This is a genomic window from Enterobacter chuandaensis, assembly GCF_003594915.1.
In the GTDB taxonomy this organism is placed as follows: Bacteria; Pseudomonadota; Gammaproteobacteria; order Enterobacterales; family Enterobacteriaceae; genus Enterobacter; species Enterobacter chuandaensis.
Window position 1 is genome coordinate 1 of sequence record NZ_QZCS01000002.1, and the last position, 115,343, is coordinate 115,343.

Consider the following 115,343-nt stretch of genomic DNA (forward strand, 5'->3'; position numbering starts at 1 on the left):
ACCTCTCTTTAAGCCATCTTAAATGACTCTGAGGTGTCTGTTAAACCCGTGGCGATTCAAACCATATGTACGGCACAGCGACCATCTACAAATAGTTTCCCCCTCCACAAGACTGCATCTGCCTGCCAGATGCAGTTTGCCTCCCCCTTGATTGTTCACTTTTTAACCCCATATTATTGTCAGGGTGTATACCGATTTGAGGAGGATGTATGGCTTCCGGTTGGGCAAATGATGACGCCGTTAACGAACAGATCAACAGTACCATTGAAGATGCGGTGGCGCGCGCTCGCGGTGAGATTCCACGCGGCGAAAGTCTGAAGGAGTGCGAAGAGTGTGGCGAGCCGATTCCAGAGGCGCGCCGTAAAGCCATCCCCGGCGTAAGGTTATGTATCACCTGCCAACAGGATAAAGATTCAAAAAATGCTTCACATTCAGGTTATAATCGCAGAGGATCGAAAGATAGCCAGTTACGCTGACTCTCCTTTACCTAAGTTAACCCTGCCTGCACTTTCCTTTACGCTCATGGTTTTTAGCGAACCGCGTAGCAAAATGTGCCCTTCATCGTTCTTCTGTAAAGCGCATCAACAAGAAGTGTAAAGCGCTGGTTTGAATTTATTAATATTCAATAAGTTATTTGTCATTCAATTTTTTTGACTGACCACGTCAATTCTCTTCGATTTTATCTTTCGCGAAAAACCGTGATACTTATCACATCGACGGAACATCGTTCCCTTAACAGAATAACCTGCGAGAGATTAACTATGAAAACCATCAAATATGCTGTTGCTGCTGTTGCCCTGTCCGCTCTGTCCTTTGGCGCATTCGCTGTAGAGCCTGTTTCAACCACTCAGGCACAGAGCATGAATAAAATCGGTGTGGTAAGTGCAGAAGGCGCGACCACGCTGGACGGCCTGGAAGCCAAACTGGCTGAGAAAGCTGCTGCTGCCGGTGCAAGCGGATACACCATCACTTCCGCTAACACCAATAACAAGCTGAGCGGTACTGCGGTTATTTACAAATAATCGCCTGAAATGAATGCTGTACCCTCGCCAAACCCTCTGGTGAGCTGCTCCAACCCTCATTGACCCTGTTGTTTGTTACCCTTGCTTGCCCGTCCGCCACTGGACGGGCTTTTTTTGCCTAAAACGACTGCGCCACGCGCTGTAGCCCCGCCTCAACCGTCTCAGCCTCCCCTGTCGCCAGCAAGCAGCAGGCCATTTGCAGCTTGATCGACTGTGGAACCGGCACATTTCCAGCCAGACACTGCGTAATCCAGTGCGCGGTAACCTGGGGATCTTTCGACTCCGGCAGAATCACATCGCTGTTTTCTTCCCCGCGTTCAAGCACAACGCGCGTACCGGCAGGTTCAATCAGCATCAGCTGTGGGCAACGCTGCGGGTTGGCGTACACCTCCCCTTCTGTTCCGTGCATCAGCAGCGCGCGTCCACCGATTTCGGCAAAGAACTGACCGACGCGCGTCACGTACTCCGGATGAGAAACGCTGGAAAGGCGCAGTGCGGCATCTTCAGCAAACGGCATCGCCAGCTTCGCCAGGGTGTGCGCGCTGTTACGCACGCCCATGCGCCAGCGCATGTCCAGCTGCTTTTCCAGAGGCGGGCAGAGCGCGCGCACGGGAATATAGACCGGCTGGTTCCCCTCCAGCTTTGCCTGCGCCTGGCCGGCATGGAGAGTCGGTTCAATGCCCAGCAGTTCAAAGATGGTTTCTGTCAGTACGCGCGTGGGATCTTCGCTTACCCCATGCACGACCACCGGGAAACCGAGTTTTTGCAGCAGAATGGCCAGCAGCGGCGTCAGGTTAGCCTGCTTGCGCGCCCCGTTATAGCTTGGGATCACAATCGGCATTGGTTTTGCCACCGGCGGGGTTAAGCGCAGCGTTTGCGCCTGCATAGCCTCATAAAAGCCGCGCATCTCCGCTTCACCTTCGCCTTTGATGCGCAGCGCAATCAGGATGCCGCCCATCTCCAGGTCTGGTACTTCACCATTAAGCATATGGGTATACAGCGCGCGAGCGGTTTCATGGTCCAGATCGCGGGCGTGGTTTTTGCCCCGGCCTACCTCTTTGATAATCTTGCGATAATCCACGACATCTCTCCTGAAAATATCATCTTATTAACAATATAGCCCCGTTGAACGTCCGGACGTTAGTTTTTTCGACACAATCAAGGCGCTGTTTTTATGGCGAAAAATGAAACTCAAGGATTATTTCAATTATTTGTGATTTCTACAGAAGATTCTTAACCCGTCATTATTTGTTTAAATAACCAGCGGAAAGTCATTTAGGGTCAACGGTGAAAACGTCCAGGCAACGCTATCACCAGAAACATACCAGGATTTGTTATGAACAAGGTTGCTTTAGGTTTAATCATCGCCGCAGCGGTGGGATGTTCTGCATCCGCATTTGCGGCAACTAACGGTGAAGGCCAGATTAATTTCACCGGCGAGATCATCGATTCTGCTTGCCAGGTCGTGAATGGGTTAAGTAATCCATTAAATGTTCAGCTGGGCAAAGTGTCTAAAACGGTATTTACCGGTGCAGGCTCCACCAGCACATTAACGAAGTTTGATATTCAGTTAACCAATTGCCCGGAAACGGTCACCTCCGCAGCGATTAACTTCGGCGGGACCCCGGATGCGAATAACAACTCTACGCTGGCCTTAACGCCAGATACCGATGTCGCAACAGGTGTGGCTATTCAGCTGGTTGACGCGTCCGAGCAACCCGTCACTCTGTATACCCCCTCTCAGCAATATCCGTTAGCCTCCGGTACGGCGGTTAACGATCTGGAGTTCGGCGCACGTTATATTCAGACCGGTGCCGCGATTACCGCAGGCCCCGCTAATTCTGTATCGACCTTCACCGTTATTTATAACTGATCTTATCAATCCTGAGATATTAATGCTTTTGCGGGCATTAATATCTCATCTATTTATTGAGAAATCTTTATGCGCCACGGTTATTTACTGAGCACTCTTTTACTGGTAGCCGCCACTGCACATGCAGGTGTCATTATTAATGGTACCCGTCTGGTCTATCAGGGAGATAAAAAGGAATCATCTCTTGGTCTTTCCAATCCAGATGCGACGGATTATCTGGTGCAGTCCTGGGTCGATTCCGGCGGTAAAAGCCAGGCCAAAGCGCCCTTCCTGATCACCCCACCGCTTTTCCGTCTGGATGCGAAAGAAGATAACGTTCTGCGCGTGGTGCGTACGGGCGGAAATTTACCGGAAGACAGGGAATCCCTGTACTGGTTGAATATTAAAGCGATCCCCTCCTCAAAGCACGTAGAGGGCGTGAATACGCTGCAAATTGCGATTAATACCCGCATTAAATTGCTCTATCGCCCGTCTGCAGTAAAAGGCAGACCAGAAGATGTGGCAGACAAACTTGAATGGCATCGTGAAGGCAACGATCTGGTGGTGAATAACCCCACGCCTTTCTATATGAATTTCCAGACCGTCACGCTGAACGGTCAGAAAGTGACAAAAGCCACCTGGGCCGTGCCGAAAACGGAAACGCATTTTGCCTTACCGGGTAACGTCGGCGGCTCGAATGTCACCTGGTCCATTATTACTGATTACGGCAGCATCAGCCATACCTGGTCAAAATCCGTTCGTTAATAATCTACCCGGTAATAAAAATAATCATGTACAGCCATAAAAAGCCGTTCACCTGCCGATTTTCGTCATTGCTGGTCATTCTCTGTGGCCTGGCAATGGCGATCTTTGTGCAGCAGGTTATGGCCGATGATTATTTTAACCCTGCCCTGCTGGATATTGATAATCCCCAGCAGGGAAAAACCGATCTGTCCGTTTATGAAAAAGGTCCCGGCCAGGCGCCAGGGAAATATCAGGTCGCGGTGTTTATTAATAACAATAAAATTGATACCCGCGATGTGACCTTTACGCTGCAAAAAGACGCTCAGGGCAACAGCACGCTGCAGCCTTGCTTTAGCCTGAATGATTTAAAAAGCCTCGGCATCAAAACCAAAAAATATCCGCAGCTAATGACCAAAGGCCGGTGCGCCGATTTACACGCCATCCCTGCGGCATCTGCAACCTTTCGCGTTCGTAACCAGCAGTTGCTGCTGAGTATCCCGCAATCTGCGCTCGGCCAGGTGCCTCGCGGTTATATCGACCCGAAAGAGTTTGACGAAGGAATTAATGCGGGCCTGCTTAATTACAGCGCGAATGCCAGCCAAAGCCATGCTCGCCAACAGGGGGAACAGGATAACAGCAGCCAGTACGTCAACCTGCGTCCGGGTCTGAACGTTGGCGCCTGGCGCGTTCGCAACTATTCCACCTGGAATCGCAGCACCCAGGGCAAGGAAGAGCAGCAAAAATTCTCCTCCGTTTATACCTATGCCCAGCGCGATATCGTGGCGATGAAGAGCGATCTGACCGTTGGGCAAAGCACCTCGCCTTCTGATGTTTTTGACAGCGTGCCCTACACCGGCGTGGAGCTTAAATCCGACAGCGACATGCTGCCGGACAGCGAGAAAGGCTATGCGCCCATCATTCGCGGCACTGCCCACAGCAACGCGCTGGTGATGGTTCGCCAGAACGGCTACGTCATTTACCAGAACACGGTCGCACCAGGCGCGTTCGAGATTAACGACCTCTACCCGACAGGCAGCAGCGGCGATCTTCAGGTGACGGTCAAAGAGACCGACGGCAGCGAAAACCATTTCGTCGTGCCGTTTGCCTCCGTTCCGGTATTACAGCGTGAAAAAAACCTGCGCTACAGCGTAACCGCCGGGCGTTATCGTTCGTATGACAAAGATGTCGAAAAGACCCCGTTCGCTCAGAGCAGCGCCATTTACGGTTTGCCCTATGGTTTCACCGCCTACGGTGGCGTGCAGCAGAGCAGCCATTATCAGTCACAGGCCATCGGTGCCGGGAAAAACATGGGCGATTTAGGGGCGTTCTCCATCGATGTGACCCGCGCCAAAGCCCTGCTGAAAAAGCAGCAGGCCAGCAAAGGCCAATCCTGGCGCGTGCGCTACAGCAAAGATATCGCCCGTTCGGGCACCAACTTCTCGCTCGCGGGTTACCGCTATAACAGCAAAGGCTTTTACACCCTGGACGACACCATGGAGTCGTATACCCACTCTGACGACTGGTCTGCACCGCAGCAGCGCCGCGCCCGCACAGAAGCCACCATCGACCAGACGCTGCCCGAAGGCTGGGGCTCCGTCACCCTTAGCATGGTGAAGGAAACCTACTGGAGCCAGAGCCAGAACATGACCTCGATGAGCGTCAGCTACAACAACAGCTGGCACGGCGTGAGCTACAGCCTCAGTTACAGCATGAACAAAAACACCAACGACAGTGATGAAGACGGTAATGAGGTGACGAACGACAACCAGTTCTCGCTGAGCGTCTCGGTGCCGCTGGACCACTGGATGCATAACACCTGGGCCACCTACAACCTGAACAACACCAAAGACGGTACGACGCAGAACATCGGCCTGAACGGCACGGCGCTGAAGGAAGACAACCTGAACTGGAATATCCAGCAGGGGCTGAGCAGTACCGGCAGCGGTAATTCCACCAGCATGAACGCCGATTACAAGGCGACCTACGGTGAGGTGAGCGGTGGGGTCAGCCAGGACAAATACCAGCAAACCGTGAACGTCGGGCTGCAGGGTGGCGTAATTGCCCATGCCAACGGCATCACCCTGAGCCAGCCGCTGGGTGAAACCATCGCGCTGGTGAAAGCACCGGGCACCCACGGGACGCACATCGCGAACCAGACGGGCGTTGAAACCGACTTCCGCGGCTATACCGTCGTGCCGTTCGTTACCGCGTACCGGCATAACACCGTCGCGCTGGATACCGAAACGCTGCCGGATGATGCCGACGTCACCCACGCGGCACAGATAGTAACCCCCACCCGCGGGGCCGTGGTGCGCGCCACCTTTAATACCCGCGTGGGTAACCGGGTTCTGATGACGTTTACGCACAACGGCAGACCGCTGCCGTTCGGCGCGACGGTCACCACGGACGATAAGGACAGCGAATTTATTGTCGGGAATGACGGCCAGACCTACCTCTCGGGTCTGCCACAGCAAGGGCATCTCAGCGTCTCCTGGGGACAGGAGGCGAGCGAGCACTGCGTCGCTGACTATGCGCTAACGGATGAGAAAGAGAAAACCAGCATCATTAACGCTGCCGCGCAGTGTCACTGATCCACCGTTCAGGCTAACGATTATGCAAATGATTAAACAGTGCTTTTTCTTACTGGTTCTGGGAACGGCAGCGTTATTTATGCCGCACGCGAAGGCGACCTGTACGACGCCGGACCTGCCGAAGATGATTAACGTGGCGTCCATCTCGGTTCCGACAACGCTGGCGGTAGGCGAGACCATACCAGGAACAGAACAGATTGCCCATGTCGCCGGTAACTGCGATCAGGCTGTAGATAGCGGCCTGGAAATCGTATCCTGCTACTACGGTACGGGAGCAGAGATCCCAGGACTGAAAGGTGTCTACGACTCTGGAGTCCCCGGCGTTGGGGTGGCATTGATGAACGATCAGGGCCAGCGCATCAGCGGAGCCGGCGGCGTTAACTGCATCTCAACGGGAACGCCGGTGGGGTATGTGTCCAGCGATGGCAAACAGTCCTTTAATTTTGACGTCACGCTGGAACTGGTCAAAACCAGCGATACGGTAGCTTCTGGCACGCTCAATCAGAGTCAGACCCGTTTTGGTATCGGGGTGTATCACCACGAAGGGATCGGCAACCCTAACGACATCGCCTATGCGGGCAACGTCATCCTTAAAGAGGTCACCTGCTCCGTCCTGCCAAAAAACCTGACGGTTAACCTTGGAGATTTCCCGGTCAGCGACTTTGTCAGCGTGGGGATGCTCTCCTCTCCGGCGCAGAATTTTGACGTCACGGTGCACTGCGACAGCACCGTGCAGCCCGAAGTAAAGATCACCAGCTCAAACGGCTATGAAACGGCGTTTGAAGGGGTGCTGAAACTCACGCAGCAGCCCGGCGCGGCTACGGGCGTCGGTGTCCGCATGCTGTTCGACGATAATATTGCCACCTTTGATACTTACGTAAACACCAAAAGCGAAGCCTTCGCCAACGAAACGCTGACCATACCTTTCGAGGTGCGCTACGAGCAGGTCAATGATGTCGTCACACCCGGTCCTGCTAACACCGTTGCCACTATCACCCTCGCCTATAAGTGACGAACATGAAAAAGACCATTGCGATTCTGGCGCTGGGGCTGATCGCCCAGGCTCACGCCGACGACATCCAGATCCAGATGACGGGCAATATTTACGCCAACACCTGCGTCATCGACAGCGCCAGCCGAAACCTGACGGTGGATCTGGGCCAGGCGGTGTCGGGCAGCTTTAAAGACGTGGGCGATACCGGCGAGTGGAAAGACTTTTCCCTTTCCGTGTCGCACTGCCCGGTCACGCTTGCTCTCGCCACGGCCTTTTTCTACGGCCAGGCCGACAGCGCGCACCCGACAAAATTCGCCAATATTGGCAGCGCAAAAGGGCTGGCGCTGGAGCTGGCAGACCGTCAGGACAAAATACTGATTGCCCCGCAGGCCGCCTTTAACGTCGCCATTAACCCGAGCGACCACACGGCGACGTTTCCGCTCTCCGCGCGCTATTACGCTACTACCATGCCCGTCACCGCCGGCACGTTCAGCAGCGTGATTCAGGTGACCTTCACTTACCAGTAGGACCGCGCCTCTTAGCACGGATGCTTTTTCCACGCCCGGCGGTCAGTTTTGCCGGGCGTTTTTTTACCTCCGGCACCTCCGGCTGTTCAATCGGGAAAACAGGCAGCGCGTTCAGCAAACGCTGACCGTAGTTTTTGGTGAGCAGACGTTTGTCATAAATCACCACCTCGCCCCAACAGCCGTGGCTACGAATAAGACGCCCCACCTGCTGAATCAGGTTGAACGACGCCGCAGGCAGGCTTTGTACTTCAAACGGATAGCGGTTGAGGCTTTTCAGCCACTCGCCCTCGGTGATGACGACCGGGCTGTCGATAGGCGGAAAGGCGATTTTATGGATATGCACCTGCGTCAGGTAGTCGCCTTTCAGATCCAGACCTTCGGCAAAAGACTGTAGCCCTACCAGCACGCTGCGCTCGCCGCTGTCGATGCGCTTGCGGTGCGTTTCTACCAGCCGGTAGCGCGGCTGATCGCCCTGCACCAGCAGGAGTAAACGCAGGTCGGTGACGTGCTCCAGGAAGCGCTGCATCGCGCGCCCGCTGGCAAACAGCACCAGCATGCCGGGGTATTTTTTGCTCTCGACCTGCTCGCGGAAGTAGGCCGCCATCTCCGCAATATGCTGCTCTTCGTTGTCGATAAGCGGCTCGAATTTCATGCGCGGAATCACCAGCTTGCCCTGCTCGCAATGGTTAAACGGCGAATCCAGCGCCACAAAGCGGTCGCCCGCTTTCTCTTTTAGCCCACTCATCTCCTGCAAACGAGAAAAGCTGTTCAGGGAACGCAGCGTCGCGGAGGTGACCACCACATGCGGCACGCTGCGCCAGATCAGCTTTTCCAGCTGATCGGCTACGCGAATCCCCACGCAGTGGAAAAAGAGGTGCACCTGCCCGTCCCGCACTTCGCGGGTCGCCCATTTCGTCACCGGCGCGCCGGACGCCTGCGCCATCGAGGCCAGCCGCCAGAGCTTACTCTGCGCTTCGAACATCCCCAGCGCGCGGTTCATCTGCAGCAGGATGCGATGCAGACGCACCACGTCGTGCGAGCCGGTTTTCTCGCTGAGATCGTTCAGGAACATCTCCGCCAGCCCGCGCATTTTTTCCAGATGCTTCGCCAGCTGCTGGCAAATCTCCATCACCTCTTCCGGTAGCTCTCCCATCGCAAAGCGGTGTTCGGCTTCCTGGGCCGCAGGAAGATAGAGGTTCAGGATGTTATTCAGGGAGGAAATAAGGCCGTAGACCTCTTCACAGTGATCGCTCAGCCGCTCGGGCACCGCCAGCGGCGGTGTGGTTTTCGGGCGGAACTGCTCCATGGAGGTCGCCACCAGCTTGCAGAACAGATCCAACTGCAGGCGGAACCAGGGCGCCGTGATTTCAGCGCTCATCTCCAGCGCATCACGCGCTACGTCCGGTAAATGATGGCCTTCGTCGAGCACCAGCAGCAGGTTTTTGGGCTCCGGCAGCACCGCTTCGCTCTCCAGCGCGGCCATCACCAGCGCGTGGTTTGCCACAACTACTTCAGCCTCCTGAATCTCGCGTCGGGCGACAAAGAACGGGCACTCGCGGTAGTAGTGACAGTTGCGGTTCAGGCAGCTCGCTTTATCGGTGCTCAGCCTGCGCCATAAGTCGTCGCTAATCGCCAGGCTGGTGTGATCCCGCAGGCCGTCCCACTTGTAGCCGTCGAGCTCGGCTTTGAGCTTTGCGCACTGCTCCTGCTCAGCCTTGTTATTTGGCGTCAGCTCATCATCCAGAAAGGCGAGCAGATCCTGCTGCGAGGGCTCGCTGCTGGCCAGCGCCGCCAGGTTGCGCGGACAGACGTAGCGCCCGCGCCCAAAGGCGGCGGTAAACCGCAGGTCGGGAATGATTTTGCGCAGCAGGGGTAAATCTTTGCTGAAGATCTGGTCCTGCAGCGCCACGTTGGCAGTGCTGACCACCAGCGTTTTGTCCTCCTCCCGCGCTATCGCGATACCGGGAATGAGGTACGACAGGGTTTTCCCGACGCCGGTCGGGGCTTCAATCGCCAGATGTCGCCCGTCGTCCCCGGCGAGCGTTTTTGCCACGTCAGCAATCATCTGCCGCTGCGGCGCTCGGGGGATAAAATCGGGGATCTGCTGTTGTAGCGCCTTATACCATGCGCCGATTTGCGCCTTGAGCGCAGCGGTTAAAGCCATTGGAAAACCTGAAATACTGTATAAACAGCCACTATTGTGGCACTTTCTCTTCGCTGCCGCAAAAAGAAAAGCCCGGCTTTACGACCGGGCTTCCAGATTACTGCGGGTTAGCAGGCTTGCGCGGGCGGCGACGGCGCTGCCCTTCCCCTGCCGGTTTCCCTTCCCCGCTGCGCCACGGGTTTTCACCGGCCGGTTTGCTGTCGCTGTTACGACGCGGCGGTTTACCGGATGATTTCGGCGCGCCACCTTCGGCACGACGCGGCTGCTGACCGCGACCGCCGCCGCCCTGACCGCGACCACCACCCTGACGACCGTTCTGAATCGGCTCGGCTTTGATGGACGGATCCACTTCGTAGCCCGGGGTTTCGATGCGTGGGATCTCTTTCTTCAGCAGGCGTTCGATGTCGCGCAGCAGCTTGTGCTCGTCCACGCAGACCAGAGAGAGCGCTTCACCGGTTGCCGCCGCACGGCCGGTACGGCCAATACGGTGAACGTAGTCTTCCGGCACGTTTGGCAGCTCGTAGTTCACCACGTGCGGCAGCTCTTCGATGTCCAGGCCTCGGGCGGCGATGTCGGTCGCCACCAGCACGCGGATGTCGCCGGATTTGAAGTCTGCCAACGCGCGGGTACGCGCCCCCTGGCTCTTGTTACCGTGAATGGCGGCGCTGCGGATGCCGTCTTTATTCAGCTGTTCCGCCAGGTGGTTCGCGCCGTGCTTGGTGCGGGTAAAGACCAGCACCTGCTGCCAGTTGCCCTGGCCGATCATCTGGGAGAGCAGTTCCCGCTTGCGCTTTTTATCAACAAAGTGAACGTGCTGCGTTACCTGCTCGGAGGCAGTGTTACGGCGCGCCACTTCCACTTCCAGCGGGTTATGCAGCAGCTTTTCCGCCAGCGCCTTGATCTCGTCGGAGAAGGTCGCGGAGAAGAGCAGGTTTTGACGACGCGGCGGCAGCTTTGCCAGCACGCGACGAATATCATGAATGAAGCCCATATCAAGCATGCGGTCGGCTTCGTCCAGCACCAGAATTTCGATGTTATCGAGCTTCACCGCATTCTGGTGTTCCAGATCCAGCAGACGGCCCGGCGTTGCCACCAGCACGTCCACGCCGCCGCGCAGCTTCATCATCTGCGGATTAATGCTCACGCCACCGAAAACCACCAGCGAGCGAATGTTGAGGTAGCGGCTGTACTCACGCACGTTCTCGCCAATCTGGGCTGCCAGCTCGCGGGTTGGAGTGAGGATCAGCGCACGCACCGGACGACGGCCTTTGGCATGCGGCTGGTTTTTTACCAGCAGCTCTAACAGCGGCAGCGTAAAGCCCGCGGTTTTACCGGTGCCGGTCTGGGCGCTGGCCATCAGGTCACGGCCCTGAAGCACGGCGGGGATCGCCTGCTGCTGGATAGGGGTTGGCTCAACGTAGCCCTGCTCTGCGATCGCGCGCAGAATTTCCGGGTTCAGGCCAAGGGAATCAAAAGACATAAAAACTCCGAACCGCCCCGACCATCACAGGTGTAGTTTTCAGGGAGATATAACAATTGAGAGGACAAAAACCACAATGTCGCGAAGGGGCGGAGTGTAGCAGCTTTTGTGACGTGGCGCATAAAATATCCCCGGTGATGCCTCGACGTTTGCGCGAATCAGGCATAATCTTAATCAATCGATTGATTAATTTTTAATGCCCCTATGAATACGACACCCACAACAACCAAAGGTGAACAGGCCAAAAGCCAGCTTATCACCGCCGCGCTGGCGCAGTTTGGTGAGTATGGCCTGCACGCCACTACGCGGGATATCGCCGCCCAGGCCGGGCAAAACATTGCGGCCATTACCTACTATTTTGGCTCAAAAGAGGATTTATACCTCGCCTGCGCCGAGTGGATTGCCGATTTTATCGGCACGCAGTTTCGCCCGCACGTTGAAGAAGCCACCGCGCTGCTCAGCCAGCCGACACCGGATCGTTCCGCTATCAGGCAACTTATTCTCAGTGCCTGTGACAATATGATCCGCCTGCTGACGCACGACGATACGCTTAACCTGAGCAAGTTTATCTCCCGCGAGCAGCTCTCCCCCACAGCCGCTTATCAGCGGGTACACGATCAGGTGATTGCCCCGATGCACACCCATCTGACCCGGCTGATTGCCGCCTACACCGGACGGGACGCCAGCGATACCGACACCATTTTGCATACCCACGCCCTGCTGGGCGAAATTCTCGCCTTCCGTCTGGGGCGTGAGACCATCCTGTTACGCACGGGCTGGACACAATTCGATGAGGATAAAGCCGCGCAGATTAGCCAGGTCATCACCTGTCATCTCGATCTGATCCTGCAGGGCTTAACACAAAGGAGCCTGAAGTCATGAAAAAACCTGTCGCCATCGTTCTGGTGGTTGTTGTATTGCTTGCCGCGGGAATCGGTGGCTGGCTGTGGTATCAGAGCCAGCAGGATAAAGGCCTGACGCTGTACGGCAACGTGGATATCCGTACCGTGAATATGAGCTTCCGCGTCGGCGGGCGTCTCGCCTCGCTGAGCGTTGACGAAGGCGATGCCATTAAACGCGGGCAGACGCTGGGGATGCTGGACAAAGCGCCCTACGAGAACGCCCTGATGCAGGCAAAAGCTGGCGTTTCCGTGGCGCAGGCGCAGTATGACCTGATGCTGGCAGGCTACCGCGATGAAGAGATCGCCCAGGCCGCTGCCGCCGTTAAGCAGGCGAAAGCCGCCTATGACTACGCGCAAAACTTCTATAACCGCCAGCAGGGGCTGTGGAAGAGCCGCACCATTTCCGCCAACGACCTGGAAAATGCGCGCTCGTCCCGCGACCAGGCGCAGGCGACGCTAAAATCCGCGCAGGATAAATTAAGTCAGTACCGCACCGGTAACCGCGCGCAGGATATCGCTCAGGCGAAAGCCAGCCTTGAGCAGGCGCAGGCGCAGCGGGCTCAGGCGGAGCTGGATTTGCGCGACACCACCTTAATCGCCCCGTCTGACGGCACGCTGATGACCCGCGCCGTGGAGCCGGGCAGCATGCTCAGCGCGGGCAGTACTGTCTTAACGCTCTCTCTGACCCGTCCGGTCTGGGTGCGCGCCTACATTGACGAGCCGAACCTCGGGCAGATGCAGCCGGGCCGCGAGCTGCTGCTCTATACCGACGGCCGCCCGGACAAGCCGTATCACGGCAAAGTGGGCTTTGTCTCCCCTACCGCCGAATTCACGCCGAAAACCGTTGAAACGCCGGATCTGCGTACTGACCTGGTGTATCGCCTGCGCATCATCGTCACCGATGCGGACGACGCCCTGCGTCAGGGCATGCCCGTCACCGTAAAAGTAGACAACGGGGAACGACATGAATGACGCGGTTATCCAGCTCAACAATCTGGTCAAACGCTTTAAGGGAATGGACAAGCCCGCGGTCGCTCCGCTGAACTGCACCATCCAGAAAGGCTACGTGACCGGGCTGGTAGGCCCGGACGGCGCGGGCAAAACCACGCTGATGCGAATGCTGGCGGGTCTGCTGAAGCCGGATGAAGGCTCGGCCAGCGTGCTTGGCCTTGACCCGATAAAAGACGACGGCGCGCTTCACGCCATGCTCGGCTATATGCCGCAGAAGTTTGGTCTGTATGAAGATCTGACGGTGATGGAAAACCTGAACCTGTACGCCGACCTGCGCAGCGTCACCGGCGAAACGCGGCAGAAAACCTTCGCGCGTCTGCTGGAGTTTACCTCCCTCGGCCCGTTCACCGACCGGCTGGCGGGCAAGCTTTCCGGCGGGATGAAGCAGAAGCTGGGGCTGGCCTGCACGCTGGTGGGCGAGCCGAAAGTGCTGCTGCTGGACGAACCCGGCGTCGGCGTAGACCCGATCTCCCGCCGCGAGCTGTGGCAGATGGTGCACGAGCTGGCGGGCGACGGGATGCTGATCCTCTGGAGCACTTCCTACCTCGACGAAGCGGAGCAGTGCCGGGACGTGCTGCTGATGAACGAGGGCGAACTGCTGTATCAGGGCGAACCGACCGAGCTGACGCAAACCATGGCCGGGCGCAGCTTCCTGCTGCACAGTCCGCAGGAGTCTAACCGCAGGCTGCTCCAGCGGGTGCTTAAGCTGCCGCAGGTGAGCGACGGGATGATTCAGGGCCGCTCGGTGCGCGTGATCCTCAAAAAAGAGGCCGCCGTCGACGATATCCGCCGTGCGCCGGGGATGCCTGAGATCGACATGACGGAAACCGCGCCGCGCTTTGAGGATGCCTTTATCGATCTGCTGGGCGGCGCGGGAACCTCAGAGTCACCGCTTGGCGCAATCCTGCACACGGTGGAAGGCACGCCGGGCGAAACGGTGATCGAAGCCAAATCCCTGACCAAAAAGTTCGGAGATTTCGCCGCCACCGACAACGTGAATTTTGCCGTGAAGCGCGGCGAGATATTTGGCCTGCTCGGGCCGAACGGTGCGGGAAAATCGACCACCTTTAAGATGATGTGCGGCCTGCTGGTGCCAACCTCCGGCAAGGCGCTGGTGCTGGACATGGATCTGAAGGTCAGCTCCGGCAAAGCGCGCCAGCATCTCGGCTATATGGCACAGAAATTCTCGCTGTACGGCAACCTGACGGTCGAGCAGAATCTGCGCTTTTTCTCCGGCGTGTACGGCCTGCGCGGGCGGGCGCAGAGCGAGAAAATTCGCCGCATGAGCGACGCCTTCGCCTTAACCAGCATTGCCTCCCACGCCACCGACGAGCTGCCGCTCGGCTTTAAGCAGCGGCTGGCGCTGGCCTGCTCGCTGATGCACGAGCCCGATATTCTGTTTCTGGATGAACCCACTTCTGGCGTTGATCCCATTACCCGCCGCGAGTTCTGGCTGCATATTAACAGCATGGTGGAAAAAGGGGTGACCGTGATGGTGACCACCCACTTCATGGATGAGGCGGAGTACTGCGACCGCATCGGGCTGGTGTATCGCGGCAAGCTGATTGCCCACGGCACGCCGGACGACCTGAAAAACCAGGCCGCCGACGATGAGGTTCCGGACCCGACCATGGAGCAGGCGTTTATCACCCTCATCCACGACTGGGATAAGGAGAATGCTCATGCACAATAGTGCCCTTTCCTGGCGCCGGGTGCGCGCGCTGTGCATTAAAGAGACGCGGCAGATCGTGCGCGACCCCAGCAGCTGGCTGATTGCGGTGGTGATCCCCCTGCTGCTGCTGTTTATCTTTGGCTACGGCATTAACCTCGACTCCAGCAAACTGCGGGTCGGCATTCTGCTGGAACAGCAGAGCGAAGAGGCGCTGGACTTCACCCATGCGATGACCGGCTCGCCCTACATTGACGCTACCATCAGCGACAACCGGCAGGAATTGATCCAGAAAATGCAGGCCGGGAAAATACGCGGCCTGATCGTCATTCCGGTGGATTTCGCTGCCAATATGGCGCGGGCAAATACCGATGCGCCGATCCAGGTGATCACCGACGGCAGCGAGCCGAATACCGCAAACTTCGTGCAGGGCTACGCGGAGGGGATCTGGCAGCTCTGGCAGATGCAGCGCGCGGAAGACCGGGGCGAGACGTTTGAACCCCTGATCGACGTGCAGACGCGCTACTGGTTTAACCCCGCCGCCATCAGCCAGCACTTTATTATACCGGGCGCGGTGACCATCATTATGACGGTGATCGGCGCGATACTGACCTCGCTGGTGATCGCCCGCGAGTGGGAGCGCGGTACCATGGAGGCGCTGCTCTCCACCGAGGTGACGCGCGTCGAGCTGCTGCTGTGCAAGCTCATCCCCTATTACTTCCTCGGCATGCTGGCGATGCTGCTCTGCATGCTGGTCGCCGTCTTTATCCTCGGCGTGCCGTACCGCGGCTCGCTGGTGGTGCTGTTCTTGATCACCAGCCTGTTTTTACTCAGCACGCTGGGGATGGGGCTGCTAATTTCCACCATCACCCGCAACCAGTTTAACGCCGCGCAGGTGGCGCTCAACGCTGCCTTTCTGCCGTCGATTATGCTCTCCGGGTTTATCTTCCAGATCGACAGCATGCCCGCCGTCATCCGTGCCGTGACCTACATCATTCCGGCGCGCTACTTCGTGAGCACGCTGCAAAACCTGTTCCTGGCGGGGAATATTCCGGTGGTGCTGATTATCAACACTCTGTTTTTGATGGCGTCGGCGGTGATGTTTATCGGGTTGACGTGGTTGAAAACCAAACGGCGACTGGATTAAGGAGCGCATATGTTTCACCGTTTATGGACACTGATCCGCAAAGAGCTGCAATCCCTGCTGCGCGAGCCGCAAACCCGCGCCATTCTGGTGCTGCCGGTGCTGATCCAGGTTTTACTGTTCCCGTTTGCCGCCACGCTTGAGGTGACCAACGCCACCATTGCCATTTATAACGAAGACAACGGCAAACACGCCGTCGAGCTGACGCAGCGTTTTGCCCGTGCGAAAGCCTTTACCCACATCCTGCTGCTGAAAAGCCCGCAGGCGATCCAGCCCACTATTGACACACAAAAAGCGCTGCTGCTGGTGCGCTTCCCGGCGGATTTCTCCCGTAACCTGGACACCTTCCAGACCGCGCCGATGCAGCTGATCCTCGACGGACGCAACTCCAACAGCGCCCAGATAGCGGCCAACTATCTGCAGCAGGTGGTGAAGGACTATCAGCAGGAATTGATGGAGGGGAAACCCAAGCCCAATAACAGCGAGCTGGTGGTGCGCAACTGGTACAACCCGAATCTGGACTACAAGTGGTTTGTGGTGCCGTCGCTGATCGCCATGATCACCACCATTGGGGTGATGATCGTGACTTCCCTGTCCGTGGCCCGCGAGCGCGAACAGGGCACGCTGGATCAGCTGCTGGTTTCCCCGCTCGCCACCTGGCAAATTTTCGTCGGCAAAGCGGTGCCGGCGCTGATCGTCGCGACATTCCAGGCCACCATCGTGCTCGGCGTGGGGATATTTGCTTACCAGATCCCGTTCGCCGGTTCGCTGGCGCTGTTTTACTTTACGATGGTGATTTACGGGCTGTCGCTGGTGGGGTTTGGACTGCTGATTTCGGCGCTCTGCTCCACACAGCAGCAGGCGTTTATCGGGGTATTCGTCTTTATGATGCCGGCAATTTTGCTCTCGGGGTACGTTTCACCCGTCGAGAACATGCCGGTGTGGCTGCAGGATTTAACCTGGATAAACCCGATTCGACACTTTACGGATATCACCAAGCAAATTTATCTGAAGGATGCGAGTCTGGATATTGTCTGGGGAAGTTTGTGGCCGCTACTGGTCATAGCGGCCACGACGGGCTCAGTGGCGTACGCGATGTTTAGACGCAACATTGCGTAGCTTTTTCTCTTTGGTGAGCAACGACACCACCGCTGGCCCTGCAAGGATTGCCAGACCCGCGAGGGCCAGCAGCAGGTTGTTTTGCAGCACGCGTGACAGCAGCCACAGCACAATCATCGCGGCACCAAAGTACCAGGTGGTGGTGAGCTCTTCGAGCACATCACCCACCTCGCGCCAGCGCGCTTCATGGTGGCGCTGCAAGAACAGCATCGACAGCACGGTGACGCCATAGAGGACGCATAGCCCTAAGCCAACACGCACCAGCGTGCCGCTCATCCAGCCCATCACCAGTACGGCCACGACCAGTAAATGCAACATTATCTGCCAGCAACTCAAACCCGTTGCGACACGAACACGTTGTTGCCACTTCATGGCTTCTCTCCTGAAGGATTTTTCTCTGCTTAATCAGACTACCGCACTTTACGGAAAATTCCGTAACGCCGCATCTTTTTGTGACGCCTACTACACTTTATTTTCATTGGGATAGTCACTCAGGAAGGAGCTTATGACCAAAAAAATGCAGCATTTCTCGCTTAAAGTGCTGACGATAAACATTCATAAAGGCTTCACAGCATTTAATCGCCGCTTCATTTTACCGGAGCTGCGCGACGCCGTTCGCACCGTCAGCGCGGATATTGTCTGCCTGCAGGAGGTCATGGGCGCGCACGAGGTCCATCCGATGCATTTCGAAAACTGGCCCGATACGCCGCACTATGAATTTCTGGCCGACACCATGTGGAGCGATTACGCCTACGGGCGCAACGCGGTCTATCCGGAGGGGCATCACGGTAATGCGGTGCTGTCACGTTTTCCCATTGAACATTACGAAAACCGGGACGTCTCCGTTGGGGAGAGCGAAAAACGCGGGCTGCTTTACTGCCGTATCGCGCCGCCGGATCTCGATATTCCCATTCACGTGGGCTGCGTGCATCTCGGCCTGCGCGAGGCCCACCGTCAGGCCCAGCTACAGATGCTGGCAGACTGGACCAATGCGTTGCCGGAAGGCGAACCCGTGGTAGTCGCCGGGGATTTTAACGACTGGCGGCAGCGCGCCAACCACCCTCTGAAGGTAAATGCGGGGCTGGAGGAGATTTTCACCCGCGCACGCGGTCGCCCTGCACGAACGTTCCCGGTGCGCTTCCCCCTGCTGCGACTGGACCGCATCTACGTAAAAAACGCCCATGCCAGCAGCCCGACCGCTCTGGCGCTTCTTAACTGGCGACACCTTTCCGACCATGCCCCGCTCAGCGCGGAGATCCACCTATGAAATGTACCTGGCAGGAAGGCAACCGGATCACGCTGCTGGTCAATGGCGACGAGTACTACCCGGCCGTGTTTAAGGCAATTGACCAGGCTAAGCAGAAAGTGATCCTCGAAACCTTTATCTGGTTCGAAGACGACGTGGGCAAACAGCTACACAGCGTGCTGCTGCGCGCCGCCCGGCGCGGCGTCAAAATCGAAGCCCTGCTGGATGGCTATGGCTCGCCGGATCTCAGCGATGAATTCGTTAATGAACTCACCTCCGCAGGCGTGGTGTTCCGCTACTACGATCCCGGCCCTCGCCTGTTCGGCATGCGTACCAACCTGTTCCGCCGGATGCACCGCAAAATTGTGGTGGTGGATGAGACGGTGGCATTTGTCGGCGGCATTAACTACTCCGCTGAGCACATGTCCGATTACGGTCCCGAGGCGAAGCAGGATTATGCCATTCGCATTGAAGGGCCAGTGGTTCAGGATATTTTGCTGTTCGAGCTGGAAAACCTGCCCGGTAAAGAGGCCGTACGCCGCTGGTGGAAACGCCGCCATCGTCCGGAAGAGAACCGCATGCCCGGCGAAGCGCAGGCGCTCTTCGTCTGGCGGGATAACGGCGAGCACCGGGACGACATTGAACGTCATTACCTGAAGATGCTCGCCAACGCGAAGCGCGAGGTCATCATCGCCAATGCCTACTTTTTCCCGGGCTATCGCCTGCTGCATGCCATGCGTAATGCCGCCCGTCGCGGCGTACGCGTGAAGCTGATTGTACAGGGCGAGCCGGATATGCCGATTGTCAAAGTCGGGGCGCGCCTGCTCTATAACTACCTGGTGAAGGGCGGCGTGCAGATTTATGAATATCGCCGCCGTCCGCTGCACGGCAAAGTCGCGCTGATGGACGACCACTGGGCGACCGTGGGCTCCAGCAACCTCGATCCGCTGAGCTTATCGCTCAATCTCGAAGCTAACCTGATCATTCACGATCGCCAGTTTAATCAGACCCTGCGGGATAACCTGCAGGCGTTGATCGTTAACGACTGCGTGCGCGTGGATGAATCCATGGTGCCGAAACGGAGCTGGTGGAACGTTGGCATCGGCGTCGTGGTGTTCCACTTCCTGCGCCACTTCCCGGCGATGGTCGGCTGGCTGCCGGCGCATACGCCAAAGCTTGCTCAGGTGGACCCGCCGGTACAACCCGAAATGGAAACCCAGGACCGCGTTGAAGCGGAAGATGGAGGCAAACCCTGATGTCGAAATCACATCCTCGCTGGCGGCTGGCAAAAAAAATCCTCACCTGGGTGTTCTTCATTGCGGTCGCGGTACTGCTGGTGGTCTACGCGCAGAAGGTGGACTGGGAAGAGGTGTGGAAGGTTATCCGCAACTATAACCGGCTGGTGCTGCTGGGCGCCGTTGGGCTGGTCATCATCAGCTACCTGATGTACGGCTGCTATGACCTGCTCGGTCGCGCCTACTGCGGCCACAAGCTGGCTAAACGTCAGGTGATGCTGGTGTCGTTTATCTGCTACGCCTTTAACCTGACGCTGAGCACCTGGGTGGGCGGCATCGGCATGCGCTATCGCCTCTACTCGCGGCTCGGCCTGCCGGGCGGGACCATCACGCGTATTTTCTCGTTAAGCATCACCACCAACTGGCTGGGCTATATTCTCCTCGGCGGGGTGATTTTCACCATCGGCGTGGTGCAGCTGCCCGCGCACTGGTATATCGACGAGGCCACGCTGCGCATTCTCGGCATTGTGCTGCTGCTGATCATCGCCGTGTATCTGTGGGCCTGCGCCTTTGCTAAGCGTCGCCATATGACCCTCAAAGGGCAAAAGCTGGTGCTGCCTTCCTGGAAGTTTGCGGTGCTGCAGATGGTGGTATCCAGCGCCAACTGGATGGCGATGGGGGCAATCATCTGGCTGTTGATTGGCGAGGATGTGAATTACTTCTTCGTGCTGGGCGTGCTGCTGGTGAGCAGTATCGCTGGGGTGATTGTGCATATTCCGGCGGGGATCGGCGTGCTGGAGGCGGTGTTTATCGCGCTGCTTGCGGGGGAGCATGTCTCTCAGGGAACGATTATCGCGGCTCTGCTGGCGTACCGCATGATCTATTATTTCCTGCCGCTGGCGCTGGCAACGGTCTGCTATCTGGTGCTGGAGAGTCGGGCGAAAAAGCTGAGGGCGAAGAACGAGAAGGCGATGGCGAAATAAACACCCCCTCACCCCGGCCCTCTCCCCAAAGGGGAGAGGGTTAGGGTGAGGGGGTGTCTTTAGCGACGGTTGCCGAAAATCCGCAGCAGCATCAGGAACAGGTTGATGAAGTCCAGATACAGCGTCAGCGCGCCAAGAATCGAGTATTTGCGCAGGTTTGAACTGTCGCGCACGTCGATCTGCTCACCGATGTTTTTCAGCTTCTGGGTGTCATAGGCCGTCAAGCCAACGAAGACCACGACCCCGATGTAGGTCACGGCCCACATCAGCGCGTCGCTCTTGAGCCACAGGTTTACCAGCGACGCCAGCACAATCCCTATCAGCCCCATAAACAGCATGTTGCCGAAGCCGCTCAGGTCACGTTTGGTGGTGTAACCGTACAGGCTCATTACACCGAACATCCCGCCGGTCACCACAAAGGTGCTGGCGATGGAGGAGTAGGTGTAAACGATGAAAATGCTGGAGAGCGTCAGCCCGGTCAGCGCCGAATAGAGCATAAACAGCGTGGTCGCCATGCCCGCGCTGAGCTTGTGCACCAGCCCGGAGAGCACAAACACCAGCGCCAGCTGCGCGATAATCAGCCCAAAGAAGGTGATTTTGCTGGAGAAGATAAACATCATCAGTTCAGGCGTGTTTGCTGCATACCACGCGATGAACGCCGTCAGCAGCAGGCCGACCGTCATCCAGCCGTACACCTGAGCCATATACGTCTGCAGGCCGCTACGGGTCTGCTGTACTATTGAATCGGAACGCGGAAATCGGTCCATGATTCACTCCTGATTAAGATTAAGTAAACACACACGTTAAGAGTAACACATCCACGTAAACCGACTACCAACGGCTGGCGGCCTGTTTATCGCTGTCGCGTGATTCCACCCAGCGGTCGCCTTCCGGCGTGGCTTCGCGTTTCCAGAACGGCGCTTTGGTTTTGAGGAAATCCATAATGAACTCCCCTGCCGCAAACGCGCTGCCACGGTGCGCACTGGTGACGCCAACAAAAACGATCTCTTCGCCAGGCCACATCTCACCGATGCGGTGAATCACCGTGACGCGACCGAGCGGCCAGCGGCCTCGCGCCTCATCCACAATTGCCGCCAGCGATTTTTCCGTCATGCCCGGGTAGTGCTCCAGCGTCAGCGCTTTTACGCTGTCGCCGAGATTGTGGTTACGCACTTTACCGGTGAAGGTAACGACCGCACCGTCTTCATCGCGTTCCGCCAGCCAGTCATATTCTGTACCGACGGTAAAGCGCTCAGGGCCGACCAGAATTCGGGTTTCTGCCATCTTACCCCCCTGTGACCGGCGGGAAGAAGGCCACTTCATCCCCTTCAGCCAGCGGGTGGGTAAATTCCACCAGCGTCTGGTTAACGGCGGCCAGCAGCTTGCCTTCATCCAGCGCCAGCGCCCAGCGGTCGCTTTGTGCCGCCAGGTGCGCGCGCAGGGCAGCGACGTTTTCGAAGGGCGCGTCCAGCGTCAGGCTGTCGGTATTGACCAGCTCGCGCACCTGGGCGAAAAAGAGCACTTTAATCATGGCTGTCCACCTTAAAATCACCGGATTTGCCGCCGCTTTTTGCCAGCAGGCGAACCGGGCCAATCACCATATCTTTCTGCACCGCTTTGCACATGTCGTAGATGGTCAGCGCGGCGACGGAGGCCGCCGTCAGGGCTTCCATCTCCACGCCGGTTTTGCCGGTTAAGCGGCACAGGGACTCAATGCGTACGCGGTTATGCTCCGGCTGCGCCTGCAGGTTCACTTCCACCTTGCTCAGCATCAGCGGGTGGCAGAGCGGAATGAGATCCCAGGTCCGTTTTGCAGCCTGAATACCGGCGATACGCGCGGTGGCAAAGACGTCGCCCTTGTGGTGGCTGCCGTCGATAATCATCGACAGCGTTTCAGGAAGCATGGTGACGAACGCTTCCGCGCGCGCCTCGCGCACCGTTTCCGCTTTGGCGGAGACGTCCACCATATGCGCTTCGCCAGCGGCGTTAATGTGGGTCAGTTGTGACATAGCTTATTTCTTTAAATGGGGATGGAAATTACACGGACGGGTACGGGCATCCAGCTGCGGGGCGATGATGTTTTCCCACGCGGTGCGGCAGGCTTTGGTCGAGCCCGGCATGGCGAAAATCAGGGTTTTGTTAGCTACCCCGGCAACGGCGCGCGACTGGAGCGTGGAGGTACCAATCTCTTCAAACGAGAGCATGCGGAACACTTCGCCGAAGCCTTCCACCTCGCGGTCAAACAGCGGGATAAGCGCTTCGGGGGCCTGATCGCCTGCGGTAAAGCCGGTGCCGCCGGTGATCAGCACCACCTGCACCTCATCACTCGCAATCCACTGCGACACCTGCGCGCGAATGGCGTAGCGGTTCTCCTTCACGATCGCTTTATCGACGATGTTATGCCCCGCGTCATGGGCCGCGTCGCGCAGCCAGTGGCCGGAAGTATCATCTTCCTCGCCACGACGGTCGGAAACGGTAAGGATAGCAATGCGTGTCGGGATAAATTCTGCGCTTACCTGACTCATCTTCTAATTCCTTCTTAAGCCTGATTACCCGCCGATGTAAGACAGGTTCTGAGTAATGCCGGTGTTGCCCTGATGCAGGAAGTGGGTCTGTTTTTTGTGCGTCAGCGCTTCAGAAATGCGCGCTTCAAGCGCGTCCTGCTGGGCATCGTCTGCCAGCAGATCGCGAAGATCGACGCCGCCGTCGCCGAACAGGCAGAGATGAAGCTTGCCAACGGAGGAGACGCGAAGACGATTACAGCTGGCGCAGAAGTCTTTCTCATAGGGCATGATAAGCCCAATCTCGCCTTCGTAATCCGGGTGACAGAAGACCTGTGCCGGGCCGTCGCTGCGCTGGCGGATCTGGTGGATCCAGCCGCGTTTCAGCAGCTCGTCGCGCAGCACCATGCCGGAGATGTGATGACGGCGAAACAGCTCGCTGCCCTCGCCCGTTTCCATCAGCTCGATAAAACGCAGTTGAATGGGGCGCGGCTTGATCCACGCCAGAAAGGTGTCCAGCTGATGATGGTTAACGTCGCGCATCAGCACCGTGTTGACTTTGACCTTGTCGAACCCGGCGGTAAAGGCCGCGTCGATGCCGTCCATGACCTGGCGGAATTTGTCCTGCCCGGTAATGGCGTGAAACTGCCGGGCATCAAGGCTGTCTACGCTGACGTTGATAGCGGTTAAGCCAGCGTCGCGCCAGTTCGCCACGTCACGTGCCATGCGGTAACCGTTGGTGGTCACCGCGATCTGGCGGATACGTTCGTTTTCACGCACGGCGGCAATGATGTCGGGGAAATCGCGGCGAAGGGAGGGTTCGCCCCCGGTCAGACGGACTTTTTCCGTACCGAGCTCAGAGAACGCACGCGTGACGCGGCGCACTTCATCCACGGAGAGAAAGCCGTTATTGGTAACGCTACCCGGTTTGTAGCCGTCGGGCAGGCAGTAGGTGCAACGGAAGTTGCACACGTCGGTAATCGACAGACGTAAGTAAAAAAACTTACGCGCGAAAGCATCAGTAAGTTGTGAAGCCATGTACACCTTTCCAGATCGGGAGGCACAGTCATTTCTTTCTGTACCCTGGTGGCCTTTTCGCCACGGCCAGGGCGCCATATCGTTCGACACAGGCGCCAGGGCTAGAGTGTATGTTTTCAATTTCGAAAACGTGGTTATGGCGATAGTAGCGCGGAAATTCTCACTTCGCCATCATCGCCTTTCGCTATATAATTATGTATATAGCGACTCAGTCCTGCATTTTCGCTACAGAATACCTAAAAACCGCACTTTCGCATTGATATACGTCATTTTGCATTGGGTGGGGCATCGTCTTTTAGGGGTAGTTAGGTTACTGTTATGCGATTGATGGTGATAAGGAATACGTATGCGCAGTCGCACTTTTGCGGATCTTGACCGAGTGGTCGCTCTTGGCGGAGGCCACGGTCTGGGCCGTGTTATGTCCTCTTTGTCGTCACTCGGCTCACGGCTGACAGGGATAGTGACCACCACCGATAACGGTGGCTCAACCGGGAGGATCCGACGCGCCGAAGGCGGGATAGCCTGGGGTGATATGCGCAACTGTCTGAACCAGCTTATTACAGAGCCGAGCGTCGCGTCAGCGATGTTTGAGTACCGTTTTGGCGGCAATGGCGAGCTTTCCGGGCATAACCTGGGAAATTTAATGCTTAAAGCGCTGGATCACCTTAGCGTGCGGCCGCTTGAAGCCATCAATTTAATTCGAAACCTGCTGAAAGTGGATGCGTTTCTGATCCCGATGTCTGAACAGCCGGTGGATTTGATGGCGATTGATGCCGACGATCACGAAGTATACGGCGAAGTGAACATCGACCAGCTTCTGCTGCCACCAAAAGAGCTGATGACCTACCCGAGCGTGCCGGCCACGCGAGAAGCGGTGGAAGCCATCGGGGAAGCGGATCTTATCCTGATCGGTCCAGGCAGTTTTTACACCAGCCTGATACCAATCCTGCTGGTGAAAGAGCTGGCGCAGGCGCTGCGTCGCACCCCTGCCCCAATGGTTTACATCGGTAATCTGGGCCGTGAGCTGAGCCCGGCGGCGGCGAGCCTGTCGCTGGCGGACAAACTCAATTTGATGGAGCATTACGTCGGCAAGAAAATCATTGACGGCGTCGTCGTGGGCCCAAAAGTGGATGTGTCAGGGATTGGTGATCGTCTGGTGGTGCAGGAGCCGCTGGAGGCCTCAGACATCAAGTATCGACACGACCGCCATCTGTTGCGCGAGGCGCTGGAGAAAGCGATTCAGGCACTGGGTTAGGTTCGTTTGGTGCGGCCTGATGCCCTCACCCACTGGGCTGAGGGTTCCCCACAAAATAATGCCAGCACGGACGACCCCCTCTCGCTTGAGGGAGAGGGCGGGGTGAGGGGGAACATACGGCTCTGGTGGTCATTCCGTTCACTTCACGTTCCTTGCTACTCTGTGAGGACATGACCGGTGAACGTGCCAGGGCGGCTCAATCGCCACCGCCCTGGCGACCCGGGCTCCCGGCGGTAAATCGCCGCTTCGCGGTACCCTCAGCTTATTCCTTCAGGCTATCGGGTCGGGCATGAGCCTGCATCCCTGCAGGCCACGCCCTCTCGGCGCATCCCTGCGCCTCGCCCCGGCCTTACGGAAACGCTTCGGCGATTTACAGCCGGACCTGGGCATCGCTGAAAGCCTTAACTCGTTCTGAAACAACCTTATTGCTTCTGTCTAAAAATTACTGGGGATTCCTCAGCCCACGGGGAGAGGGAGAAAACAACGCTTATTCACGATGCCGCAATAAACAGATCCCGCAGCTGATGCAGCTGGTCGCGGATCTGCGCCGCCTCTTCGAACTCCAGGTTCTGGGCGTGCTGCATCATCTGTCCTTCCAGCTCGTGGATTTTCTGCTGCAGCGCTTTCGGCGTGAGTACGACAGTATCTTCTTCCACCACTGAACGCGCCTTGCCGCGACCTTTCGCTTTGGTCTTCGCAATGTTCTGACCCAGCGCCAGGATATCCACCACCTTCTTGTTCAGCCCCTGCGGCGTGATGCCGTGCTCTTCGTTGTAGCGCTGCTGTTTCTCGCGGCGGCGCTCCGTTTCGCCAATCGCTTTCGCCATCGACGGGGTGATTTTATCACCGTACAGAATCGCTTTACCGTTGACGTTACGCGCGGCGCGACCAATGGTCTGGATCAAGGAGCGCTCAGAACGCAGGAAGCCCTCTTTATCGGCGTCCAGAATCGCCACCAGCGAGACTTCCGGCATATCCAGACCTTCTCGCAGCAGGTTGATCCCCACCAGCACGTCAAATTCGCCCAGACGCAGATCGCGGATAATCTCCATACGCTCCACGGTGTCGATATCCGAGTGCAGATAGCGCACCTTCTCACCGTGTTCTTCCAGATACTCAGTCAGGTCTTCCGCCATGCGCTTGGTGAGCGTCGTCACCAGCACGCGCTCGTTGATGGCGGAACGGGCGCGAATTTCCGAGAGCAGATCGTCCACCTGGGTCGCCACCGGGCGCACCTCAATAATCGGGTCCAGCAGCCCGGTCGGACGGACCACCTGGTCAACGACCTCATCGCCAGATTTCTCCAGCTCGTAGTTGCCCGGCGTGGCCGAGACGTAGATAGTTTGCGGTGCCAGCGCCTCAAACTCTTCAAACTTCATCGGACGGTTATCCAGCGCTGACGGCAGGCGGAAGCCATACTCCACCAGCGTCTCTTTACGTGCCCGGTCACCGCGGTACATCCCGCCGATCTGCGGGATCGTAACGTGGGATTCGTCGATCACCAGCAAACCGTCTGCCGGAAGGTAATCAAACAGCGTCGGCGGCGGCTCGCCCGGCCCGCGCCCGGAGAGGAATCGCGAGTAGTTTTCGATACCCGAGCAGTAGCCCAGCTCGTTCATCATCTCCAGATCGAACTGGGTGCGCTGGCTCAGGCGCTGCTCTTCCAGCAGCTTATTGTTGGCCAGAAGCACCTTACGGCGCTCTGCAAGCTCCTCTTTGATCTCTTCCATCGCCTGTACGATACGCTCGCGTGGCGTCACGTAGTGCGTTTTCGGGTAGATGGTAAAACGCTGGATCACCGACTCAACGTGTCCGGTCAGCGGGTCGAAGAGCGACAGGCGTTCAACCTCTTCGTCAAACAGCTCAACGCGCAGCGCCATATCGTCCGATTCCGCCGGGAAGATGTCGATCACCTCACCGCGTACGCGGAAGGTACCGCGCTGGAACGCCTGGTCGTTACGGGTGTACTGCAGCTCGGCCAGACGGCGCAAAATGGCGCGCTGGTCGATGATCATCCCCTGCGTCAGGTGCAGCATCATCTTCAGGTAGAGATCCGGGTCACCCAGACCGTAAATCGCGGAAACAGACGCAACCACAACCACATCGCGACGCTCAAGCAGCGCCTTGGTCGCAGACAGTCGCATCTGTTCGATGTGTTCGTTCACCGAGGCATCTTTCTCAATGAAGGTATCAGAACTCGGCACATAGGCTTCCGGCTGGTAGTAATCGTAGTAGGAGACGAAATACTCTACGGCGTTTTCCGGGAAGAACTCTTTCATCTCGCCGTAAAGCTGGGCAGCGAGCGTTTTATTGGGCGCAAGCACCATTGTGGGGCGCTGAAGGTCCGCAATCACGTTAGCGATGGTGAACGTTTTACCCGAGCCGGTTACCCCCAGCAGCGTCTGGTGCGCCAGCCCGTCTTCCAGCCCCTCTTCCAGACGACGGATCGCCTCAGGCTGATCGCCAGATGGACGGAAAGCAGAATTCAGTTTGAACGGTTTACTCATGGGCGACGACCTGATGACGTTATTAAGCGGCAGGTGAGTAATTTTACTCCTTGTTGCCAGGAATGCCAGTAAAAAACACTGGATGAAAAACCAGTAGCGTGTCAGGATATTTAGCATAGCGGCGGTGTGATTAGCGCGTTAGCGTACAAAATTTGGGCTCTGACGAGATAAAAAACCAGCCAGGTTGGGTTATCCCCAGAACTTTTTCTTTTTTAACATTTGTCAAGCCAGGTAATGGTAGTTTTGTGGCAACGGGTGACACTTTCATGACGGTAATTGCTTTTATCTAAGCAATTAAATTATAAAAGATATTTTCTAAAGCCGCGTTTCGCGCCAATTTGGGCGAAAGCCGCGTCTTCTCTCGCTTATCGCGTGTTTTCTAACTCTCATGCACATGGTTATCCACAGGAATAGTGGATAACTGCTTCCAGCCCGTATGGACTGCCGCTCAGCAAATTCCCGGATTTTCCCACGAAGCGGCAACAAAAAATTTTTATAGCTATTTTTTGACGATAAACAGTTGCGTCATTCATAACCAACCGATGCGATCCTGCTCACATTTCCGCCATTTTTCGTCCTGCACCACGACTCAACATTCCCGGCACCGCCGATGTGCAGCCCACGCGTTTTTACCCTGCTCTCCTGCGGTTTATTCCTAAAAAAGTCGTTTTTTTAATCAACTTACGGTTTCTGGCAGGCGTTTTGCAGTATCGAAACAGGTCTTACCCCTACGCATTTTTAAGGAGAAAAAGATGTTGAGTCTGCGTGCAGTGAATCAGTTTTACGGAAGCCAACATACGCTATGGAACGTGGATTTGGATTTTCCGCAGGGCATGTGTACAGGCGTCGTTGGCCTGCCGGGGATGGGCAAGACCACCCTGATGAACTGCATTACCGGAAACGTCCCCGTCGAAAGCGGCACGATTATCTGGCATGAAGCGGGCGCACCGCCGCGCGATTTGCTCAGCCAGATGCCAGAACAGCGCTCAGGGCCGGGGATTGGATATGTCCCGCAGGACAGGCGTATTTTTTCTCAGCTGACGATTGAGGAGAATCTGCATATTGCCATGCGGGCGGTGGGGAAACCCGACCCGGCAGCGAAAAGCGACGTGTACGATCTGTTCCCGGAACTGTACGCGCGACGTCAGACGCGAGGAAACGCCCTTTCGCCAGACGACCAGTATCAGCTGGCGCTGGCGAATGCACTGGTCAACCGCCCGAGGATGCTGATTCTGGATGAGCCCATGCACGGCGCGGGACACAGCTTTGCCCAGAAGCTGGCGCAGCTGCTGGTGCGCTTAAGCCGGGAATTAGGCATGACGGTGCTGTTAGCGGAGCAGCAGCTATCGTTTATCCGCCGGGTCGCGGACCGTTTCTGCATGCTTTATCGCGGGCGTAACGTGGCGCAGGGCCACGTTAGCGAGCTGAACGATGAGCTTATTGCCCACTGGATGTCACGGGAAGCAAGGCGCTGAGGTCGAGATAGCGCCCGGTTTCAGCCTGCTCAGCATCACCGGCAATCCAGGGGATTTCCCCGAGGAACGGTGCCGGGAGCACGCGCTTCAGGGTCGCCAGATACTCCTGATGCCGCTTGCCCGGCGCAACCACGTCGTTGGCTATCCAGCCTGCCAGCGTCAGCCCTGCCTGCTGAACGGCCTGCGCCGTCAGCATGGCGTGATTGATGCAGCCCAGCTTTACGCCGACGACCAGAATCACCGGAATCTGCTCGGCCTGCACCCAGTCAGCAAACGTCTGCGCATCCGAAAGCGGCGTAAACCAGCCGCCCGCACCTTCCACCAGCACCCAGTCGGCCTGGCTTTCCAGCGTCCGTAACCCGGCAGACAGCACGGCGAAATCAATCGGACGGCCTTCGTCAGCGCTGATAATGTGCGGCGAGGTCGGCTCGGCAAAGGTGTATGGATTCACCGCTGAATAGGCGAGTTCACGCGTGCTGTTACGCTGGAGCGCCAGCGCGTCGGTGTTGCGTAACCCTTCCGCCGTCATCTCGCTGCCGGAGGCGACGGGCTTATATCCGGCAGTATTTTTTCCGAGCAGTCGTGCCGCCTGCAACAGCGCAGCGCTGGCAACCGTTTTGCCCACTTCCGTATCCGTGCCGGTAACAAAATAACGTTCAGTCACGTTCGATAATCCCATGAAAAAGTTGATAAGTGAGCGGGAAGCTGCCCCGCACCTGCGGCCACGCCAGATCCAGGCGTTGCAGTTGCCCCCGAGTCAGCGGTTTTTTCTCCCGCCCGGCGTGCAGGTGCGTGGCGCCGATGCCCTTCAGCGAGCGCATGGCGCTGAACGCATCGTCGAAGTTGAGGGTGATGGTCTGCACCGTGCTGCGACAGCGCCAGCCTGCCAGCGCCTGCGTCACCTGCTCATGCGATAAGAAACGGTTAGCGTGCGGCTGCTCATCCACCGCTTTCCACGCCTGATTCAGCTCCGGCAGCGAACTTTCCAGCAAGGTGGTAAAGGCCACCTTTCCGCCCGGTCGTGCGACGCGATAAAGCTCGCGTAACGCCTGCGGCAGGCTGCTGCACCACTGCACCGCCAGATGGCTCCAGACCAGATCGAACTGCGCGTCCGCCAGCGGGATCGCCTCGATATCCGCCACCAGGTAGTGATGCGCTACCTGCTGCTGGCGCGCTTCGTTCAGCATGGCGGGCGACAGGTCGATGGCCGTCACCTCGCTCCACGCATCACGCCAGTAGCGGCTGTTGCTGCCGGGGCCGCATCCGGCGTCCAGCACCCGCGGGAAGCGGTTCTCGCCAAGCGCGGCCAGAAGCCCCTGCGCGCTCTGGCGCTGCAGTTCATCGTGCTGCGAATAGCTCCGCGCGGCCCGGCCAAACGCCGCCGCAACGGCCTGCTTATTCACCTGCATCATGAAGCACCTCCAGCAGCGTCTGGATATCCTGCGCCTCATGCGCCGCCGTCAGGGTTAAGCGCAGCCGCGCGGTGCCCGGCGGGACGGTTGGCGGGCGAATGGCCGTCACCCACATGCCGCGCTCGCGCAGCGCCTGTGCCAGCGCCAGCGCGCGGCCGTTTTCGCCGACAATCACCGGCTGGATGGCGCTCTGCGAATCGGGACTGTGGAAGGGCAGCGCCGCTAACCCCTGGCGGAAGCGGGAGATGTGCTCTGCCAGCCGCTGGCGACGTTCATCCCCTTCTGCGCTGCGGATCACCGCCAGCGACGCAGACAGCGCCACGGCCTGCGCCGGGGGCATGCTGGTGCTGTAGATCAAGTGTCGGGCAAACTGCAGCAGATAGTCGGCGACGGACTCGCTGCACAGCACGGCGGCGCCGCTGACGCCAAACCCTTTGCCGAAGGTGACAATCAGTAGCTCCGGCTTCACGTTTTGCTGATGCGCGCTGCCGCGACCTTCGTCACCCATTACGCCAGTGCCGTGGGCATCGTCCACCAGCAGCCAGGCGTTTTGCCGCTTTGCGGCCTCGTGCAGCGCGGCAAGCGGCGCGCTGTCGCCGTCCATGCTGAACACGCCTTCGGTGACCGCCAGCTGCTGCCCCTCGCAGGGTTTGCCCAGCAGCGTAGCGAGCTGCTCCGCATCGTTATGGGCAAAGCGGCGCAGCTGCGCCGGACTTAAGTTTGCCGCCTCCAGCAGCGAGGCGTGGCTTAAGCGGTCAGCGACAATGCGGTCCTCTTTTCCCATCAGGGCCGCGATAACCGCCTGGTTGGCGGCAAAGCCGGAGATAAACAGCAGCGCACGCGGGTAGCCCAGCCAGTCGGCCAGCGCTTCCTCCAGCGTATGATGCGCCGTGGTGTAGCCGCTGACGTGCCCCGAGCCGCCGCTGCCCACGCCAAACCGCTCCGCGCCCTGTTGCCAGGCGCGGACGATGGCCGGATGCTGGCTCAGGCCGAGATAATCGTTGCTTGAGAAATTACAAAACTGCCGTCCCTCGCGGGTCAGAAAACGGCCTGCGCCTTTTTCCACCACCATGCGTACGCGAAACGCCTCTGCCGCCCGGCGTTCTTCCAGCGCGGCATTAATCCGTGACTGCCAGGTCATACGGCTGCCGCGTTATAGAACTGGTCGGTGTCGGCGTTGAAAATCTGCTGCTCCAGCTGCTGCTGTTGCTCGTTATCGCCCGTCAGCACCTCGGTCTGGTGCGGGTTCAGCCCCAGCTTGCGGAACAGCTGAACGTCTTTGTCCTCTTCCGGGTTCGGCGTGGTCAGCAGCTTGCAGCCGTAGAAGATGGAGTTGGCTCCGGCCATAAAGCACATCGCCTGGGTCTGCTCGTTCATCTGCTCGCGACCGGCGGAGAGGCGTACGAAAGAGGTCGGCATCATGATACGCGCCACCGCGATGGTGCGGATAAAGTCAAACGCGTCCACGTCGTCGTTGTCCGCCAGCGGCGTACCTTTTACCTTCACCAGCATGTTGATCGGCACGCTTTCCGGCGGGGTTGGCAGGTTCGCCAGCTGCAGCAGCAGGCCCGCGCGGTCTTTCACCGTTTCACCAAGGCCGACGATGCCGCCGGAGCAGACCTTGATACCCGCGTCACGGACTTTGTCCAGCGTGTCCAGACGCTCCTGGTAAGTGCGCGTGGTGATGATGTTGCCGTAAAACTCCGGCGAGGTATCGAGGTTGTGATTGTAGTAATCCAGCCCCGCCGCCGAGAGGCGCTGCGCCTGCTCCTCGTTCAGCGTGCCGAGCGTCATACAGGCTTCGAGGCCCATCTCCTTCACGCCCTTCACCATCTGCTCCAGATACGGCATGTCGCGGTCGTGCGGGTTCTTCCACGCCGCCCCCATGCAGAAGCGGGTTGAGCCGGCGTTTTTCGCCTTGCGCGCGGAGTCGAGCACCTGCTCCACTTCCATCAGGCGTTCTGACTCCAGACCGGTTTTATAGCGCGCGCTCTGCGGGCAATATTTGCAGTCTTCAGGACAGGCACCAGTCTTGATCGACAGCAGCGTGCTGACCTGAACATGGCGGGGATCGAAGTGCTGACGATGCACCTGCTGCGCTTCAAACATGAGCTCCAGGAAAGGTTTGTTGAATAATTCAGTGACTTGCGACATCGTCCAGCGTGCGTGGTGAGCCATCGGGCTTCTCCAAAGGGTTTTGTTAATTGTCGGTTCGGTTTATACTCGTAAACCTAAAACTTTTCAAAATGGTTTACAAGTCGATTATGACCCAGGACGATCTCGCCTTCGACAAGCAGCATATCTGGCACCCTTACACCTCCACCACCCGCCCCCTTCCCGTCTATCCGGTGGCCTCGGCCCACGGCTGCGAGCTACACCTCGCCAGCGGCGAACGGCTCGTTGACGGGATGTCCTCCTGGTGGGCGGCGATTCACGGGTACAACCATCCGCGCCTGAATGCGGCGATGAAGGCGCAGATTGACCAGATGTCGCACGTGATGTTCGGCGGCATCACCCATCAGCCCGCGGTGGATTTATGCCGTCGCCTGGTGGTAATGACGCCCGAATCGCTGGAATGTGTCTTCCTGGCAGATTCCGGCTCGGTGGCGGTGGAAGTGGCGATGAAAATGGCGCTGCAGTACTGGCACGCGAAGGGCGAAACGCGACAGCGGTTCCTCACCTTCCGCAACGGCTATCACGGGGATACCTTCGGGGCGATGTCGGTGTGCGATCCGGACAACTCCATGCACAGCCTGTGGAAGGGCTATCTACCGGAAAACCTGTTTGCCCCGGCCCCCCAGAGCCGTTTCGACGGCGAGTGGAACGAGATGGACATGGTGGGCTTTGCGCGGCTGATGGCGGCGCATCGCCATGACATCGCCGCCGTGATCCTGGAGCCGATTGTGCAGGGCGCAGGTGGAATGCGGATGTACCATCCGGAATGGCTGAAGCGCATTCGCAGGATGTGCGACCGTGAGGGCATTCTGCTGATTGCCGATGAAATTGCCACCGGCTTTGGCCGCACCGGCAAGCTGTTTGCCTGCGAACACGCGGGGATTGCGCCGGATATTCTGTGTCTGGGCAAAGCGCTGACCGGCGGCACCATGACGCTTTCCGCCACCCTCACCACCCGCCAGGTTGCCGACACCATCAGCGACGGCGAGGCGGGCTGCTTTATGCACGGCCCGACGTTTATGGGCAACCCGCTGGCCTGCGCCGTCGCAAGCGAAAGCCTCGCCATTCTGGAGAGCGGCGAGTGGCAGACGCAGGTCGCAGCGATTGAGGCGCAGTTGAAAGACGCGCTGAGCGCCGCCTCGGGTGCGAATTTCGTGGCCGACGTGCGCGTGCTGGGTGCCATCGGGGTGATTGAAACCACCCACCCGGTGAACATGGCGGCGCTGCAGCGCTTCTTCGTTGAGCAGGGTGTCTGGGTGCGGCCTTTCGGCAAGCTTATCTATCTGATGCCGCCGTACAGCATCACACCGGAGCAGCTGCGTAAATTAACCGACGCGGTCGTTACAGCTGTTAACATTCCCGCGCATTTCACGATTTAACCCCATGCGTTACACTTTTTGAATGAGTGAGTAACGAGGGAAATCGGATGAAAATCATAAGTAAAGATTTGCGCGACGGCGAAAAGCTGCCGGAACGTCACGTGTTTAACGGGATGGGTTATCAGGGGGATAATATCTCTCCCCATCTGGCGTGGGACGATGTGCCAGCGGGAACCAAAAGTTTTGTCGTGACCTGCTACGATCCGGATGCGCCAACCGGGTCGGGCTGGTGGCACTGGATCGTGGCAAACCTGCCCGCCGACACGCGCGTGCTGCCGCAGGGTTCCGGCTCCGATCTGGTTGCCCTGCCTGAAGGCGCCATTCAGACGCGCACTGACTTTGGCAAAGCGGGCTACGGCGGCGCGGCGCCGCCAAAAGGGGAAACCCACCGCTATATCTTCACCGTGCACGCGCTGGATGTGGAGAAGATTGAGGTCGATGAAGGGGCGAGCGGCGCAATGGTAGGGTTTAACGTGCATTTCCATTCGCTGGGCAGCGCGTCGATTACGGCGATGTATTCGTAAAAAAAGCCGGGTGGCGGCTACGCCTTACCCGGCCTACATTTCGTACTCGTAGGCCCGGTAAGCGCAGCGTCACCGGGCATAAAATCACAGCACCGACGGTAGCAGTCCTACAAGCCTTCCTTCTTCCAGAAGCTGCATCGCCTTATCAATATCCGGCGCAAAGAAGCGGTCGTCATCGTAGTGCGTAACGTGCTCGCGCAACTCCTGGCGCGCCTGCTCCAGTAGCGGGCTGGATTTTAGCCCTTCGCGCAGATCGATACCCTGACTTGCCGCCAGCCACTCCACCGCCAGCACGCCGCGGGTGTTTGAGGCCATCTCCCACAGACGACGCCCGGCAGCCGGTGCCATCGAGACGTGATCTTCCTGGTTCGCCGAGGTTGGCAGGCTGTCCACGCTATGCGGGTGCGACAGGGCTTTGTTCTCGCTTGCCAGCGCCGCCGCGGTCACCTGGGCAATCATAAAGCCCGAGTTCACCCCGCCGTTACGCACCAGGAACGGCGGCAGCTGGGACATATGTTTATCCATCATCAGCGCAATGCGGCGCTCGGATAACGCGCCGATTTCGGCAATCGCCAGGGCGATATTATCCGCCGCCATCGCCACCGGCTCAGCGTGGAAGTTGCCTCCGGATACCACCTCGTTTTCCTGGGCAAATACCAGCGGGTTGTCGGAGACCGCGTTGGCCTCCACCAGCAGCACCTCTGCCGCCTGGCGCAGCTGCGTCAGGCATGCGCCCATCACCTGCGGCTGGCAGCGCAGGGAATACGGATCCTGCACCTTCTCGCAGTTATGGTGTGAATCCGCAATCTCACTCGTATCAGTAAGCACGTGGCGGTACATCGCGGCGGCATCAATCTGCCCGCGCTGACCGCGCACCTCGTGGATGCGGGCATCGAACGGGCGACGCGAGCCCAGCACGGCTTCGGTGGTCAGCGCACCGCACACCACCGCCGAGGCAAACAGATCTTCCGCTTCAAACAGGCCGCGCAGCGCGAAAGCAGTCGATGCCTGCGTGCCGTTCAGCAGCGCCAGCCCCTCTTTCGCCGCCAGCGTAATTGGCGTTAATCCGGCTTTTTTCAGCGCCTCTTTCGCAGGAAGCCAGTCGCCCTGCCAGCGCGCTTTGCCTTCGCCGAGCAGCAGCAGCGACATGTGCGCCAGCGGCGCGAGGTCACCGGAGGCGCCGACGGAACCTTTTGCCGGGATCCATGGATAGACTTCCGCGTTCACCAGCGCCATCAGCGCCTGGATGACGCTCAGGCGGATGCCCGAGAAACCGCGCGCCAGGCTGTTGATTTTGAGGACCATCATCAGACGGACAATCTCATCGTCCAGCGGCTGACCCACGCCCGCCGCATGTGACAGCACCAGCGAACGCTGTAAGTTTTCCAGATCGTGCGTGGCGATGCGGGTCTGTGCCAGCAGGCCAAAACCGGTGTTGATCCCGTAGGCGGTGCGCCCTTCGGCAACGATGGCTTCCACGCAGGCGACGCTGTCGTTTATCGCGGCGTGGGCGCTTTCATCAAGTGAAAGGGTGATCGGTTTACGCCAGACGTTACGCAGCTGTTTGAGCGTCAGCGAGCCCGGAGTGAGAGTTAAGGCGTTCATTTATGCTTTCCTTGTGTGGCAGGGATCATCGGCAGGTTCAGCCCCTGCTCTTTGGCACAATCAATGGCAATCTCGTAACCCGCATCCGCGTGACGCATCACGCCGGTGGCCGGGTCGTTGTGCAGCACGCGGGCGATACGCGCGGCGGCTTCATCGGTTCCGTCGCAGACGATGACCATCCCGGAGTGCTGGGAGAAGCCCATCCCAACACCGCCGCCGTGATGCAGTGATACCCAGGTCGCGCCGCTGGCGGTATTCAGCAGGGCGTTCAGCAACGGCCAGTCGGAGACCGCATCCGAGCCGTCGCGCATGGCTTCGGTTTCACGGTTAGGGCTGGCGACGGAGCCGGAGTCCAGGTGGTCACGGCCAATGACGATCGGCGCGGTGACTTCACCGCTGCGCACCATTTCGTTGAAGGCCAGGCCGAGCTTTTGCCGCCTCTCCAGTCCCACCCAGCAGATACGCGCCGGCAGGCCCTGGAAGCTGATGCGCTCGCGGGCCATATCCAGCCAGTGGTGCAGGTGTTCGTCGTCTGCGACGATCTCCTTCACTTTGGCGTCGGTTTTGTAGATATCTTCAGGATCGCCGGACAGGGCCACCCAGCGGAACGGGCCGATGCCGCGGCAGAACAGCGGACGAATATAGGCAGGCACGAAGCCCGGGAAGTCGAAGGCGTTATTCACGCCCATCTCTTTCGCCATCTGGCGGATGTTGTTGCCGTAGTCAAAGGTCGGAATGCCCATCTGGCTGAAGGCCAGCATCGCGGAGACGTGCTCGGCCATAGCGCGTTTCGCGGCGAGTACCGTACCTTCCGGGTCGGTCTCCGCTTTTTGCTGATACTCTTCCCACGTCCAGCCTTTTGGCAGGTAACCGTGCAGCGGATCGTGGGCGCTGGTCTGGTCGGTGACCAGATCCGGACGCACGCCGCGGGCAACAAGTTCAGGAACGATATTGGCCGCGTTGCCGCACAGGGCAATCGACACCGCTTTACCTTCAGCGGTGTATTTTTTGATGCGCGCCAGCGCGTCATCAAGGTTATCGGCCTGTTCATCGACGTAACGGGTACGCAGGCGGAAATCAATACGGCTCTGCTGACACTCAATGTTCAGCGAGCAGGCACCGGCCAGCGTGGCGGCCAGCGGTTGCGCGCCGCCCATACCGCCCAGACCGGCGGTGAGTACCCAGCGGCCTTTCAGCGAGCCGTTGTAGTGCTGGCGACCGGCTTCCACGAAGGTTTCGTAGGTGCCCTGCACAATCCCCTGGCTGCCGATGTAGATCCAGCTGCCGGCGGTCATCTGGCCGTACATCGCCAGCCCTTTCGCATCGAGTTCGTTGAAGTGCTCCCAGGTGGCCCAGTGCGGCACGAGGTTAGAGTTGGCGATCAGCACGCGCGGCGCGTTCTTGTGGGTTTTAAATACGCCAACCGGCTTGCCGGACTGCACCAGCAGGGTTTCGTCGTTTTCGAGTTCGGTCAGGGATTTTACAATTGCGTCATAGCATTCCCAGTTGCGCGCGGCGCGGCCTATGCCGCCGTAGACCACCAGCTCGTGGGGGTTTTCCGCCACCTCAGGATCAAGGTTGTTCATCAACATGCGCAGCGGGGCTTCGGTGAGCCAGCATTTAGCGGTAAGCGTGGTGCCGCGCGCGGCGCGGATATCCTGCTGGCGGTATTTACCTGACGACATTGTGTGCTCCTCATAAGGGACAGATGATGCATTTAGATATACTTGTATAGACAAGCACACACAAGGTCGTATTTAACAAAAAAGATACAATTTTGTTATATTGCGTTAGCGATCACGCTTATAAAACTTATGACATAAAGTGGCCCTGCAGCCGGTAACGGTTCCCCGGGAATAGCAGTCGGGCATGCGACACAATGTGCGACGATGACCAGGTCCGGCGGCGTATCAGCAGGCACGGATCGTGCTCTTTGATGCGCAACAGCTCGCACTCCTGCGGCGCGGCGCGCACCGCTTCCACAATGTGCTCCCCTTCCGTGAGCGGGGCGACGAGCGAGAGATACGCGTGCGGCGTGGTGTGGGTGTAATCCTGGTTCAGATAGTCCGGGATCCGTTCAGCGTTCACGCAGCGATCTTCAATCTGCACCGGGATGTCATTTTCGAAATGCACCATCACGGAGTGGAAGATACGGCTGCCTTCTTTGACGTTCAATTCTACGGCCTGCTCGGGGCTGGCCTGTGTCTCTTCCAGCACCAGCACTTCGCAGCGGTGCTGATGATTTCGTGCGGCAATTTCGTCCGCGATGCTGCGGATTTCAAACAGCGCCGACTGTCCTTTTGGCTCGGCGACAAAGGTTCCGACGCCCTGCAAACGCACCAGCAGCCCTTCATCGGTCAGTTCACGCAGTGCGCGGTTGATGGTCATTCGGCTAAAGCCAAACTGCGCCACCAGCTCCGCCTCAGACGGAATACGGTCGTGTGGTCGCCAGACGCCGGCGGCGATTTTTTCGCTGATCGCCTGCTTCACCTTTTCGTAAAAAGGCGCGGGAGGGCTCGACTGCGGCAGGGGCGAGCGTGAAAACATCATGACTCCTTGAATGTTGTTATGCCCACCAGTGAGCAATTTGCCAGGCCAGACGGGCGGCGAGCTTAGCGCCCTGTCCGTCCCGATCGTACTGCGGGTTAAACTCTACCAGATCGGCGGCCTGTAGCTTACCGCTGCGACAGATTTGTTCAATAACCGGTAGCAGATCCAGCGCCGGAACCCCTAACGCGGCCGGAGCGGAAACAGCAGGCATCTCGCTGGCGGGCAGGACGTCAAGGTCGATTGTCAGGTAGACACGATCGGCCTGTGCCAGCACCTTTTCCAGCACCGAGAGTGCCTCGCGCCTGAAATGAAGATCTTCCACCAGCGTGACTTTCAGGCGATGGGCCTCATCCCAAAGTGCCTGCGTGTTCGCCGCCCGACTCACCCCAAAGCAGGCGTACTGAAATTCACGCCCGCGCTCATCGCAGTAGTGCGCCAGCTGACGAAACGGGGTACCGGACGTCGCCCGTTCTGCCTTGCGCAGGTCAAGATGCGCGTCAAGGTTTATCACCGCCACGCGTTCGCCAGGGAACGCATCCAGAACCCCCCGGCCGTGCGCCCAGGCGGTTTCGTGCCCGCCGCCAAAGACCAGCGTGCGCATTCCGGACTGCTGGCAGGCCGTGACGGCATCGCTTAACGCCCGTTGTGCGGCTTCAAGCTCATCGCCTTCAACGTACACCGAGCCCATGTCCGCCAGCCGCTCGTGTCCCTGATGGCTTGCCATATTTGCCAGCGCTTTGCGCAAAACATCAGGAGCGACCGCGGCGCCAGGCCTGCCCTGATTGCGTTTAACCCCGGCATCGCACTCGAATCCTACCATCGCGATGCCGGATGAAAGCGGCGTGAACTGCCCCTGCTGCTTTATCGTCTGGAAAATACGCGTTGCATTGCTGGCCTCGGCGCTGTCGTCGCGCCCCTGCCAGACCGTATCGGCTACGGGCCGCCATAACCTCATACAGCCTCCCCACGAAAAATACGTTGATATAGCGGATTGCGTCCCGGCTCGTAGACCATCTCAACCGGATGGTGAGCATCCCAGACGATAAAATCAGCGACAAACCCTGCCCGCAGCTGCCCGTGGGTTGCGCCACGGCCCAGCGCCTGCGCGGCATGGCGCGTGACGCCAGCCCAGGCCTCTTCAGGGGTGAGGCCAAACTGGACGCAGGCCATGTTCATCGCCAGGTGCAGGCTGGCAAACGGGCTGGTGCCGGGGTTATAGTCGGTGGCAACGGCCATCGGCACCCCTTGTTTTCTGAGCTGTTCAACCGGCGGACGCTGGCGCTCCTGCAGAAAATAGAACGCGCCGGGGAGCAGTACCGCAACCGTACCGCTTTGCGCCATCGCCTGAACGCCTGCGTCGTCGAGATATTCAATATGATCGGCCGATAGCCCTTTATACCGGCTGACCAGCGCCGCGCCGCCCTGATTCGACAGCTGCTCGACATGCCCTTTCACCGGGATACCCAGCTCGGCGGCAGCCTGGAAGAGGCGCTCGGTTTGCGACGGGGTAAAGCCGACGTTTTCACAAAACACATCTACCGCTTCATATAACTCTTTCTGCCACAGCGCGGGCAGGATTTGCTCGCAGACCAGCGTGAGGTACGCATCCGGATCCTGTCGGTATTCCGCCGGGACCGCATGCGCGGCCAGCAGCGTTGGGCTGATATCGATCGGGTTATTGAGGCTCAGCTGGCGGGCAACCTGCAGCATCTTCTCTTCGGCTTCGGCGTTTAGCCCGTATCCCGATTTGATTTCAACGGTCGTCACACCTTCATTCATCAGACGCTGGAGCCGCTGCTGCGCCAGCTTAAGCAGGGTTTCGGGGGAGCTGCTGCGCGTCGCCGTCACGGTGGCATTAATTCCGCCCCCCTGCGCGCTGATGGTCTGGTAAGAGACGCCGTTCAGACGCTGCTCCCACTCCGCCGCGCGGTCGCCACCGAACACCAGATGGGTATGGCAGTCAATCAGGCCTGGCGTGACCAGACGTCCCTGAAGATCGACGCTGTGACGGTGTCCGGAAGGAAGGTCAGATTCAGGAACCACGGCCAGAAGGGTTTGACCGCGCACGACCAGCGCGTGCTGCTCTTTCAGGCCATACGGTGCGGACGCATCGGGAGCCATTGTTGCCAGGCGCGCATTTCGCCATATAACATCGTCAGGATGAAGCTGCATGGGGCATTCCACTTGTCATGGGTTGTATAGACATTTATTTGCATCCATCGTCTGCTGTCAACCGCATTCAGGGAAAATGTTATTTATTTGTGATCACTTACCCGTCGCTCCAGGGCTAAAAATGCAACTTTTACCCTTTTTATCTTCCCGTTTCGCTCAACTTAGTATAAAAAAGCAGGCTATTTCGTCTATCCCGTAAAGACTTGCATACCCAGGAGCTTCACCTTGAACATTTCCAGGATTTCCCGTCTGGCGTTAGCGCTCGCCTTTGGCGTGACCTTATCCGCATGCAGTTCAACACCACCGGATCAGCGTCCTTCTGAGCAGGTTGCGCCCGGTACCGCCTCCCGCCCGATTTTGTCCGCGGATGAAGCGAAGAATTTCGACCGCGCGCACTACTTCTCGGCGATGGATCCTAACGCTGCGCCGTGGACACCGTCTTCTATTAACCTGCCTAAACAGCCTGACTTCGTGGTTGGCCCGGCGGGTGCGCAGGGCGTAACGCATACCTCTATTCAGGCTGCGGTTGATGCTGCTATCACTAAACACAGCGCGTCTCGCCAGTACATCGCGATCCTGCCTGGCGAATATGAAGGTACCGTGTATGTTCCGGCGGCACCTGGCAGCATCACGCTTTACGGTCTGGGCGAAAAAGCGATCGACGTAAAAATTGGCCTGGCGATTGATTCCGAAATCGACAGCAATACCTGGCGTCACCTGGTGAACCCGGCCGGTAAATACATGCCGGGTAAACCGGCGTGGTATATGTTTGATAACTGCCAGAGCAAGCGTTCCGCCACCGTTGGCGTGATGTGCTCAGCGGTCTTCTGGTCTCAGAATAATGGCCTGCAGCTGCAGAACCTGACCATCCAGAATACCCTGGGTGACAGCGTGGATGCCGGTAACCACCAGGCCGTGGCGCTGCGTAGCGATGGCGATAAGGTGCAGATTAACAACGTCAACATTCTGGGCCGTCAGAACACCTTCTTCGTGACCAACAGCGGCGTACAGAACACGCTGCAGAACAACCGTCTGACCCGTACGCTGGTGACCAACAGCTACGTTGAAGGTGACGTGGATCTGGTGTCCGGTCGCGGCGCGGTGGTGTTTGATAACACCGATTTCCGCGTAGTGAATTCCCGTACCCAGCAGGAAGGCTATGTGTTTGCTCCGGCAACCCAGTCTAACCTGTTCTACGGCTTCCTGGCCGTCAACAGCCGCTTCAACGCCGCCGGTGACGGTGTGGCACAGCTGGGCCGCTCGCTGGACGTGGACTCTGCTACCAACGGCCAGGTCGTTATCCGCGACAGCGTGATCAACGAAGGCTTTAACATGGCGAAGCCGTGGGCTGGTGCCGCAATCTCCAAACGTCCATTCTCCGGCAATACCGGTGCGGTGGACGATAAAGGGAACGTGCAGCGCAACCTGAACGACGCTAACTTCAACCGCATGTGGGAATACAACAACCGCGGTCTGGGTAGCAACGTGGTTGCTGAGCCTAAGCAGTAAGATCAGAGTAAAAGGGGGATGTTAATCCCCCTTTTTACTGCGACTGGATACGTCAGGCACCAAACTTAAGATACGCATCCAATAGTTGCATAATCGCAACCATGAGTTGCAGGAACAGAATTGCCCATTCCACACCGCTCATACGCCACTCCTTTGGTATAGAGCACTTCTCCCCTGATTTACCTTTCCGCTGCCTGTCACCAGAGGTGTGTTGGCTTCATTTCTATGTGCTCCGCAGTTAAGGCACTGGCGGCACCACCCGACAGCCAGGACTTGAAACGGATCCTGAATTGCGGAACTGCAACACATCGAACCAACGAAAAGGAGTATATCAACTCAATGCTGTACATAAAAACAGTTGTAGGGGAATTAGGAATATATAAAGACAAACTGCCTAACTCATTAAATCAAAAAGACATAACTACATACGGGCGAGCCCATTGTCGATACCTTCCTTTTCAGCCGGTTTACAGACCTGAGGCCCGCCATTATTATGAATGTGTTGGTTTCTTTTCTATGTGCTCACCCGGCTACCACCGGGCATAAAAAAACCTCGCATTTGCGAGGTTTTTTGTTTTAAGCCGCTTAGTGAGCGTTAACGACCACCCACATCGGCCCCTGGCCGACCGCATAGCGTCCTTTCTCTTCCAGCAGCCCCTGCTCGCCTTTGATTTCATACAGCGCGATGTGGTGAGACTTCTGCCCCGCCGCAATCAGGTATTTACCGCTGTGATCGATATTAAAGCCGCGCGGCTGGGTCTCCGTTGGCTGGAAGCCTTCAATGGCCAGCACGCTGCCATCTTCAGAGATGCTGAAGACGGTAATCAGGCTGGAGGTACGGTCGCAGGCGTACAGATGACGGCCATCCGGCGTGATGTGGATATCCGCCGCCCAGCGGGTGTCGGAGAAGTCAGACGGCATCATATCCAGCGTCTGAACGCACTCAATCTGACCGTTTGGATCTTTTAGCTCCCACACGTCAACCGAGCTGTTCAGTTCATTTACCACATAGGCATATTGCTGGTTCGGGTGGAAAACCATATGACGCGGACCGGCACCTTCAACGGTAGTCACTTCGGCAGGCGTCTGCGCCACCAGGTGACCATCATCGCTCAGGGTAAACAGGCAGATGCGATCCTGCTTCAGCGCAGGCACCCACAGCGTGCGGTTGTCCGGGGAGATATTCGCCGAATGGCAGCCTTCCAGCCCTTCCACCACGTCGACAGTTTCTACCGGAATACCGTCGTCAAGACGGGTCACGCTGACGCAACCAGCATTGTAAGAGCCGCTAAAAATGAAGCGTCCTTTACGATCGGTAGAAATGTGAGTCGGGCTGCCCGGCAGCGGTGCTTCGGCGGTGTAGGTCAGTGCGCCATCGTCCGGCGAGATGCGGTAGGCCAGCACCCGGAACTCAGGGCGCACGCCAACATAGAGAAAACGTTTATCCGGGCTGACGACCATTGGCTGTACCTGCCCCGGAACATCAACAACCTGAACCAGCGTGAGCGAACCTTCTGCATTCAAACGCCAGACGTGGATCTGCTGACTTTCAGGACTGGCGGTATAAACGGTTTGTTTCATGAATACTCCTTTCCTCACTGCACGTGAAAGTGATTATTTTTAACGGTGAATGCTGAATTTTAGCCAGGAATTTTGCAGCCATTTACTCTCGGTGTACCATCCCCTGAGACCTAAAATTCAACATTAACCCGGAAGAACAAATGACCTCGCGTGTGATTGCACTGGATTTAGACGGAACATTACTTACCCCTCAAAAAACCCTGCTCCCCTCCTCCCTTGAAGCGCTTAAACGCGCGCAGGAAGTGGGATATCAACTCCTTATCGTAACGGGTCGACATCACGTTGCCATTCATCCTTTTTATCAGGCACTGGCATTAGATACACCTGCAATTTGTTGTAATGGCACTTATTTGTATGATTATCAGGCAAAAAAGGTTTTAGCCTCCGACCCGCTGCCGGTTCCCCAGGCGCTGCAACTGATTGATCTGCTGGATGAGCATGACGTTCACGGCCTGATGTATGTGGATAACGCGATGGTGTACGAGCGCCCAACCGGCCACGTTGTGCGCACCAGCAACTGGGCGTTGTCCCTGCCTGAAGCGCAGCGTCCGGTCTTTACCCAGGTTTCCTCCCTTCGTCAGGCCGCCCAGGACGTTGAGGCTATCTGGAAGTTTGCCCTGACGGATGAAGACACCACCAAACTGAATACCTTCGCGAAACACGTCGAGGAGGCGCTGGGCCTGGAGTGCGAATGGTCCTGGCACGATCAGGTCGATATCGCCCGCAAGGGCAACAGCAAAGGCAAGCGCCTGACGCAGTTTGTCGAATCACAGGGCGGATCGATGCAGGATGTGATTGCCTTCGGCGATAACTACAACGACATCAGCATGCTGGAAGCAGCAGGCACGGGCGTGGCGATGGGCAATGCGGATGATGCGGTGAAAGCGCGCGCCAACGTGGTGATTGGCGACAACACCACCGACAGCATCGCGCAGTATATTTATACCCACCTGCTGTAATCAGGCGGTGATCGAGACGCTCTTGATTTGCGCGTAAAGCCACAGGCCGGGCTTGATGCCTAACTCATCCCTGGCCCACGGGCTGATGCGCGCCCAGAGCGTCCTGCTGCCGACCTCAAGCTTCACTTCCACCTGCCCGTTATCATCAAAACACTCCGCGACTTTGGCGCGCAGAATATTTCGAATACTGGTTTGCAGCGGCGGCTGCAGCACCAGTGAAACGTCCGACGCCTGAATGCGAATACGCAGCGCGGACTGTAACGGTTTGTCGATCTTATTGACCCACAGATGTTGGTCGCCCAGCGCCAGGGCGGTCATTGCGTAGTGCGGATGGTGCTCCAGCACGCTGACCTTCAGAATACTGCTCTGCTGCTCTTTCGGCAGCCACGGGTGCATCACGCTGCTGCCCCACACCTCTTCCAGGTTGCCGAAGGCCTTCACGCTGCCCTCTTCCAGCACCAGCACTTTATCGGCCAGATGGAGGATCTCATCCAGTGAATGGCTGACGTAGAGCATGGGAATATTAATTTCGCGGGCGAGACGCTGCAGGTAAGGCAGAAGCTCGCGCTTGCGGGGGATATCCAGCGAGGCCAGCGGTTCGTCCAGCAGCAGCAGCTCGGGAGCGGTCAGCAACGCGCGGCCAATGGCCACGCGCTGTTTTTCTCCGCCGGAGAGCGAGGACGGCAGCCTGTCGAGCAGAGGTTCAATGCCTAAAAGCGTCACCAGCTTATCAAACTGCCCGGCCATGCTTTTCGCCATGCCGTAGCGCAGGTTGCCGCGCACGCTGTAGTGCGGGAACAAGCGCGCGTCCTGGAAAACATAGCCGATGCGGCGTTTATCCGGCGAGAGGTAAATCTTATTCTCCACGTCATTCAGGACGCGGCCATTGAGGACAATCTGCCCTGACTGCGGGCGCGTCAGGCCACTGATGGCATTAATCAGAGACGTTTTCCCCGCCCCTGACACGCCAAATATGGCGGTGATGCCGCTAGCAGGCAGCGTCTCGTTAAGCGTCAGGGTGTGATTGCCCAGCGTTTGGGTAAAATTCAGTTCCAGCATCGTTATTTCCCCATCCGCTCGCGACTCAGCCTAGCCAGCCATTCAGAGACCAGCAGAGAAACCAGGGCTAGCACGATGGAGATGATGCACAGTCGCGCTGCGGCACCTTCCCCCCCCGGCGTCTGAATCAGGGTATACATGGCCGACGGAATGGTCCGCGTCTCGCCGGGAATGTTCGACACAAACGTGATGGTGGCACCAAACTCGCCCAGCGAGCGAGCGAACGCCAGCACCGTCCCGACAATAATGCCCGGTAGCGTCAGCGGGAGCGTGATGGTGAAAAAGACGCGCCAACGCCCGGCACCCAGCGTGCGGGCCGCCTGTTCGAGCTTCATATCCACCCCTTCCAGCGCGAGGCGGATCGCTCTGACCATCAGCGGGAATGACATGACCGCGGCCGCCAGCACCGCACCGCGCCAGCTAAAGGCAAACGTCAGCCCAAACCAGTCGTAGAGCTTCTCGCCAATGAAACCGCGTCGCCCCATCGAAATCAACAGCAGATAACCAACCACCACGGGCGGCAAAACGAGAGGAAGATGAAGTACGCTGTCGAGCAGCGCTTTGCCGGGAAACTGATAGCGAACCAGTAGCCAGGCAAAGAAGATCCCAAAGGGCAAACTCAGCGCAACCGCCAGGGAAGAGACTTTAAGGCTCAGCAGAACAGCCTGCCATTCAGGATCGGTCAATATCATCAGTGAGTCGTAAATCCATAACGTTTAAAGATTGCGGACGCTTCGGGTCCTTTCAGATAATCACTGAAGGCCGTCACGGTCGCATTTTTATGTCCATCAACAATCGCCACAGGATATTCCACTTTCTTGTGGGAGTCTTCCGGGAAGGTGCCAACCACCTTCACGCCCTTGCTGGCAACGGCATCGGAGCCATATACAATCCCCAGCGGGGCTTCGTTACGCTCCACCAGCGCCAGCGCGCCGCGCACATCTTCCGCCGGAGCCAGTTTCGGTGACAGGGTCTCCCATGCACCCAGCTTTTGCAGCGCTTCTTTGGCGTAAATCCCGGCCGGGACGTGTTCCGGGTCACCCACCGCCAGACGCCCACCGTTCAGCAGGCGAGTCCAGTTTGTCGCGTTGTTGATGGTGATATCACCCTGCGCACTGGCCTTCGGTGCAACAACAACAAGGCTATTGCCGAGCAGCGTTTCGCGGGTTGCCGCGTCGATGGCTTTCTTCTCCACCGCGTAATCCATCCACTTCTGGTCAGCAGAGATGAACAGATCCGCCGGTGCGCCCGCTTCTATCTGCCGTGCCAGCGTAGAGGAAGACGCAAAAGAGGAGACTACCTCGACGTTTTTCTCTTTTTTATACGCCGCCGCGATATCCTGCATCGCGTTGGTCAACGACGCCGCAGCAAAGACCGTGATTTTCCCTTCGTCCGCCAGCGCGTGTCCGGTAAGTGAAAGCGTCAGCGTTGCCCCTGCGAAAAGGCGTACCCATAAACGTGCCATTTATTGCTCCTGTGAGTATCGTTATATACATATTAATATAACGATATCTTCAGGGAGATCCCAGCGCTAAATCCTACCGCTCAAGGGGTAAGCAGGCCTGGTACTTAAAGAATATCGGTAAAAAGAAGAAAAACTTGAGAGCAAAACGCCCGGGCAAGCCGGGCGTTTTGTGGGAAATTAATGCTGCTTTTTCGCCCGGTCTCTGTGACCAATGTTCGAAAAGACGTTGAACACTTCACCCAGGCCGTAGATGGCACCGAGGATGATGGCCATCACTACTGGTACCATGATCACGGCGAATACCAGACTTTTCAACAACTCTAACATGGTTTTCTCCAGATTTTGTGAATGGCTTATTCTACCCTGAAAAGTAAGAAAAACATCCCCTTTTGTGCGGTGCGCTTTGCGCCCTGCACCATTTGGGTCACAATAGCCTTTTTGCCAGGACACTGTTATGCAGGCCGAAATCCTTCTTACTCTCCGACTTCAGCAAAAGCTTTTCGCCGACCCCAGACGCATGGCCCTGCTTAAACAAATAGAACAAACCGGCTCAATAAGCCAGGGGGCAAAAAACGCCGGTATTAGCTATAAAAGCGCCTGGGATGCCATCAATGACATGAACACCCTGAGCGAGCATCCGCTGGTGGACAGAGCCACTGGCGGAAAAGGCGGTGGAGGTGCGGTCGTCACGCGCTACGGCCAGCGACTGATTCAGCTTTACGATCTTCTGGCCCAGATCCAGCAAAAAGCGTTTGATGTCCTGAGCGACGACGATAACGTTCCGCTGGACAGTTTGCTGGCCGCCATTTCCCGCTTCTCGTTACAAACCAGCGCCCGCAACCAGTGGTTTGGAACGGTGACGGCGCGCGACAATCTCCAGGTACAGCAGCATATTGAGATCCTGCTTGCCGATGGTGCCACCCGTCTGAAAGCGGCGATAACGGCCCAGAGCGCAGAGCGCCTTGAGCTGGATGAAGGCAAAGAGGTGCTGGTGCTGCTGAAAGCACCGTGGGTCAATATCACGCGCGACCCGGACAAGGCCAGGACCGCCGATAATCAACTGCGGGGCACCATCAGCCATATCGAACGCGGCAAGGAGCAGTGCGAGGTGCTGATGCCCCTGGCTGACGGGCAAATGCTTTGCGCCACGGTCCCGCTCAGCGAGGCGGACGGTTTAGAAGAAGGTGCTGTCGTCACCGCATATTTCAACGCGGACCGGGTGATTATCGCCACATTGTGCTGAGCGCATTGACAATCGCGTCGACAGTGCGTATCCCTGACAGCTGTTGCTGCAAAAAATGGGATAAATCATGTCATCATTGCATATTTCGCAAGGCACGTTTCGTCTTAGCGATACCCGAACGCTGAGGATTGCCGATCTAACAATACGCGCGGGTGAAAGCTGGGCGTTTGTCGGTACTAACGGCAGCGGTAAATCCGCGCTGGCCCGCGCGCTGGCCGGAGAGCTTCCCTTTCTTAAAGGCGAATGCCGTAGCGATTTCACGCGCCTGAAGCGCCTTTCCTTTGAACAGCTGCAAAAGCTGGTCAGTGACGAATGGCAGCGCAACAACACCGATTTACTCAGTCCTGGCGAAGAAGACACTGGCCGCACAGCGGCAGAAATTATTCAGGATGAGGTGAAAGATCCCGCCCGCTGCCAGCATCTGGCTGAACAGTTTGGCATTTCCGCGCTGCTGAACCGGCGCTTTAAGTACCTCTCTACCGGCGAGACGCGAAAAACGCTGCTGTGTCAGGCGCTCATGGGGCAGCCGGAGCTGCTGATTCTGGATGAGCCCTTTGACGGGCTGGATGTTCACTCCCGCGCCCAGCTGGCTGCCCTGCTGGGCTCGCTGAACCAGGAAGGCTATATGATCGTACTGGTGCTGAACCGCTTTGACGAAATTCCTGATTTCGTGCAGAACGCGGGCGTGCTGGCAGACTGTAGCCTGATCGAAACCGGGGAAAAATCCACGCTGCTCAGGCAGGCGCTGATTGCCCAGCTTGCGCACAGCGAAAAAATGGCGGGCATTGCGCTGCCGGATCCCGACGCGCCGGCAGCACGCCACGGTCTCGATCCCCGACAGCCGCTTATCGTCCTGCGCGATGGCGTCGTCTCCTATGACGAACGACCGATCCTGAATCACCTCAGCTGGACGGTCAATCCTGACGAACACTGGCAGATTGTCGGCCCCAACGGTGCGGGGAAATCCACGCTGCTGAGCCTGGTAACCGGCGATCACCCGCAGGGCTACAGCAACGATCTGACGCTATTTGGCCGCCGTCGCGGCAGCGGCGAAACCATCTGGGATATCAAAAAGCACATTGGCTACGTCAGCAGCAGCCTGCACCTGGATTACCGGGTCAGTACTACGGTACGGAACGTGATCCTTTCCGGGTATTTTGATTCCATCGGCATTTATCAGGCGGTGTCGGACAAACAGCATAAGCTGGCCCAGCAGTGGCTGGATATTTTGGGCATGGACAGCCGGGTCGCTGACGCGCCGTTTCATAGCCTGTCGTGGGGGCAGCAGCGCCTGGCATTGATCGTACGCGCGCTGGTAAAACACCCGACGCTGTTAATTCTGGACGAGCCGCTTCAGGGACTCGATCCGCTTAACCGACAGCTGGTCCGCCGCTTTGTGGACGTGCTGATTGGCGAAGGCGAAACGCAACTGCTGTTCGTTTCACACCATGCCGAAGATGCCCCCGCCTGTATCACCCATCGCCTTGAGTTTGTCGCCTGCGGCGAGGGTTATCGCTACCTTCTCAGCAACCTCGAGTAACCATGGAGGGCATTGCCCTCCTCTTTTCAGATAACTTGCATCAATACATCCCTATCTCTTTGATCTAGAATGCTCTGAGTCATCAAAAAAGTGAGTATGAAAACGAGTGTAAACGATTCCACTATTTTATCCCATGTCACACTTTTCGCGTCTCTGTTATGCTATGGTTATTACATACCATAGGCCCAATGGAGCGAATTATGCGAGTTCTGGTAACAGGTGGTAGCGGTTACATAGGAAGTCATACCTGTGTGCAGCTGCTGCAAAATGGTCACGATGTGATCATCCTCGACAACCTGTGCAATAGTAAGCGCAGCGTGCTGCCGGTGATTGAACGTCTTGGCGGTAAACAGCCGACCTTCGTGGAAGGCGACATCCGCAACGAAGCGCTGATGACCGAGATCCTTCACGACCACGCCATCGAAGCGGTGATCCACTTCGCGGGTCTGAAAGCGGTTGGTGAATCCGTTGCGAAACCGCTTGAGTATTACGACAACAACGTCAACGGCACCCTGCGTCTGATCTCCGCCATGCGCGCGGCGAACGTCAAAAACTTTATCTTTAGCTCCTCCGCCACCGTCTATGGCGATCAGCCAAAAATCCCTTACGTGGAAAGCTTCCCGACCGGCACGCCGCAAAGCCCGTACGGAAAAAGCAAGCTGATGGTGGAACAGATCCTGACCGACCTGCAAAAAGCCCAGCCAGAGTGGAGCATCGCGCTGCTGCGCTACTTCAACCCGGTTGGCGCGCATCCTTCTGGAGACATGGGTGAAGATCCGCAGGGTATCCCGAACAACCTGATGCCGTACATCGCCCAGGTGGCCGTGGGTCGCCGCGACTCGCTGGCGATTTTTGGCAATGACTACCCGACCGAAGACGGTACCGGCGTGCGTGACTATATTCACGTGATGGATTTAGCAGACGGCCACGTTGCGGCCATGCAGCAGCTGGCTGACAAGCCGGGCGTGCATATTTACAACCTCGGCGCCGGGGTCGGCAGCAGTGTGCTGGACGTGGTCAACGCCTTCAGCAAAGCCTGCGGTAAGCCGGTGAACTACCACTTCGCGCCGCGTCGCGAAGGCGATCTTCCGGCTTACTGGGCCGATGCCTCCAAAGCCGACAAAGAGCTTAACTGGCGTGTCACCCGCACGCTTGATGAAATGGCACAGGATACCTGGCACTGGCAGTCTCGCCACCCGCAGGGTTATCCGGACTAAGGATCCTTCATGACTTCGTTTAATCCCGTCGATCATCCGCATCGTCGTTTTAACCCGCTAAGCGGGCAATGGATTTTGGTCTCTCCGCATCGCGCCAAGCGCCCCTGGCAGGGGGCGCAGGAGACGCCTGCAAAACAGACGCTGCCACAGCACGACCCGGACTGCTTCCTCTGTCCGGGCAACACGCGCGTGACCGGGGATAAAAACCCGGACTACAAAGGCACCTTCGTGTTTACCAACGATTTTGCCGCCCTGATGACAGACACCCCGGACGCGCCCGCGAGCCACGACCCGCTGATGCGTTGCGAAAGCGCGCGCGGTACCAGCCGCGTCATTTGCTTCTCGCCCGATCACAGCAAAACGCTGCCGGAGCTGAGCGTTGACGCCCTGAAAGAGGTGGTCAGCACCTGGCAGGCGCAAACCGCTGAGCTGGGGCAGAGCTACCCGTGGGTGCAGGTATTCGAAAATAAAGGCGCGGCGATGGGCTGCTCTAACCCGCATCCGCACGGCCAAATCTGGGCGAACAGCTTCCTGCCCAACGAAGCCGAGCGTGAGGACCGTCTGCAAAAAACCTATTTCGCAGAAAACGGCTCACCTATGCTGGTGGACTACACTCAGCGCGAGCTGGCCGACGGCAGCCGTACCGTCGTGGAAACCGAACACTGGCTGGCGGTCGTGCCTTACTGGGCCGCCTGGCCGTTCGAAACGCTGCTGCTGCCGAAAGCGCACGTTCAGCGCATTACCGATCTCAGCGACGCGCAGCGTGATGACCTTGCGCTGGCGCTGAAAAAGCTGACCAGCCGTTACGACAACCTGTTCCAGTGCTCCTTCCCCTACTCCATGGGCTGGCACGGCGCACCGTTTAACGGTGAGGATAATCAGCACTGGCAGCTGCACGCCCATTTCTATCCGCCGCTGCTGCGCTCCGCGACGGTGCGTAAATTCATGGTGGGCTATGAAATGCTGGCGGAAACCCAGCGTGACCTGACGGCGGAACAGGCGGCAGAACGTCTGCGTGCCGTCAGCGACGTCCACTATCGCGAATCAGGAGTCTAAAAAAATGAGTCTGAAAGATAAAACACAATCCCTGTTTGCTGAGAAATTTGGCTACCCTGCCACCCACGTTATTCAGGCGCCAGGCCGCGTTAACCTGATCGGTGAACACACCGACTACAACGACGGTTTCGTGCTGCCGTGCGCCATTGATTACCAGACGATCATCAGCTGTGCAAAGCGCGACGACCGTAAAGTCCGCGTGATTGCGGCGGATTACGGTAATGAGACGGACGAGTTTTCCCTTGATGCTCCGATTGTGACGCACGACAGCCAGCAGTGGTCTAACTACGTGCGCGGCGTGGTGAAGCATCTGCAGAAGCGCAACAAGAATTTTGGTGGCGCCGATTTAGTCATCAGCGGCAACGTGCCGCAGGGTGCGGGCTTAAGCTCGTCGGCCTCGCTCGAAGTGGCCGTGGGAACCGTCTTCCAGCAGCTGTATCATCTGCCGCTGGACGGGGCGCAAATTGCCCTGAACGGTCAGGAAGCGGAAAACCAGTTTGTGGGCTGCAACTGCGGCATTATGGACCAGCTGATCTCCGCGCTCGGTAAAAAAGAGCACGCGCTGCTGATTGACTGCCGTTCGCTTGGCACCAAAGCTGTTCCGCTGCCAAAAGGCGCGGCCGTGGTGATCATCAACAGCAACTTTAAACGCACGCTGGTGGGCAGTGAGTACAACACCCGCCGCGAGCAGTGTGAAACCGGCGCGCGCTTCTTCCAGCAGCCTGCCCTGCGCGACGTAACGCTTGATGAATTTAACAAAGTGGCGCATGAGTTGGATCCGGTTGTCGCCAGACGCGTGCGTCACGTGCTGACCGAAAATGCCCGTACCGTTGAAGCCGCCTCCGCGCTGGCGAAAGGCGACCTGAAGCGAATGGGTGAGCTGATGGCGGAATCTCACGCCTCCATGCGCGATGATTTTGAGATCACCGTTCCGCAGATCGACACCCTGGTGGACATCGTCAAAGCGGTTATTGGCGACAAAGGTGGCGTGCGCATGACGGGCGGCGGTTTTGGTGGCTGCATCGTCGCGCTGGTGCCTGAAGAGCTGGTCCCTGCCGTCCAGGACGCCGTGGCGAAGCAGTACGAAGCGAAAACAGGTATCAAAGAAACCTTCTATGTATGTAAAGCATCACAAGGAGCCGGACAGTGCTAAACGAAACGCCTACCCTCGCACCGGATGGACTGCCGTATCGCCTGTTAACCCTGCGCAACAGCGCGGGGATGGTGGTTACGCTGATGGACTGGGGTGCGACCCTTCTTTCTGCCCGTGTACCGATGCCGGACGGCAGCGTGCGCGAAACCCTGCTGGGCTGCGCCTCGCCCGAGCAGTACGTTAATCAGTCTGCCTATCTGGGCGCATCCGTGGGGCGCTATGCTAACCGCATCGCGAAGAGCCGTTTTGAACTCGACGGCGTGCAGTACCCCCTGCTGCCAAGCCAGGGCGAAAACCAACTGCACGGCGGCCCGGACGGGTTTGATAAGCGCCGCTGGAAGATCGTTCGTCAAAACGACGGCGAAGTGCTGTTCTCGCTGGATTCGCTTGATGGCGATCAGGGCTTCCCGGGGAACCTTACCGCGTCCGCGCGCTTTACGCTGACGGACGATAACCGTATTGCCATTGAATACCGTGCGACGGTCGATAAGCCGTGCCCGGTTAACCTGACTAACCATGCGTATTTCAACCTGGACGGTAACCAGTGCGACGTGCGCAACCACAAGCTGCAGATCCTGGCGGATGCGTATCTGCCGGTTGACGAGATGGGCATTCCGTATCAGGGCCTCAAAGACGTGAGCGGGACCAGCTTTGATTTCCGCAGCGCTAAGGTTATCGCCGAGGATTTCCTGAGCGATGACGATCAGCGCAAGGTAAAAGGTTACGATCACGCGTTTCTGCTGCAGGCAAAGGGCGACGTGAAACAGCCTGCCGCGCAGGTCTGGTCTGCGGATGAGAAACTGCAGATGACGGTGTATACCTCCGCCCCTGCCCTGCAGTTTTACTCAGGCAACTACCTCGGCGGCACGACGGCGCGCGAACACGATGAGTACAGCGACTGGCAAGGACTGGCGCTGGAGAGCGAGTTCCTGCCGGACAGCCCAAACCATCCGGAATGGCCGCAGCCGGACTGCGTGCTGCGCCCGGGTGAAGAGTACGTGAGCGTAACGGAATACCATTTTATTTCACATTAATTTCCCGCCCTCCCCCCCGGAGGGCTTTTTTCTGCGCCTCTTGCTGAAAATAGCGCCGATCGCAGACAAAATCATAACCCTGAATTCACAAGCATCTTACACTCAGAGACTATTTTCGCTATGGTTAGTGTTAAGCGTTGCTGGTGGCACGGCCACGGCAATATAATGAGAATTGTTATCATTCTAAAATGCTTGAGGAGTAAGATATGGCTGTAACTAAGCTGGTCCTGGTGCGTCACGGCGAAAGCCAGTGGAACAACGAAAACCGCTTTACCGGTTGGTACGACGTTGATCTGTCCGAGAAAGGCGTAAGCGAAGCAAAAGCAGCGGGTAAACTGCTGAAGGAAGAAGGCTTCAGCTTTGATTTTGCTTACACCTCTGTGCTGAAACGTGCCATCCACACCCTGTGGAACGTGCTGGATGAACTGGATCAGGCCTGGCTGCCGGTAGAGAAATCCTGGAAACTGAACGAGCGTCACTACGGTGCGCTGCAGGGTCTTAACAAAGCGGAAACCGCTGAGAAATACGGCGACGAGCAGGTTAAGCAGTGGCGTCGCGGCTTCGCGGTAACCCCGCCAGAGCTGACCAAAGATGACGAGCGCTATCCAGGCCACGACCCGCGCTACGCGAAACTGACCGACGCTGAGCTGCCAACCACCGAGAGCCTGGCGCTGACCATCGACCGCGTGGTGCCTTACTGGAACGAAACCATTCTGCCACGCCTGAAAAGCGGCGAGCGCGTGATCATCGCCGCTCACGGTAACTCCCTGCGTGCGCTGGTGAAATACCTGGACAACATGGGTGAAGACGAAATTCTCGAACTGAACATCCCAACCGGCGTACCGCTGGTGTATGAGTTCGACGAAAACTTCAAGCCAATCAAACATTACTATCTGGGTAACGCGGACGAGATCGCAGCGAAAGCAGCGGCTGTGGCGAACCAGGGTAAAGCGAAGTAATTTTCGCCAGATATAAAAAAAGCGCGGAGCCTTCCGCGCTTTTTTATTTTTGCGAGAGAACTCAGCCGCGACGCGCTTTTACCGCATTCGCCAGCTGACGCAGGATGGTGTCGGTATCGTCCCAGCCGATGCAGGCATCGGTGACGCTCTTGCCATACACCAGCGGTTCGCTGCCTTCCAGGTTCTGGTTCCCTTCAACCAGATGGCTTTCAATCATCACCCCGATCACCGCCTTCTCACCACCGGCAATCTGCTGACAGACGTCTGCCCCGACTTCCATCTGTTTTTTAAACTGCTTGCTGGAGTTGGCATGGCTGAAGTCGATCATAACCTGCGGTGGCAGCCCCGCTTTTTCCAGCCCGGCCTTCACCTCTGCCACATGTTTTGCACTGTAGTTTGGCTCTTTACCGCCGCGCAGAATGATATGGCAGTCACCGTTCCCGCTGGTGTTAACGATGGCGGAGTGGCCCCATTTGGTCACGGACAGGAAGCAGTGCGGCGCACCCGCGGCGTTGATGGCGTCGATAGCCACCTTAATGGTGCCGTCAGTGCCGTTTTTGAAGCCCACCGGGCAAGAGAGACCGGACGCCAGCTCGCGGTGCACCTGAGATTCGGTGGTGCGCGCCCCAATAGCGCCCCAGCTCATCAGGTCTGCCAGGTATTGTGGCGTAATCATATCCAGGAACTCACCGGCCGCAGGCAGGCCGCTGTCGTTGATCTCCAGCAGCAGCTTGCGGGCAATGCGCAGTCCATCGTTGATCTGGAAGCTGTTATCCATGTGCGGATCGTTAATCAGCCCTTTCCAGCCCACGGTGGTACGCGGCTTTTCAAAATAGACGCGCATCACAATTTCCAGCTCGCCCTTCAGCTCTTCGCGCAGCAGGAGCAGTTTTGCCGCGTACTCTTTTGCCGCAGCAGGATCGTGAATAGAACACGGGCCAATCACCACCAGAAGACGATCGTCATTACCTTTCAGGATCTTGTGGATCGCTTTACGAGCATGAGAAACCGTGTTTGCGGCATTTTCAGTGGCGGGGAATTTCTCAAGGAGTGCTACAGGAGGTAATAACTCATTGATCTCTTTAATGCGTAAATCGTCGTTCTGATAATTCATTTTCTTTCCAGCTCTGCCATATCTTTAGTAATGAAAGCAATCCTTTCAATCTATCTTGTCGACCAGGAAGTGTAAACACGGTTTTACACTTCACGCAGATAATTCCTGGAATTCGCCTAAAAATCGCCACAAAATAGCGAAAAATGAGATCTAACCTAAGCTTTTTAACTGTAACAACCATTTTTAAACGCTTAAACGCGATTCCCTACTGACGAAAGTCCGTAAGGCGGAATCTTTCGCCTCTGAAAAGATGCACTGTTGGAGAATGTTATCCAGCGTAACGACAAGAACAGGAGCACCATCATGAAAATGACAAAATTGACCACCCTCTTCCTGACTGCCACACTCACCCTTGCCAGCGGCAGCGTCCTGGCCGCAGAAACGGGTGCTTCAGACAGCAACGGCGATGCGAATGCGGCCGCCGCAGCAGGCCAGCCCGCTCCTGATGCGAAACAGAATATCGCCCCAAATAATGTCGATAACAGCCAGATCAATACCGGCAACACCAATACCGGCGGTACCATGCTGCATCCGAACGGTAGCGCTTCCGGTACCATGAATCATGACAATATGAGTTCGGATGAGGTTCACAAGAACTCGATGTGTAAGGACGGCAAGTGCCCGGATCCGAACGACAAAGTGGGTAATGACGCCAACACTAAAACCGATGGCACAACCCAATAATTCTTGATGCGTTAAATGCGAAAGGAGAGCCCAGGCTCTCCTTTCTTTTTGGAGTAACCTGTTAAAAACGCTACACTAAAATAATAACGAATCAGGAAAGCAGACATGGCGCACACCCACTCACCCTCATCTTCTCCCGGCAATGACAATGCAAAACGACTGATGCTGGCCTTCGGCGTTACGGCCACATTTATGGTTATCGAGGTCATTGGCGGCCTGGTCTCCGGCTCGCTGGCGCTGCTGGCTGATGCCGGACACATGCTGACCGATGCCGCAGCGCTTCTTTTCGCCCTGCTGGCGGTGCAGTTTGCCCGTCGTCCTCCTAATGCGCGCCACACTTTCGGCTGGCTGAGGCTGACCACCCTTGCCGCGTTTGTTAACGCCATCGCGCTGGTGGTTATTACTGTTCTTATCGTCTGGGAGGCCGTACAGCGCTTCAGGCACCCGCAGCCGATCGCCGGGACAACAATGATGGTCATTGCCGTGGCGGGGCTGCTGGCAAATATTCTGGCGTTCTGGATTTTGCACCGCGGCAGCGGGGAAAAGAACCTCAACGTGCGCGCTGCGGCTCTGCACGTGCTGGGGGATTTACTCGGCTCAGTCGGAGCGATTGTCGCTGCGCTGGTGATCCTCTACACAGGCTGGACGCCTGTCGACCCGATTCTCTCCGTGCTGGTGTCGTGTCTGGTCTTACGCAGCGCCTGGCGACTGCTGAAGGAGAGCGTGAATGAACTGCTGGAAGGGGCACCGGCATCGATGGGCATTGACGAGCTGAAGCGCAACCTGCGCCGTACAGTCCCGGAAGTGCGTAACGTTCACCATGTTCACGTCTGGCTGGTGGGTGAAAAACCGGTCATGACGCTGCACGTTCAGGTGATCCCACCTCATGACCACGATGCGCTGCTTGAGCGCATCCAGCACTTTCTTGAGCACCACTATGAGATTGGCCACGCCACCATCCAGATGGAGTATCAGCCCTGTAGCGGGCCGGACTGCCACCTTAACGAGGCGCAGTCCGACCATTCACATCATCATCACCATTAGCTGGAAAGCGCGTGTGAGCCTCGCTCATGCGCGCTCTTGATCCACATCCTGCTGCCGTTCAGGGCAATGAAGGTCAGCAGCAGATATTCCAGCGACATCGCATAGACGCCCTGCAGCGCAAAAATCACCACGCTGATGACGTTGATAATCACCCACAGCAGCCAGTTCTCAACGTATTTACGGGTCATCAGGACCATCGCCGCGATCGACAGCACCATCATGCAGGAATCCCAGAACGGGAAGGCATCCGGCTGAAGCTCTGGCATCGCCACATTCAGGCCCATAGCGGACATGACTGAAACAGCAATGCGGGTCAGGAATGCAAACACCGGGTTGATGTAGACGGTCATTAAACCAATGGCGACGACGCACGCAACGAACCAGGCGATGGCTTTCGGCAAGGGCAGCCAGCGGATCTGCAGCTCAGCCTCCTGCTGGCTGTTCTGCCGGGACCAGGCATACCAGCCGTAAATATTGGCGGCGAAGAAGAACAGCTGCAAAAGCAGGCTGGCGTACAGCTGGATCTGAAAGAAGATAATCGCAAACAGCGTAACGTTAATCAGCCCGAACGCGTAGTTGCTGATCTTCTCCAGGCTTGCCAGCCAGATACAGAGCAAACCCGCCAGCGTGCCTACGGCTTCAATCCATGACAGGTCATAGCCACCTGCACCAATCGGTATATGAACCAGAATGTTCTGCGTGCTAAAAAAATCCATCTTTTCCCCAGGGCGTTTTTGAATTAAGTACGTAGTGTAGCCGCAAAATCCAGCATGCGGTTAAGCGGAATTAACGCACCTTCACGCAGAGCGGCGTCCACATGGATTTCATGTGCTGCACCGCCTGTCTCGAGCCCTTCGGCAATGGCCTTCAGGCCGTTCATCGCCATCCACGGGCAATGCGCGCAGCTGCGGCACGTTGCGCCCTCGCCCGCCGTTGGCGCTTCCAGCAGTTCTTTCTCCGGTACGGCCTGCTGCATCTTATAGAAGATACCGCGATCGGTCGCGACGATGAGCTGCTTGTGCGGCAGCGTTCTGGCCGCGTTGATAAGCTGGCTGGTTGAGCCAACCGCATCGGCCATATCGACAATCGACTGCGGTGATTCAGGGTGAACAAGAATCGCGGCGTCAGGATAAAGCGCCTTCATACGGGACAGCGCCTGGGTCTTGAATTCGTCGTGCACAATGCAGGCGCCCTGCCAGCAGAGTACGTCAGCCCCCGTCTGCTTCTGAACGTAATTGCCGAGATGGCGGTCAGGCGCCCAGATAATTTTCTCGCCAAGGCTATCCAGATGTTCAATCAGCTCAACGGCAATGCTGGAAGTGACAACCCAGTCTGCGCGCGCTTTTACCGCCGCAGAGGTATTGGCGTAAACCACCACGGTACGGTCAGGATGGGCGTCGCAGAAGGCAGTGAATTCGTCAATCGGGCAGCCGAGATCGAGCGAACATTCCGCATTGAGCGTCGGCATCAGAATGGTTTTTTCCGGGCTGAGAATTTTTGCCGTTTCACCCATGAAGCGCACGCCTGCGACCAGCAGCGTGGACGCGGGGTGTTTTGCACCGAAGCGCGCCATCTCCAGCGAGTCGGAAATACACCCGCCGGTCTCTTCCGCCAGCTGCTGGATTTCCGGATCAGTGTAGTAATGGGCCACCATCACCGCATCCCGCTCTTTCAGAAGACGTTTGATCTTCTCGCGGTAGAATTGCTTTTCATCCTGGCTTAATGGCACAGGCTTTGGCGGAAACGGATAGATTGCGGCTTCAGGATCGAACATCACACTCATTATGGCTTCTCGTTTTACTGGCTTAACAATATTGCCTTTCTTTTGCCTGACAAAGCAAAACGTGCGGCAATTGTGTTTTGTATACTAAACAAGATAGCGAATCTGGAGTGAAAAGTCACCGGGAATAGATATGAAGGGCATTTGTAGAACTGCAGATAGCAAAAAAGCGCCTTTAGGGCGCTTTTTAACATTGGTGGGTCGTGCAGGATTCGAACCTGCGACCAATTGATTAAAAGTCAACTGCTCTACCAACTGAGCTAACGACCCCTTGCGGGATTTTTTCTTCGAAGTGGTGGGTCGTGCAGGATTCGAACCTGCGACCAATTGATTAAAAGTCAACTGCTCTACCAACTGAGCTAACGACCCATTCGGGTGCTGACTTCGAAGATTTTTACTCGGTACCACTTTAAAGTGGTGGGTCGTGCAGGATTCGAACCTGCGACCAATTGATTAAAAGTCAACTGCTCTACCAACTGAGCTAACGACCCGAGTGGTGGGTGATGACGGGCTCGAACCGCCGACCCCCTCCGTGTAAAGGAGATGCTCTACCAACTGAGCTAATCACCCACTTTGTACTGCCGATAATGCGTTAAGTGGTGGGTCGTGCAGGATTCGAACCTGCGACCAATTGATTAAAAGTCAACTGCTCTACCAACTGAGCTAACGACCCACTTTTACGCTGTTTTCACGTTGTTTGATATCCCGTGGCAACGGCGGCATATATTACTGATTTAAGAATTCAGCGCAACAAAAATTTCGATGAAGATCACTTAACTGCTTACGAATCATGCTGCACGACCAGAAATAACGCGATTTCTGGTCATGCGATAATCATCCCATCGAATTCAGGCGTTTTTGCGCCTGCTTAGCACCTTCGGTGCCCGGGAATTTTGCGACCACCTGCTGATAAACCGCTTTGGCTTTCGCCGTGTCGCCTTTGTCCTGCATGATCACGCCAACCTTAAACATCGCATCCGGCGCTTTCGGCGATTTCGGGTAATTTTTTACCACGGAGGCAAAATAAAACGCCGCATCGTCCTTTTTACCCTTGTTGTAATTCAACTGACCGAGCCAGTAATTCGCATTTGGCTGATAGGTTGAGTCAGGGTATTTCTTAACAAAGTTCTGAAACGCTGCCAGCGCGTCATCCTGACGAGATTTATCCTGCACCAGGGCAATGGCCGCATTGTAATCCGTATTCGCGTCACCGCTCTGTACAGGCGCCCCTGTTGAGGCTGAAGCATCAGCAGACGGCGCAGGCGCTGAGGTTGCCGCGCCGCTTTGATCGCCCGCTGCGGGCTGTGCTGCTGCACCGCCGCTGCTCAGGCTATCTATCTGCAATAAAATTTGCTTCTGACGTTCCACAACCTGGTTAAGCTGATACTGACTTTCCTGAATCTGGCCACGGAGAGAGTCAATATCGTTTTGGTTATCGGAAAGTTGCTGCTGGAGTTGGGTTAAAAGCTGACTGTGAGCGTTAGAAATACGCTCGAGCTGAGTGACCCGGTCTTCTACCGAGCCTGAGCCGACACTACTGATTGGTGCCTGAGCAAAAGCGGCCCAGGGGGCCGCTATTCCAACCAGTAACGACAGACTCAACAGATGATGTCTGAAGTTACTGCTCATGCAATTCTCTTAGTAAACCAGTACGGCACGACGGTTTTTGGAGTAAGCCGCTTCGTCGTGACCCAGTACTGCAGGTTTTTCTTTACCGTAAGAAACGATGGAGATCTGGTCAGCAGAAACGCCTTTACCCTGCAGGTACATCTTAACGGCGTTCGCACGACGTTCACCCAGGGAGATGTTGTACTCTGGAGTACCACGTTCGTCCGCGTGACCTTCTACGGTGACTTTGTAAGATGGGTTGCTACGCAGGAAGTTTGCGTGCGCATCCAGCATCGCAGCGAAGTCAGAACGGATGTCGTATTTATCCAGATCGAAGTAAACGATGTTGTTCTGCTGCAGCTGCTGCATCTGAAGACGCGCTTGCTCTTCAGAAGACATGTTGCCATTGCCGTTCGCGTCCATACCGGTGCCGGCACCCATCATGCCTTCGCCGCTCTGGTCATTGCTTGCGTTCTTGTTAGAAGAACACGCTGCGATTGCCATTACAGGCAGAGCGATCATCAGCCCCTTCAGCACTTTGTTCAGTTGCATTTCTATGATTCCTTTAGTAATCAATTAATTATTATTTACAGATACGGCGACCAGGCAGGTGATTTTACCTGTCCATCAGTTGCCGGAATACGCGCTTTGAAACGCCCATCTGTAGAAACCAGATTCAGCACAGATCCCATCCCCTGAGAAGAGCTGTAGATTACCATAGTGCCGTTAGGTGCCAGACTTGGCGTTTCATCCAGGAACGTTGACGACAGAACTTGAACGCCACCCGCTACCAGATCTTGTTTGGCAATGTGCTGCTGCCCACCGTTGGAGCTGACCATTACCATGAATTTACCGTCGCTGCTCACGTCTGCGTTCTGGTTCTGAGAGCCTTCCCAGGTGATACGCTGCGGAGCACCGCCGTTGATGTTGACTTTATAGATTTGTGGACGGCCAGCCTGGTCAGAGGTAAACGCCAGGTTTTGGCTGTCCGGGAACCATGACGGTTCGGTGTTGTTGCTGCGACCGTCGGTCACCTGACGGATCTGACCAGAGCCGATGTCCATTACGTACAGGTTCAGGCTACCGGTTTTAGACAGCGCAAAGGCCAGCTTAGAGCCGTCCGGCGAGAACGAAGGTGCACCGTTGTGGCGTGGGAACGACGCAACCTGACGCACCGCACCGTTTGCCAGCGTCTGGATAACCAGCGCAGAACGACCGCTTTCGAAGGTCACGTAAGCCAGTTTAGACCCGTCCGGAGACCAGGCTGGAGACATCAGCGGCTGTGAAGAGCGTTTCACCAGGAACTGGTTGTAGCCGTCGTAGTCAGATACGCGCAGCTCATACGGGAACTGGCCGCCGTTGGTCTGTACCACATAAGCGATACGGGTACGGAACGCCCCTTTAATACCGGTCAGTTTTTCAAATACCGCGTCGCTAGCCGCGTGTGCCGCATAGCGCAGGTATTGTTTAGTGACCTTGTAAGAGTTCTGTGCCAGAACGGTACCCGGCGCACCGCCGGTATCCACCAGCTGCCAGGCCACGTTGTAAGAACCGTCCGGGTTAGGCGTAACCTGCCCCACCACCACGGCATCGATACCCAGCGCAGACCATGCTGCAGGCTGGACTTCCTGCGCGCTGCCCGGCTGCTGAGGCAGACGAGAACGATCTAACGGGTTGAATTTACCGCTGTTACGCAGATCAGCCGCCACGATGCCGCCGGCATCTTCAGGCGCAGCGCCAGGACCGGCCCACTGGAACGGAACAACACCGATTGGGCGTGCCGAGTCCACCCCCTGGGTGATCTCGATACGTACTTCTGCGTGCAGGACTGCTGCCCACAGCATTAAAAAACTAAATGCTACACGTAATGCCTGCTTCATCATATCTCCCTTATCCGGGTAACCTTACCCACGATAATTTAGCAGAATGTTAACAAACTCAAATAGACAAAACTACCAGAACCCTGTGACTAAACCTGGTCTATTTTTCCCCGTTTGCACGGGGAAAATGTAACTTAAGGTTTGAAGTCCAGCGGCGCATTTTTGAAGACTTCGTAGACTGCCTGAGAAGGCGGTTTAGGCATCTTCGCCTGACGCGCTGCTGCCAGAGCCGCAGTACATAAAGCCGGGTCGCCACCTTCAGACTTAATATCAAGCAGCATGCCGTCCGGAGCCAGTTTTATACGCAGCGTACACGTTTTACCGGCATAGGAAGACGCATCATAGAACCGGCTTTCAATCGCCGATTTAATCTGCGCGGCATAGCCGTTGATTTCAGCCCCTGTCGCACCGTTACTCTTAGTGTTACCACTTCCGGTCGGCGCTGCGTTGTTTCCTTTCGCGCCACCGCCCGTTTTCGGTGCATTCTTACCGGAGCTTAAATCGCCCAGCAGATCGTCAACCCCTGCGGCGGCTGCGGCTTTTTCAGCGGCTGCTGCCTTTTTGGCTGCCGCTTTTTCAGCTGCTGCTTTCTTATCGGCAGCGGCCTTCTCAGCTGCAGCTTTTTTATCAGCAGCGGCTTTTTCAGCGGCGGCAGCTTTTTCTGCAGCAGCCTTCTCAGCCGCAGCAGCTTTCTTCGCAGCCTCGGCAGCCGCTTTCTTCTCTGCGTCCTGAGCGGCTTTCTTCGCGGCTTCCGCTTCAGCTTTCTTCTGAGCATCCGCAGCGGCTTTCTTCGCGGCTTCGGCTTCAGCTTTCTTCTGGGCATCCGCAGCGGCTTTCTTCGCGGCTTCGGCTTCAGCTTTCTTCTGAGCATCGGCAGCGGCTTTTTTCGCCGCTTCCGCCGCTAATTTCGCCTGGGCATCAGCCTGCGCTTTGGCATCCGCTGCGGCTTTTGCTGCCGCCGCTTCCGCCTGCTTTTGCTGTTCCTGCGCTTTTTTCGCGGCCTCTTCGGCTTGCTTCTGCTGCTCTGCCTGCGCTTTCGCGGCTTCCTGCGCCTGCAAACGTTCTTTCTCAAGCCGCTTCAGACGCTCCTGCTCGGCGGCCTGCTTTTCACGCAGCTCTTCCGCCTGCTGTTGCGCCTGTTTTTCACGCTGCTCTTCAGCCCGTTTGGCACTCGCTTTCTGCTGTTGCTCGCGATTATAGTTTTGCACTACCGCACCGGGATCCACCATCACGGCGTCAATGGAAGACCCTCCACCACCGCCCGCTGATGCATCAATATGCTCGTCGAACGAACTCCAGATCAGCGCTGCAAAGAGAATAACGTGCAGCACTGCGGAGACGATTATCGCTCGCTTAAGCTTGTCGTTCTGTTCGGTTGCCTTTGACACTATCGGTTCCCAAAAACTACGCGGATAATCAAATAGGTTGAGTCATTAAGCCAACTGACTTAACACCCGCACTATGTAGCAAGTTCAGCGCTTTAATAATTTCATCGTAGGGTACGTCTTTCGCGCCACCGATTAAGAAGACCGTTTTCGGATTTGATTCCAGACGACGCTGCGCTTCAGCAATAACCTGCTCTGGCGGCAGCTGATCCATACGATCTTTTTCTACCACGACGCTGTACTGCCCTACGCCGGAAACTTCAATGATGACCGGAGGATCGTCATTGGTGCTCACCGCCTGTGATTCTGTCGCATCCGGCAGATCGACTTCCACGCTCTGGGTAATGATGGGCGCTGTTGCCATGAAGATCAGCAGCAGTACCAACAGCACATCCAGCAGTGGCACGATATTGATTTCGGACTTGAGTTCGCGACGACCTCGTCCACGCGATCTGGCCATGGTTTACCCCTTGTTGCTCTCGGTGCTGGTAAACGCCTGACGGTGCAGAATCGCAGTGAACTCTTCCATAAAGTTGTCGTAGTTCAGTTCCAGTTTGTTCACGCGCTGGTTCAGGCGGTTGTAAGCCATAACCGCCGGGATTGCCGCAAACAGACCGATAGCGGTCGCAATCAGTGCTTCAGCGATACCCGGTGCAACCATCTGCAACGTCGCCTGCTTCACCGCGCCCAGCGCGATAAAGGCGTGCATAATCCCCCACACGGTACCAAACAGACCGATATACGGGCTGATGGAACCCACAGTGCCGAGGAATGGAATGTGAGTTTCGAGATTTTCCAGCTCGCGGTTCATAGAGATACGCATCGCACGCGATGCCCCTTCCACGACGGCTTCCGGCGCATGATTGTTTGCCCGATGCAGACGCGCAAACTCTTTGAATCCGCTATAGAAAATTTGTTCGGAGCCGGTCAGGTTTTCACGGCGACCCTGGCTCTCCTGATACAGACGAGAAAGCTCAATACCCGACCAGAACTTATCTTCAAAGGCTTCGGCTTCACGGCCAGCGGCATTGAGTATACGCGTTCTCTGGATAATGATGGCCCAGGATGCGATTGAAAAACCAATCAAAATCAACATGATAAGTTTAACCAGAAGGCTTGCCTTCAGGAACAAATCAAGGATATTCATGTCAGTCACTGCTTAAACTCCGCGACAATAGACTTAGGAAGCGCACGAGGCTTCATTATGGTTGGATCAACACAAACAATCAGTACTTCAGCTGAGTTCAGTACGGTGTTCTCTGCGTTGACTATCCGCTGCGTGAATACCAGTGAGGTCCCGCGCATTGATGTAATTTCAGTTTGGACTTCGAGCATATCGTCGAGTCTGGCAGGCGCAAAATACTCAAGCGTCATCTTGCGTACCACGAAGGCAACTCGCTCAGCCAACAGTACCTGTTGACTAAAGTGATGATGGCGCAGCATCTCTGTGCGTGCCCGTTCATAAAAAGCAACGTAGCTGGCGTGGTAAACCACACCACCGGCATCGGTATCTTCGTAATAGACACGAACCGGCCATCGAAACAGCGTTGTATTCACTTTACATCCCGGTAATACAAGAAAAGTTGGAGCTTTCAAACTTCGCTACTATACGCGCGGGAAAGATGGTTTGGAATGGGAGAAAGTAAACGGAGAGTAAATTTTTATGGGCTCGGGTAAGCCCATAACGTTAACGGACATTTCTTATTCAGAAGAAGAAGAAAATCAGACCTGCAAGAAGGACCAGATCGGCAATGAGTGGGCAGAAAAGACCCTGCCAGTGAACCGCTTTCGGACGAAAGCCCACGCCGTGAATCACACCTGCGCACACTGCCCACATTATGAGGAAGCCGTGCCAGATTTCCAGTTCGCTGGTCTTTGCCGCGAAACGCGACGGGTCCCAGAAAATGCAGCCTGCCAGCAGTAATGCCATCACTAAAGAAAGCGCCCGTAACGGGCGCTTATCCATTACCGCGTAAAGCTTCGCGATAATATTCATCAGTGTTTTTCTTCACCCGCTTTGGTCGCTTCTACATGCTCAAGCGCCAGGGCAGTGATGACACCAAATGCACAGGCAAGAAGCGTCCCTAAAATCCATGCGAAATACCACATATTCAGCTCCTTACTTAGTACATAGAGTGAGTGTTGCTTTCGATATGTTCCTTCGTGATACGACCGAACATTTTCCAGTAACACCAGATGGTGTAAGCCAGAACAATCGGAACGAACACGCAGGCAACATACGTCATCAGGTTCAGCGTCATATGGCTGGACGTTGCATCCCACATGGTCAGGCTAGCATTCAGCATGGTGCTGGATGGCATGACGAATGGGAACATCGCAATACCCGCCGTCAGGATGATGCACGCGAGGGTCAGTGAGGAGGAGACGAACGCCAGCGCGCCTTTCTCCAGACGAGACGTCAGCACGGTCAGCAGAGGCAGCAGTACACCCAGAGCCGGGATCGCCCACAGCGCAGGGGTATTGTTGAAGTTCACCAGCCATGCGCCAGCCTGACGCGCCACTTCTTTGGTCAGCGGGTTAGACGGTGCCGAGTGGTTGATCGCAGACGTCACCACGTAGCCATCAATACCGTACACCACCCACACACCGGCCAGAGCGAAGCAAACCAGCGTTACCAGTGCCGCAACCTGAGCAGTTGCACGGGAACGCAGGTGCAGTTCACCCACCGTACGCATCTGCAGGTAGGTTGCGCCCTGAGTGATGATCATCGCCACGCTCACCACGCCGGCCAGCAGGCCAAACGGATTCAGCAGCTGGAAGAAGTTACCGGTGTAGTAAAGACGCATGTATTCGTCCAGGTGGAACGGTACGCCCTGCAGCAGGTTACCGAACGCCACGCCGATCACCAGCGGTGGTACGAAGCTACCGATGAAGATGCCCCAGTCCCACATGTTGCGCCAGCGGGTGTCTTCAATCTTGGAACGGTAGTCGAAGCCCACCGGACGGAAGAATAAAGAGGCCAGCACCAGAATCATCGCCACGTAGAAGCCGGAGAACGCAGCCGCGTAGACCATCGGCCAGGCAGCGAACAGCGCGCCGCCTGCGGTGATCAGCCACACCTGGTTACCGTCCCAGTGCGGGGCGATGGAGTTGATCATGATTCGACGCTCGGTGTCATTACGACCGAGGAAACGGGTGAGCATCCCCACCCCCATGTCGAAACCATCCGTGACGGCGAAACCGATCAGCAGAACGCCAACCAGCAGCCACCAGATAAAACGCAATACTTCATAATCGATCATTTGATGACTCCTGTCTTAGCGTGCCGGCTGAGTAGTCGCAGTGGACTGCTCGTAGTGATAGCGACCGGTTTTCAGGCTGCTTGGGCCAAGGCGCGCGAACTTGAACATCAGGAACAGCTCAGCCACCAGGAACAGGGTGTACAGACCACAGATCAGCAGCATGGAGAAGATCAGATCGCCTGCCGTCAGGGAGGAGTTCGCTACCGCCGTTGGCAGTACCTCACCGATCGCCCATGGCTGACGGCCGTACTCTGCAACAAACCAGCCGGACTCAATCGCGATCCACGGCAGTGGAATACCGTACAGCGCGGTGCGCAGCAGCCATTTTTTCTCGCCGATGCGGTTGCGAATCACGGACCAGAAGGACGCCGCAATGATCAGCAGCATGATGACGCCGCAGCCCACCATGATACGGAATGCGAAGTACAGTGGCGCAACGCGTGGAATCGAGTCTTTGGTCGCCATCTGGATCTGCGCTTCCGTCGCATCAGAAACGTTCGGGGTATAACGCTTCAGCAGCAGACCGTAACCCAGATCTTTCTTCACGTCGTTAAACTGGTCGCGAACGGCCTGGTCGGTAGAACCGGCACGCAGCTGCTCCAGCAGCGAGTAAGCCTTCATACCGTTACGGATACGCTCTTCGTGCTGAACCATCAGCTCTTTCAGACCCGTTACCTGCTTATCGACAGAACGGGTTGCGATGATACCCAGCGCGTAAGGAATTTGAATGGCGAAGCGGTTTTCCTGCGCGTCCTGATCGGGAATACCGAACAGCGTAAAGGCAGCAGGCGCCGGCTGGGTTTCCCATTCGGCTTCGATAGCGGCCAGTTTGGTTTTCTGCACGTCGCCCATTTCGTAACCGGATTCATCACCCAGAACGATAACGGAGAGGATTGCAGCCATACCAAAGCTTGCAGCAATGGCAAAGGAGCGCTTGGCAAACGCGAAGTCACGACCGCGCAGCATATAGTAGGAGCTGATGCCCAGCACGAACATTGCGCCGCATACGTAGCCAGATGCCACGGTGTGAACGAATTTAACCTGAGCAACCGGGTTCAGGACCAGCTCGGCAAAGCTGACCATCTCCATACGCATGGTTTCGAAGTTGAAATCAGACGCGATCGGGTTCTGCATCCAGCCGTTCGCCACCAGGATCCACAGCGCGGACAGGTTCGAACCTAATGCCACCAGCCAGGTTACCGCCATATGCTGGACTTTACCCAGACGGTCCCAACCGAAGAAGAACAGACCTACAAAGGTGGATTCGAGGAAGAAGGCCATCAGACCTTCAATGGCCAGCGGCGCACCGAAGATATCCCCTACATAGTGGGAATAGTAAGACCAGTTAGTCCCGAACTGGAACTCCATGGTCAGACCGGTTGCCACGCCCAGTGCGAAGTTGATACCAAACAACTTGCCCCAGAACTTGGTCATATCTTTATAAATCTGTTTGCCGGAGAGGACGTAAACCGTCTCCATGATGGCCAGCAGGAACGCCATACCGAGCGTCAGTGGCACAAACAGGAAGTGGTACATCGCGGTCAAGGCAAACTGTAAGCGCGACAGTTCGACTACGTCTAACATTATGACTCCTTGCTCATCGCATGAAGACTCCGAGAGTGAACCCCGTCAGAGAGATCCACACGCATGCCCCAATACAAATTATTCGCATCCTGCTCATCGTTATTACCCTGGAGAAGGATAAAAACGATGACGACAGGTTACAAATAGGTTAATAAAAACTCAAATTGATCCCGCAAATATAATACGCTGCAAAACCCTTACAATAAACAGGTTTTTATTGAATCACATTTACGTTTTTCGACGGTGATCAATTTATAGCAAAATTACCACTTTTCGGCCATTTTGATCGGGAACAATTTAGCGCTTTTCAGCACCTTTTTCCAAGGATTAAACTTTGATTTAAATCAAAAACAAACCTCGATGTTAACCATGTTTAATCGTGGTAAGAATGGTAAAAACCATGTTAATGATATGTGCATGCAAAGATGTGATTGGTTATCGAAGACGGGAAAAAATATAAACAGAAGTGATTTTAATTAACGCGAAAGAAAAACGTCATTTCAATGTGAGACTAACAATAAGGCACGGTCGGGGCAGTTTATTTTTTCACTGCGTTTTTGGGCCCCTGAAAATTACATTAAATTTACTTTTATCATCCCGGAAGTTAACACCGCAGTGTGACTATTTAATGAAAAAAGGCCGCAAACTTTGCAGCCTTGTGATCATCTCAGCGGTTGTCAGGCAAGTGAAATGCTAAAGGTTCGCGACTGCCCCGGCCTGAATGCCCCGACAATGCCCTCTTCTTCATGCTGCGCCAGGATCTGTTCGTTCATGTCCGTTTCACAGCACCGTTTCACCGCCGGATTCACCGATAGCGTCGTGTCACCGTCGTTTGACGGCGAAGGGTTGAACAGGCGAAGAATGAGCTCATCACGATCTTCCGCTTTTTTGAGCGTACTGAGCACACATCCCGTTGGCGAAATCGCCAGCAGACTGTAACTTTCCGGGGTGGTAAACGACGCGCGATTCAGCTTCATCGCATCCCAGGGGATTTTGTTGTAGCACTGCACCGGCGTTAACCACGATTTAGCCTGCTGCGCGACGCCCGCGTTTTCCGGCGTTCCACTGAAGCTGAAGAGGCTAAAGCGACAGCTTAACGGCCCGCGCACCTGGGAGTCAGGTACTGGCATTTTGATCCCCGAAGGTCTGCCAGGGCGTAACAGCAAATCTTCTTTCCCGAGTAGCCCCACACCACGCAACAAGGTCAAGGCAAATGCTTTTTTGTCCTCACCCACCACTTCAAACTCGCGCAGCCCCTCGGTGAACAGCGCCAGCCCGTTTCGTTTTTCCTGCAGGACGGCATAGTTGAGCAAATTCCAGACGGGAACCGGCGCTTCTTTCCACCCCTCTTCCTGCCAGTTTTCCATCGCCGCATCCTGCACCGGGCGAGTGAGCGAGCCAAACTGCGTATCCGCTAACACGTCCTCAGTCATAAACGGCGTTGGGATCAGCACGCGAACGCGGTGGTCGTCAGCCTGGTTATCCAGACGCACGGCCACATCAATACGCCTGCTGTTATGGCTAAGCGTGACGTCAAATTCCACGTTGAGAGAACCGTTTCGCTGGCGCGCCGCGCGCTCGGCCAGATTCGCCGGAACAGCAATCCGATGGCGGATAGTCGCCCTGCTCTGCCAGCCTTCGTGCGTGACCTCAACCTGATGTTCGCCCTGCGCTGAAGTGAGTCTCCACTCTTCCCGAGAAGGGGAATAGTCGTACTCATCGCCATCATCCGAACTCTCTTCGATTTCAAGCACCCGGTCATAAATCAGCCCGGTTTCTTTGTCACGCAGGCGCAGCGTACCGTCATCGTTTAAGTCAATTTGCCAGAAGGCGTTTTCCAGTAAGGATTCGGTGTTTTTCACCGCAGGGAGCACCTTCCCGGTCACGTTCGGCTCGATATACAGCGTACGGTAGCCCATCGACGGCAGTATCTGGCTGAGCTGAATATCAAACTCCATAAACGGATCGTAATTGCCGTAGTGGACAATCTGCCGGTCAATGAGGCCAGGGTCGAGCTCGCGCGCGCTGCGAATGAAATAGGGGATCTCGTTGCCTTTATCATCCCGCAGTCGGAACTGGCTGGCGCGCAGCCGGATTGTGGTGTTCATTACCTCTTCACGCGGCCAGGGCATCAGGTTGAACATCACCAGCTTATCGGCGTCGCTTTGCGGCATGTTGTCGACAATCTTGCGCATATAGAAACGCACCAGGTTGTCCGCCATGTCCTCAGCCAGCTCAAAGCGGGAGACAATCTCGCGATGCACCTTATCGCTGCAGCAGCAGCCAATGCTGTCGTGAGCGTGGTTTTTGAGGATCTCTTTCCACATTTTCTCCAGCAGGCCGTGGTGGTAATCGAAGCCCAGCGTCCAGGCAAGCGTCGCCAGCGGCTCGAGAATATTGACAATTTTGTTCTCAATACGCGCATGGGCGATTTTAATGTCCATGCGCGTGGAGCCGATGGTCCGGTGAACGCGCATGTATTTTCCGTCGATAAACTCCCCTTTCAGGGTCGCCAGTTCATCGCGGCGCGCCTCAATGTGGTCAAATACCTCCTCAAAGCGGCTCATTACAAATTGACGCTGGGGATAGATTTCGCGCAGCTTATCCATCACCGCGAAAATGTTCTGCTGCAGCGGCATCTGATCGTGGCCGTTGGGCAGCAAAATCTCTTTAGTCACAGAGGCGTTTTCCAGAACGTCGAAATAGCTGTCGAGCCGTTTTCGCAGCCCCGCTTCGTCCTCCGGTAAGTACTTACCAATCGCGTAGCCCAGCGGCAGCACCTGTGCCGTCACTTCACTGCCGTCCTGGCTCTGCCAGAGAAATTCGGTTTTATCGGTTCCGTGTCGTTCCGAGCAGCCGCGCCAGAACATGGTGCGGGTAATGCCAAACCCGTTATAGATATGCGGAAGCTGGCCGGACATACCAAACGAATCTGGCAGATAGCCGATCTTCATCGGCTCGCCGAACGCCATACAGTCACGGATGCCGTACATCAGGTTGCGGACAATCGACTCGCCGCTGACGATCGTGGTATCGGTCTGGGTATACCAGGGGCCGATAATCAGCTTTCCGCGCTCCACAAGCGCCTTCACTCGCGCGCGGTTTTCGGGCACCACGGCAAAATAATCTTCCAGCACCGCCGTCTGACCATCAAGGACGTAATATTTATACTCGTCATCCTGCTCCAGGCGGGTCAGGATCTCTTCCATATTATTGACCAGAAGAATACGCGACTCTTCAGTGGTGAAGTACCACTCACGGTCCCAGTGCATATGCGGCGTGATATGAACGCGAGATACAGCTTTCATCTTCGTTTCCTGTTTTGTGAGTTTTTACGGTATGGCGTCTTCAGTGACGTACTTGCCCTTTTTTACCGCCTGACGTCGCCAGAGCAGCAGAACAAAGGTAGAGATAGCGGTCCCCACCAGCGCCGCGCCAAACCAGCCCGCCGCCGCAACCACACCGCTCAACCCGGCATCGTGAAGTAAAAAGAGAGAGAAAATACCGGCCCCCGGCGTCGACAACCCGATCCCCATCGCGCCAACAATCGCGCCTGTTACCATGGAGCCGAGCACAAATGAACCAATGACGCGAAGCGGATCTTCAATCGCCATCGGGATCGCCCCTTCGGTAATACCCGCGAGGCCGAGCAGCCACGTTGATTTACCGGTTTCGATTTCAAAGGGTTTAAACAGCTTCGGCGCCAGCATCGTTGAGGCCGTCACGGTAAAGGCTGATACCATTTTGACGGAGGCAAAGATCGCATAGGGACCATAAACGCCGTTCGCCATCGCCCCCAGGCAGAACGCGTAAGAGGCTTTGTTAACCGGCCCGCCGAGGTCGAATGAGCACATAAACCCGAGGATCGCCCCCAGAAGCAGCGCATTCGCGCCGGACAGACCGTTAAGCCAGGCGGTGAGCGTATTATTAAGCCAGGCCACCGGCTCGCCGATCACAAACAGCATCAGGCTGCCCGCGCCCAGCACGCCGATTACCGGATAGAGGTAAAAGGTTAAAAAGCCGTTGAAGCGGCTACTCAGGCGGATATGACTTTTCACCCAGCGCATCAGGTAGCCCGCGATCAGCCCGCCGGCGATAGCGCCCAGAAAACCGGAGCCGATCATATTGGCAGCAAGTCCGGCCGCAAAGCCCGGCGTCAGCGCGGGTTTATCTGCCAGCGAGTAAGCGGTATAGGCAGCCAGGACAGTCACCATCAGAATACCGAGCATGCCGCCGCCAAGCTTGCGGTACATCCAAAGCCACGAATTTTCCTGGTCGAACAGGTGCTGCAGGCCAAGGATTTGCGCCAGCAGTACCGACACGGCCAGCACCGTCCCGCCAGCGACGATCAGCGGCACCGCAAAGGAGATACCGCTGAGGAGCGCCTGCTTGAGCTCGGTTTTAATGCTCTTTTTCGTTTCAGTATCGACATGCGCAGGACGCGCATCGGTTGAGGGCTGGAGCGCCAGCGCGCGCTCAATAAGCGCTTCAGCATGGCGCAGGGGCTCCGCGACGGGCACGGAGATGGCGGGGATCCCCTGGAAACGCTCGCTCTCTTTGATCGCCACTTCGGCGGCAAAAATGCACGCTTTAGCCTCCTGCAGCTGCTGCGCGGTGATGCGCCCCTCAATGCCGTTCGCCCCCTGCTTTTCGACCACCACGTTGACGCCCAGTTTTCGTCCCGCTTTTTCCAGATACTCCGCAGCCATATAGGTATGAGCGATCCCGGCCGGACAGGCGGTCACGCAGACGATGGTCGGGGCATCCTGCGAGAACGCACTTACTTGTGCATCCTCTTTCGTATCCAGTGCCTCAAGCAGCGCCTGAGGGGTGGACGCTGCCTGCACGCGTGCCCGTAAATCATCATCCGCCAGTCGGGTGGTCAACGCCGTCAACAGCTGCATATGCGTACTGCCTGCTTCCGCAGGAGGGATTGCCAGCAAAAAAATCAGGTCCACCGGCTCCGGACCCTCCACGCCTTCCCACAGCAGCGGCTCGCACAATGTTGCCACCGCAAAGGCCGCTTCTTTCACCGCGGAGCTTTTACCGTGCGGCACGGCCAGCCCCTCGCCCAGCGCCGTTGGCCCCAGGCTTTCGCGAGCAAAGACTTCATCAATGAAAGTCTGCGAGTCGGTAATTTTGCCAAGCGAGACCAGCCGCTCGGCCAGCGCGTGAATAGCTTCGTCACGGCTACTGAAATGTGCGTTGAGGCACAGCGCATCAGGATGCGTTAACGCCGTCAGGTTAATCATCATTCTCACCATAAGAAAAAATGTATGCGCCGAGTGTGCCAGAACAAACCATACATTTATGTGATCACTTTCACTTATGGTGCAATATTTGTATTTGATTTGTATTGTTTACAAAGTTCAATGACAGTGCATAATTAGCGAGAATAGTATTAAGAAAACAATACAAAAACGGAATAACATGACCAGTAAACCGATGTATCGACAGATTGCAGACGCGTTGCGCGAGCAAGTTCAGCGCGGCGAACTTAAAGCTGGCGATGCGTTACCCACAGAGTCTGCCCTGCAGGAAGCCTACGCAGTCAGCCGCGTCACGGTACGTCAGGCGCTTAAGTTGCTCACCGAACAGAACATCATTGAGAGCATTCAGGGCAGCGGATCGTATGTGAAAGAGGAGCGGGTCAATTACGATATTTATCAGCTCACCAGCTTTTACGAAAAACTCGCGGACCGGAACGTTGAAACCCACAGCGACGTGCAGATTTTTGAGGTTGTCAGAGCAGACGAATCGCTGGCGCAGACGCTGCTGCTGACCACGGGTGAGAAAGTGTGGCACGTCAAACGCGTACGCTTTATTAAGCAAAAACCGGTGACGCTGGAAGAGACATGGATGCCGCTCGCGCTCTTTCCTGACCTGACCTGGGAAGTGATGGAAAACTCCAAATACCATTACATCGAGCAGATCAAAAAAATGGTTATCGATCGCAGCGAGCAGGAGATCGTCCCGGTCATGCCGGATGAGGAAACGATCGCCGCGCTGGGTATTGATCCCACCAAACCGATCCTGGAAAAAATTTCGCGCGGCTTTCTCAAAGACGGCAGAGTTTTTGAATACAGCCGCAATCGTTTTAAAAGCGATGATTACCGCTTCACGTTAATTGCGCGTCGCCATCGCTAATTTTACGCCATGTATTACAGCCGGGCATAATAATTGATGGATTGAAATATTTCTGTCTGTACCTTTTTGTAAGGCCTGACAAGTTTACTATTTACGACATAAATAATATAAAGTGAGCTCGCTCACGCTTATTATTTTCATTTTAACAAACTCTGCGCTTTTACCCCTTATCAACGCTGGCTCTGCGTCATTCATTCACTCAAGATATGAATTGCCAAACTTTCGTTTTCTTTCCGCACAGTTCATACTACTCGCGGATATAATTTCTCTTTTCCGGTTTCGTTATGCCTCATTCTCGGCGTGGTCTTTTACACAAAGGGATTCAGGTTATGAAACTCAAGAAAATTGCTTTCCTCATACTCACCATGGCGGCATCTGCGCAGGCCTGCGCAACCGGCGTCGCCCCCTCCGCCTCTGCCTACACCCGTGAATATAACGCGGCGATGTATCAGAAGCTCAACTTCAACGACACGCGCGATATCGAAGATGCAAAACGGGGATTTATCGCCACCATAAATCCTTTGGTCATAAAAAACGACAATGGAAAAACCGTTGTTAACCTTGAGAACTGGTCATTTTTAAAAGGGGAAGCGCCCGATACCGTTAACCCTTCCCTCTGGCGCCATGCACAGCTGAATAATATTAACGGCCTCTTTAAAGTTACCGATCGCGTATATCAAATACGCGGCATCGACATTTCAAACATGACCATTATAGAAGGGGATAGCGGATTAATTGTCATCGACCCCCTGGTTATTCCCGAGTCAGCACGTGCCGGGCTGGAACTCTATTATCAGCATCGCCCCAAAAAACCGGTTGTCGCGGTGATTTATTCCCATAGCCATCTCGACCATTTCGGCGGCGTCAAAGGCGTAGTGTCCGAAACAGATGTTAAGAGTGGGAAAGTCAAAATATATGCGCCGGAAGGATTTATGGAAGAAGCCGCCAGCGAAAACTTCCTGGCCGGTAACGCGATGAGTCGCCGCGCGCTTTATATGTACGCGATGATGGTCAAACCGAGCGCTGTGGGTCACGTGGACGATGGGATCGGTAAAACTATTGCCACCAGCAAAAACACGCTCATCGCCCCCACCAATATCATTAGCCAGCCAGAGCAGCGCGTAAATATTGATGGGGTTGAGTTGGATTTTATCCTCGCGCCGGGCGCAGAAGCACCCTCGGAAATGATGATGTGGTTCCCGCAGTTCAAAGTGTTTGACGGCTCCGAACTCTTTAACGCCACGATGCATAATCTGTATACCCTGCGCGGTGCGAAAGCGCGCAGCGCCGTGAACTGGTGGAAGTCGCTGGATAAAGCGCTGGTGAAATATGGCGACAAGGCAGAGATCGCGCTCAGCCAGCATCTGTGGCCGGTCTGGGATAATGCGCGCGTCAAAGATTACATCGCCTCTCAGCGCGACATGTACAAATACATCAACGACCAGTCGCTGAACCTCATCAACAAAGGCTACAACATGGATGAAGTGGCTGAAAAACTTACCCTGCCGGACAGCATCGGCAAGCGCTGGTCCAATCGGGGCTACTACGGCTCGCTCAGCCATAACGCCAAAGCGATGTATATGTATTACATGGGCTGGTATGACAGCAACCCCGCCAATCTGCACCCGCTACCAGAGAAAGAGGCCGCCCCGAGATATGTTCGCCTGATGGGGGGCGCGAAGAAGATTTATCAGGAGGCAAAACAGGCGGCTGACAGCGGGAATTATCGCTGGGCGGCGCAGCTGCTTAATCATCTTATTTTCGCCAATCCCGATAACAAGCAGGCGAAAGATCTGCAGGCGGAAATCTTTACGCAACTGGGCTATCAAAGCGAAAACGCCATCTGGCGCAACGAATATCTCAGCGGTGCGAAGGAGCTTCGTGATGGCGTCCCTGTCCTGCCGGTCGCCAGTACGCTGGATAGCGATTTAACCGCCAGTATCGAACCTGACATCCTGCTTGATTATATGGGCGTGACGTTAAACGGTCCTAAAGCGAACGGCAAAACCCTTCGTTTCAACTGGACGCTGCCAGAGGGTGACACCTATGGCGTGGAGCTCAATAACAGCGTGATTATCTATCGCAAAGGAGTGCCATTCACCGATGCGGCATTTAGCCTCAAAGCCAATGTGGTCGACGTGGCGAGGCTGATAAGCCATAGCGCCCCCGTGGATAAAATCCTGAGTGACGGCACGGTATCTCTGAAGGGTAACCCGCAGAAACTGGACGAATTACTCGGGCTACTGGATGTCTTCCCGCAGATGTTCAATATCGTCACCCCTTAAACTCTGACGGCTCCCGGCTTTTGCGGGCGGGAGCCGTGCGCCTAAAATAACAGGAGGGCTTTATGCGAAGCTCTGAGCGTAACCTTTTGGTCGCCATTATTGTTTTGATAGTTGGAATGCTGCTCGTCTTATTGCCGGTCTACGTGCGCGCCGATAATGCCCGCGACTGGCAAAACATGCCAAAAGATAAAAACCTGATTTTCGGTTACTACAGTAATATTCATACCAACACATCCATTGACAGCGCCCTGCCCGTGGACGGCGCGAGCGTCGATGCCGATCTCTATCTGCTGCGCTATGCCCGCTCTTTTGATATCGACGGGCGAATATCGGCGATACAAATCATTCAGCCTTACGCCAGCGTGACGGCCTCACTCGATAACGCCCGTTATTTCACCGGATCGTTAAGCCATGAAAATCTCGGCGATACGCAGGTTGTTTTTGCCCATAACCTGTTTGGAGCCCCCGCGCTAAGCGAAGAGGAGTTTCGCCGCTGGCAGCCTGAAATGTTCCTCAGCACCGCCATGTGGCTAACGTTACCGACCGGCGACTATGACAGCAGCAATACGATCAATATCGGCGCGAACCGCTGGTCATTTAAGCCCGAACTGGCGTTTGGCTTGCCCCTTGGCCCAACCTGGCTGGAGCTAAACAGCTGGGTAAGTTTTTACACCGACAATAAAGACTATCAGCAAAACAGCCGCCTTGAGCAGCGCTCGCTCTATACACTGGAAGGCCACTGGAGCTACACCCTTTCCCCCGCGCTGTGGCTGTCGTTAGACGGAAGCTGGGCAAAAGGAGGTGAAACCCGCGTCGATGGTCAGTTACAGGACGATGAGCAGGAAAACGCGCTGCTGGGTGGATCCGTCGGCTTTATGCTGAGCCCGCACTTTGGCGGCATGGTCGCTTACACCGATACAGCCAAGCACCGGGATGCCTCACCGGACATCACAACGTGGACCTTCAGGCTCCAGTATTTCTGGTAAGGAGACGATGCCAATGCGCTGTATGACATTGTTTATCGCGCTACTGGGCGCGTTGCCAGCGCTGAGCCTGGCGGAGGAGACGGATGCAGTAGAAAAAGCCACCAATCCGTTACATCTTTCCACTTCCATCGCGCTTCAGGACTATTACACCCCGGAGCTTTACGGTAGCGATCAGCACACCAACGACACCCTGCTGCGCGCAACCGTGCCGATTGCCGCTAACGACTGGGTGCCCGTGCCGCAGATTCTGCGCATGACCGCCCCGATGTCTACCCGTCCCCAGCCCGGCAGCGGCTACAGCACCGGGTTAGGTGATATCAATCTGTTCGATATTTTTCTGCTTAAACAGGACGGCGTTAAAATCGGCGTCGGCCCGCTAATTACGGCCTCTTCCGCCTCGGAAGACGAACTGGGAAGCGGCAAATGGCAGGCAGGACTATCCGCTATCGCCATCAAATCCAGCCCCAGATGGATGGCGGGCACGCTGGTGCAGTGGCAAAAAAGTTTTGCGGGGGATGGCGAACGCGATGACGTAGAAACGGGTACGTTTCAGCCCATCGTGGTCTATAAGTTGCCAAAAGGCTGGTATTTACGCACCTCCGGCATCTGGACCTGGAATATGAAAAGTGACGATTATTACATCCCACTCGGCTTTGGCGGCGGACGCGCCTGGGCGATGGGCGATAAAGTGATGAGCGCTTTTGTAGAGCCGCAATGGACCGTGGCGCATAAAGGGGACTATTTACCGGAGTTCATCCTGTTCGCAGGTGTCAGTATCATAATGTAAAAAAAAGGCCGCTTTACAGCGGCCAACCATGTCGAAACGGACATTTTTTATACTTCAACGCTCCCCGTTCGGGGAGCAGAGAGGACTTACTTAATGATGGATTTCAGTGCTTCGCCGATATCCGCCAGGCTGCGAACGGTTTTCACGCCTGCGGCTTCCAGCGCTGCGAATTTCTCATCAGCTGTACCCTTACCACCGGCGATAATCGCACCTGCGTGACCCATACGCTTGCCTTTCGGCGCGGTCACACCCGCGATGTAGCCGACAACAGGCTTGGTTACATGTTCTTTGATGTAAGCAGCCGCTTCTTCTTCCGCGCTACCACCGATCTCACCGATCATCACGATCGCTTCGGTCTGTGGATCTTCCTGGAACAGCTTCAGGATGTCGATGAAGTTAGAGCCCGGGATCGGGTCACCGCCGATACCCACACAGGTAGACTGGCCGAAGCCGTAGTCGGTGGTCTGCTTAACCGCTTCATAGGTCAGCGTACCGGAACGGGACACGATGCCCACTTTACCCGGCTTGTGAATGTGGCCCGGCATGATGCCGATTTTGCATTCGCCCGGGGTGATAACGCCAGGGCAGTTCGGGCCGATCATGCGCACGCCTGCTTCATCCAGCTTCACCTTCACGGTCAGCATATCCAGCGTCGGGATACCTTCAGTGATGGTGATGATCAGTTTGATGCCTGCGTCGATCGCTTCCAGAATGGAGTCTTTGCAGAACGGTGCCGGAACGTAGATAACGGTTGCGGTTGCGCCCGTCGCTTCTACCGCTTCACGCACGGTGTTGAACACCGGCAGGCCGAGGTGCGTGGTGCCGCCTTTACCTGGCGTTACGCCGCCAACCATCTGCGTGCCGTAGGCAATCGCCTGTTCGGAGTGGAAAGTCCCCTGGCTACCGGTGAAGCCCTGGCAGATAACCTTGGTATCTTTATTAATTAAAACTGACATTATTTCCCCTCCACTGCGGCAACAACCTGCTGAGCTGCATCCGTCAGACTTTTCGCTGCAATAATATTCAGGCCGCTGTCAGCCAGTTTTTTCGCGCCGAGTTCAGCGTTGTTACCTTCCAGACGCACAACCACCGGAACGTTAACGCCCACTTCTTCTACCGCACCGATGATGCCGTCAGCAATCAGGTCGCAACGGACGATGCCGCCGAAGATGTTAACCAGTACCGCTTTAACGTTGTCGTCAGAGAGGATGATTTTGAACGCTTCGGTTACGCGCTCTTTGGTGGCGCCACCGCCCACGTCGAGGAAGTTTGCTGGCTCACCGCCGTGCAGCTTAACGATGTCCATGGTACCCATTGCCAGGCCCGCACCGTTAACCATGCAGCCGATGTTGCCATCCAGCGCGACGTAGTTCAGCTCCCACTGTGCAGCCTGTGCTTCACGCGGATCTTCCTGAGACTGGTCGCGCATTTCGCGCAGATCCGGCTGGCGGAACAGCGCGTTGCCGTCAGCACCCAGCTTGCCGTCGAGGCAGATCAGATCGCCCTGAGTGGTGATCACCAGCGGGTTGATCTCGATCAGCGCCAGATCGCGCTCCAGGAAGATAGTCGCCAGACCCATGAAGATCTTGGTGAACTGCTGAACCAGTTTACCTTCCAGGCCCAGTTTGAACGCCAGCTCGCGACCCTGGTAAGGCATTGGGCCCGCCAGCGGATCGATAGCCACTTTGTGGATCAGGTGCGGGGTTTCTTCCGCCACTTTTTCGATTTCCACGCCGCCTTCGGTAGACGCCATGAACACCACGCGACGTGAGCTACGGTCAACAACCGCGCCCAGATACAGTTCTTTCGCGATGTCGGTCGCCGCTTCTACCAGGATCTGGTTAACCGGCTGGCCGTTCGCATCTGTCTGGTAGGTCACCAGACGCTTGCCGAGCCAATGTTCAGCAAACGCACGAATTTCTTCTTTGCTCTTAACAACCTTCACACCGCCCGCTTTACCACGGCCACCAGCGTGAACCTGACACTTAACTACCCACGGGCCGGAACCGATTTTAGATGCGGCTTCTTCTGCTTCACGCGGGGTAGTACAGGCATAACCCACCGGAGCCGGTAAGCCATACCGGGCAAACAGCTGTTTGGCCTGATATTCATGTAAGTTCATGTGTTCTATCCATCCTTCAGGGTAATCGTTATCTTCAAACCTGTAGACCGGTGCAAGGCGTATCCGGCCTACAGGGCAGGTGATGCTAAATAGTCACTAGACGTCCAGCAGCAGGCGCGTTGGATCTTCCAGCAGCTCTTTAATAGCAACCAGGAAGCCTACGGACTCGCGGCCGTCGATCAGGCGGTGATCGTAAGAGAGCGCCAGGTACATCATCGGCAGGATCTCCACTTTACCGTCTACCGCCATCGGGCGATCTTTAATGGCATGCATACCCAGGATCGCGCTCTGCGGCGGGTTAATGATCGGGGTAGACATCAGCGAACCGAATACGCCGCCGTTGGTAATGGTGAAGTTACCGCCGGTCAGGTCGTCTACGGTCAGCTTGCCGTCGCGGCCTTTCACGGCCAGCTCTTTGATTTTTTTCTCGATATCAGCCATACCCAGGGTGTCCACATCACGCAGAACCGGGGTGACCAGGCCGCGTGGGGTAGAAACCGCCATGCTGACGTCGAAATAGTTGTGGTAAACCACGTCATCGCCGTCGATGGACGCGTTCACTTCCGGGTAGCGTTTCAGCGCTTCAACCACCGCCTTCACGTAGAAGGACATAAAGCCCAGACGGATACCGTGACGTTTTTCAAACGCGTCACCGTACTGCTTGCGCAGATCCATGATTGGCTTCATATTCACTTCGTTGAAGGTGGTCAGCATCGCGGTGGAGTTTTTCGCTTCCAGCAGACGCTCGGCCACGCGCTTACGCAGGCGAGTCATTGGCACGCGTTTTTCGCTGCGGGCACCCAGGGCAGGCTGTGCTGCCGGTGCCGCCGCAGGCGCTTTCGCTTCTGCCTGAGCAGGCGCTTTCGCCAGGTGTTTGTCGATGTCTTCACGGGTCAGACGACCGCCCACACCGGTGCCTTTGATGGCTGCCGGGTCAAGGCTGTGTTCAGCCAGCAGGCGACGGATCGCCGGGCTGAGGGCGTCGTTAGACTGTTCTTCCAAAGAAGCCTGCTGGCGCTGAGCCGGCGTAGAGGCTTTCTCTTCAGACTTGGCGCTGGACTCTTTACCCGCGCTGTTGCCTTCACGCAGGCGACCCAGGATCTGACGAGAGGTGACGGTGGTACCTTCATCTTCCAGCACCGCGTCCAGAACGCCATCCGCCGAAGCCGGTACTTCCAGTACCACTTTGTCAGTTTCGATTTCTACCAGCACTTCATCGCGCTTAACGGCATCGCCTGGTTTTTTGTGCCAGGTAGCGACGGTCGCATCTGCTACAGATTCAGGCAGGTCGGGAACAAGAATATCTACGCTACTCATTTTGTATCCTTTAATTAATCGACGTTCAGCGCGTCATTGACCAGATCTTGTTGCTGCTTCTGGTGAACGGACATATACCCTACCGCCGGAGAGGCGGAGGCCGGGCGACCTGCATAGCGCAGGGCTGACCCAAATGGAATCACTTCACGGAAATGATGCTGGCTGCAGTACCATGCGCCCTGGTTGAGCGGCTCTTCCTGGCACCAGACAAAATCATGTACGTGAGCGTACTGTTTCAGCACTTCCTGCATCGCCTGATGCGGGAACGGATAAAGCTGTTCGATACGCACGATGGCGACATCTTTCTGATCGTTCTTGCGGCGCTGTTCCAGCAGGTCGTAATAAACCTTACCAGAACACATCACCACACGCTTCACGGCCTGCGGATCCAGCTCGTCAATTTCACCGATGGCTGGCAGGAAGGTGCCGTTCGCCAGCTCTTCCAGGCTGGAGACCGCCAGCGGATGACGCAGCAGGGATTTCGGCGACATCACCACCAGTGGACGGCGCATACCGCGCAGCGCCTGACGACGCAGCATGTGGTACACCTGAGCCGGGGTGGACGGTACGCAAACCTGCATGTTCTGCTCGGCGCAGAGCTGCAGATAACGTTCCAGACGCGCGGAGGAGTGCTCCGGACCCTGGCCTTCATAACCGTGCGGCAGCAGCATCACCAGGCCACACATGCGGCCCCACTTCTGCTCGCCGGAGGAGATGAACTGGTCGATAACCACCTGCGCACCGTTGGCGAAGTCACCGAACTGCGCTTCCCAGATGGTCAGGGTGCGCGGTTCTGCCGTAGCGTAACCGTATTCGAAGGCCAGAACCGCTTCTTCAGACAGCACGGAGTCCCAGACCTTGAACTGGCCCTGACCGTTATGTACGTGCTGCAGCGGGGTGTAGGTTGAACCGTTAGACTGGTTGTGAACCACCGCGTGACGGTGGAAGAAGGTGCCACGGCCCGCATCTTCACCGGACAGACGAACAGGAATACCTTCGTCAACCAGCGTTGCGTAAGCCAGCGTTTCCGCGCCGCCCCAGTCGAACAGCTTCTCGCCTGCCGCCATGGACTGACGGTCAGCGTAGATTTTCGCCACGCGAGACTGCATCTCGATAGCGTCCGGCACGGTGCTGATGCGTTTAGCCAGCTCCTGCAGGCGCTTCATCTCGACCTTGTTCGGGTAGCTCTCATCCCACTCGTGGTTGAGGTACGGCGACCAGGTAAAGGAGTGCATATTCATCGGGCGCAGCTCTTTCACTACGCATTCACCTGCGTCCAGCGCGTCGCGGTAGAGGTTGACCATTTCGGTCGCATCTTCCAGCGTCGCCACTTTGTCGCTTTCCAGCTTGTCAGCATAGATTTTGCGCGGCGTCGGGTGTTTTTTGATTTTCTGGTACATCAGCGGCTGGGTTGCACTTGGCTCATCCGCTTCGTTGTGGCCGTGACGGCGGTAGCAGAAGAGGTCAATGAACACATCGCGTTTAAAGGTGTTACGGAAGTCCAGCGCCAGACGGGTAACGAACGCAACGGCTTCCGGGTCGTCCGCGTTAACGTGGAAGATCGGCGCCTGTACCATCTTACCGATGTCGGTGCAGTATGGAGTAGAACGCGCATCCAGCGGGTTAGAGGTGGTGAAGCCCACCTGGTTGTTAATTACGATGCGAACGGTACCGCCCACTTCATAACCACGCGCTTTCGACATGTTCAGGGTTTCCTGAACCACGCCCTGCCCTGTCACCGCCGCATCACCGTGGATGGTGATTGGCAGCACTTTGTTGCTGCTTGGCTCGTCCAGACGATCCAGACGCGCACGCACGGAGCCGATAACCACCGGGCTGACGATTTCCAGGTGTGACGGGTTAAACGCCAGCGCCAGGTGAACCAGACCGCCTTCGGTTTCGATATCCGACGAGAAGCCCATGTGGTACTTCACGTCGCCGGTGCCGAGATGTTCTTTATGTTTGCCCGCGAATTCGTCGAACAGGTCCTGCGGTTTTTTACCCAGCACGTTGACCAGCACGTTCAGACGACCACGGTGCGCCATGCCCAGTACCACTTCACGGGTACCGCTCTTGCCTGCGTGACGAATCAGCTCTTTCAGCATCGGCACCAGTGCGTCACCGCCTTCCAGCGAGAAGCGTTTTGCGCCAGGGAATTTCGCGCCCAGATAGCGCTCAAGCCCTTCCGCTGCGGTCAGTTCGTTCAGGAAGCGTTTTTTCTCGTCAGCCGAGAAGGTCGCGTGGCCCGCTACGGATTCGATGCGCTGCTGGATCCAGCGTTTCTCTTCGGTAGAGGTAATGTGCATGTATTCCGCGCCGATGGAGCCGCAGTAGGTTTGCTTGAGCGCGTCAATCAGATCGCCCAGCTTCATCGTGTCTTTGCCGATGGCAAAGGAACCTACGTTAAAGCTTTCCTGGAAATCGGCCTCGGTCAGATCGTGATATGCCGGATCGAGATCGGCCACACGTTCCTGCTGCCACAGTCCCAGCGGATCGAGATTCGCATGCTGGTGACCACGGAAGCGATAAGCGTTGATGAGCTGCAGGACTTTAACCTGCTTCGCATTGGTGTCAGGGTCGGAAATCGCAGAAGAGTAACGTGAGGCATCCTTCGCCAGACGACGGAAATAATCACGTGTTTTGGAATGGAATTGATCCGGTTTGACCCCTGTACCAGGCAACTGCTGGAACATGGAACGCCAGTTTGCGTCCACTGAGTCAGGATCGGTTAAGAAGTCTTCATAGAGCTGTTCTATCCAGCTCTGGTTCGCACCAGAGAGGTAAGAAGAGTCCAGCCAGGCTTTCATTGCGCCGTTCTGCATCGTGATCCCTTAAGCATTTTTATGCTTACTTTCGCCGTAGAAACTACCACGCACACCACGTGTACGTGCCGGGGTTCACCTGCGAGCTCTTATTGGCCCGCGAAGGAACCTTTAGAAACTGTCTAAATAATCTTCGTCGTTCCGGCTGCGACTGCGTTGCGGCTTTCACTCACCCCAGTCACATATCACTATGCTCCTGGGAATTCGTTCAACCGCGCCTTGTCTCGCGCTGAACGTCTCGATTATTTACTTAACTGGCAGTTTTTAAAGGTTTCTGCAATCTGTTCCCTCTCCCTTAGGGAGAGGGTTAGGTGAGGGGAACAGCGGATCCCCTCTCACTACTTACGCACTGCGCTGCAGCAGCATCGACTTAATATGGCCGATGGCGCGCGTCGGGTTCAGCCCCTTCGGACACACACTGACGCAGTTCATGATGCTATGGCAGCGGAATACGCTGAAAGCGTCACTCAGTCCTTCCAGACGGCTATCGGTTTCGGTGTCGCGGCTATCGATCAGGAAGCGATAGGCAGCCAGCAGACCGGCCGGGCCGATAAACTTGTCCGGATTCCACCAGAACGACGGGCAGGACGTTGAACAACATGCACAGAGAATACACTCGTACAACCCATCGAGTTTTTCACGCTGCTCAGGAGCCTGTAAGTGCTCGCGAGCGGGTGGATTTTGCCCATTATTCAATAAGTAAGGCTTAATCTTCTCATATTGTGCATAGAATTGCCCCATGTCTACCACCAAATCACGCACGACCGGCAGGCCTGGCAGAGGACGGATAACAATTTTCTGACCAGGACGCTGCAGCGCTGAAATTGGCGTGATGCAGGCCAGGCCATTTTTGCCGTTCATGTTCACACCGTCAGAGCCACACACCCCTTCACGGCAGGAGCGGCGGAACGACAGTGTCGGATCTTTTTCTTTCAGCTGGATTAAGGCATCCAGCAGCATCATGTCGCGACCTTCTTCCGCTTCCAGGGTGTAATCCTGCATGCGCGGAGCGTCGTCTACATCCGGGTTATAACGATAAACTGAGAATTCGAGTTTCATTATCCTGTCTCCGCATTAGTAAGTACGAATCTTCGGCGGGAACGCCGGACGCAGTTTCGGTTCCATATTGACGCTACGACGCGTCATGGATTCCGACTCTGGCAGATACAGGGAATGGCACAGCCAGTTTTCGTCATCACGATCCGGGAAGTCGAAGCGGCTATGCGCGCCGCGGCTTTCGGTACGGAAGTTTGCCGACATCGCGGTTGCGAACGCGGTTTCCATCAGGTTATCCAGCTCCAGGCACTCAACGCGCTGGGTGTTGAACTCGCTGGAGGTGTCGTCCAGACGGGCATTTTTCAGACGCTCGCGGATCGCTTTCAGCTGCTCAAGACCTTTGGCCATCGCGTCGCCTTCGCGGAATACCGAGAAGTTGTGCTGCATGCACTCCTGCAGCGCTTTACGGATTTCCACCGGATCTTCGCCGTTACGGTTACCGTTCCAGCGGTTGAGGCGCTCAAGAGAGGCATCAATTTCGTCGTCGGTCGCGTCACGCAGCGCGCCCTGCTCGGCAATGGATTCCTGCAGATGCAGGCCCACCGCACGACCAAATACCACCAGGTCCAGCAGGGAGTTGCCGCCCAGACGATTTGCGCCGTGTACGGATACGCAGGCAATTTCGCCTACCGCGAACAGGCCCGGGATGACCACGTCTTCGCCCTGCTCGTTCACGGTCAGCGCCTGACCGGTTACTTTGGTCGGAATACCGCCCATCATGTAGTGACAAGTTGGGATAACCGGAATCGGCTCTTTCACCGGGTCGACGTGGGCGAAGGTGCGGGACAGCTCCAGAATGCCCGGCAGACGGGATTCCAGCACCTCTTTACCCAGATGGTCGAGCTTCAGCTTGGCGTGTGGACCCCATGGGCCGTCACAGCCGCGACCTTCACGGATTTCGATCATGATGGAACGCGCCACCACGTCACGGCCCGCCAGGTCTTTCGCATTCGGCGCATAACGCTCCATGAAGCGCTCGCCGTGTTTGTTCAGCAGGTAGCCACCTTCACCACGGCAGCCTTCCGTCACCAGAACGCCCGCACCGGCAATACCGGTTGGGTGGAACTGCCACATTTCCATATCCTGCACCGGCACGCCCGCGCGGATAGCCATACCGACACCGTCACCGGTGTTGATGTGGGCGTTGGTGGTGGACTGGTAAATACGGCCAGCGCCGCCGGTCGCCAGCACGGTTGCGCGCGCTTTGAAGTAAACCACTTCACCGGTTTCGATGCACAGCGCGGTACAGCCGACGATTGCGCCATCGGCGTTTTTCACCAGATCCAGCGCATACCACTCGGAGAAGATGGTGGTGTGGTTTTTCAGGTTCTGCTGGTACAGGGTATGCAGCAGCGCGTGACCGGTACGGTCAGCCGCTGCCGCGGTACGTGCCGCCTGCTCGCCGCCGAAGTTTTTCGACTGGCCGCCAAACGGACGCTGATAGATGGTGCCATTTTCCAGACGGGAGAACGGCAGACCCATATGATCCAGCTCCAGAATCGCTTCCGGGCCGGTTTTACACATATATTCGATGGCGTCCTGGTCACCGATGTAGTCGGAACCTTTTACCGTATCGTACATGTGCCATTCCCAGTTATCTTCGTGGGAGTTACCCAGCGCTACGGTGATACCGCCCTGCGCAGACACAGTGTGGGAACGGGTCGGGAACACTTTAGAGAGCAGCGCACAGGTCTGGCCGCTCTGGGAAATTTGCAGTGCGGCACGCATACCTGCGCCACCGGCACCAATTACAACAGCATCAAATTCTCTGACTGGCAGTTTCATTACACACCCCACACCACAACGAATCCATAAATAACGTAAACCACCAGTGCAACGACAATGGCCAGCTGCAGAGGGAGGCGAATCGCCAGCGGTTTAACGTAATCGGTCAACACCTGCCACATGCCAATCCAGGCATGAATAAGAATGGAGAACAGCGCCAGCAGGGTGAACACTTTGGTGAAGGCGGATCCGAAGAACCCACTCCAGATTTCCCACGTCAGCGTGCCGCTGGTCGCGAAGAAACCGATCATGTAGATGATGTAAAGGGTGAGAACGATAGCGGTAGCACGGACAAGAATGAAGTCATGTACGCCGTTGCGTCCTAATGCGGAGGCGTTGCTTACCATACGAGAACTCCTGCGAGAAGTGAAAGCACGACAGTAATCACAAATGAAATGTTAGCGGAGCGTTTCCCGGCTTCGAAAGTCTCTTCCAGATAGCCAAAGTCCATCAGCATATGGCGAACGCCGCCAACAACGTGATAGGCCAGCGCGGTGAGAATGCCCCACATGATGAATTTCACGAAGAAGCTGTTCATGATGGCTGAGGCCTGGAGGAATCCTTCAGGGGAAGAGAGGCTGGTGCCCAGTAACCACAGCAGAATACCGACCGCCACAAACGTAATTACACCTGAAACACGGTGCAGAATGGACGCTATTGCTGTTACAGGGAACCGGATCGTTTTGAGATCCAGATTGACAGGTCTTTGTTTTTTCACATTTCTTATCATGAATAACGCCCACATGCTGTTCTTATTGTTTCCTTCCTCCGGACTGCGATGCGGGTCAAGCAGCGTTCCTTTTCTATAACTGCGCGTCATGCAAAACAATGCTTCCAGATGCTAAAACGACACGTTACAACGCTGGGTGGCTCGGGATTGCAGGGTGTTCCGGAGACCTGGCGGCAGTATAGGCCGTTCACAAAATCATTACAATTAACCTACATACAGTTTGTCGGGTTTTCTCTGGAACAGTGATCAGGGTCACGATAACAACATCTTTTTAATTTTTAATCATCTGATTTGACAAATGTTAAACAATATTGTTACAAACGTCATCAGAAAAGGCATATAATGCGCAAAAGTTATGAGGTCTCTCTTTCACCTGACAAATAGTTATGTAACAGTGTGATGGTATTGACCGAAGTTATCAGGACAGTTATTAGTGATATACAGGTTTGAATAATTCGGACTGCAAAAACGCTGATTTGCTGTTGTTTCACTGATATTTCATTCGTTTACCTGCAAGGCGCCATAGCTCTGTACCCTGGTTACTCCTCGTGAGCTGAGCGGTAAGCCAAATAACAATCTGGTAACGGTGATTAACAGCTGAAAGCAAATCCGGTAAAGCGCAGTCTTAAGCATAAGGCGCTAAGGAGACCGTAAATGGCTGATACAAAGGCAAAACTCACCCTCAACGGTGGTGATGCTATTGAACTGGATGTGCTAAAAGGCACGCTCGGTCAGGATGTTATTGATATCCGTACGCTGGGTTCCAAAGGAGTTTTCACCTTTGACCCTGGATTTACTTCTACCGCATCTTGCGAATCCAAAATCACCTACATTGACGGTGACGAAGGTATCCTGCTCCATCGCGGCTTCCCCATCGATCAGTTAGCCACCGAATCCAACTATCTGGAAGTGTGCTACATCCTGCTGAACGGCGAAAAACCGACGCAGGCGCAGTACGATGAATTCAAAACCACCGTGACCCGTCACACCATGATCCATGAGCAGATCACCCGTCTGTTCCATGCGTTCCGTCGTGACTCTCACCCGATGGCGGTGATGTGCGGGATTACCGGTGCGCTGGCGGCGTTCTACCACGATTCTCTGGACGTGAATAACCCGCGTCACCGTGATATCGCGGCGTTCCGCCTGCTGTCTAAAATGCCGACCATGGCGGCGATGTGCTACAAATACTCCATCGGCCAGCCGTTTGTGTATCCGCGCAACGACCTCTCCTACGCCGGTAACTTCCTGCGCATGATGTTCTCCACGCCGTGCGAAGAATACGAAGTGAACCCGGTGCTGGAACGCGCAATGGACCGTATTCTGATCCTGCACGCTGACCACGAGCAGAACGCTTCTACCTCGACCGTCCGTACCGCAGGCTCTTCAGGCGCGAACCCGTTCGCCTGTATCGCTGCGGGCATCGCCTCCCTGTGGGGACCGGCGCACGGCGGCGCGAACGAAGCGGCACTGAAGATGCTGGAAGAGATCAGCACCGTTGAGCACATTCCTGAATTCGTGCGCCGCGCGAAAGACAAGAATGACTCCTTCCGTCTGATGGGCTTCGGTCACCGTGTTTACAAAAACTACGACCCGCGTGCGACCGTCATGCGTGAGACCTGCCACGAAGTGCTGAAAGAGCTGGGTACCAAAGATGACCTGCTGGAAGTGGCGATGGAGCTGGAACACATTGCGCTGAACGACCCGTACTTCATCGAGAAGAAACTCTACCCGAACGTCGATTTCTACTCTGGCATTATTCTGAAAGCGATGGGCATTCCGTCCTCCATGTTCACCGTGATCTTCGCCATGGCGCGTACCGTAGGCTGGATTGCACACTGGAACGAAATGCACAGCGAAGGCATGAAGATCGCTCGTCCTCGTCAGCTGTATACCGGCTACGAGCAGCGTGATTTTAAGTCTGACCTGAAGCGCTAAAAGACAAGCCCGGTGGCGCTAACGCTTACCGGGCCTACAAATAAATGCGAAACGTAGGCCGGGTAAGGCGTAGCCGCCACCCGGCTTTTTTACATCTGGCACCCTGGACACCAGTAAAACGGTCTGGAAGAGATCGTAGCCTTCTCAATCACCCCGCCGCACCGCTCGCATTTTTTCCCCGCCCGATGAAACACCTTGAACCGGAACAGCGCCCCGTGGTGCTTGTTTTCATCTACGATGCCGCGCGTGTTGTACGACAGCCGCGGGATGTCCAGCAGCGCGTGGGACAGCGCCTCCAGCTGTTCATCGCTCAACTGAGAGGCTTTATGCTGCGGCGCCAGCCCGACTTCCCAGAGGATTTCCACCCGCAGGTAGTTACCAAGCCCGGCCAGAAACGCCTGGTCAAGAAACAGGCCGGAAAACTGCCGGTTGCGGAATGTGGGCGATAGCAGTCGGGCCTTCACATCACTTGCCGTCAGGCGCATATCCAGCACGTCCGGCCCCACTCGCTGTAGAAACGGGTGCGTCAGCAGTTGCTCTGGCGTTAACATTTCGATATCCGACGCGCTGTACAGCAGGATCGCTTTCTCCGCCGTTTGCAGCCGGACACGCAGCACGCGGGTGGTTTGCGGCTGCTCGTCCGCATCGACTACGCGCCAGACGCCGTAAAGCTGGTTATGGCTATATAACGTCAGGTTATGGGAAAAGTGCGTCAGCAACGCTTTGCCGCGCGTTTCAATGCGTGTCACCGTCTGCCCCACCAGCTGTGATTCATACGGTTTTAGCTGAGGAAAAGCAAACCAGACATCCGTCAGGGGTTTGCCCTTTATCGCCGCCTCCAGGCTATCCGCCGCGCGGCGGATCTCCGGACCTTCTGGCATTTTTGTGTCCTTATCGTCATTATTCGGCGCTGACGAGAATGCCCTCTTCAGAGAACGCCGCCCGCAGGCGACGCGCGAACTGGAGCGCATGCTCGCCGTCGCCGTGTAAACACACCGTATCGGCCTGAACGTTTACGGATGTTCCATCCACGGCGGTCACCCGCCCGGCGCGCACCATCTCCAGCGTCTGCGCCAGCGCTTTGCTTTCATCAGTAATCAGCGCACCAGCCTGCGTACGCGGAACCAGGCTACCGTCCGGCATGTATCCCCGATCGGCAAACACTTCCTGCCGCGTCGTCAGCCCCAGCCGTTCTCCGGCACGAATAAGCTCGCTGCCCGCCAGGCCTACCAGAATCAGCTGCGGATTGCAGTCTCGCACCGCACGGGCGATGGCGTCCGCAAGAGCGGCATCTTTCGCCGCCTGATTGTAGAGCATGCCGTGCGGCTTTACGTGGCGCAGCACGCCGTGCTCAGCGCGCACTATCGCCTCCAGCGCGCCAATCTGGTAGAGCACCTGAGCGTAGACCGTCTCAGGGGGCAGGTCCATCGCCGTGCGGCCAAAGTTATCCCTGTCAGGGAAGCTCGGGTGAGCCCCAATCGCCACGCCGTTTTTAATGGCATTACGCACGCTCTCCAGCATGGTCTGCGCATCGCCCGCGTGAAAGCCGCAGGCGATATTGACCGAGGAGACCAGGGTCATCAGTTCCGCATCGGCGCGGCTGCCCTCCCCCAGATCGGCATTCAAATCAATCTTTACCATCAAGCCTCCACGCCAGCTGTTCGAGATAACGCTGCTGATCCTGCCGCGCCTTCAGTGCCTCCTCCAGCGAACACTGCACGAAATGAATCGGCTGGCCGAGAGGAATTTGCGCCAGATGGTAGCGATCCGCTTCGATAATGCAGGCAATGCGCGGGTAACCGCCGGTGGTTTGCGCGTCGTTCATTAACACGATGGGCTGCCCGTTGCCCGGCACCTGAATCACGCCAGGCAATAAACCGTGGGAAAGCAGCTCCCGGTCAGTCGTACGGGTCAGCGGCTGTCCCTGCAGGCGGTAACCCATGCGGTTACTCTGCGGGCTGATTTTCCACGGTGAGCGCCAGAAAGACTCTTTTGAGGCTTCATCAAACTCCTGATATTCCGGCCCCGGTAAGGCGCGGATCACGTTCCCCCACAGCAGCTGCTTCACGCCCTGAGTGGTCGAGAAATGACGCGCGGAGGGCTTAATCGCCAGGCGATCGCCGTCGCGCATCAGGCGCCCTTCATGACCACCGATGCCCGCTTTTTGATCGGTACTGGATGAGCCCAGCACCTCCGGCACGTCGATGCCGCCCGCTACTGCGAGATAGCTACGCACGCCGTGGCGTGGACGCTTGAGCGTCAGTCTCTGCCCGGCCTTCGCCCGCAGACGCCAGCCGGTCCACACCGCTTTGCCGTCCAGCGTGGCATCACAGCCTGCGCCGGTTAAGGCAAACCAGGTCTCCTGGCCAAATTCAATCACGCACTGGCCCAGCGTAATTTCTAACGCCGCCGTGCTGCCTGCGTTGCCGACCAGCAGGTTGGCAATCTCCAGCGAAGGGCGGTCAAGCGCGCCGCAGTAGCTCACGCCGGACTGGCGCATGCCAAAACGCCCGGCATCCTGAACGGAGGTGTAAAGCCCCGCGCGAATAAGCGTTAACATACTCCCTCCTTCTGCGGGATAAAGCGCAGGGTATCACCCGGACGCAGGAGTATTGGCGCATCCTGTCCGGGCTCGAACAACGGCGTGGACGTGTGCCCGATAAGCTGCCAACCGCCCGGCGAGGCGAGCGGGTAGATCCCCGTTTGCTCACCGCCAATCGCCACCGTTCCCGCGGGAACGCTCAGGCGCGGTTCGGCCCGACGCGGCGTATGCAGCTGGGGCAATAAGCCGCCCAGATACGGAAATCCCGGCTGAAATCCTAAAAACCAGACAACGTAATCCACCGAGGAGTGCAGCTCAACCACCTGCTTTTCCGTGAGTCCACAGTGTTCGGCTACCACGCCCAGATCGGGACCACTCTCGCCGCCATAGACGACCGGGATCTCAATCGTCCTCGATTCCGGCTCCAGTGCTTCGCTCTCCTCCCACCAGCGCTGAAGGCGTTCGATGGCATCCAGCGCCCCCGTGTGCGGGTCACGCAACACCACGGTGATATTATTCATACCTGGTATAGCTTCAACGACGCCCGGCATTTCAGGCAGACGCTGTGCCAGCCGCCAGATACGCTTTTGCGTGGCAAGCGTCACCGGCGGTTCAAGCTCCAGAACGACTGCGGTTTCCCCCAGAAGATAACAACGCGCTCGCTGCACTTAACTACCTCTCATCAGGCCGGATTAGGGATATCAATAAAGGTCACATCCAGATCGGTATTTTCCGTCAGCCACTCGCTGAGGGCGCGGATGCCGCCACGTTCGGTGGCGTGGTGCCCCGCCGCGTAAAAATGCAGCCCCTGCTCACGAGCGGAATGAACCGTCTGCTCGGAGACTTCGCCGGTAATAAACGCATCAACGCCAAAGCGCGCGGCGCTATCGATAAAGCCCTGGCCGCCGCCTGTACACCAGGCCACACGCTTCACGGTATCTGGCCCGGTGTCGCCGCACCACAGCGGACGACGCCCCAGACGCGCTTCGATCCACGAGGCCAGCTCCAGACCCGGTACCGGCATTGAAAGTTCGCCCCACGGCACCAGCGGCTCGATTTCACCCATTACGGTTATGCCCAACAGCTGCGCCAGCTGGACGTTGTTGCCCAGCTCCGGATGCGCGTCCAGCGGCAGGTGGTAACCGTACAGGTTGATGTCATTCGCCAGCAACGTTTTGAGGCGGTTACGCTTCATGCCGCGGATAATCGGCGATTCGTTTTTCCAGAAGTAACCGTGATGGACGATCACCGCGTCGGCTTCCTGACGGACCGCTTCATCCAGCAGCGCCTGACTTGCCGTCACGCCGGTGATGATTTTTTGCACCGTTTCGCGACCTTCCACCTGCAGGCCATTCGGGCCGTAGTCGCTGAAGGAGGTGGCGTTAAGTTTTTCGTTAATCAGGCGTTCCAGTTCACTGTTTTTCATCATCATTCTCTCAAACTTTGCGGGCGGCTTCGTACGCCGCCAGCGTGGCGACGCGCGCCTGTTTATGGTCAACAATTGGGCGGGGATAATCGAGCTTTACGCCCTGTTTATCCGCCCATGCCCACGGGTCGTGGATCGCCTTCGCAGGAACGTTCCTGAGCGCGGGCAACCAGCTGCGAATAAAATCGCCGTTGGCATCAAATTTTTGCCCCTGAGTGGTCGGATTAAAAATCCGGAAATAGGGTGCCGCATCGGTTCCGGTGGAGGCCGCCCACTGCCAGCCCCCGTTATTCGCCGCCAGATCGCCATCGATCAGCTGAGAAATAAAATAGCGCTCCCCGACGCGCCAGTCGATAAGCAGATCCTTCACCAGGAAGCTGGCGGTAATCATTCGCAGACGGTTGTGCATCCACCCGGTCTCATTCAGCTGGCGCACGGCCGCATCAACAATCGGGTAGCCCGTCTGCCCGCTTTGCCAAGCCTGTAAAAGCGCCTCATCGTGCTGCCATTTTACGTTATCGGTCCAGGGAATAAACGGACGATGCTTACAGAGATCGGGATGATACGTCATCAGATGGCGATAGAATTCGCGCCAGATAAGTTCGTTCAGCCAGACGGCACCTGCCCCACCGTCCAGCGCCTGCGGCTGTTCGGCCAGAAGGCGATGCAAACACTGGCGTGGCGAGATCGCGCCCAGCGCCAGACAGGCCGACAGGCGGCTGGTGCCTTCAATAGCGGGGAAATCCCGACGCGCGTCGTATTCCGCCGCCCCCTGCTTGCAGAACTGCCGTAGTTGGGCGATCGCCGCTTTTTCATCGGCGGGAAAAAGCATTTCATCAAACGGCTGCTGAGGATAATCAAACGTCAGGTCAGGCAGATTAGTCACGGGTTCGCCCCGCGCAGCAGGCGCGGCAACGCACTCCGGCAGCGCCTCCTTGAGGCGCTTGATAAAGGCGTTTTTAAACGGCGTGAAAACTTTATACATCTCATTATTGCCGGTCATCACGCTGCCCGGTGGCAGCATCACGCTGTCATCAAACCCTTCGCAGACCATCCCTTCCAGCATCTTCTCCAGCTGGCGGTCGCGCTGCTGCTCGTTGAATTCGTACTGATAGTTGTAAAAAAGATGCGTGACGCCGTTTTGCTGGCATATCTCCTGCAGCATATGAAGCTGCGCGGTAAAATCGCTGACCTCTTTGTAGATCAGCGGAATGCCTTTCTCAGCAAGCGCGCGCTGCAGTTCGTTCAGGTGTGATTTGAGGTAAGCCGCCTGCCGCGGAGCCATAGCATGCTGCTGCCACTGCTCAGGCGTGGCGATAAACAGGGCCAGAACATTCGCGTCTTTTGCGCGACAGGCCGCCGCGAGTGCGATGTTGTCATGTACGCGCAGATCCGCGCGAAACCAAACCAGATGGGTGGGCATAAAACTCCTGGCTATTGTCCATTATGTCCGTAAGGGCATGCCGTAAAAGGAAAAAGCATGCATCGAACTACTTTGCCATGAAGTGTAGACGGGATGAAATAAAAAAGGCCGCCCGGGGCGGCCTTAACGCTACTTGTCCTGCGCTATCGGGGTTAAAGCAACAAACACATCCGGTTTATCACTCTTTACAACGAGTACGCTGGCGACAATGAACGCGATGCATAAATAGCGTTTCACTATGCGGTCCCTGCTGCTAACCGCTCCACCGTTCACCACCGGTGATAAATCGGTGGACACAAGCTCTGTGTGGGAGCCTGACTTACGGTTGTTGTAACACCTCTCCCGGGACCGGTGCCCATTTGCGAAGATGGCGGAAAGGGACGCAGCATGGTAAACATCACTTGAGCAAAACGTAATCCAATGAACCTGTTTTTAAGAATATATTTAGGACAGAAGCGTTTGCTAATACACCCTGCAGACGTATGCTTGTAAGCCTCTGTGTGAGAGCCTGAAGACCACCCAACGGACCGCGAATCCCGAGGGACAAAAAAACCGCCATATTGCTATTGGCGGTTTTTTTATGGCTACGCGTCAGCGTTGTATCAATAGAAATCGCAGGTCGCTTTCTCGGCCTGATCCATCCACACCGGCTTCTCGCTGGTTTTCGCCCAGACGCGGTGCAGATAGCTGTAAAAACGTGCGCGATCTTTCCAGAACAACATCACCGGCAGAGCCAGCACGCCAGCCACTACGGCGAAAGTGCGACGCATGAACACGATATGAGCCGGATACTCTTTATAAAGATCCATATTTTTCTCCCCTGTAGTTGGCCGGAAACCTTCTCCGGAAAATGTGAAATCTGTGACCTGGCTAAAATAATATCGCTTTGTTTGTAATTTTACTACTCATCCGACCACTTATTTTTATCCATTTAGTGAATATTTACATTCGCGCCGTAATTAAGTTACAAAAAAGTTAACGATTTACTTACCAATAGTTAAATTGTGGTTTTTGCCATTTTTATACTTTTTTTACACCCGCCCTCCTCATTTTTGCGAAATCTTTGCGCCGTAAATCCTACCGTTAGCACAACAACAAAAGTCACCCGGAGGTGGATTGTGAGTGCAGGTCTTATTGCCGGCATCGTGCTGGTGTTCCTGTTATTGGGTTATCTGGTTTATGCCCTGATTAATGCGGAGGCATTCTGATGGCTGCTCAGGCGTTTTTGCTTATCGCCAGCTTCTTCGTGGTCCTGTTCGTCCTGGCACGGCCACTGGGATCAGGGCTGGCACGGCTTATCAACAACGTCCCCTTGCCCGGCACGGGAAGCGTTGAAAAAGGGATCTGGCGTGTTCTGGGAATCGACGATCGTGAGATGAACTGGCGTCAGTATCTGTTTGCCATTCTGCTGCTGAATATCGTTGGGCTCATTGCGCTTTTTGCCATGCTGATGCTGCAGGGTAGCCTGCCGCTGAATCCGCAACAGTTACCGGGCCTGTCCTGGCATCTTGCCCTGAACACGGCGGTGAGCTTTGTCACCAACACCAACTGGCAGTCCTATGCCGGTGAAACCACGCTGAGCTATTTCAGCCAGATGGCTGGATTAACCGTGCAGAACTTCCTCTCTGCCGCCAGCGGTATCGCGGTGATCTTCGCGCTAACGCGCGCGTTCGCGCGTCAGAAAATCAGTACCCTGGGTAACGCCTGGGTGGATTTAACGCGCATTACGCTGTGGATCCTGCTGCCGATTGCGCTGCTTATCGCGCTGTTCTTTATTCAGCAAGGCACCCTGCAAAACCTGCTGCCTTATGCCGCTTATACCTCGCTGGAAGGAGCAAAACAGCTCCTGCCGATGGGGCCGGTGGCATCGCAGGAGGCGATTAAGATGCTTGGCACCAACGGCGGCGGCTTCTTCAACGCCAACTCTTCGCATCCGTTTGAAAACCCGACTGCATTGACCAATTTGGTGCAGATGCTGGCGATCTTCCTGATCCCCGCCGCGCTCTGTTTCGCCTTTGGTGATGTGGTCAACGATCGCCGTCAGGGCCGCACCCTGCTCTGGACCATGTCGCTGATCTTCGTGGTCTGCGTGGTGCTGGTGATGTGGGCTGAATGGAGCGGCAACCCCCATTTCATGCAGCTTGGGGCTGACAGCACTATCAACATGGAAGGTAAAGAGAGCCGCTTCGGCATTCTCGCCAGCAGCCTCTACGCGGTGGTCACCACGGCGGCATCGTGCGGGGCCGTCAATGCCATGCATGATTCCTTTACCGCGCTGGGCGGGATGATCCCGATGTGGCTGATGCAGATCGGCGAGGTGGTGTTTGGCGGCGTGGGCTCGGGTCTTTACGGCATGCTGCTGTTCGTGCTGCTGGCGGTGTTTATTGCCGGTCTGATGATTGGCCGCACCCCGGAATACCTCGGTAAAAAAATCGACGTTCGCGAGATGAAATTAACCGCGCTGGCGATTCTGGTCACCCCAGCCCTTGTGCTGCTCGGCACCGCGCTGGCGCTGATGACCGAGGCCGGACGCAGCGGCATCTTTAACCCGGGCATTCATGGCTTCAGCGAAGTGTTGTATGCCGTTTCATCTGCCGCCAACAACAACGGCAGCGCCTTTGCGGGCCTAAGCGCCAACTCTCCGTTCTGGAACTGCCTGCTGGCGTTCTGCATGTTTGTGGGGCGCTTCGGGGTGATTGTGCCGGTCATGGCGATCGCCGGATCGCTGGTGAATAAAAAAATTCAACCGACCACCACCGGGACATTACCGACACACGGCGCGCTGTTTATCGGCCTGCTGACGGGCACCGTTTTGCTGGTCGGCGCCCTGACCTTTATCCCCGCCCTCGCGCTAGGCCCGGTCGCGGAAACTCTCTCTTTACGCTGATTTTGCGGAGTATTTGTCATGAGTCGTAAACAACTGGCCCTGCTCGAACCGTCGTTAGTTCGTCAGGCGCTCATGGATGCGGTAAAAAAGCTGAGCCCGCGCGTGCAGTGGCGCAACCCGGTGATGTTTATCGTCTGGGCGGGCAGCATCCTGACCACCGTACTGGCAATCGCCATGGTAACGGGCCACATGTCGGGGAATGCGATGTTTACCGGGGCCATCAGCCTGTGGCTGTGGTTTACCGTGCTGTTCGCCAACTTTGCCGAAGCGCTGGCGGAAGGCCGGAGTAAAGCGCAGGCCAACAGCCTGAAAGGGGTGAAAAAAACGGCGTTTGCGCGGAAATTACGTGAACCGAAATACGGCGCGCAGATGGACCACGTTCCGGCAGATGAACTGCGTAAAGGTGATGTGGTGCTGGTAGAAGCTGGCGACATCATCCCGTGCGACGGAGAAGTGATTGAAGGTGGCGCATCGGTGGATGAAAGCGCCATTACCGGGGAATCCGCGCCGGTGATCCGTGAATCCGGCGGCGATTTCGCCTCCGTAACCGGCGGGACGCGCATTCTTTCCGACTGGCTGGTCATTCAGTGCAGCGTCAACCCGGGCGAAACCTTCCTCGACCGGATGATCGCCATGGTAGAAGGCGCGCAGCGCCGCAAAACGCCGAACGAGATCGCCCTGACCATTCTGCTGGTGGCCCTGACCATCGTCTTCCTGCTGGCAACCGCGACGCTGTGGCCATTCTCGGCCTACGGCGGCACCGCGGTCACCGTCACCGTGCTGGTGGCGCTGCTGGTCTGCCTGATCCCAACGACCATTGGCGGCCTGCTATCAGCCATCGGCGTGGCTGGTATGAGCCGCATGCTGGGTGCCAACGTCATTGCCACCAGCGGGCGCGCGGTTGAAGCCGCCGGTGACGTGGATGTCTTGCTGCTGGATAAAACCGGGACCATCACCCTCGGTAACCGCCAGGCGTCAGAATTTTTACCCGCTCCCGGCGTGGATGAAAAAACGCTGGCAGATGCCGCGCAGCTCTCTTCACTTGCCGATGAGACCCCGGAAGGCCGCAGCATCGTGATTCTCGCGAAACAGCGCTTCAACCTGCGCCAGCGCGACGTGCAGAGCCTGCACGCTACTTTCGTGCCCTTCACGGCGCAGACCCGCATGAGCGGCATTAACATTCAGGATCGCATGATCCGTAAAGGCTCCGTTGACGCCATCCGTCGCCACATTGAAGCCAACAACGGCCACTTCCCGCCCGAGGTGGACAAGCTGGTCGAAAGCGTTGCCCGTCAGGGGGCCACGCCGCTGGTGGTGGCAGAAGGCTCGAACGTGCTGGGCGTGATTGCCCTGAAGGATATCGTCAAAGGCGGTATTAAAGAGCGCTTTGCCCAGCTGCGTAAAATGGGTATTAAAACGGTGATGATAACCGGGGATAACCGTCTTACCGCCGCGGCGATTGCCGCCGAAGCGGGCGTAGATGATTTCCTTTCCGAAGCCACGCCGGAAGCGAAGCTGGCGTTGATTCGTCAGTATCAGGCGGAAGGCCGCCTGGTGGCGATGACGGGTGACGGTACCAACGATGCCCCTGCCCTGGCGCAGGCCGACGTGGCGGTGGCGATGAACTCCGGTACCCAGGCGGCAAAAGAGGCGGGCAACATGGTCGACCTCGACTCTAACCCGACCAAGCTGATTGAGGTTGTGCACATTGGCAAGCAGATGCTGATGACGCGCGGGTCGCTGACCACGTTCAGTATCGCCAACGACGTGGCAAAATATTTCGCTATTATCCCGGCGGCCTTTGCGGCCACCTATCCGCAGCTCAATGCGCTGAACGTGATGCACCTGCACTCCCCGTCCTCGGCCATTCTCAGCGCGGTGATTTTTAACGCCCTGATTATTGTCTTCCTGATCCCGCTGGCGCTGAAAGGCGTGAGCTATAAGCCGCTGACCGCCGCCGCCATGCTGCGCCGGAATCTGTGGATTTACGGCCTGGGTGGGCTGGTGGTGCCTTTCATCGGTATCAAAGCTATCGACCTGCTGTTGACGCTGTTCGGCCTGGTTTAAAAGGTGAATCAAATGACGATGTTACGCCCCGCTATACTTTTGTTTATTCTGCTGTCTCTCATTACCGGGGGGCTGTACCCGCTGGTGACCACCGCGCTGGGCCAGTGGTGGTTTAAGGATCGGGCCAACGGCTCGCTGATTATGCAAAACGGTGAAAACCGCGGTTCACGCCTGATCGGGCAGAACTTTACGGATGCCCGTTACTTCCAGGGACGCCCTTCCGCCACTGCCGAAAGCCCGTATAATCCGATGGCGTCCGGCGGCAGTAACCTGGCGGGCAGCAACCCGGAGCTGGATAAAGCCGTCGCTGAGCGCGTGGCGGCCCTGCGCGCCGCCAATCCGCAGGCCAGCCGTGAGGTGCCCGTGGAACTGGTAACCGCCTCGGCCAGCGGACTGGACTACAGCCTGACGCCGGCAGCAGCGGCATGGCAAATCCCGCGCGTCGCCGCCGCCCGTCAGCTGACCGTCGAACAGGTGAGCAAGCTGGTGGCAGAGCACACGCAAAAGCCGCTGGTCAGCTTTATCGGCATGCCCGTGGTGAATATTGTTGAGCTGAATCTGGCGCTGGACGCGCTAAGGAAAAACTAAATGACCGACGAGCCAATGCGCCCGGATCCGGACAGGCTGCTTGAACAGACAGCTGAAGCCCATCGCGGCAAACTGAAAATTTTCTTTGGCGCCTGCGCAGGCGTCGGGAAAACCTTCGCCATGCTGACGGAAGCCCAGCGGCTTCGGGCGCAGGGGCTCGATATTCTGATCGGCGTGGTTGAAACCCACGGACGTAAAGAGACAGCATCGCTGCTGAAGGGGCTGGCGACCCAGCCGCCCCGCCGCATCAGCCACCGTGGTCGTTTAGTCACGGAGTTTGATATTGATGCCGCCCTCGCCCGCCGTCCCGCCCTTATCCTGATGGACGAACTGGCGCACAGCAATGCGCCGGGCTCGCGTCACCCAAAGCGCTGGCAGGATGTGGAAGAGCTGCTCGAAGCCGGTATTGATGTTTTCACCACGGTTAACGTTCAGCATCTTGAAAGCCTGAACGACGTGGTGAGCGGCGTGACCGGCATTCAGGTACGGGAGACGGTGCCCGACCCGTTCTTTGATTCTGCCGATGAAGTGGTGCTGGTCGATCTCCCCCCCGACGATTTGCGTCAGCGCCTGCACGAAGGGAAAGTCTATATCGCTGGCCAGGCCGAGCGCGCCATCGAACACTTCTTCCGCAAAGGTAACCTGATTGCCCTGCGCGAACTGGCCCTGCGTCGCACTGCCGATCGCGTCGACGATCAGATGCGCGCCTGGCGTGACCTGCAGGGTCAGGAACGCGTCTGGCATACGCGGGATGCCATTCTGCTGTGCGTGGGACACGGCAGCGGCAATGAAAAGCTGGTCCGCACCGCCGCTCGTCTGGCGGCCAAATTTGGCAGCGTCTGGCATGCGGTGTATGTCGAAACACCGCAGCTGCACGCTCTGCCCGAAAATCAGCGCCGCGCGATCCTGAGTTCGCTACGCCTGGCGCAGGAGCTGGGCGCTGAAACGGCCACCCTTTCCGATCCTCAGGAAGATAAAGCCATTCTGCGCTACGCCCGTGAGCACAACCTGGGGAAAATCGTGATTGGCCGTCGCCAGCACCGCCGCTGGTTTAGCCGCGAATCCTTTGCCGACAAGCTGGCCCGCCGCGCGCCGGATCTGGACCTGGTGATCGTGGCGCTGGATGATAAACCTGCTCCCCTCCCCAGCCGCACGCCGGACAGCCGTGCCTTCAGCGATAAATGGCGCATTCAGCTTCGCGGCTGTTTTGTTGCCGTTGTGCTCTGCGCCCTGATTACCGTGATTGCCAGCCAGTGGCTGATTGCCTTTGATGCGGCCAACCTGGTGATGATTTACCTCCTTGGCGTGGTGGTAGTAGCGCTCTTTTACGGACGCTGGCCGTCGGTACTGGCGACGGTAGTCAACGTCATCAGCTTCGATCTGTTCTTTATTGCCCCAAGCGGGACGCTCGCGGTTTCGGACGTACAGTACATCCTCACCTTCGCCGTCATGCTCACCGTCGGGCTGGTGATCGGGAACTTAACGGCGGGCGTGCGCTACCAGGCGCGTATCGCCCGCTATCGCGAACAGCGAACGCGCCATCTCTATGAGATGTCGAAATCGCTGGCTGTGGGCCGCACGCCGCTGGATATTGTGCAGACCAGCGAGCAGTTTATCCGCTCGACGTTTCATGCCAGCAACCTGATTTTACTCCCGGACGAGCACGGCAAGCTGCGCCCGCTGACGTCGGCCTCGGGCATGACGCCCTGGGACGAAGCCATCGCCCGCTGGAGCTTTGATAAAGGGCTACCGGCGGGCGCAGGGACCGACACCCTGCCCGGCGTACCCTATCAAATTCTGCCGCTGCGCAGTGCCGATAAAAATCAGGGGCTGGTGATTGTTGAGCCCACCAACCTGCGCCAGCTGATGATCCCCGAACAGCAACGGCTGCTCGAGACCTTCACCCTGCTGGTTGCCAGCGCGCTGGAGCGGCTGGCGCTTACCGCCAGCGAAGAGCAGGCCAGGCTGGCGAGCGAGCGGGAAAGCATTCGTAACTCGCTGCTGGCGGCGCTTTCTCACGATCTGCGAACCCCGCTCACCGTCCTGTTTGGTCAGTCAGAAATCCTGACGCTGGATCTGGCGGCGGAAGGCTCTAAACACGCCATCCAGGCCAGCGAGATCCGCCAGCATGTGCTGAATACCACGCGCCTGGTGAATAACCTGCTTGATATGGCGCGGATCCAGTCAGGCGGTTTTAACCTCAAAAAAGAGTGGCTCACGCTCGAAGAAGTGGTAGGCAGCGCCCTGAAAATGCTGGAACCCGGCCTCGGTGGACGCCATATTGCGCTGAACATGCCCGAGCCGCTGACCTTAATTCACGTCGACGGTCCGCTGTTTGAACGGGTGCTGATCAACCTGCTGGAAAACGCCGGCAAATATGCGGGTGCCAGCGCGCAGATCGGCGTGGATGCGACCGTTAACGACGGAACGCTGCGTCTTGACGTCTGGGATACCGGCCCGGGCATTCCTGCCGGACAGGAGATGGCGATTTTCGAAAAATTCGCGCGCGGTAATAAGGAGTCGGCCATTCCGGGCGTTGGGCTGGGGCTGGCCATTTGCCAGGCGATTATTGACGTTCATGGCGGGACCATTTCCGCAGAGAATCGTCCGGAAGGGGGCGCAAGGTTTTGTGTTACACTTCCACTGGAAACTCCGCCAGAACTTAATGAATTACCAGAGGATTTGTGATCAACGTTCTGATTGTTGAAGATGAAATCGCCATTAGCCGGTTTCTGCGCGCTGCGCTGGAAGGAGACGGTCTGCGCGTTCATGATGCCGGTACCCTTCAACGGGGGTTAATTGAAGCCGCGACCCGCAAGCCGGACCTGGTGATCCTCGATCTTGGCCTGCCGGACGGTGACGGTATCGATTTTATTCGCGAGGTTCGTCAGTGGAGCCAGATGCCGATCCTGGTGCTCTCCGCCCGTACTGAAGAGACGGATAAAATCGCGGCGCTGGATGCCGGGGCGGACGACTATCTGATTAAACCTTTCGGGATTGGCGAGCTGCAGGCTCGCCTGCGCGTGGCGCTGCGCCGCCACAGCGCAACCACGCCTGCTGACCCGACCTACACGTTTGGGGATATCCGGGTTGATCTGGCCGCGCGACGTATTGTTCGCGGTGAAGAAGAAATCCATCTCACGCCAATCGAGTTTCGTCTGCTCGCCGTGCTGCTTAATAATCACGGGAAGGTACTCACCCAGCGCCAGCTGTTAAGTCAGGTGTGGGGACCCAACGCGGTGGAACATAGTCACTATTTACGCATATATATGGGGCATCTTCGCCAGAAACTTGAAGTTGACCCCGCTCGCCCTCGCCATTTATTAACTGAAACCGGTATCGGTTATCGGTTTATGCTTTGAATAACTATTCACTTTATTTTTTAAATAAAAACAATCCCATCAGAAAATATTTCATAAATAATCATAAGATTATTTTTTTGGTTATTTTTTTTCATTTTGAACATTGATAAAACAATCCATTAACGCATCATCAACAAATCAGAATTTTGATCTGCTATATTCATCAAAAACGATTATTTATTTCTGAAATGATCGGGTAATGGTGATCTGTTTCACAGTTAATCGCCTTTTCCTGGATAAAATGACCATGCTTTCAATTGCTGAAAGGAAAATGAAACATGGAAAACAACAATAGTTTAATGCCCCATATAAGGCGGACAACACATATCATGATGTTTGCCCACCGAAACTGCTTTGACTTTCATCTCTTTAATGCCCGGTAGTCCTTCGACTTCTGGCGCACTCGCTTACAGGTCATCCTGAAACATCTTATTTTACAGGTCATTGCCTGTGAACTCGTGCGCTCATTCAATCAGATTCAGACTCATCCGCAACCGGGCGGACTGAATTTCAATTATCAAAAAGCAATTTACTGATTTTAATCAGTGGCCACGCTTTGCTTTTTTTCCGGAAAACTATCGATTTCTTTTTTGCAAGAAATCGAGGGACGCATATTACCTAAAATAAAGAGAGAAAGATGAAAAAGTTAAAAATCGCAGCCAGCCGTGCATGTCCGGACTGCTTTGTTACCCAGCGTGAAATGGTGGATATCCGTACTTCTGATTATATTGATGTAGCCGCCATTGTTCTGGCGGTCAGCGATATTTCCTGCGGCATACTGGACGAAATTGAAGCCACCGGTTTTGGCATTCCCGTCTTTGTCGCGACGCACAAAGAAGAGATTATCCCGGCAGAGTATTTATCACGCATTCATGGCGTATTTGAACATTCAGACACCAGCAACGACTTTTACGGACGTCAGCTGGAAGCGGCCGCGCAGAAATATGAAACCCAACTGCGCCCGCCGTTTTTCCGCGCGCTTGTCGACTATGTGAAGCAGGGCAACAGCGCCTTCGACTGCCCGGGGCATCAGGGTGGCCAGTTCTTCCGCCGCCATCCTGCCGGTAATCAGTTTGTCGATTTCTTTGGTGAGACGCTTTTCCGCTCCGACCTGTGCAACGCCGACGTGGCGATGGGGGATCTGCTGATCCACGAAGGCGCTCCGTGCATCGCCCAGCAGCATGCGGCAAAGGTATTTAATGCCGATAAGACCTACTTCGTGCTGAATGGCACCTCGTCATCCAACAAAGTGGTGCTTAACGCCCTGCTCACCCCTGGTGACCTGGTGCTGTTCGACCGTAATAACCATAAATCTAACCATCACGGTGCCCTCCTCCAGGCAGGCGCTACGCCGGTCTATCTGGAAACCGCGCGCAACCCGTACGGCTTTATCGGCGGCATTGACGCACACTGCTTTGAGGAGAGTTACCTGCGCGAGCTGGTATCGGAGGTGGCGCCGGGCCGCGCACGTGACGAACGTCCTTTCCGTCTGGCGGTGATCCAGCTGGGTACCTACGATGGCACCATCTATAACGCCCGTCAGGTGGTGGATAAGATTGGGCACCTGTGTGATTACATCCTGTTTGACTCTGCGTGGGTGGGTTACGAGCAGTTTATTCCGATGATGGCCGACTGCTCTCCGCTGCTGCTGGAGCTGAACGAAAACGATCCGGGGATTTTGGTTACCCAGTCCGTGCATAAACAGCAGGCTGGCTTCTCGCAGACCTCGCAAATTCACAAGAAAGACAGCCACATCAAAGGTCAGCAGCGCTATGTCCCACATAAGCGGCTGAATAATGCCTTTATGATGCACGCTTCCACCAGCCCGTTCTATCCGCTGTTTGCCGCGCTGGACATTAACGCCCGTATGCACGAAGGACAGAGCGGTCGCAATATGTGGATGGACTGCGTGGTGACGGGCATCGAGGCGCGCAAGCTGATCCTGGAGAACTGCCGGTTTATTCGTCCGTTCGTGCCCGAGACGGTGGATGGCAGCGCCTGGGAAAGCTGGGACACGGCGGAGATTGCGACCGATCTGCGCTTCTTCCATTTCGTACCGGGTGAACGCTGGCACGCCTTTGAAGGTTACGCTGAGCACCAGTATTTTATCGATCCGTGCAAGTTGCTGCTGACCACGCCGGGTATTAACGCGCGCACCGGCGAATATGACGACTTCGGCGTGCCCGCTACTATCCTCGCCAACTTCCTGCGTGAAAACGGCATCGTGCCGGAAAAATGCGACCTCAATTCGATCCTGTTCCTGCTCACACCTGCGGAGGACATGGGCAAGCTGCAGCAGCTGGTCGCCCAGCTGGTGCGCTTCGAAAAACTGCTTGAGAGCGATGTGCCGCTGAAAGACGTCCTGCCTTCTCTCTATAAACAGCATCCGGAACGTTACGCGGGCTACACCCTGCGCCAGATCTGCCAGGAGATGCACGACCTGTACGCCCGCCACAACGTGAAGCAACTGCAAAAAGAGATGTTCCGCAAATCTTACTTCCCACGCGTGATGATGAACCCGCAAGAGGCGAACTATGCCTATCTGCGCGGTGAGGTCGAGCTGGTTTCACTGCGCGACGCGGAAGGCCGCATTGCCGCTGAAGGCGCGCTCCCTTACCCACCGGGGGTACTGTGCGTTGTGCCGGGTGAAGTCTGGGGCGGTTCCGTGCTGCGCTACTTTGCCGCACTGGAAGAGGGGATCAACCTTCTGCCTGGCTTCGCGCCGGAGCTGCAGGGTGTGTACGTCGAGGAGTGTGATGGGCGCAAACAGGTTCGCTGCTACGTCATCAAACAACCTGCTGCTCAGCCATCGCTGCTGAAAGGAGAAAAATTATGAGCAAGTCCAATAAGATGGGCGTGGTGCAGCTGACTATCCTCACCATGGTTAACATGATGGGATCCGGGATTATTATGCTGCCCACCAAGCTTGCCGAAGTGGGGACCATCTCAATCATCTCCTGGCTGGTGACGGCCGTCGGCTCGATGGCGCTGGCGTGGGCGTTTGCCAAGTGCGGGATGTTCAGCCGCAAGTCAGGCGGGATGGGCGGCTATGCCGAGTACGCCTTCGGCAAGTCCGGCAACTTTATGGCGAACTACACCTACGGCGTGTCGCTGCTGATCGCCAACGTGGCGATTGCCATTTCCGCCGTGGGTTACGGTACAGAGCTGTTTGGCGCGACGCTTAGCCCGGTGCAAATTGGGCTGGCGACTATCGGGGTGCTGTGGATCTGCACCGTGGCGAACTTCGGCGGCGCGCGTATCACCGGGCAGCTCAGCAGCATCACCGTCTGGGGCGTAATTATCCCGGTTGTCGGCCTGTGCGTCATCGGCTGGTTCTGGTTTAGCCCGACGCTGTACGCCAACTCCTGGAACCCGCACCACGTGCCGTTCTTTACCGCAGTGGGCTCGTCTATCGCCATGACGCTGTGGGCCTTCCTCGGTCTGGAATCCGCCTGCGCGAACGCGGAAGTGGTGGAGAATCCGGAGAAGAACGTCCCGATTGCGGTCCTCGGCGGGACGCTGGGCGCGGCGGTGATCTATATCGTTTCAACCAACGTGATTGCGGGCATCGTACCGAACATGGATCTGGCTAATTCCACGGCACCGTTTGGTCTGGCCTTCGCCCAGATGTTTACGCCGGAAGTCGGGAAAGTGATCATGGGTCTGATGGTCATGTCCTGCTGCGGCTCGCTGCTCGGCTGGCAGTTCACCATTGCGCAGGTGTTTAAATCTTCGGCTGACGAAGGCTACTTCCCGAAAATTTTCTCCCGCGTAACCAAAGCGGATGCGCCGGTGCAGGGTATGCTGGCGATTGTCATCTTCCAGAGTGGATTGTCGCTGATGACCATTAGCCCGTCGCTGAACAGCCAGTTCAACGTGCTGGTCAACCTGGCGGTAGTGACGAACATCATTCCGTATATTCTGTCGATGGCGGCGCTGGTGATCATTCAGAAAGTGGCGAAGGTGGATCCTCGCAAAGCGCGTGTGGCGAATATCGTGGCGCTGGTTGGGGCGATTTACAGCTTCTATGCGCTCTACTCATCCGGCCAGGAAGCGATGCTGTATGGCGCGATGGTGACCTTTATGGGCTGGACGCTGTACGGTCTGGTGTCACCGAGATTTGAATTGAAGAACAAACATAGTTAAAAAAAAGCCCGGTGGCGCTAGCGCTTACCGGGCCTACGAGGTCAATGCAAAACGGCAACCCTGAGGTTGCCGTTTTTAATGTTTTCTCCCTCTCCCTGTGGGAGAGGGTCGGGGTGAGGGCATCAGCCCGCACACAAACCGCACTTATGCGTTTTTCAGCACTTCGCTGACAATCTCTACCGCTTCTTTCTCAATCTGCTGGCGATGCTCAGCGCCGAGGAAGCTTTCGCAATAGATTTTGTACGCATCTTCCGTACCGGATGGACGCGCGGCAAACCAGCCGTTTTCGGTCATCACTTTCAGGCCACCGATAGACGCACCGTTACCCGGTGCCGCCGTCAGACGCGCGGTGATCGGATCGCCTGCCAGGGTACTGGCACTGACCATCTCAGGAGAGAGTTTGGACAAAGCCGCTTTCTGTGCAGAGGTCGCGCCAGCCTGAATACGGTTATAGCTTGGCGCACCAAAGCGTGCCGCCAGCTCATTGTAGTGTTCCTGCGGGTTCTTGCCGGTAACCGCGGTAATCTCAGCCGCCAGCAGGCACATGATGATGCCGTCTTTATCGGTCGACCACGGGGTGCCGTCGAAACGCAGGAAGGACGCGCCTGCGCTCTCTTCGCCGCCGAAGCCAAAGCTGCCGTCGTGCAGACCGTCAACGAACCACTTGAAGCCCACCGGCACTTCCACCAGCTTGCGGCCCAGCGCGTCGACCACGCGGTCGATCATCGCAGAAGAGACCAGCGTTTTACCGACGGCCACCTCTTTGCCCCACTGCGGACGGTGCTGGAACAGGTAGTTGATGGCGACTGCCAGATAGTGGTTCGGGTTCATCAGCCCTGCCGGGGTGACGATGCCGTGGCGGTCATAATCCGGGTCGTTAGCAAACGCCAGATCGAATTTATCACGCAGCGCCAGCAGGCCCGCCATCGCGCACTCGGAGGAGCAGTCCATACGGATCGCGCCGTCTTTGTCCAGGTGCATAAAGCGGAAGGTCTGATCGACGTGATCGTTCACGATGGTCAGGTCCAGCTTGTAATGCTCAGCGATGCGTTTCCAGTATTCGATACCGGAGCCGCCCAGCGGATCCACGCCCAGCTTCAGGCCGGCTTTCTGAATGGCCGCCATATCGACGATATCCGCCAGTCCTTCCACGAACGGCTGAACCAGATCCTGCTCTTTCACGTGGCCGGAGGCCATCGCTTCATCAAGAGAAATACGTTTAACGCCTTTCAGGCCGTCGGCCAGCAGCGCGTTTGCACGATCTTCCACCACTTTGGTGACGTTGGTATCTGCCGGACCACCGTTAGGCGGATTGTATTTGATGCCGCCGTCTTCCGGCGGGTTGTGGGATGGGGTAATAACGATCCCGTCCGCCAGCGCGCCGCCTTTTTTATTGTGCACAAGGATGGCGTTTGAAACCGCAGGCGTTGGAGTAAACCCATTGTTCTCCTGAACAATCACGTCCACACCGTTCGCCGCCAGCACTTCCAGCACGGAAATAAACGCCGGTTCAGACAGCGCATGGGTATCTTTACCCACGTAGCATGGACCGGTAACGCCGTTTTTAGCGCGCTCTTCCGCAATGGCCTGAGCAATGGCCAGAATGTGCGGTTCGTTAAAGCTGTGGCGCGCCGCACTACCGCGGTGGCCAGATGTACCAAACTTCACTGCGTGTTCTGCGTTGCCCACGACCGGTTTCAGCACGTAATACTGCGCGGTCAGCTGAGCGACGTTAATCAAATCGCTTTGTTGTGCAGGTTGGCCTGCACGGCTGTGATTTGCCATTACCGGGTCCTTCTGATGCAAGGGTTAAATTGTACCGCAAACCTTTTCAATCAATTCCGCCGGGAACTGCATGGACTGCATGATGTGTTCAATCATGCTGCACTTGCGGCCCGTATTGGTATTGGTGATCACCCAGTACGGAGTGCCAGGGACATGTTTAGGTTTGGTTTGATTGCCATTTTGCAGCAGCGTCTGCTCGTCACCGGCGAAATAGACGCGGGTACGGCCGTGCAGCGACTCGGTCGCTTCAGCAAACGCTTTGTTATCCAAGGAGTAAAGTGTAGACAGTACCAGCATAAAACGGTTAACCGCCTTTTTCTGCTCCGCGTATTCATCGGAGAGCAGCAGCTCGCGCATCGCGCGCACTCTATCTTTAACCGGCGTCACGGCGGGTTTGACTTGTGCAACAACGCTCGGCTGAGACACGACATCTTTGGAAACTGGGGTGGCAGGCTGTGAAGCGGCGGAAATTTTAAGCATGCGCCGTAAAATGTCGGACGCGCTCTCCCCGATATGCCGAGTCTGGCTGGCAATATACTGATAGAGTTCGTCATCAACTTCGATTGTTTTCATCTTAATCCAGTGCGATATCTTATCTGAATACAAGTCATTGGGATTATAAGGTCAAATCCCAACAGCGGATAGCGTCAAACCAGGTTGGCGGCAAAAGTCAGATTAAACTGGAACCTTGCAGCCGGGCGGCAGAATGGTCAACATGATACCCTAACCTGACATACGTAAAAAAAGAACTTTGCCATGAAATTGAATACCCGAGCGCAAACTGCACAATCGCCGAGCAATAATTCCCCCATCGTGCTGGTTCACGGGCTGTTTGGCAGCCTGGATAATCTGGGCGTGCTGGCGCGCGATCTGGTTACCGACCACGATATTCTCCAGGTGGATATGCGCAACCACGGGCTTTCCGGCCGCTCAGACGAGATGACCTACGCGGCAATGGCCCAGGATCTGCTGGATACGCTGGACGCCCATAACCTGCAAAAGGTAACCCTCATCGGGCATTCCATGGGTGGCAAAGCGGTGTTGGCGCTCACCGCGCTGGCACCTGAGCGGATTGCCGGGCTTGTGGTGATTGACGTTGCGCCGGTGGATTACGACGTTCGCCGTCACGATGAGATTTTCGCGGCGATCAATGCGGTGACTGAAGCTGGCGTTTCTACACGTCAGCAGGCCGCGGCCGTTATGCGCGAGCATCTTGATGAAGAAGGCGTGGTGCAGTTCCTGCTGAAATCGTTCGTTGAAGGGCAATGGCGTTTTAACGTGCCGGTGCTGTGGGACCAGTACAACAATATCGTGGGTTGGGAAACCGTCCCCGCCTGGCCGCACCCTACCCTCTTTATTCGCGGCGGTAACTCGCCTTACGTCACCGATGCGTACCGCGACGTGCTGCTGGCGCAGTTCCCGCAGGCGCGCGCCCACGTGATTGCCGGGGCCGGACACTGGGTTCATGCAGAAAAACCTGACGCCGTACTGCGCGCCATTCGCCGCTATCTCGCTGATACTGCAAATTGATTAAAAAGAGAGCGACTGGAAGGCTGCGGGCTTCCAGTCGTTGGCGTGCCGTTTTTGGTGATGTATGATGGCGCGCTTATCGCCCGGGCATTAGCAGGGCGGCGTGTTTCCCCCGAAGTCTCAGAATCATGGCCAAAGAACAAACGGACCGTACGACACTAGATCTGTTCGCGAATGAGCGTCGACCGGGACGACCGAAAACGAATCCGCTTTCGCGCGATGAACAGCTGCGTATTAATAAACGCAATCAGCTTAAACGCGATAAAAATCGTGGGCTTAAGCGTGTCGAACTGAAGCTCAACGCCGACGCGGTCGATGCGCTTAATGAACTGGCGGAGGCGCGTAATATCAGCCGCAGCGAGCTCATTGAAGAGATGTTGATCGCCCAGCTAGAGACGTTGCGCAGCCAGGCATAAGTCTGAAAATCCCCTTTATCGCCCTTTTCATGTAGCACAGAGTGCAGTCCTGCGCGATAGCTGTTTCCGCAGGGTTGCCTGTTCTGCTATTATTGCCCTTATCCGTGGACAATTTGCGCCACCATACCATTAAGTTTCAAGAGGTTATTTTACTCATGGCAATCATCGGCATTTTCTTCGGCAGTGATACCGGCAATACCGAAAATATCGCAAAAAACATTCAGAAACAGCTCGGTAAAGACGTTGCTGATGTGCATGACATCGCCAAGAGCAGCAAAGAAGATCTCGAGGGCTATGACATCCTGCTGCTGGGTATTCCTACCTGGTACTACGGTGAAGCCCAGTGCGACTGGGATGATTTCTTCCCGACGCTGGAAGAGGTGGACTTCAACGGCAAGCTGGTTGCCCTGTTCGGTTGTGGCGATCAGGAAGACTACGCCGAGTACTTCTGTGACGCGCTGGGCACCATCCGCGACATCATTGAGCCACGCGGTGCAGCAATTGTCGGTCACTGGCCAACGGCGGGTTACCACTTTGAAGCCTCTAAAGGTCTGGCAGATGATGACCACTTCGTTGGCCTGGCCATCGATGAAGACCGTCAGCCAGAGTTGACCGCAGAGCGTGTTGAAAAATGGGTGAAGCAGGTTCGCGAAGAACTGAACCTGGACGACATCCTTAACGCCTGATTTCCCTGCGGCGCAACTCCGGTTGCGCCTGATTTCCAGGTAAAACCGATTAAATTAATTGCTACAAACTTTTAACTTTTTCGCCCAGACCTGTACAATGTCTCCCTGGTAAAATGT

The 115,343-nt window shown here is 56.5% G+C and carries 106 protein-coding genes, 5 tRNA genes and 1 riboswitch; of the genes, 47 read left to right on the forward strand and 64 right to left on the reverse strand.

The annotated features are described in order from the left end of the window. Positions 1-209: 209 nt before the first annotated feature. The gene (locus D5066_RS03145) at positions 210-476 is read left to right on the forward strand and encodes a DksA/TraR family C4-type zinc finger protein (protein ID WP_028012442.1); all 267 of its coding nucleotides are present in this window, start codon (positions 210-212) and stop codon (positions 474-476) included. A 285-nt stretch (positions 477-761) separates the two neighbouring features. Next, the gene (ybiJ, locus tag D5066_RS03150) at positions 762-1,022 is read left to right on the forward strand and encodes a DUF1471 family protein YbiJ (protein ID WP_048957009.1); all 261 of its coding nucleotides are present in this window, start codon (positions 762-764) and stop codon (positions 1,020-1,022) included. Positions 1,023-1,140: 118 nt separating this feature from the next. On the opposite strand, the gene ybiB is transcribed toward ybiJ, so the two are convergent. After that, the gene (gene ybiB / locus D5066_RS03155; protein ID WP_119915034.1) at positions 1,141-2,103 is read right to left on the reverse strand and encodes a DNA-binding protein YbiB; all 963 of its coding nucleotides are present in this window, start codon (positions 2,101-2,103) and stop codon (positions 1,141-1,143) included. Between the two features lie 255 nt (positions 2,104-2,358). On the opposite strand from ybiB, the gene D5066_RS03160 reads away from it, so the two are divergent. From D5066_RS03160 to D5066_RS03180, 5 genes are all read left to right on the forward strand, one after another. Next, positions 2,359-2,895, forward strand: a complete 537-nt coding sequence (locus tag D5066_RS03160; protein ID WP_080327819.1) for a fimbrial protein — start codon at positions 2,359-2,361, stop codon at positions 2,893-2,895. 69 nt (positions 2,896-2,964) lie between these two features. Beyond that, positions 2,965-3,639 carry a fimbrial biogenesis chaperone gene (locus D5066_RS03165; RefSeq protein ID WP_119915035.1) on the forward strand — a complete coding sequence of 225 codons (675 nt, stop codon included), beginning with the start codon at positions 2,965-2,967 and terminating at the stop codon, positions 3,637-3,639. 26 nt (positions 3,640-3,665) lie between these two features. Beyond that, positions 3,666-6,209, forward strand: a complete 2,544-nt coding sequence (locus D5066_RS03170) for a fimbria/pilus outer membrane usher protein (protein WP_165853325.1) — start codon at positions 3,666-3,668, stop codon at positions 6,207-6,209. 22 nt (positions 6,210-6,231) lie between these two features. Next, the gene (locus tag D5066_RS03175) at positions 6,232-7,221 is read left to right on the forward strand and encodes a fimbrial protein (protein WP_119915036.1); all 990 of its coding nucleotides are present in this window, start codon (positions 6,232-6,234) and stop codon (positions 7,219-7,221) included. 5 nt (positions 7,222-7,226) lie between these two features. Further along, entirely contained in the window at positions 7,227-7,730 is a 504-nt protein-coding gene (locus tag D5066_RS03180) for a fimbrial protein (protein ID WP_119915037.1), read from the forward strand. Here the strand turns inward: D5066_RS03180 and dinG are convergent. Next, on the reverse strand, positions 7,717-9,894 hold the full coding sequence (gene dinG / locus D5066_RS03185) for an ATP-dependent DNA helicase DinG (protein WP_119915038.1): 2,178 nt from the start codon (positions 9,892-9,894) through the stop codon (positions 7,717-7,719). The two genes, D5066_RS03180 and dinG, sit on opposite strands and share 14 nt — an antisense overlap. 97 nt (positions 9,895-9,991) lie before the next feature. Then, positions 9,992-11,374 (reverse strand): ATP-dependent RNA helicase RhlE, encoded by a 1,383-nt coding sequence (gene rhlE / locus D5066_RS03190; protein WP_119915039.1) that lies wholly within the window; start codon positions 11,372-11,374, stop codon positions 9,992-9,994. A 204-nt stretch (positions 11,375-11,578) separates the two neighbouring features. Between rhlE and cecR the strand changes: the two genes are divergently transcribed. From cecR to D5066_RS03215, 5 genes are read left to right on the forward strand one after another with little or no spacing between them, the layout of a single operon-like run. Then, entirely contained in the window at positions 11,579-12,256 is a 678-nt protein-coding gene (gene cecR, locus D5066_RS03195; protein ID WP_119915040.1) for a transcriptional regulator CecR, read from the forward strand. Further along, positions 12,253-13,248, forward strand: coding sequence for a secretion protein HlyD (gene hlyD, locus D5066_RS03200; RefSeq protein WP_080327826.1), 996 nt, complete (start codon positions 12,253-12,255; stop codon positions 13,246-13,248). Before cecR ends, hlyD begins: the two co-directional genes overlap by 4 nt. After that, entirely contained in the window at positions 13,241-14,980 is a 1,740-nt protein-coding gene (locus D5066_RS03205; RefSeq protein WP_119915041.1) for an ATP-binding cassette domain-containing protein, read from the forward strand. Before hlyD ends, D5066_RS03205 begins: the two co-directional genes overlap by 8 nt. Beyond that, positions 14,970-16,103 carry an ABC transporter permease gene (locus D5066_RS03210; RefSeq protein ID WP_119915042.1) on the forward strand — a complete coding sequence of 378 codons (1,134 nt, stop codon included), beginning with the start codon at positions 14,970-14,972 and terminating at the stop codon, positions 16,101-16,103. The genes D5066_RS03205 and D5066_RS03210 overlap by 11 nt, the downstream gene beginning before the upstream one ends. A 9-nt stretch (positions 16,104-16,112) precedes the next feature. Next, the gene (locus tag D5066_RS03215) at positions 16,113-17,219 is read left to right on the forward strand and encodes an ABC transporter permease (protein WP_080327829.1); all 1,107 of its coding nucleotides are present in this window, start codon (positions 16,113-16,115) and stop codon (positions 17,217-17,219) included. Here the strand turns inward: D5066_RS03215 and D5066_RS03220 are convergent. Beyond that, positions 17,181-17,591 (reverse strand): YbhQ family protein, encoded by a 411-nt coding sequence (locus D5066_RS03220; RefSeq protein WP_014883088.1) that lies wholly within the window; start codon positions 17,589-17,591, stop codon positions 17,181-17,183. The two genes, D5066_RS03215 and D5066_RS03220, sit on opposite strands and share 39 nt — an antisense overlap. Positions 17,592-17,724: 133 nt before the next feature. Between D5066_RS03220 and D5066_RS03225 the strand changes: the two genes are divergently transcribed. Genes D5066_RS03225 through D5066_RS03235 form a run of 3 tightly spaced genes read left to right on the forward strand, consistent with a single transcriptional unit; the run spans position 17,725 to position 20,683 of the window. Continuing rightward, positions 17,725-18,486 carry an endonuclease/exonuclease/phosphatase family protein gene (locus D5066_RS03225; protein ID WP_119915043.1) on the forward strand — a complete coding sequence of 254 codons (762 nt, stop codon included), beginning with the start codon at positions 17,725-17,727 and terminating at the stop codon, positions 18,484-18,486. Next, a complete protein-coding gene (gene clsB / locus D5066_RS03230; RefSeq protein ID WP_119915044.1) occupies positions 18,483-19,721 on the forward strand; it encodes a cardiolipin synthase ClsB in 1,239 nt (412 codons plus the stop codon). The genes D5066_RS03225 and clsB overlap by 4 nt, the downstream gene beginning before the upstream one ends. Continuing rightward, positions 19,721-20,683, forward strand: a complete 963-nt coding sequence (locus D5066_RS03235; protein WP_119915045.1) for a lysylphosphatidylglycerol synthase domain-containing protein — start codon at positions 19,721-19,723, stop codon at positions 20,681-20,683. The genes clsB and D5066_RS03235 overlap by 1 nt, the downstream gene beginning before the upstream one ends. 59 nt (positions 20,684-20,742) lie before the next feature. Here D5066_RS03235 and D5066_RS03240 read toward each other — a convergent pair whose 3' ends face one another. From D5066_RS03240 to moaA, 6 genes are all read right to left on the reverse strand, one after another. Continuing rightward, a complete protein-coding gene (locus tag D5066_RS03240) occupies positions 20,743-21,450 on the reverse strand; it encodes a Bax inhibitor-1/YccA family protein (RefSeq protein ID WP_119915046.1) in 708 nt (235 codons plus the stop codon). Positions 21,451-21,514: 64 nt separating this feature from the next. Further along, positions 21,515-21,967 (reverse strand): molybdopterin synthase catalytic subunit MoaE, encoded by a 453-nt coding sequence (gene moaE / locus D5066_RS03245; protein ID WP_119915047.1) that lies wholly within the window; start codon positions 21,965-21,967, stop codon positions 21,515-21,517. Between the two features lies 1 nt (position 21,968). After that, a complete protein-coding gene (moaD, locus tag D5066_RS03250; protein WP_119915048.1) occupies positions 21,969-22,214 on the reverse strand; it encodes a molybdopterin synthase sulfur carrier subunit in 246 nt (81 codons plus the stop codon). Continuing rightward, positions 22,207-22,692 carry a cyclic pyranopterin monophosphate synthase MoaC gene (moaC, locus tag D5066_RS03255; protein WP_039261389.1) on the reverse strand — a complete coding sequence of 162 codons (486 nt, stop codon included), beginning with the start codon at positions 22,690-22,692 and terminating at the stop codon, positions 22,207-22,209. The genes moaD and moaC overlap by 8 nt, the downstream gene beginning before the upstream one ends. Positions 22,693-22,695: 3 nt before the next feature. After that, entirely contained in the window at positions 22,696-23,208 is a 513-nt protein-coding gene (moaB, locus tag D5066_RS03260) for a molybdenum cofactor biosynthesis protein B (RefSeq protein ID WP_115874539.1), read from the reverse strand. A gap of 24 nt (positions 23,209-23,232) precedes the next feature. Beyond that, complete coding sequence (gene moaA, locus D5066_RS03265) at positions 23,233-24,222, reverse strand: GTP 3',8-cyclase MoaA (protein ID WP_119915049.1); 990 nt, start codon at positions 24,220-24,222, stop codon at positions 23,233-23,235. Then, a riboswitch (molybdenum cofactor riboswitch) is annotated at positions 24,210-24,343 on the reverse strand. (Overlaps the previous gene by 13 nt.) Positions 24,344-24,568: 225 nt before the next feature. On the opposite strand from moaA, the gene yvcK reads away from it, so the two are divergent. Next, complete coding sequence (yvcK, locus tag D5066_RS03275) at positions 24,569-25,477, forward strand: uridine diphosphate-N-acetylglucosamine-binding protein YvcK (RefSeq protein WP_119915050.1); 909 nt, start codon at positions 24,569-24,571, stop codon at positions 25,475-25,477. 491 nt (positions 25,478-25,968) lie between these two features. Here the strand turns inward: yvcK and uvrB are convergent, their stop codons facing one another. Next, positions 25,969-27,984, reverse strand: a complete 2,016-nt coding sequence (uvrB, locus tag D5066_RS03280; RefSeq protein WP_045352181.1) for an excinuclease ABC subunit UvrB — start codon at positions 27,982-27,984, stop codon at positions 25,969-25,971. A 752-nt stretch (positions 27,985-28,736) separates the two neighbouring features. Here uvrB and D5066_RS03285 point away from each other — a divergent pair. After that, complete coding sequence (locus tag D5066_RS03285; RefSeq protein ID WP_119915051.1) at positions 28,737-29,459, forward strand: ABC transporter ATP-binding protein; 723 nt, start codon at positions 28,737-28,739, stop codon at positions 29,457-29,459. Here D5066_RS03285 and bioD read toward each other — a convergent pair. Genes bioD through bioB form a run of 4 tightly spaced genes read right to left on the reverse strand, consistent with a single transcriptional unit; the run spans position 29,422 to position 33,049 of the window. Continuing rightward, positions 29,422-30,123, reverse strand: coding sequence for a dethiobiotin synthase (gene bioD / locus D5066_RS03290; RefSeq protein ID WP_167553795.1), 702 nt, complete (start codon positions 30,121-30,123; stop codon positions 29,422-29,424). The genes D5066_RS03285 and bioD overlap by 38 nt on opposite strands. Continuing rightward, the gene (bioC, locus tag D5066_RS03295) at positions 30,116-30,871 is read right to left on the reverse strand and encodes a malonyl-ACP O-methyltransferase BioC (RefSeq protein ID WP_119915053.1); all 756 of its coding nucleotides are present in this window, start codon (positions 30,869-30,871) and stop codon (positions 30,116-30,118) included. Before bioC ends, bioD begins: the two co-directional genes overlap by 8 nt. Next, positions 30,855-32,012, reverse strand: a complete 1,158-nt coding sequence (bioF, locus tag D5066_RS03300; RefSeq protein ID WP_119915054.1) for an 8-amino-7-oxononanoate synthase — start codon at positions 32,010-32,012, stop codon at positions 30,855-30,857. The genes bioC and bioF overlap by 17 nt, the downstream gene beginning before the upstream one ends. Further along, entirely contained in the window at positions 32,009-33,049 is a 1,041-nt protein-coding gene (gene bioB / locus D5066_RS03305) for a biotin synthase BioB (RefSeq protein ID WP_033144975.1), read from the reverse strand. Before bioB ends, bioF begins: the two co-directional genes overlap by 4 nt. A gap of 86 nt (positions 33,050-33,135) precedes the next feature. Here bioB and bioA point away from each other — a divergent pair, with 86 nt between their 5' ends. Both bioA and D5066_RS03315 read left to right on the forward strand, forming a co-directional pair. After that, complete coding sequence (bioA, locus tag D5066_RS03310; protein ID WP_419179104.1) at positions 33,136-34,425, forward strand: adenosylmethionine--8-amino-7-oxononanoate transaminase; 1,290 nt, start codon at positions 33,136-33,138, stop codon at positions 34,423-34,425. Between the two features lie 47 nt (positions 34,426-34,472). Beyond that, positions 34,473-34,949, forward strand: a complete 477-nt coding sequence (locus D5066_RS03315) for a kinase inhibitor (RefSeq protein WP_014831139.1) — start codon at positions 34,473-34,475, stop codon at positions 34,947-34,949. An 84-nt stretch (positions 34,950-35,033) separates the two neighbouring features. On the opposite strand, the gene hutH is transcribed toward D5066_RS03315, so the two are convergent. From hutH to hutI, 5 genes are all read right to left on the reverse strand, one after another. Further along, complete coding sequence (hutH, locus tag D5066_RS03320; protein WP_119915056.1) at positions 35,034-36,554, reverse strand: histidine ammonia-lyase; 1,521 nt, start codon at positions 36,552-36,554, stop codon at positions 35,034-35,036. Then, complete coding sequence (hutU, locus tag D5066_RS03325) at positions 36,551-38,239, reverse strand: urocanate hydratase (RefSeq protein WP_119915057.1); 1,689 nt, start codon at positions 38,237-38,239, stop codon at positions 36,551-36,553. Before hutU ends, hutH begins: the two co-directional genes overlap by 4 nt. 127 nt (positions 38,240-38,366) lie before the next feature. Next, the gene (locus D5066_RS03330) at positions 38,367-39,101 is read right to left on the reverse strand and encodes a histidine utilization repressor (RefSeq protein WP_080327847.1); all 735 of its coding nucleotides are present in this window, start codon (positions 39,099-39,101) and stop codon (positions 38,367-38,369) included. Positions 39,102-39,120: 19 nt separating this feature from the next. Continuing rightward, entirely contained in the window at positions 39,121-40,059 is a 939-nt protein-coding gene (gene hutG, locus D5066_RS03335) for a formimidoylglutamase (protein ID WP_119915058.1), read from the reverse strand. Next, positions 40,056-41,276, reverse strand: coding sequence for an imidazolonepropionase (hutI, locus tag D5066_RS03340; RefSeq protein ID WP_119915059.1), 1,221 nt, complete (start codon positions 41,274-41,276; stop codon positions 40,056-40,058). Before hutI ends, hutG begins: the two co-directional genes overlap by 4 nt. A 225-nt stretch (positions 41,277-41,501) precedes the next feature. Here hutI and D5066_RS03345 point away from each other — a divergent pair, with 225 nt between their 5' ends. Continuing rightward, a complete protein-coding gene (locus D5066_RS03345) occupies positions 41,502-42,785 on the forward strand; it encodes a putative acyl-CoA thioester hydrolase (RefSeq protein WP_119915060.1) in 1,284 nt (427 codons plus the stop codon). Positions 42,786-42,837: 52 nt separating this feature from the next. Here the strand turns inward: D5066_RS03345 and tisB are convergent, their stop codons facing one another. Beyond that, positions 42,838-42,927 (reverse strand): type I toxin-antitoxin system toxin TisB, encoded by a 90-nt coding sequence (tisB, locus tag D5066_RS23215; RefSeq protein WP_023332440.1) that lies wholly within the window; start codon positions 42,925-42,927, stop codon positions 42,838-42,840. 443 nt (positions 42,928-43,370) lie between these two features. Further along, on the reverse strand, positions 43,371-44,366 hold the full coding sequence (gene pgl, locus D5066_RS03355) for a 6-phosphogluconolactonase (protein ID WP_080327851.1): 996 nt from the start codon (positions 44,364-44,366) through the stop codon (positions 43,371-43,373). Positions 44,367-44,506: 140 nt separating this feature from the next. Between pgl and D5066_RS03360 the strand changes: the two genes are divergently transcribed. Beyond that, positions 44,507-45,325: a pyridoxal phosphatase gene (locus D5066_RS03360; RefSeq protein ID WP_119915061.1), complete on the forward strand. Its 819-nt coding sequence runs from the start codon at positions 44,507-44,509 to the stop codon at positions 45,323-45,325. Here D5066_RS03360 and modC read toward each other — a convergent pair whose 3' ends face one another. The 4 genes from modC to D5066_RS03380 form a co-directional block, all read right to left on the reverse strand. Next, positions 45,326-46,384: a molybdenum ABC transporter ATP-binding protein ModC gene (modC, locus tag D5066_RS03365; protein ID WP_119915062.1), complete on the reverse strand. Its 1,059-nt coding sequence runs from the start codon at positions 46,382-46,384 to the stop codon at positions 45,326-45,328. A 2-nt stretch (positions 46,385-46,386) separates the two neighbouring features. After that, entirely contained in the window at positions 46,387-47,076 is a 690-nt protein-coding gene (gene modB, locus D5066_RS03370) for a molybdate ABC transporter permease subunit (RefSeq protein ID WP_119915063.1), read from the reverse strand. Then, on the reverse strand, positions 47,076-47,849 hold the full coding sequence (gene modA, locus D5066_RS03375; RefSeq protein WP_119915064.1) for a molybdate ABC transporter substrate-binding protein: 774 nt from the start codon (positions 47,847-47,849) through the stop codon (positions 47,076-47,078). Before modA ends, modB begins: the two co-directional genes overlap by 1 nt. A 177-nt stretch (positions 47,850-48,026) precedes the next feature. After that, positions 48,027-48,176 (reverse strand): AcrZ family multidrug efflux pump-associated protein, encoded by a 150-nt coding sequence (locus D5066_RS03380; RefSeq protein WP_013097516.1) that lies wholly within the window; start codon positions 48,174-48,176, stop codon positions 48,027-48,029. A gap of 127 nt (positions 48,177-48,303) precedes the next feature. Here D5066_RS03380 and modE point away from each other — a divergent pair, with 127 nt between their 5' ends. From modE to gpmA, 7 genes are all read left to right on the forward strand, one after another. After that, positions 48,304-49,092: a molybdenum-dependent transcriptional regulator gene (gene modE / locus D5066_RS03385; RefSeq protein WP_119915065.1), complete on the forward strand. Its 789-nt coding sequence runs from the start codon at positions 48,304-48,306 to the stop codon at positions 49,090-49,092. Between the two features lie 67 nt (positions 49,093-49,159). Beyond that, the gene (gene modF / locus D5066_RS03390; RefSeq protein WP_119915066.1) at positions 49,160-50,632 is read left to right on the forward strand and encodes a molybdate ABC transporter ATP-binding protein ModF; all 1,473 of its coding nucleotides are present in this window, start codon (positions 49,160-49,162) and stop codon (positions 50,630-50,632) included. Between the two features lie 200 nt (positions 50,633-50,832). Continuing rightward, positions 50,833-51,849 (forward strand): UDP-glucose 4-epimerase GalE, encoded by a 1,017-nt coding sequence (gene galE / locus D5066_RS03395; RefSeq protein WP_080327857.1) that lies wholly within the window; start codon positions 50,833-50,835, stop codon positions 51,847-51,849. Positions 51,850-51,858: 9 nt separating this feature from the next. Next, a complete protein-coding gene (gene galT / locus D5066_RS03400) occupies positions 51,859-52,905 on the forward strand; it encodes a galactose-1-phosphate uridylyltransferase (protein WP_119915067.1) in 1,047 nt (348 codons plus the stop codon). 4 nt (positions 52,906-52,909) lie between these two features. Continuing rightward, positions 52,910-54,058: a galactokinase gene (gene galK / locus D5066_RS03405; protein WP_119915068.1), complete on the forward strand. Its 1,149-nt coding sequence runs from the start codon at positions 52,910-52,912 to the stop codon at positions 54,056-54,058. Beyond that, positions 54,052-55,092, forward strand: a complete 1,041-nt coding sequence (gene galM, locus D5066_RS03410; RefSeq protein ID WP_119915069.1) for a galactose-1-epimerase — start codon at positions 54,052-54,054, stop codon at positions 55,090-55,092. Before galK ends, galM begins: the two co-directional genes overlap by 7 nt. 206 nt (positions 55,093-55,298) lie before the next feature. After that, the gene (gene gpmA / locus D5066_RS03415; RefSeq protein WP_015367652.1) at positions 55,299-56,051 is read left to right on the forward strand and encodes a 2,3-diphosphoglycerate-dependent phosphoglycerate mutase; all 753 of its coding nucleotides are present in this window, start codon (positions 55,299-55,301) and stop codon (positions 56,049-56,051) included. A 61-nt stretch (positions 56,052-56,112) separates the two neighbouring features. On the opposite strand, the gene aroG is transcribed toward gpmA, so the two are convergent. Further along, positions 56,113-57,165, reverse strand: a complete 1,053-nt coding sequence (gene aroG / locus D5066_RS03420) for a 3-deoxy-7-phosphoheptulonate synthase AroG (protein WP_119915070.1) — start codon at positions 57,163-57,165, stop codon at positions 56,113-56,115. Between the two features lie 303 nt (positions 57,166-57,468). Between aroG and D5066_RS03425 the strand changes: the two genes are divergently transcribed. Then, positions 57,469-57,849 carry a protein YbgS gene (locus tag D5066_RS03425; protein WP_119915071.1) on the forward strand — a complete coding sequence of 127 codons (381 nt, stop codon included), beginning with the start codon at positions 57,469-57,471 and terminating at the stop codon, positions 57,847-57,849. 105 nt (positions 57,850-57,954) lie between these two features. Next, on the forward strand, positions 57,955-58,893 hold the full coding sequence (gene zitB, locus D5066_RS03430; RefSeq protein ID WP_119915072.1) for a CDF family zinc transporter ZitB: 939 nt from the start codon (positions 57,955-57,957) through the stop codon (positions 58,891-58,893). Here the strand turns inward: zitB and pnuC are convergent. From pnuC to mngA, 20 genes are all read right to left on the reverse strand, one after another. After that, positions 58,890-59,609 (reverse strand): nicotinamide riboside transporter PnuC, encoded by a 720-nt coding sequence (gene pnuC, locus D5066_RS03435; protein ID WP_080327863.1) that lies wholly within the window; start codon positions 59,607-59,609, stop codon positions 58,890-58,892. The two genes, zitB and pnuC, sit on opposite strands and share 4 nt — an antisense overlap. Positions 59,610-59,632: 23 nt before the next feature. Then, positions 59,633-60,676, reverse strand: coding sequence for a quinolinate synthase NadA (gene nadA, locus D5066_RS03440; protein WP_119915073.1), 1,044 nt, complete (start codon positions 60,674-60,676; stop codon positions 59,633-59,635). A 191-nt stretch (positions 60,677-60,867) separates the two neighbouring features. After that, a tRNA-Lys gene (locus tag D5066_RS03445) sits at positions 60,868-60,943 on the reverse strand. 23 nt (positions 60,944-60,966) lie between these two features. Beyond that, positions 60,967-61,042 (reverse strand) — tRNA-Lys (locus tag D5066_RS03450). A 46-nt stretch (positions 61,043-61,088) separates the two neighbouring features. Next, positions 61,089-61,164, reverse strand: a tRNA-Lys gene (locus D5066_RS03455). Between the two features lie 3 nt (positions 61,165-61,167). Beyond that, a tRNA-Val gene (locus D5066_RS03460) sits at positions 61,168-61,243 on the reverse strand. Between the two features lie 27 nt (positions 61,244-61,270). Further along, positions 61,271-61,346, reverse strand: a tRNA-Lys gene (locus D5066_RS03465). A 161-nt stretch (positions 61,347-61,507) separates the two neighbouring features. Beyond that, positions 61,508-62,302 (reverse strand): cell division protein CpoB, encoded by a 795-nt coding sequence (cpoB, locus tag D5066_RS03470; RefSeq protein ID WP_119915074.1) that lies wholly within the window; start codon positions 62,300-62,302, stop codon positions 61,508-61,510. A 9-nt stretch (positions 62,303-62,311) separates the two neighbouring features. Further along, positions 62,312-62,833, reverse strand: a complete 522-nt coding sequence (gene pal, locus D5066_RS03475; protein ID WP_003858578.1) for a peptidoglycan-associated lipoprotein Pal — start codon at positions 62,831-62,833, stop codon at positions 62,312-62,314. 35 nt (positions 62,834-62,868) lie between these two features. Beyond that, a complete protein-coding gene (gene tolB / locus D5066_RS03480; RefSeq protein WP_013097529.1) occupies positions 62,869-64,161 on the reverse strand; it encodes a Tol-Pal system beta propeller repeat protein TolB in 1,293 nt (430 codons plus the stop codon). 134 nt (positions 64,162-64,295) lie between these two features. Next, positions 64,296-65,549: a cell envelope integrity protein TolA gene (tolA, locus tag D5066_RS03485; protein WP_119915075.1), complete on the reverse strand. Its 1,254-nt coding sequence runs from the start codon at positions 65,547-65,549 to the stop codon at positions 64,296-64,298. A gap of 28 nt (positions 65,550-65,577) precedes the next feature. Further along, the gene (gene tolR, locus D5066_RS03490) at positions 65,578-66,006 is read right to left on the reverse strand and encodes a colicin uptake protein TolR (protein ID WP_003858589.1); all 429 of its coding nucleotides are present in this window, start codon (positions 66,004-66,006) and stop codon (positions 65,578-65,580) included. A 3-nt stretch (positions 66,007-66,009) separates the two neighbouring features. Beyond that, the gene (tolQ, locus tag D5066_RS03495) at positions 66,010-66,702 is read right to left on the reverse strand and encodes a Tol-Pal system protein TolQ (RefSeq protein WP_008501101.1); all 693 of its coding nucleotides are present in this window, start codon (positions 66,700-66,702) and stop codon (positions 66,010-66,012) included. After that, the gene (ybgC, locus tag D5066_RS03500) at positions 66,699-67,103 is read right to left on the reverse strand and encodes a tol-pal system-associated acyl-CoA thioesterase (RefSeq protein ID WP_003858593.1); all 405 of its coding nucleotides are present in this window, start codon (positions 67,101-67,103) and stop codon (positions 66,699-66,701) included. Before ybgC ends, tolQ begins: the two co-directional genes overlap by 4 nt. 148 nt (positions 67,104-67,251) lie before the next feature. Beyond that, positions 67,252-67,542, reverse strand: coding sequence for a cyd operon protein YbgE (ybgE, locus tag D5066_RS03505; protein WP_080327867.1), 291 nt, complete (start codon positions 67,540-67,542; stop codon positions 67,252-67,254). Then, positions 67,542-67,655 (reverse strand): cytochrome bd-I oxidase subunit CydX, encoded by a 114-nt coding sequence (cydX, locus tag D5066_RS03510; protein ID WP_003858598.1) that lies wholly within the window; start codon positions 67,653-67,655, stop codon positions 67,542-67,544. The genes ybgE and cydX overlap by 1 nt, the downstream gene beginning before the upstream one ends. A gap of 14 nt (positions 67,656-67,669) precedes the next feature. Then, positions 67,670-68,809 (reverse strand): cytochrome d ubiquinol oxidase subunit II, encoded by a 1,140-nt coding sequence (gene cydB / locus D5066_RS03515; protein ID WP_119915076.1) that lies wholly within the window; start codon positions 68,807-68,809, stop codon positions 67,670-67,672. Positions 68,810-68,824: 15 nt separating this feature from the next. Beyond that, the gene (cydA, locus tag D5066_RS03520) at positions 68,825-70,393 is read right to left on the reverse strand and encodes a cytochrome ubiquinol oxidase subunit I (protein WP_080327869.1); all 1,569 of its coding nucleotides are present in this window, start codon (positions 70,391-70,393) and stop codon (positions 68,825-68,827) included. Positions 70,394-71,070: 677 nt separating this feature from the next. Beyond that, on the reverse strand, positions 71,071-73,701 hold the full coding sequence (mngB, locus tag D5066_RS03525) for a mannosylglycerate hydrolase (protein ID WP_119915077.1): 2,631 nt from the start codon (positions 73,699-73,701) through the stop codon (positions 71,071-71,073). A 24-nt stretch (positions 73,702-73,725) separates the two neighbouring features. Continuing rightward, positions 73,726-75,642, reverse strand: a complete 1,917-nt coding sequence (mngA, locus tag D5066_RS03530; RefSeq protein ID WP_119915313.1) for a PTS 2-O-a-mannosyl-D-glycerate transporter subunit IIABC — start codon at positions 75,640-75,642, stop codon at positions 73,726-73,728. 181 nt (positions 75,643-75,823) lie between these two features. On the opposite strand from mngA, the gene D5066_RS03535 reads away from it, so the two are divergent. The 4 genes from D5066_RS03535 (at position 75,824) to D5066_RS03550 (ending at position 80,598) form a co-directional block, all read left to right on the forward strand. Further along, on the forward strand, positions 75,824-76,540 hold the full coding sequence (locus D5066_RS03535; RefSeq protein WP_119915078.1) for a GntR family transcriptional regulator: 717 nt from the start codon (positions 75,824-75,826) through the stop codon (positions 76,538-76,540). Positions 76,541-76,869: 329 nt separating this feature from the next. Then, positions 76,870-78,825: an alkyl/aryl-sulfatase gene (locus D5066_RS03540; RefSeq protein ID WP_244288124.1), complete on the forward strand. Its 1,956-nt coding sequence runs from the start codon at positions 76,870-76,872 to the stop codon at positions 78,823-78,825. Positions 78,826-78,887: 62 nt separating this feature from the next. Beyond that, on the forward strand, positions 78,888-79,811 hold the full coding sequence (locus D5066_RS03545) for a transporter (protein ID WP_119915080.1): 924 nt from the start codon (positions 78,888-78,890) through the stop codon (positions 79,809-79,811). Between the two features lie 13 nt (positions 79,812-79,824). Further along, positions 79,825-80,598, forward strand: a complete 774-nt coding sequence (locus tag D5066_RS03550) for a hypothetical protein (RefSeq protein ID WP_119915081.1) — start codon at positions 79,825-79,827, stop codon at positions 80,596-80,598. 86 nt (positions 80,599-80,684) lie between these two features. On the opposite strand, the gene sucD is transcribed toward D5066_RS03550, so the two are convergent. The 8 genes from sucD to sdhC all read right to left on the reverse strand — a co-directional run bounded on the left by sucD (position 80,685) and on the right by sdhC (position 90,445). Then, the gene (gene sucD / locus D5066_RS03555; RefSeq protein WP_008501094.1) at positions 80,685-81,554 is read right to left on the reverse strand and encodes a succinate--CoA ligase subunit alpha; all 870 of its coding nucleotides are present in this window, start codon (positions 81,552-81,554) and stop codon (positions 80,685-80,687) included. After that, positions 81,554-82,720, reverse strand: coding sequence for an ADP-forming succinate--CoA ligase subunit beta (sucC, locus tag D5066_RS03560; protein ID WP_006809579.1), 1,167 nt, complete (start codon positions 82,718-82,720; stop codon positions 81,554-81,556). Before sucC ends, sucD begins: the two co-directional genes overlap by 1 nt. A 96-nt stretch (positions 82,721-82,816) precedes the next feature. Then, complete coding sequence (gene odhB, locus D5066_RS03565; protein ID WP_080327873.1) at positions 82,817-84,037, reverse strand: 2-oxoglutarate dehydrogenase complex dihydrolipoyllysine-residue succinyltransferase; 1,221 nt, start codon at positions 84,035-84,037, stop codon at positions 82,817-82,819. Positions 84,038-84,051: 14 nt separating this feature from the next. Then, positions 84,052-86,859 (reverse strand): 2-oxoglutarate dehydrogenase E1 component, encoded by a 2,808-nt coding sequence (gene sucA / locus D5066_RS03570; RefSeq protein ID WP_061098851.1) that lies wholly within the window; start codon positions 86,857-86,859, stop codon positions 84,052-84,054. A gap of 342 nt (positions 86,860-87,201) precedes the next feature. Beyond that, entirely contained in the window at positions 87,202-87,918 is a 717-nt protein-coding gene (gene sdhB, locus D5066_RS03575; RefSeq protein WP_119915082.1) for a succinate dehydrogenase iron-sulfur subunit SdhB, read from the reverse strand. A 15-nt stretch (positions 87,919-87,933) separates the two neighbouring features. Further along, positions 87,934-89,700 (reverse strand): succinate dehydrogenase flavoprotein subunit, encoded by a 1,767-nt coding sequence (gene sdhA / locus D5066_RS03580; RefSeq protein ID WP_023310789.1) that lies wholly within the window; start codon positions 89,698-89,700, stop codon positions 87,934-87,936. Then, positions 89,700-90,047 carry a succinate dehydrogenase membrane anchor subunit gene (gene sdhD / locus D5066_RS03585; RefSeq protein WP_008501088.1) on the reverse strand — a complete coding sequence of 116 codons (348 nt, stop codon included), beginning with the start codon at positions 90,045-90,047 and terminating at the stop codon, positions 89,700-89,702. Before sdhD ends, sdhA begins: the two co-directional genes overlap by 1 nt. Then, a complete protein-coding gene (gene sdhC, locus D5066_RS03590; RefSeq protein ID WP_165853329.1) occupies positions 90,041-90,445 on the reverse strand; it encodes a succinate dehydrogenase cytochrome b556 subunit in 405 nt (134 codons plus the stop codon). The genes sdhD and sdhC overlap by 7 nt, the downstream gene beginning before the upstream one ends. Positions 90,446-91,084: 639 nt before the next feature. Between sdhC and D5066_RS03595 the strand changes: the two genes are divergently transcribed. Then, complete coding sequence (locus tag D5066_RS03595) at positions 91,085-92,368, forward strand: citrate synthase (protein WP_013097545.1); 1,284 nt, start codon at positions 91,085-91,087, stop codon at positions 92,366-92,368. A gap of 89 nt (positions 92,369-92,457) precedes the next feature. On the opposite strand, the gene nei is transcribed toward D5066_RS03595, so the two are convergent. The 7 genes from nei to D5066_RS03630 all read right to left on the reverse strand — a co-directional run bounded on the left by nei (position 92,458) and on the right by D5066_RS03630 (position 98,568). After that, entirely contained in the window at positions 92,458-93,249 is a 792-nt protein-coding gene (nei, locus tag D5066_RS03600) for an endonuclease VIII (RefSeq protein WP_119915083.1), read from the reverse strand. Between the two features lie 19 nt (positions 93,250-93,268). Then, positions 93,269-94,009: a 5-oxoprolinase subunit PxpA gene (pxpA, locus tag D5066_RS03605; RefSeq protein ID WP_119915084.1), complete on the reverse strand. Its 741-nt coding sequence runs from the start codon at positions 94,007-94,009 to the stop codon at positions 93,269-93,271. Beyond that, positions 93,996-94,928 carry a 5-oxoprolinase subunit PxpC gene (gene pxpC / locus D5066_RS03610; RefSeq protein ID WP_119915085.1) on the reverse strand — a complete coding sequence of 311 codons (933 nt, stop codon included), beginning with the start codon at positions 94,926-94,928 and terminating at the stop codon, positions 93,996-93,998. Before pxpC ends, pxpA begins: the two co-directional genes overlap by 14 nt. After that, positions 94,922-95,578, reverse strand: a complete 657-nt coding sequence (gene pxpB, locus D5066_RS03615; protein WP_119915086.1) for a 5-oxoprolinase subunit PxpB — start codon at positions 95,576-95,578, stop codon at positions 94,922-94,924. The genes pxpC and pxpB overlap by 7 nt, the downstream gene beginning before the upstream one ends. 14 nt (positions 95,579-95,592) lie before the next feature. Beyond that, positions 95,593-96,336, reverse strand: a complete 744-nt coding sequence (locus D5066_RS03620) for a type 2 GTP cyclohydrolase I (protein WP_119915315.1) — start codon at positions 96,334-96,336, stop codon at positions 95,593-95,595. 10 nt (positions 96,337-96,346) lie between these two features. Further along, complete coding sequence (gene phrB / locus D5066_RS03625) at positions 96,347-97,759, reverse strand: deoxyribodipyrimidine photo-lyase (RefSeq protein WP_119915087.1); 1,413 nt, start codon at positions 97,757-97,759, stop codon at positions 96,347-96,349. A 602-nt stretch (positions 97,760-98,361) separates the two neighbouring features. After that, positions 98,362-98,568 (reverse strand): YbfA family protein, encoded by a 207-nt coding sequence (locus D5066_RS03630; protein WP_014069366.1) that lies wholly within the window; start codon positions 98,566-98,568, stop codon positions 98,362-98,364. A gap of 309 nt (positions 98,569-98,877) precedes the next feature. Here D5066_RS03630 and kdpF point away from each other — a divergent pair, with 309 nt between their 5' ends. From kdpF to potE, 9 genes are all read left to right on the forward strand, one after another. Next, positions 98,878-98,967: a K(+)-transporting ATPase subunit F gene (gene kdpF, locus D5066_RS03635; protein ID WP_014069365.1), complete on the forward strand. Its 90-nt coding sequence runs from the start codon at positions 98,878-98,880 to the stop codon at positions 98,965-98,967. After that, positions 98,967-100,646 carry a potassium-transporting ATPase subunit KdpA gene (gene kdpA / locus D5066_RS03640; protein ID WP_119915088.1) on the forward strand — a complete coding sequence of 560 codons (1,680 nt, stop codon included), beginning with the start codon at positions 98,967-98,969 and terminating at the stop codon, positions 100,644-100,646. The genes kdpF and kdpA overlap by 1 nt, the downstream gene beginning before the upstream one ends. Before the next feature lie 18 nt (positions 100,647-100,664). Beyond that, entirely contained in the window at positions 100,665-102,713 is a 2,049-nt protein-coding gene (gene kdpB / locus D5066_RS03645; RefSeq protein ID WP_119915089.1) for a potassium-transporting ATPase subunit KdpB, read from the forward strand. A gap of 12 nt (positions 102,714-102,725) precedes the next feature. Further along, positions 102,726-103,301 carry a potassium-transporting ATPase subunit KdpC gene (gene kdpC, locus D5066_RS03650; protein WP_080327882.1) on the forward strand — a complete coding sequence of 192 codons (576 nt, stop codon included), beginning with the start codon at positions 102,726-102,728 and terminating at the stop codon, positions 103,299-103,301. After that, positions 103,302-105,989: a two-component system sensor histidine kinase KdpD gene (gene kdpD / locus D5066_RS03655; protein ID WP_119915090.1), complete on the forward strand. Its 2,688-nt coding sequence runs from the start codon at positions 103,302-103,304 to the stop codon at positions 105,987-105,989. Further along, complete coding sequence (gene kdpE / locus D5066_RS03660) at positions 105,986-106,663, forward strand: two-component system response regulator KdpE (protein WP_008501074.1); 678 nt, start codon at positions 105,986-105,988, stop codon at positions 106,661-106,663. The genes kdpD and kdpE overlap by 4 nt, the downstream gene beginning before the upstream one ends. A 278-nt stretch (positions 106,664-106,941) precedes the next feature. Next, positions 106,942-107,046 carry a leader peptide SpeFL gene (gene speFL, locus D5066_RS03665; RefSeq protein WP_119915091.1) on the forward strand — a complete coding sequence of 35 codons (105 nt, stop codon included), beginning with the start codon at positions 106,942-106,944 and terminating at the stop codon, positions 107,044-107,046. 254 nt (positions 107,047-107,300) lie between these two features. Beyond that, positions 107,301-109,499: an ornithine decarboxylase SpeF gene (speF, locus tag D5066_RS03670; RefSeq protein ID WP_119915092.1), complete on the forward strand. Its 2,199-nt coding sequence runs from the start codon at positions 107,301-107,303 to the stop codon at positions 109,497-109,499. Next, the gene (gene potE, locus D5066_RS03675) at positions 109,496-110,809 is read left to right on the forward strand and encodes a putrescine-ornithine antiporter (protein ID WP_080327885.1); all 1,314 of its coding nucleotides are present in this window, start codon (positions 109,496-109,498) and stop codon (positions 110,807-110,809) included. The genes speF and potE overlap by 4 nt, the downstream gene beginning before the upstream one ends. A gap of 144 nt (positions 110,810-110,953) precedes the next feature. Here the strand turns inward: potE and pgm are convergent, their stop codons facing one another. Both pgm and seqA read right to left on the reverse strand, forming a co-directional pair. Beyond that, entirely contained in the window at positions 110,954-112,594 is a 1,641-nt protein-coding gene (gene pgm, locus D5066_RS03680) for a phosphoglucomutase (alpha-D-glucose-1,6-bisphosphate-dependent) (protein WP_116343897.1), read from the reverse strand. Between the two features lie 24 nt (positions 112,595-112,618). Next, entirely contained in the window at positions 112,619-113,167 is a 549-nt protein-coding gene (gene seqA / locus D5066_RS03685; protein ID WP_119915093.1) for a replication initiation negative regulator SeqA, read from the reverse strand. 183 nt (positions 113,168-113,350) lie between these two features. On the opposite strand from seqA, the gene ybfF reads away from it, so the two are divergent. The 3 genes from ybfF to fldA all read left to right on the forward strand — a co-directional run bounded on the left by ybfF (position 113,351) and on the right by fldA (position 115,226). Continuing rightward, positions 113,351-114,124, forward strand: a complete 774-nt coding sequence (gene ybfF, locus D5066_RS03690) for an esterase (protein WP_119915094.1) — start codon at positions 113,351-113,353, stop codon at positions 114,122-114,124. Between the two features lie 128 nt (positions 114,125-114,252). Further along, positions 114,253-114,540, forward strand: coding sequence for a LexA regulated protein (ybfE, locus tag D5066_RS03695; RefSeq protein WP_014883017.1), 288 nt, complete (start codon positions 114,253-114,255; stop codon positions 114,538-114,540). Between the two features lie 155 nt (positions 114,541-114,695). Beyond that, positions 114,696-115,226: a flavodoxin FldA gene (gene fldA, locus D5066_RS03700; RefSeq protein WP_003858653.1), complete on the forward strand. Its 531-nt coding sequence runs from the start codon at positions 114,696-114,698 to the stop codon at positions 115,224-115,226. The last annotated feature ends 117 nt before the right edge of the window (positions 115,227-115,343 follow it).

Excerpts from the sequence above, each read along its gene's own strand:
- D5066_RS03145 (WP_028012442.1), top strand. The coding sequence starts at position 210 with ATGGCTTCCGGTTGGGCAAATGATGACGCCGTTAACGAACAGATCAAC.
- ybiJ (WP_048957009.1), top strand. The coding sequence starts at position 762 with ATGAAAACCATCAAATATGCTGTTGCTGCTGTTGCCCTGTCCGCTCTG.
- D5066_RS03160 (WP_080327819.1), top strand. The coding sequence starts at position 2,359 with ATGAACAAGGTTGCTTTAGGTTTAATCATCGCCGCAGCGGTGGGATGT.
- D5066_RS03165 (WP_119915035.1), top strand. The coding sequence starts at position 2,965 with ATGCGCCACGGTTATTTACTGAGCACTCTTTTACTGGTAGCCGCCACT.
- D5066_RS03170 (WP_165853325.1), top strand. The coding sequence starts at position 3,666 with ATGTACAGCCATAAAAAGCCGTTCACCTGCCGATTTTCGTCATTGCTG.
- D5066_RS03175 (WP_119915036.1), top strand. The coding sequence starts at position 6,232 with ATGCAAATGATTAAACAGTGCTTTTTCTTACTGGTTCTGGGAACGGCA.
- D5066_RS03180 (WP_119915037.1), top strand. The coding sequence starts at position 7,227 with ATGAAAAAGACCATTGCGATTCTGGCGCTGGGGCTGATCGCCCAGGCT.
- dinG (WP_119915038.1), bottom strand. The coding sequence starts at position 9,894 with ATGGCTTTAACCGCTGCGCTCAAGGCGCAAATCGGCGCATGGTATAAG.
- rhlE (WP_119915039.1), bottom strand. The coding sequence starts at position 11,374 with ATGTCTTTTGATTCCCTTGGCCTGAACCCGGAAATTCTGCGCGCGATC.
- cecR (WP_119915040.1), top strand. The coding sequence starts at position 11,579 with ATGAATACGACACCCACAACAACCAAAGGTGAACAGGCCAAAAGCCAG.
- hlyD (WP_080327826.1), top strand. The coding sequence starts at position 12,253 with ATGAAAAAACCTGTCGCCATCGTTCTGGTGGTTGTTGTATTGCTTGCC.
- D5066_RS03205 (WP_119915041.1), top strand. The coding sequence starts at position 13,241 with ATGAATGACGCGGTTATCCAGCTCAACAATCTGGTCAAACGCTTTAAG.
- D5066_RS03210 (WP_119915042.1), top strand. The coding sequence starts at position 14,970 with ATGCACAATAGTGCCCTTTCCTGGCGCCGGGTGCGCGCGCTGTGCATT.
- D5066_RS03215 (WP_080327829.1), top strand. The coding sequence starts at position 16,113 with ATGTTTCACCGTTTATGGACACTGATCCGCAAAGAGCTGCAATCCCTG.
- D5066_RS03220 (WP_014883088.1), bottom strand. The coding sequence starts at position 17,591 with ATGAAGTGGCAACAACGTGTTCGTGTCGCAACGGGTTTGAGTTGCTGG.
- D5066_RS03225 (WP_119915043.1), top strand. The coding sequence starts at position 17,725 with ATGACCAAAAAAATGCAGCATTTCTCGCTTAAAGTGCTGACGATAAAC.
- clsB (WP_119915044.1), top strand. The coding sequence starts at position 18,483 with ATGAAATGTACCTGGCAGGAAGGCAACCGGATCACGCTGCTGGTCAAT.
- D5066_RS03235 (WP_119915045.1), top strand. The coding sequence starts at position 19,721 with ATGTCGAAATCACATCCTCGCTGGCGGCTGGCAAAAAAAATCCTCACC.
- D5066_RS03240 (WP_119915046.1), bottom strand. The coding sequence starts at position 21,450 with ATGGACCGATTTCCGCGTTCCGATTCAATAGTACAGCAGACCCGTAGC.
- moaE (WP_119915047.1), bottom strand. The coding sequence starts at position 21,967 with ATGGCAGAAACCCGAATTCTGGTCGGCCCTGAGCGCTTTACCGTCGGT.
- moaD (WP_119915048.1), bottom strand. The coding sequence starts at position 22,214 with ATGATTAAAGTGCTCTTTTTCGCCCAGGTGCGCGAGCTGGTCAATACC.
- moaC (WP_039261389.1), bottom strand. The coding sequence starts at position 22,692 with ATGTCACAACTGACCCACATTAACGCCGCTGGCGAAGCGCATATGGTG.
- moaB (WP_115874539.1), bottom strand. The coding sequence starts at position 23,208 with ATGAGTCAGGTAAGCGCAGAATTTATCCCGACACGCATTGCTATCCTT.
- moaA (WP_119915049.1), bottom strand. The coding sequence starts at position 24,222 with ATGGCTTCACAACTTACTGATGCTTTCGCGCGTAAGTTTTTTTACTTA.
- yvcK (WP_119915050.1), top strand. The coding sequence starts at position 24,569 with ATGCGCAGTCGCACTTTTGCGGATCTTGACCGAGTGGTCGCTCTTGGC.
- uvrB (WP_045352181.1), bottom strand. The coding sequence starts at position 27,984 with ATGAGTAAACCGTTCAAACTGAATTCTGCTTTCCGTCCATCTGGCGAT.
- D5066_RS03285 (WP_119915051.1), top strand. The coding sequence starts at position 28,737 with ATGTTGAGTCTGCGTGCAGTGAATCAGTTTTACGGAAGCCAACATACG.
- bioC (WP_119915053.1), bottom strand. The coding sequence starts at position 30,871 with ATGATGCAGGTGAATAAGCAGGCCGTTGCGGCGGCGTTTGGCCGGGCC.
- bioF (WP_119915054.1), bottom strand. The coding sequence starts at position 32,012 with ATGACCTGGCAGTCACGGATTAATGCCGCGCTGGAAGAACGCCGGGCG.
- bioB (WP_033144975.1), bottom strand. The coding sequence starts at position 33,049 with ATGGCTCACCACGCACGCTGGACGATGTCGCAAGTCACTGAATTATTC.
- bioA (WP_419179104.1), top strand. The coding sequence starts at position 33,136 with ATGACCCAGGACGATCTCGCCTTCGACAAGCAGCATATCTGGCACCCT.
- D5066_RS03315 (WP_014831139.1), top strand. The coding sequence starts at position 34,473 with ATGAAAATCATAAGTAAAGATTTGCGCGACGGCGAAAAGCTGCCGGAA.
- hutH (WP_119915056.1), bottom strand. The coding sequence starts at position 36,554 with ATGAACGCCTTAACTCTCACTCCGGGCTCGCTGACGCTCAAACAGCTG.
- hutU (WP_119915057.1), bottom strand. The coding sequence starts at position 38,239 with ATGTCGTCAGGTAAATACCGCCAGCAGGATATCCGCGCCGCGCGCGGC.
- D5066_RS03330 (WP_080327847.1), bottom strand. The coding sequence starts at position 39,101 with ATGTTTTCACGCTCGCCCCTGCCGCAGTCGAGCCCTCCCGCGCCTTTT.
- hutG (WP_119915058.1), bottom strand. The coding sequence starts at position 40,059 with ATGAGGTTATGGCGGCCCGTAGCCGATACGGTCTGGCAGGGGCGCGAC.
- hutI (WP_119915059.1), bottom strand. The coding sequence starts at position 41,276 with ATGCAGCTTCATCCTGACGATGTTATATGGCGAAATGCGCGCCTGGCA.
- tisB (WP_023332440.1), bottom strand. The coding sequence starts at position 42,927 with ATGAGCGGTGTGGAATGGGCAATTCTGTTCCTGCAACTCATGGTTGCG.
- pgl (WP_080327851.1), bottom strand. The coding sequence starts at position 44,366 with ATGAAACAAACCGTTTATACCGCCAGTCCTGAAAGTCAGCAGATCCAC.
- D5066_RS03360 (WP_119915061.1), top strand. The coding sequence starts at position 44,507 with ATGACCTCGCGTGTGATTGCACTGGATTTAGACGGAACATTACTTACC.
- modC (WP_119915062.1), bottom strand. The coding sequence starts at position 46,384 with ATGCTGGAACTGAATTTTACCCAAACGCTGGGCAATCACACCCTGACG.
- modB (WP_119915063.1), bottom strand. The coding sequence starts at position 47,076 with ATGATATTGACCGATCCTGAATGGCAGGCTGTTCTGCTGAGCCTTAAA.
- modA (WP_119915064.1), bottom strand. The coding sequence starts at position 47,849 with ATGGCACGTTTATGGGTACGCCTTTTCGCAGGGGCAACGCTGACGCTT.
- D5066_RS03380 (WP_013097516.1), bottom strand. The coding sequence starts at position 48,176 with ATGTTAGAGTTGTTGAAAAGTCTGGTATTCGCCGTGATCATGGTACCA.
- modE (WP_119915065.1), top strand. The coding sequence starts at position 48,304 with ATGCAGGCCGAAATCCTTCTTACTCTCCGACTTCAGCAAAAGCTTTTC.
- modF (WP_119915066.1), top strand. The coding sequence starts at position 49,160 with ATGTCATCATTGCATATTTCGCAAGGCACGTTTCGTCTTAGCGATACC.
- galE (WP_080327857.1), top strand. The coding sequence starts at position 50,833 with ATGCGAGTTCTGGTAACAGGTGGTAGCGGTTACATAGGAAGTCATACC.
- galT (WP_119915067.1), top strand. The coding sequence starts at position 51,859 with ATGACTTCGTTTAATCCCGTCGATCATCCGCATCGTCGTTTTAACCCG.
- galK (WP_119915068.1), top strand. The coding sequence starts at position 52,910 with ATGAGTCTGAAAGATAAAACACAATCCCTGTTTGCTGAGAAATTTGGC.
- gpmA (WP_015367652.1), top strand. The coding sequence starts at position 55,299 with ATGGCTGTAACTAAGCTGGTCCTGGTGCGTCACGGCGAAAGCCAGTGG.
- aroG (WP_119915070.1), bottom strand. The coding sequence starts at position 57,165 with ATGAATTATCAGAACGACGATTTACGCATTAAAGAGATCAATGAGTTA.
- D5066_RS03425 (WP_119915071.1), top strand. The coding sequence starts at position 57,469 with ATGAAAATGACAAAATTGACCACCCTCTTCCTGACTGCCACACTCACC.
- zitB (WP_119915072.1), top strand. The coding sequence starts at position 57,955 with ATGGCGCACACCCACTCACCCTCATCTTCTCCCGGCAATGACAATGCA.
- pnuC (WP_080327863.1), bottom strand. The coding sequence starts at position 59,609 with ATGGATTTTTTTAGCACGCAGAACATTCTGGTTCATATACCGATTGGT.
- nadA (WP_119915073.1), bottom strand. The coding sequence starts at position 60,676 with ATGAGTGTGATGTTCGATCCTGAAGCCGCAATCTATCCGTTTCCGCCA.
- cpoB (WP_119915074.1), bottom strand. The coding sequence starts at position 62,302 with ATGAGCAGTAACTTCAGACATCATCTGTTGAGTCTGTCGTTACTGGTT.
- pal (WP_003858578.1), bottom strand. The coding sequence starts at position 62,833 with ATGCAACTGAACAAAGTGCTGAAGGGGCTGATGATCGCTCTGCCTGTA.
- tolB (WP_013097529.1), bottom strand. The coding sequence starts at position 64,161 with ATGAAGCAGGCATTACGTGTAGCATTTAGTTTTTTAATGCTGTGGGCA.
- tolR (WP_003858589.1), bottom strand. The coding sequence starts at position 66,006 with ATGGCCAGATCGCGTGGACGAGGTCGTCGCGAACTCAAGTCCGAAATC.
- ybgE (WP_080327867.1), bottom strand. The coding sequence starts at position 67,542 with ATGAATATTATCGCGAAGCTTTACGCGGTAATGGATAAGCGCCCGTTA.
- cydX (WP_003858598.1), bottom strand. The coding sequence starts at position 67,655 with ATGTGGTATTTCGCATGGATTTTAGGGACGCTTCTTGCCTGTGCATTT.
- cydB (WP_119915076.1), bottom strand. The coding sequence starts at position 68,809 with ATGATCGATTATGAAGTATTGCGTTTTATCTGGTGGCTGCTGGTTGGC.
- cydA (WP_080327869.1), bottom strand. The coding sequence starts at position 70,393 with ATGTTAGACGTAGTCGAACTGTCGCGCTTACAGTTTGCCTTGACCGCG.
- mngB (WP_119915077.1), bottom strand. The coding sequence starts at position 73,701 with ATGAAAGCTGTATCTCGCGTTCATATCACGCCGCATATGCACTGGGAC.
- D5066_RS03535 (WP_119915078.1), top strand. The coding sequence starts at position 75,824 with ATGACCAGTAAACCGATGTATCGACAGATTGCAGACGCGTTGCGCGAG.
- D5066_RS03540 (WP_244288124.1), top strand. The coding sequence starts at position 76,870 with ATGAAACTCAAGAAAATTGCTTTCCTCATACTCACCATGGCGGCATCT.
- D5066_RS03545 (WP_119915080.1), top strand. The coding sequence starts at position 78,888 with ATGCGAAGCTCTGAGCGTAACCTTTTGGTCGCCATTATTGTTTTGATA.
- D5066_RS03550 (WP_119915081.1), top strand. The coding sequence starts at position 79,825 with ATGCGCTGTATGACATTGTTTATCGCGCTACTGGGCGCGTTGCCAGCG.
- sucD (WP_008501094.1), bottom strand. The coding sequence starts at position 81,554 with ATGTCAGTTTTAATTAATAAAGATACCAAGGTTATCTGCCAGGGCTTC.
- sucC (WP_006809579.1), bottom strand. The coding sequence starts at position 82,720 with ATGAACTTACATGAATATCAGGCCAAACAGCTGTTTGCCCGGTATGGC.
- odhB (WP_080327873.1), bottom strand. The coding sequence starts at position 84,037 with ATGAGTAGCGTAGATATTCTTGTTCCCGACCTGCCTGAATCTGTAGCA.
- sucA (WP_061098851.1), bottom strand. The coding sequence starts at position 86,859 with ATGCAGAACGGCGCAATGAAAGCCTGGCTGGACTCTTCTTACCTCTCT.
- sdhB (WP_119915082.1), bottom strand. The coding sequence starts at position 87,918 with ATGAAACTCGAATTCTCAGTTTATCGTTATAACCCGGATGTAGACGAC.
- sdhA (WP_023310789.1), bottom strand. The coding sequence starts at position 89,700 with ATGAAACTGCCAGTCAGAGAATTTGATGCTGTTGTAATTGGTGCCGGT.
- sdhD (WP_008501088.1), bottom strand. The coding sequence starts at position 90,047 with ATGGTAAGCAACGCCTCCGCATTAGGACGCAACGGCGTACATGACTTC.
- sdhC (WP_165853329.1), bottom strand. The coding sequence starts at position 90,445 with ATGTGGGCGTTATTCATGATAAGAAATGTGAAAAAACAAAGACCTGTC.
- D5066_RS03595 (WP_013097545.1), top strand. The coding sequence starts at position 91,085 with ATGGCTGATACAAAGGCAAAACTCACCCTCAACGGTGGTGATGCTATT.
- nei (WP_119915083.1), bottom strand. The coding sequence starts at position 93,249 with ATGCCAGAAGGTCCGGAGATCCGCCGCGCGGCGGATAGCCTGGAGGCG.
- pxpA (WP_119915084.1), bottom strand. The coding sequence starts at position 94,009 with ATGGTAAAGATTGATTTGAATGCCGATCTGGGGGAGGGCAGCCGCGCC.
- pxpC (WP_119915085.1), bottom strand. The coding sequence starts at position 94,928 with ATGTTAACGCTTATTCGCGCGGGGCTTTACACCTCCGTTCAGGATGCC.
- D5066_RS03620 (WP_119915315.1), bottom strand. The coding sequence starts at position 96,336 with ATGAAAAACAGTGAACTGGAACGCCTGATTAACGAAAAACTTAACGCC.
- phrB (WP_119915087.1), bottom strand. The coding sequence starts at position 97,759 with ATGCCCACCCATCTGGTTTGGTTTCGCGCGGATCTGCGCGTACATGAC.
- D5066_RS03630 (WP_014069366.1), bottom strand. The coding sequence starts at position 98,568 with ATGGATCTTTATAAAGAGTATCCGGCTCATATCGTGTTCATGCGTCGC.
- kdpA (WP_119915088.1), top strand. The coding sequence starts at position 98,967 with ATGGCTGCTCAGGCGTTTTTGCTTATCGCCAGCTTCTTCGTGGTCCTG.
- kdpB (WP_119915089.1), top strand. The coding sequence starts at position 100,665 with ATGAGTCGTAAACAACTGGCCCTGCTCGAACCGTCGTTAGTTCGTCAG.
- kdpC (WP_080327882.1), top strand. The coding sequence starts at position 102,726 with ATGACGATGTTACGCCCCGCTATACTTTTGTTTATTCTGCTGTCTCTC.
- kdpD (WP_119915090.1), top strand. The coding sequence starts at position 103,302 with ATGACCGACGAGCCAATGCGCCCGGATCCGGACAGGCTGCTTGAACAG.
- speFL (WP_119915091.1), top strand. The coding sequence starts at position 106,942 with ATGGAAAACAACAATAGTTTAATGCCCCATATAAGGCGGACAACACAT.
- speF (WP_119915092.1), top strand. The coding sequence starts at position 107,301 with ATGAAAAAGTTAAAAATCGCAGCCAGCCGTGCATGTCCGGACTGCTTT.
- potE (WP_080327885.1), top strand. The coding sequence starts at position 109,496 with ATGAGCAAGTCCAATAAGATGGGCGTGGTGCAGCTGACTATCCTCACC.
- pgm (WP_116343897.1), bottom strand. The coding sequence starts at position 112,594 with ATGGCAAATCACAGCCGTGCAGGCCAACCTGCACAACAAAGCGATTTG.
- seqA (WP_119915093.1), bottom strand. The coding sequence starts at position 113,167 with ATGAAAACAATCGAAGTTGATGACGAACTCTATCAGTATATTGCCAGC.
- ybfF (WP_119915094.1), top strand. The coding sequence starts at position 113,351 with ATGAAATTGAATACCCGAGCGCAAACTGCACAATCGCCGAGCAATAAT.
- ybfE (WP_014883017.1), top strand. The coding sequence starts at position 114,253 with ATGGCCAAAGAACAAACGGACCGTACGACACTAGATCTGTTCGCGAAT.
- fldA (WP_003858653.1), top strand. The coding sequence starts at position 114,696 with ATGGCAATCATCGGCATTTTCTTCGGCAGTGATACCGGCAATACCGAA.